Below are 87,055 nucleotides of genomic sequence, written 5' to 3' on the forward strand. Positions count from 1 at the left end.
TCCAGTCCTCCCAACAGGATCAGCGCGCGGGCCCGCGACAGCGGAGCGCCGCCGGACGCGCGGAATTCGTTGCCTGCCGAGATGGCGCGGGCGACGTCGATGTACGCGTCGTGGTTCAGGTCCGGAGCGTCCAGCAGCGGCACGTCGTGAAGGTAGCTCAGCATGAGCGCGGGCCGGGCCTCGACGACGCCGATCCACGCCGTGACGAGCTGGCGGAGTTGCGTCTGCCAGGGCGCGGTGCGGTCGACCGCCGCGGCTACCTGCGCGGATCCGGTCGCGACGGCTTCCTTGAGCAGGGCGGCCAGGCAGGCTTCCTTGGAATCGAAGTGCTCGTAGAAACCGCGGCGGGAGGTGTGCGCGCGGCCGACGAGGTCGCCGATCGTGATCTTCGGGAAGCGTTTTTCCGCGAGCAGCGACTCCAGCGCGCCGGTGAAGCGGCTCCGGTAGGCGCCGGGGCGTTCGACGGGCGGGTGCGGCTCTGCAGCGCGTGACACCGCGCGGGTCCTTCCTGTCCGCGGTTGTCCCGCGATTCTACCAGTCCGGCACCGGCCGGTATTCCGAAACGGGAGCGCGATATCCGCGGAATAGCAAGGGAGGAAAGCACGCGGCGGCATTCGGCGGCGCTGGCTCCTCCGGCTGGCAGTAACGCCGGCGACGCTCCGAGAGCGGTTACGCCATCTCAGTGACATGACGGGAAGACGTTTGGCCGATTGCGGGTACGTTCGGTAGTGTTTTGTTCCAGCGTCAGATTGGGGAGTCGAGCGCTAGGGGGATCCAGGTGTTTTCACCGTTTTTCTTCACGCCGCGCGCTAGACGCGGCACTCTGTGACGAAATAGCTGTTACCGCAGGTCAGCGGGTCTATGGACGGGTGCGTGCGCACCTGTTCTGATCGACCGCGCCTGCTCGCCGGAATGGTCCGGCGCATACGTCCCGCCGGCGTTGGGGGCCGGCGGGGACGACGCGGCTGTTCTCGTCCCGGCATTACCGTGCCGAGGACAAAACCTGAATGTTTTTCGTTCAGGCTGGGGGAACATCCGCTCAGGGGAAATCAGGAAAAAGAATGGGGAAATCATGACAATGGGGTCTGCGTCTCTGAAGATCGCCAGGGTGGCTTCGGTCGCTTCGCTCGCGGTCGTCATGTCCGCGGGGATCGTTTCGGCCGCGAACGCGTCGCCGTCCCGGGCGGCTGTCCCGGCGAGCTGCGGCAGCGCCGGCGGCGGCACCTGGTGCCACGGTTCCGGCAGCGACGGCATCTGGAAGGGCTGCTTCTCGAATTACAACCACCCGAGGAACTACCACAGCTCGACGGCGGCCATCGGCGGCGCCAACGACAAGCGGTACGCGTCGGCGGGTTCCTGGTCCAACGCGCACACCAGGGCGGGCTGGGCCTACACCTGCTACACGTACTACAACCCCAACGCGTGATCGTGGCCTGACGCTCCGGGCATGATCACCACGGCGCGGTGCCGGGCCAACGGGGTCCCGGCACCGCACCTCCACCGCAGCAAGCACGCAGCAGCGACGAGAGCGAGCTTTCCGTGCGACTGATCCTCTCTCTTCTTTTCGCGGGAATACTGTTCGCTGTTCCGGCGGTCGTCCTGATGGACGTGGTTCTCGAGCAGGAAGCGCGCAGCGAGACCGCGGCGGACCGGATCGGAGTGCCGTTCGTCTGGCCGGAACGCCCGCAGACCGCCGATCCGGAGACGACGCTGCGCATTCTCGCCGAAGCGGCGGAGAAGACCGGTGCCACGGTTGTGCGCACCACCGTGAGCACTCAAGCGGACCGCAAGCACATCAAGCATTACGTCTTGCTCGGCGGCGATCGGACGGCGCTGTTCGGCGAATTCGCTCTCGCACAAGGACGCTGGCTGAGCCCGGCGGAATCGCGGAGTGGTTCGGCGACCGTTTCAACGTCCGGCAAAGCGGGAAAAGTCGGGGTGCCAGCGGTTTTCGCGGACCGGTACGAGCTGACGTTCGCGCCGTTGCGCCAGGCGTTCGATTCCTTGCCCAGTTCCGGCCAGTACGTGGTGGACGCTGGGCCCGCCACGGACCGTTTTCTCGGACTCGTCCGCGAGCGGTTGGCGGAAGCGGGCGTCCCGGACGCTGAGCTGACGCCGCCGCAGCGCGGATCGCGGCCGACGACGGAAACCGGACCAGGGCTGCGAATCCTGGCGTATCTGCTGGCCGGTGCGTCCACTGTGGTCATTGCGTTCCGGTTGCTGCGCGAGGGAAAGCGGATCGGCGTGCTTCGCCTGGTCGGGCATCCGACGGCACGGATCTGGTACGAGGTCGTCGGGAGAACGCAGATCGGCGCCACTCTCGCGGGGCTGGGTGCGTGCGCGGCAGTCGTGCTCGTCTCGCCCAGCGTGGACTCGTCGTTCCTGTTCGCGGTGGCGCCGGTGACGGCCGCCGGGTTCGCGGCGACGCTGGGCATCGGGCTGCTCGTCGTCACCCGGGTGCGCATTTCGGATCTCGTCAAAGGAAGTCTGCAGTGAATCACAGGACGCGACACCGTTCGCCCTTCGGTTTGGCGATCGCCGCACCGGCCGTGGTCAAGGCGGTCTGCGGCGCGATTCTCGCGGTGCTGGCCGTGGTGGTCTGGCAGCAGTTCTCCGAACTGGCCAAGCAGCAGGATTTGCTGGCGCCGTGGGAGAAAGTCCAGGGCTACGCGGTCTTCTACCCGCGCATGATCGGAAACGACCAGCAGGAAATGGAAACCGGGGGCAACGCGTCGTCGGTCACGGAAGCCCGCGACCTCTATCCGGTGCTCGACCGGGCGGGCGCGCTCTTCGTCGACGCCGCCAACTACGAGCCGGGCACACCGCCGGACCCGACGTCGCGCTGGCCGGTGCCGCCGATCCGGGTCAACACGCATTACCTCGAGCAGTACCCGATTCTGGACGCCGCGCGGAAGCCGATCACGGTCGCCGCCGACGATCCGGAGTGGGTCGTGGCCGTTCCCGAGCAGTTCAAGCCGCGGGAAGCGCAGATCCGCCAGCTCCTTCAGGAAACCCGCACTGGCGGCCCGGGAATCACCGGGGCGACGCAAGCGGAACAACGCATCACCGGCGATCAGCCGCGGTTCACGAGCCAGCGCGTCCGGATCGTCTGGACCGCTTCGGGGCAAGGCGTGTTCAGCTACGATCCGCAGGTCAATCCCGGGCACGGGAACCTGATCACCGACCCGATCGTCGAGATCATGACCCCGGCGAACAGCCTCGCCGTCGACCGGCTCAACGCGATCACCGGCGGTCTGGACACCGGGCTCAAGGTCCGCGTCGGCGACGATCCGGCCGGCACGCTGGCCGCGCTCGGCCCGAAGCTGAAGCAGCTCAAACTCGACGACAACCTCCAGCACCTCGTCACCGTGCACCAGGCCATGGCCGCGCAGCTCGACCAGGTGCGCGGCGGGATCACGCAGATCGCCGTGTTCGCGGGTGCGGCGCTGTTCGTCCTGGTCGCCCTGACCGCGGTGATCGTGCTCATCGGTTCCGACCGGCTGCGCCGCCGGCTCACTGTGCGCAGACTCCACGGCATCGGCTTCGCCCGGTCGTACCGGGAACTGCTGATCGCCCTCGGCACCACGTGGCTGGGCCAGACCGTGCTGGCTGGGATCGGACTGGCGGTGCTGGCGATGAACACGCTGTCTCCCGCGGATACCACGGCAGGCCCGCTGGACCGGTTACCGGAGCTGGCTGCCATATCAGTGCTCTCGCTGGCGATCGAGGCGATGTTCGTGGTCGTGACCGCTCGCATCCTGGAGCGCCGCAACACAGTCAACCGCTTGAAGGAGCTGTGACCCATGGAATTCTCGTGCGAACTCCGCGGAGTCCGGAAACAGTACGCTGCTCACCTGGACGATTTCGCCCTCCGCGTCAGGCCAGGCGAGTTCATCGCGCTGACCGGCGCGAGCGGGGCCGGGAAGTCGACCGTCCTGAACCTGCTCGGCCTGCTGGAATCGCCGGACGGCGGCGAGGTCCGCCTGTTCGGCGAACGCGCGCCCCGGCCCCGCTCGCGGGCGGCGAATCTGCTGCGCCGCAACCGGTTGGGCTATCTGTTCCAGAACTTCGCGCTCATCGACAACGAGACGGTCGAGCACAATCTGGAGGTCGCGCTCACCTACGCCCAGCGTGGGACGCCGAAGCAGGACCGGATCAAGGAGGCGCTCGCGCAGGTCGGGCTGCGCCGGTCGGAACACCGGAAGATCCACTCGCTGTCCGGCGGCGAACAGCAACGCGTCGCCGTGGCGCGGCTGCTGCTGAAACCGTGCGACCTCGTCCTGGCCGACGAACCGACCGGCTCGCTCGACGCCAAGAACCGGGATCGGGTCCTGGACCTTCTGCAGAAGCTCAACGAGGCGGGCAAGACGATCATCGTGGCGACGCACGACGAAACGGTGGCCGGGCGGTGTTCGCGGGTGGTGGATCTGTCGGCCCGCGAGGCGGAATCAGTCGCCATCGGGCACTGACGCCGCAGGAGTTTTCGCGGGTCCGGCATCCGGTCCCGGCCGGAATACCTTCCGGTACGCGCCGGGTGTCACGCCGACCGCCTGGCCGAACTGGGAACGGAAATTGCTCGTCGTGGGGAATCCGGTCTGCGCGGCGATCCGGTCGACGGTGTGGTCGGTGGTTTCGAGCAGTTCCTGGGCGTGGCGGATGCGCACTCCGGCCACCCATTGCATGGGGCTTTGACCGGTTTCGTCCTTGAACCGCCTGGTGAGCGTGCGCACGCTCATCCCGGCCGCGTCCGCGAGATCCGCGAGCGCGAGGTCCCGGTACGCGTTTTCCTCGATCCACGGCAGGACCTGGTCGAGCGTGGTCGGACGGCTGGGCGCGCGGTTGCGGACGATGTATTGCGCCTGTCCGCCGGGCCGGTGCAACGGCGCGACAGCGAGGCGGGCGGCGTCGGCGGCGACCGCGGTTCCGTAATCGTTCTGGACGATGTGCAGGCACAGATCAATTCCGGCTACCGCACCCGCGGAAGTGAGGATTTTCCCGTTGTCCGTGTAAAGCACGTCGGGATTCACCTGGACTGCCGGGTACTTCCGCTTGAATTGGTCGGCGGCGAGCCAATGCGTGGTCGCGTCCAGGCCGTCGAGCAAACCTGCTTCGGCGAGGGTGAACGCCCCGACGCAGATCGACGCGATTCGGGTACCGCGATCCGCGGCGGCCCGCAACGCGTCGAGGACGGCTGGCGGGGTCGGTGCCAGCGGGTTCTCCCGTCCGGGCACCACGATGAGGTCGGCCCGCTGGAGAGCGTCCAGGCCCTCGTCGACCGCCAGCCGCAACGGACCCGCCGCGATGTCGCGCTCCGGACCGGCGACGAGCGTCCGGTACCCCGGGCGGCCGTCCGGGAGCCGGACGCGTCCGAAGGTCTCGATCGGGGTGGCCAGATCGAAGGGGATCGCGTCGGGGAGAGCGAGCACCGCAGTGGTGTACATCCCTGGATCGTAAGGCATCTCCGTTCTGGCCAGATACCGGTGGAAGCTGTCCAGATAGCCATTGCGGAGATCATCGCGGATGGCTTTCGATGGACGAAAGCGTCCATCGAAAGGAACCACCCATGCTGCGGGCCCAGTTCGTGCTCTTCGACGGGTTCGACCCGCTCGACGTCGTCGCTCCGTTCGAAGTGCTGTCGGCGAGCAGCAAACTCGCCGTCGAACTCGTGAGCGCGGACGGCCCCGGCGTCGTGCGTTCCGGCGTCACCGGGCTCACCCTCACCGCGACCGCCGCGTTCGACCCCGACGCGTCCGGCTACGTCCTCGTCCCCGGTGCCGCCGGCCCGGTGGACGAAGATCCCGACCCGAACGTCGAGACCATCCCCGTCCTGCTGTCGCGCTTCGCTTCGGGGGACGCGAAGCCGTTGCTGCGCCGCGCGTTCGCCAACCCGGACAGCACGGTCGTGACCATCTGCGGTGGTTCGCTCGCGCTGGCGATGGCGGGTTTGCTCGAAGGCCGCACCGCGACGACGCATGTGCTCGGCGTCGACCGGCTCGCGTCCATCGGAGTGAACGCGGTCCGCGCCCGCGTGGTCGACGACGGCGACCTCATCAGCGGCGGTGGCGTCACTTCCGGTCTGGATGTGGCGCTCTACGTGCTGGAGCGCGATTTCGGTTCGCACACCGCGCATGCCGTCGAGCAGCTTTTCGAATACGAACGCCGCGGCACCACCTGGGTCAGCGCGAGCGGTGTCGGTGAAGTCGCGTGAGCGCTTTCCTGCTGTCGATTCACGTCCTGGCGGCCATTCTCGCCATCGGTCCGGTCGCCGTCGCCGCGAGTATGTTCCCGAGCGCGGCGCGGCTCGCCGCTGATGACCCGAAGAAAGCCGCGACGCTGCAGGTTCTGCACCGGACGACCCGCGTCTACGCGGCGATCGGGGTGTTAGTCCCGGTTTTCGGCCTCGCGACCGGCGCGCGGATGGGAGTGCTCGGGGATACCTGGCTGATTATCTCGCTGCTTCTGACAGTCGCCGCCGCCGGGATTCTGGTCGCGCTCATCCTGCCCGGGCAGAAACGTGTTGTCGACGCACTCGGTGCCGATCAGCCGGTGACCGTTCGCCTGGGAATGACGACCGGCATTTTCAACCTGCTCTGGGCGGCGGTCGTCGTTTTGATGATCTACCGCCCCGGCTCAACGACAGGGGTGGGATTGTGAGCCCGAGGCGGATTCTGGAAATCATCGGCGCGGTGGAATTGACGACGCTTGTGCTGATGCTGGGAAACATCGTGACTGTGCACCAGCCGGAGGTCTCGCAGGTGCTGGGTCCAGTGCATGGATTGGCTTACACGGCAACGGTGATCGCCGCGGTGCTGGTGATGCGCGGCCGGCATCGGGTGTGGCTGCTGGCGCTGGTGCCGGGAATCGGCGGGCTTTTGGCGTCCCGGGCTACGCCTAGTCCCGAAGATCAGGCATGTCCCTGAGCTGTCTCCGCGAAGTAATCCCGAGCTTCCGGAAGATGTTCCGCAGATGCGCGTCCACCGTCCGAGGGCTGAGGAACAGCCGCGTAGCCACCTCCTTCGACGTGGCTCCCGCGGCAACCTCGCGCGCGATGTGCATCTCCTGCATGGTCAACCGGTCGTAGGTATGCGAGGAACGGTTGCGCGCCACCTCCCCGGTTGCGCGCAGCTCATCGGCAGCCCGTCGGGCGAACGCCTCCAACCCGATTTTCGACAGTTGCTCATGCGCCGCACGCAATTGCTCGCGCGCATCTCGACGGCGTCCCGCGCGGCGCAGCCATTCCCCGTATCGCAGGTGCGCCCGCGCGACCTGCACGGAAAGCGGGCTGTCTGTGAGATATGACAGCGCCGCGACGTACTCGCCCTCCGCGTCGTTGACCATCCCCCGTGCGCTCGCCGCGATGCCGAGCGCGAAGTTGGTGCCCGCGGGTTCCGTGCGCTCGACCAACGCGTCCAAGGCGGACCGGGCGACGGCGTCCTCCCCGCATCGCACGGCGGCTTCGATCTGCTCGGGCAGCGCGATGCCGGTGAGGAAGAGGTCGCCGCTCGCGATCGCGTGTGTCGCGGCCTCAAGAGCAGCCGGGTACTCGCCGAGGCCGTTGTGCAGTACGGCCATCGCCCAGTGCGCGTTCGCGGTCAGCTGGCCGGTGCGTCGGCTCGTGGCCTCGGCGAACAGGTCGAGGACCTCCTGCCGGCGGCCGCGCATCGCCGCCAGGTGCATTCGCGGGTAGAGCTGCGGCGGATCGCCGAGCGCGTCGGCGATGGCTTCTTCCTCGGCGATCGCGGCCATCGCCTGCCCGAAGTTCCCCGTGAACACCGCGTAGAGCGCGGCCTGCGACAGGCCGAGCCGGACGGTCATCGGCGATCCGGTCGACTCCCCGGTCCGCGCCAGCCAGTCGACGATCGTCCGGTGCAGGTCGAGGTCCCACAGTTCGCCCGCGAGCACGGTCGCCAGTGCGGGTGTGCGGGTCCAGCCCTCGTCGTCGCCGGTGAGAGCCTGCCGGATCGCGGGCACCCCGGCGCGGTGGCCTTCGGTCGTCAGGCGCACGAGTGCGGTGAGAAGGTCCGGCGGCCCGGCCGGGGGAGCGGCGGCGAGCACCTGGTCCAGCACTCCGGCCGGCCTTCCGACGACGAGGCCCATTTCCAGGGCGGCCACCAGGAACTCGCGCGACCGTTCGGGATCGCTCGCGGCGAGCTGCTGCGCGGCCCGCAGGATGATCTCCGGACCGCGAACCGCCCCGTCCGGGCCCTGGACGAAGGCGATCTGCCCGCGCAGCAGATCGACGGAGGCGCGCTGGGGGAGAGCCAACGTCGAGGTGTCGATGCTGGTCAGAAGGTCGGCGGCGGCGTCGGTCCGGCCTGCCGCGAGCGTTGCCCGCGCGGCGGCGAGCGTGCGTTCGACCTGTTTGCCGTGGTCGAGCGACAGCGCGGCGGCCCGTTCGAGGAACGCCGCGGCGGCCGCTACGCCACCGCGGGCCTGCGCGCGCGACGCGGACACCTCCAGCTCTGCCGCGACCTCCTCGTCCGGCCCGGCGGTCGCCTGCGCGCGGTGCCACGCGCGGCGGTCGCCAGCGGTGTCCGGGTCGGTCGAGTCGGCTAGCGCCTGGTGCGCGGTTCGCCGCTGTTTTGGCTCAGCCGCGCGGTAAGCGGCCGAGCGCGCCAGCGGATGACAGAACCGTGCGCGGGTGTCGAACTGGATCAGCCCGGACGCCTCGGCCGCGGCGCTCGCGGCGGGCACGTCGAGGTCCAGCTGCCGGGCGGCCGCCCACAGCAGGCCCGGGTCGCCGGTGGGATCGGCACTGGCGAGGACCAGCAGCTCGCGCGCGTCCGGGGGAAGATCCGCCATCCGGGAGAGGAAACTCCGCTCGATCCGGCTCGCGATCGGCGACGGCGTCGGCAGCGCGAACCCGCCCGCTTTCGGCAGCTCGATCAGGGCCAGCGGGTTGCCGCGAGCCTCGGCGAGCAGGCGATCGCGCACCCGCTCGTCCAGGGTCACGGTCTTCTCCCCGGCCAGCAGCTCGCGGGCGTGCGCGTCGCTGAGCCCGCCGACGGTCAGCCCGGGAAGTTCGTCGAGCCCGGGGACCGGCTCCTGGTCGCGGGCGGCGAAAACCATCGCGATCGGCTCCGCCGAGATGCGCCTGGCCAGGAAAGTCAACGCGCGCGCCGAGGCGGGGTCCAGCCAGTGCGCGTCGTCGATCACGCACAGCAACGGACGTTCCGCCGCGGCCGTGGCCAGCAGTTCCAGGGCGGCGAGGCCGGCGCGGAATGGGTCCGGCGTGCCCTCGGCCAGGCCGAACGCGGTGAGTAGAGACTCGCGGTAAGGCGTCGAGAGGCTGTCGAGGTGGGCCAGCACCGGAACGCACAGCTGGTGCAGCGCCGCGAACGGCATCTCTCCCTCGAACTCCGACCCGGACGCGCGGATGCGCTGAAACCCTTCCGCGGCTTGCTCGACGTGGTCCAGCAGCGCGCTCTTGCCGATGCCCGCCTCGCCGCGCAGCACGAGCACCCCGCCCTCGCCCCGCTCCGCCGCGCGGACCAGCGCGAGAAGGCGGTCGATCTCGTCGTGCCGGCCGATGAGGGAGGGCGTCGTGGGCATAGGCGAAACCTTAGGGGTAGGCGAAGTAGGCGATTGTCACCGACGCGAGCGGCGGGGCGTCCGGACGAAAGTGGGGACAGGCCACCGGAGGAAAGGAAGTTCCACAATGGACACCGTGCTCGTCACCGGCGCGACCGGGACCGTCGGGTCCGCGCTGATTCCCGCTTTGCAAGCGCGCGGCAGCGCTGTCCGCGCCATGACCAGGGGACGTCCCGTCGACGGCGTCGAGACCGTCGTCGCCGACCTGCGCGACCCGGCCTCGCTTGCGGTGGCGCTGAAGGGGGTCGACGCGGTCTTCCTCAACAGCCCCTCCGCCCCCGACGCGGCTGAACTGCAGATTCAGTTCGCGAACCTGGCTCGCGACGCCGGCGTCAACCGGCTCGTGCTGCTCTCCCAGTACGCCGCCCGCCCCGATTCGCCAGTGCGTTTCCTGCGCTGGCATGCCGAGGTGGAGGCACACGTCGCGAAGCTCGGGCTCGACTACACCGTGCTCCGCCCCAACCTCTACTTGCAGGCGTTGCTCAACTTCTCCGCCACCATCGCGCAGGGCTTCATCGCCGCGCCCATCGGCGACGCGGCGGTCAGCGCGATCGACACCCGTGACATCTCAGCCGCCGCCGCTGCCGTATTGACCACTGACGGACACTCCGGCCGCACCTACACCCTCACCGGTCCGCGCGCGGTGACCCACGCCGAGATCGCCGACGCGCTCTCCGCCGTCGCCGGGCGGGACATCGCCTTCCACGACGCATCCGCCGACCAGTTCGCCGCCGCGCTCAACGGTTTGCTCCCGTCGTGGCAGATCGGCGGACTGGTCGAGGACTACGCCCACTACGCGCGCGGTGAGGCCGCCGAGGTGGACCCCGCGGTCGCCGACCTCACCGGGCGCCCCGCCCGCGATCTCACCGATTTCGCCCTCGACTACTCCGCCGCGTTCGCGGCCCGCTGAAAGGGAATTCCGATGATCTACCACAGCATTCGCTTCACCCTCAAGCCCGAGGTCACCGCGGTGGAGAAGACCGAACTCGCCGCGACGATGCGCGAACTGTTCGACCGGATCCCGGCGGTGAAGGCACGCGTCGTCGGCCCGGATTTCGGCGGGAAGTACGAACTGGGCGCCGTCCTGGTGATCGAGGACATCGCGGGATACGCGGAGTACATGAACCACCCCGCGCACCTCGAACTGGACCGGGTGGGGCTGCCGCTGGTCGAGGAGTTCATGTCGTCCGACATCACCGACGACCCGGACCCGGAGACCGGCGCGAAGATCGCCGAGGTCCACCGGAGCCGGTTCGCGAACGTGCCGGACATCGCGGAGCTCATCTCCGGGCTCGCCGAGTACACCGGCAGCGCGGCGCCGGGTAAGCACGGCCACTGACGCCACGCGGGTACGTGAGGGGAATCTGATTCCCGCAGGGTTCCCCTCACGCACCCCGGAGCGTGAGCCGCGTTAATTCGCTGGCGCGGGGCCCGGCCCGCTGGGTAAACTGTCGTCAGTTGTCGCCGTTCATCGGAGAGGTGCATTGATCTTCTGAGGTGTAAAGACACCGCGATCCCGGGCTCTTCCGCCCGTCGCGCGTCTGGCCTCGGATGACGGCACCCTGAAATCGCCTCCCCTGCCCGCGCCGCGGTGTCTCCACGTTCTTGTGTCCGCTTGCGAACGGGGAGTTACGCCTATGTCTTTTTCCATCGTGTGCTCGGAGCTCAGTTTCGCCTGGCCGGACGGCGAGGTCGTCTTCGACGGCTTCTCCGTCGCCATCGCTGAGGGCCGCACCGGATTGATCGGCCTGAACGGGTCCGGGAAATCCACCCTCCTGCGGCTGGTCGCCGGCGAACTGCGGCCGACCGCAGGCTCGATCAGCGTGTCCGGCGACCTCGGCTACCTGCCGCAGAACCTGATCCTCGCCGCCGAGCGCCGCGTCGACGACGTGCTCGGCGTGGCGGAGGTCCGGTCCGCGCTCGCCGCGATCGAACGCGGGGACGCCGCCGAACGCCATTTCGCGACCGTCGGCGACCAGTGGGACGTCGAGGAGCGCACCCGTGCGACGCTCGATCAGCTCGGCCTCTCGCACGTCGCCCTCGACGCGCGGGCGGGGGAGCTGTCCGGCGGCGAGCTGACCCTGCTCGGGCTTGCCGCGCAGTTCCTGCGGCAGCCGGACGTGCTCGTGCTCGACGAACCGACCAACAACCTGGACCTGCGGGCCCGGCGGCTGGTCGGCGAGGCGGTCCGGGCGTGGAAGGGCGTGCTGGTGCTGGTATCCCACGATCGCGAACTGCTGCGGCACGTCGACCGGATCGGAGATCTGCGGTCCGGCGAGGTGACGTTCTACGGCGGCAATCTGGAGGATTACGAAGCGGCGGTGGCCGTCCAGCAGGAGGCGGCTTCGCGGATGCTGCGAGCCGCGGAGTCGGACCTCAAACGGCAGCAGCGCGAGCTGATCGAGGCGCGGACGAAGCTGGACCGGCGGGCCCGGTACGGCCGGAAACAGTGGGAGAACAAGCGCGAGCCCAAAGTGCGGATGCGCAAACGCCAGGAGGACGCGGAAATCGCCGCGGGCAAGCACCGCACGATGCATCTCGACAAGGTGGCGGAGGCCAAGGACCGGGTGAAGGAAGCGGAGGAGGCGATCCGGGCCGACGACGAGATCCGGATCGATCTGCCGGAAACCTCGGTGCCGTCCGGGAAAGAAGTGCTCACTCTGTCCGATGTGGAGCTTCGGAACGGGCTCGCGGTGAACCTCGCCGTGCGCGGGCCGGAGCGGATCGCGCTGGTCGGGCCGAACGGTTCCGGCAAGACCACGTTGCTGCAGACGATCACCGGGGCGATCGAGCCGCGGTCGGGGACTGTCAAGCTGCCGGTGCCGGTGCGCTGGTTGCCGCAACGGCTCGACCTGCTCGATGACACGCTGTCTGCCGCGCAGAACGTGGCGCGGGCGGCGCCTTCCGCGTCGAACAACGAGATCCGCGCTCAGCTCGCGCGGTTCCTGGTGCGCGGCAGCCGGGCGGATCAACCGGCCGGGAGCCTTTCCGGAGGGGAGCGTTTCCGGGCCACGCTGGCGACGTTGCTGCTGGCGGAACCCGCGCCGCAACTGCTGTTGCTGGACGAGCCCACGAACAATCTGGACCTGGCGAGCGTTCGGCAGTTGTCGCAGGCGCTGAAGTCGTACGCGGGTGCGCTGATCGTGGTCAGCCACGATCTCCCGTTCCTGCGCACGATCGGGGCGACGAGGTGGGTGGAACTCGGGTCCACAGTGGAGGAAACGGTGGTCAGCGGATCGCGGTGAGGAGCGTGACTGCTCCCGCCGCGATCAGCGCGGCGGCGAATCCCGTTCCGCCGCCGAGATTGGCAATGGTGCTGAACACCGCGACCCCGCCGCCCGCGCCGATGGCGAAACCCACCTCCTGCGTCGCCCCGGCCGCGCCCGCGTGCTCGGCGGTCGCGGCCTCGAACAGCGCGGTGGTCGCCAAGGTGCCGATCGCGCCATAGCCGAACCCGACCAGCGCGACCGGAAACACCGTGTGACCCAACGGGATCGCGGCGAGCCCGACAGCTTGGATCACCAGCGCAATGGACGTGGACGTCCGGCTGCGCAACCAGTTCACACTGAACGGTGCGACCAAGCCGCCGACCGCGGTAGCCACGGCTTGCGGAGCGAGTGCGAAACCTGCCTCGATCGGCGTTTGCCCTTGCGTGTGCTGGAGTTCGAGGCTGACGAGGTAGAGACAGGCGGCGGCGGTCGCGGCGGAAACGACGATCCGCGCGAACGCCGACGCGAAACCCGGTCGCAGGAACAACCGGACCTGCAACAACGGTTGCCGAAGCCGAAGTTGCCTGCGCACGAACACCATCCCGGCAACTACACCAGCCGCAATGGCCACCATCCCGCGCAATGGTGCGACGGTGATTTCCTGCAGCCCGTACACAATCCCGCCGATCGCCGCCACCGACCACAGCAGGCTCGGAATCTCCCACCCGGCAGCCGACTGCCCGACCGATTCGGGCAGCAACCACACCGCCAACGCGATCGTGAGCACCGCGAGCGGCACCAGCGCGAGGAAAACCCAGCGCCAGCCCGGCCCTTCCGTCAGCAATCCGCCGACGACCGGGCCCAGCGCGTTGCCCGCTCCCAGCACAGTGACCCACATCCCGTTGGCGAACGCGAGATCCCGCCCGGAAAAGAGCGAGCCGATCGTGCCGACGACCCCGGCCAGAATCAACGCGCTGGCCACCCCGAGCAATCCGCGGCACACAATGAGCAACACCGAACTGGTAGCGGCCGCGGCCACCGCGTTCAGCACCGCCAACGCGCTCACCCCGAGCAGCAGCACGCGCTTCCGCCCGTAGCGGTCGCCTGCCCGAGCCGCCCCGACCATCGCGACTGCCAGCGCGAGCGGGTACACGTCGACGATCCACGCCCGCGCCGACGCCGATACCCGCAGTTCGTCCGCGATCCGCGGCAATGCCGTGTTGATCATGCCGAGGGCGAGACTTCCGCCGAGAACCCCAGCCAGCAATGGAATCAGCACGAGCCCGCGCCGCGGCTCCACCCGGGTCAACGCCATGCGACGATCCTGTCCGGACACCCCCGCGATCGACAAGTACGGACTTTGCCGTCCAGTACTGACCGAATGGATAGTGAGGAGGCCGGATGCGCCCGCAAACGGAAAAGGCCGTACGAGCGTGGCGAACGAGCTGCGCCGCCGAGATCACGACGATGGTGTTGGGCGGCGCGTGGAAGCCAAGCATCCTGCACGCACTGGCCGAACACGGCGTGCTGCGCTTCGGGGAACTCTCGCGCCTGCTGTCAGATCTCACCGACCGCGTCCTGACGCGCCAACTCCGCGAACTGGAAGCCGACGGTCTGCTGCGCCGCGTCGTGTACCCGCAGGTGCCGCCGAAGGTGGAATACAGCCTGACGGACCTGGGCGAGAACGCGCAGGAGGTGCTGAACGCAATGGCGGCGTGGGGCCGTTCCTACGCCTCGTACGCGGTCGAGCAGCAGTAGTTTCTCCGTACGATCACGACCATGAGCGAGCGGAACGACCTGCCGAGCAACTGGGGCCGCTGGGGAGCCGACGACGAACTCGGCACGCTGAACCTGATCACCGACGAGGTCCGCGAACGAGCCGCGCGCGAGGTGCGCACCGGCCGCTCGGTGTCCCTGGCGGTGCCGATCCGGCCGGCCCCGGTGCTGAGCGGTCCCTTCCCGCCGCGGACCGCCGAGGAATCGCCGGTCCAGCAGATGATGCTGTACACCGGAAGCCCCGCGATCGCGTACGCGGACGCCCTGACCGTGACGAACCACCACACGCTGTCCACGCATCTGGACGCGCTGGCGCACATCCCGCAGGACGGCCAGGTGTATCCGGGCCGCCCGGCGAACGAGAGCGTCACGATGGGCGGCGTCGTGCACGGCTCCACCACCGCGTTCGCCGAAGGCATCGTGACCAGGGGAATCCTGCTCGATTTCGGCGCCGACGGTCCGGTTCCCGCCGACCGCGCGCTCACCGCGCAGGACCTCGAGGCCGCGGAGGAACGGTTCAACGTCCACGTCGAACCGGGTGACGCCCTCGTCGCGCGGTTCGGCTGGGTGCGGACCCGGTACCGCGGCAACCCCATGCCCGGCATGAGCCTCGACGCGGCGCGGTGGATGCACGACCGCGGGGTGTCTCTGTACGCCGGGGATCTCTCGGACGCCTACCCGCCGGTGTGCTCGCCTCCCGCGATGCACGGGGTCGCCCTCCCTCGGCTGGGGATGCCGTTGATCGACGCGGTGGACGCCGACGACCTGGCCGCGGTGTGCGCGGAGCTGGGGCGGTACAGCTTCCTGTTCGTCGCGGCTCCGCCCCGGATCCTCGGGCTGACGGGGGTGCCGGTCAATCCGGTCGCGGTGTTCTGAGCGGTTTCGCGGTGCCTCGACGGCCGGGATTGAGTGGCTGGAAGGGCAGTCTTAGGCGCACGGCCGGCTTTGCTCCGCACCTGCGGGCAGAAGGGTCTTCTCGGCCGGGGTGAAGTCCCGGTCGTTGATGCCGCAGAGGTGCCGCATCCAGGCGGCGCCGTCGAGCGGGACCGACGGCCGCGGGCCCGGTCTGGTGTCGAGCACCAGGTTTCCGTTCTCGACGGCCCGGTTGAGCGATCCGTCGCCGAGTTGGATGTCGGTGACCAGCTTGTGGTCGGGCCAGTGCCACACCTGGAAGTCCAGGGTGGCTTCGCCGAACAGGTAGTCGCCGTCGATGCTGTACAGGGTGTTCATCGACGCGGGCATCGTCGGCAGCATCCGGTTCGCGTTGAGGTCGAGCAGGACCACGCCGCTGACCACCCCGTTGACCATGGCCGCGAACGAGCCGGTGGGGTCGATGGCCGGGGCGCCCGGGAAGAAGTCCGAGTGGAACGTCTCGATCGCTTTCCGGCTCGGGAGATCCCACACCGCGGCCGTTTTCCCGCCGTAGACGAAGATCTGCCCGGGATGTCCTGGTCTTGCCTTCGCCTTGGCGACATCGGCTTGCGTGGTCAGCGGCAGCGGCGCCGCGGTCTGCTGCCCGGTGGCCGGATCCCAGAACGTGACCGTTTTCGCGTGCAGGACGACCACGCTCTGTCCTGGGACGGCGATGATCGTGCCGTCGTCGTTCGGGTCCGGGTCGCCGGGAAGCGGCGCTTCGTGTTCGAGGACGAGGTCGTCCGCCCGGTAGGTCCGCAGCGTGCCGTCCTCGCTGACGGCAAGGACGTGTTTTCCGCTCGGGTCAAAGGAAAGCGCGGTCGGCGCGGGCACTGAGACCTGCTTCAGCACCTGCTGATGCGCGTCCAGGAGAGCGAGTTCTCCGGCCTCGGTGCGGGCTGCCCAGCGCCGGCCGTCCGGCGACCGGGCGGACGGGTTCCACGAGGTGGCGTTGGCGGGTTTGGCGTCCGTCGTGGGCACGGCGCTGAGTTGCATCGACCCGTTCCGCACGGTCAGCGCGGTCAACCGGCCGTCCGGGGCGGGGAGGAGGGCCGGGGCCGGCGAGGTGTTCGCGGTTGCCCAGTTGACCGTCACCGAGGGATCGGCGAACAAGTACCGCTTTCCGTCCGCCCAGTGCACGGCCTCGAGCGGTCCTGCTCCGGATTTGTTCAGCAGAAGGAATTGTCCGGTGACGTCGATGTCCATTCCGGAGCAGTCGACGCCGCTCGCCAGCTGTCCCGACCGGGCGCTGGAAACGTCCAGGAGGGTGACTGTTTCGCCGTCGCAGGCGGCGAGCTTCCGGCCGTGGCCGACGAGAACGCCCTGGCCGAGCGAGCGGATCAGCGCGCCGGTCGCGGCGTCGCGCACCACTGCCCGGTTCTTGGCGTTGGGGTCGCTCGGCTGCTCGAACAGGACGACCTGGCGTCCGTCGTCGGTCGGGTACACCGTGTTCACCATGCCCGTCGCCAGGCTGGCTGGCAGCGGGGTCGAGGTCGCGTGGCGGGTCTGGAGATCCCAGACCTGGAGGAGCCGGGGCCGGGCAGTCTCGTTGGGAACTCCCACGAGGTACCGGCCGTTCGCGCTGAACGCCACGGATTCGAACGCTGTCGCGTCGCCGGCCCGGAGGACGACCGGCGGGGCGGAGCCGTCCAGGTCCCAGATCTTGACCCCGGGCTCGTTCCCGGACTCGGCGAGCAGCCTGCCGTCCGGGCTCAGTTCCAGGGAGGAGGTCGGGTTGACGGCGAGTGCGCGCGACTGGGGCGCGGGTCCGGGCAGCCCTTGCCAGAGCGCGACCGGCGTTGTGGGATCGGCGGATTTGATGATCATGCGCTGACCGTCCGCAGTGGACACGATCCGGTCGGTCGCCGCGATGTGCCGCGGGGGAAGGATCCGGTCGATCCCCCGCCAATAAAGCTCCTGCTGCAACAGCGCGCCATAAGCCTCGCTGCTGTGCGGGTTTTCCCGCCACGCCGCCTGTGCCATCTGCAACGCCGACGTGTCCTGCCCGTTCGCGTCGCGCAAAGATTCCTGGGCCAGCAGGATCGCGTTGGCGGTGTGCAGATTGTCGTTGATGGTCGCCTGATTGCGCAGTACCACGACGGTGAGCACGCTCGCGGCCAGTGCCAAGGTGAGTGCGACGGCGGTGACGATGCGCCAGCGCCGGATGCCGCGTCGTTCGGCGGCGTAGCTGCGTTCGATGTATTCCTTGTGCCGCGCGGCGATATCCGACCCGCGCTGGGCGAGCCATTGCCGGGCGGTGGCGAGCGCCGCGCCGCGGAGCAGGCCGCCGTGGTCCCGGTCGGACTGCTCCCACTGGTCGATGTCCTGCCGCAGGTCTGCTTGCCAGACCAGGAAATCCCGGTCTTCGGCGAGCCAGTCCCGCAACTGGGGCCAGTAGTCGATCAACGCCTGGTGGACGAGGTCCGCGCGCTGGTCGTCGTCGAGCACCACGAGGCGGCGGGCGGCGAGTTCGTGCGCGATGTCCCGCAGGTCCGGCCCGAGTTCGCCGAGCCGGACCGAACGCCGGGCGAATCCCGCGTCGCCGTCCGGTCTCGCGAGCTGCACGAGCAGTCTGCGTGCAGCGTCCTTTTCGGACGGACGAAGGGCTTCGAGCGCTTCGTCGGCGGCCTGGCCCAGCGCACCGGGCACCCGGCCGAGCTTTTCGTAAGCCGCGTGGGTGAGCCAGCCGCCGTGCCGTTGCTGCCAAAGCCGTTCCAGCACCAGGGAAACCAGCGGCAGCGTGCCGGGCTGGTCCATCGCGTCGTCGAGGATGCGCGGCACCAGGCCGGATTCGAAGGCGAGGCCGCCGACCTCGGCGGCCGGTCCGGTGATCGCCTCGGACAACTCGTCGCGGGACATCGGCTGCAGGAAGCGGACAGCCTTGTTGAGCCGGTCCGCGGTTTCGCGGGTGATGAGCGAGTCGAGCGACCGGGCGCGCAAGGTGAGCACGACCCGCAGCGGGGCCGGTTCGCCCGGTTCCCGTCGTTGCGACGCGATCATCCGGGTGAGCAGTTCGAGCAACCGGCGCGCGCCCTCGCGGTCCGCGACGACGATCTCCTCGAACTGGTCCACGAAAACCACCGCGGCACCGTCGGAGACGAGCGCGTTCGCCGCTGCCGCCGGGTCTTCGACCGGCTGCCCGATCGCGGCGGCGAACATGGTGACCGGTTCGATCCCGGTGTCCGGGCGGATGTCGAGCACCCGCGCGCCCGCGGCGCGGAGGCGGGGCAGCAGACCGGCGCGGACCAGCGACGACTTGCCCGAACCGGACGGTCCGGCCACGACGACGAGGTCTTGCCGGGCGGCTTGTTCGGTCAGCTCGGCCAGTTCGGCGTCGCGGCCGTGGAACAGCGCGGCGTCTCGTTCTTCGAGGGGTTTCAGTCCGCGGTAAGGGTTTTCCGCCGCGACGGTCCAGGTGTCGCCGAGCGCGGTGGTGGGGATGAGGTGCGCGGTGGTGTCGTGGCGGTTGGCCCGGGTGACGACCATGCCGACGACGCCGTTCGCGTCGTCGTCCCACACCGGCGCACCGCTGAACCCGGGCTCGATGCGCCACTGCCGCGCGTCGGTCTCGATCTGGATCCGGCCGGTGCCCTGCGCGCCGAGCAGCCTGCCCTCGATCCAGATGCCGGCGTCCTGGTCGAACGGGAACCCGAACGTGCGGAACGAATGCCCGCGGACGTCGTCGGTGATCCGCGAAGGAGCGGGCAGCGCGCCGAGCGGGGCGGGCTCTTCCAGCTGGAGCACCGCGACGTCGCCCGCCCCGTCGCCGCTGTCCGGCTGCCAGTCGACCACGCGCGCGGGAATCGGGGAACCCGTCGCCAGCAGGGGAAACTCGACCTGAACGAGCCCGTCCGGGCGCTCGGTGTCCCCGAGTTCGCCGAGCGCCGCGGCCACCACGTGCGCACACGTGGCGACCCGGCCGGGAGCCACCAGGAACCCGGCCCCGGCGACCCCGGCCGCCCCGCTGATCCGGACGACGGCCGCGGCGAGCGGATCAGCGCTCATGACGACGGCGCGGTCCACTCCATGCTGACCGTGAAATTCGCTTCGCCCGCGGTTTTGGCGATCGCGAGGTTCGCCTCGCCGGTGACCTTGATGCCGAACTGCAGGCTGATCTTGGACGGCCGCTGCTCCATCGCCCGGAACTCGGCGAGCACGGCCTCGGCCGCGGGCCGGATCCGCTGGAGCGCTTCCTGGACCGACTCGGACGCCTGCTCGATCGACGGACCCCGGCCGACCGGCTGGTTCCCCCTGGCGGCCCGGCTCACGCCGGCATCGGCATCGGTTTCGAAAAGAATGGCGTCGCCGCCGCCGACCGGCATGCTGACCCACTGCGTCATGGCCTCGGTACCCCTTCGGACCCGCGATCGCTTCCTGCCGGTCAGTCAATCACAACGGCCGGGGCGGGGAGGGCGGAATCGCGGAATCCGGAGCAGCCGCGCGGGAATTCCGGTCGAAACGATGAAGCAGGACGCCGAATCCGAAGGTGACGACTACCGGTGTGGCGTAAAGGACGAGCGGCAGAACCGCGTAAACGTCCAGGTATCCGAGCACCCGCGCCACGACCGGTACCACGACAAGCGGCGCAAGAAGGACCAAAGCGGCACGACGCCCACTTCGGGTGCGGAGGCGGCAAGCGGCGAAGACACCGATCACGAGCACCACTAGTTGCACCAATTGGGCGAGTGGCAGATGCATTCCGCGAGCGGTTGTCGTAAGCGCAAGCAGCACAACGACCGTGCCGACGAGGATGGACAGTCGCAAGCGGCCCAGCAAAGCCAAGCCATGGCGCGGCCCCGGGGACGCAGTCATCGCGAGGGCCGCGAAAACGCTGAGCAGCACCCAGCCCGGAGCCACGTCCGCCGACCAATGCCGGGCGGGATCGAGGATTGTGACAGTGATCAAGGCGGCATTAGCCACCCACGCGAGGATCACCGAGGCGCGACGCATCCCCCACACGCCGAGCGCGACGGCGGCCAGCCAAGCCGACCACACCGGGACGTCGGCGAGCGCTCCCAGCCACATCCGCAGCGGCCACCCGTCCAGCCGGGCCACGCTCCGGATCTCGCGCACGGTGGAGGCGGCTCCGGTCAGCAACAGCACCGGTGCCAGCAGGCTGACTATCGCCAACGTGTCCCGCCGGGAGCGTCCGCGCAAAGCGTGTCGCCAGTGGACTTGGACGGCACCCCAGACGAGGTCGAACGTTTCGGCAACCCCTGGCGTGCTTCGGTTTTCGGCACCGTCGAGCAGTACTCCCAGCATTTCTTCGCCGTGCGCGGCTCGGTGCGCGCGCGGGTACAAAGCCAGCAGGCGCCGGTAGCGTCGCTCCAGGTCGCTCACGCCAGTCCTCCTGCGCTGCGGAGCTGAAGCCGTTGTTCGGCAGCAGTCGTGTGACGTTGTCGTCGCTGGACTTCCGCGGCCAGCCGCGCGACTCCCGGTTCGGTCAGGCGGTAGTAGCGACGCAGCCTGCTGTCCACGACTTCCTCGCGATCCACTTCCACCCAGCCTTCCGCGTGAAGCCGGTCCAGCGCGGCGTACAACGTGCCGGCTCGCAGCTTGACCTGGCCGTCGGAGATCGTTTCGACATCGCGCAGCACGCCGTAGCCATGCTGCGGCTGGGCGGCTAGCGCGGTGAGGACCAGGAAGGTCGGCTCGCGCAGGGCTGGATCACTCATGACGCGAGCATATACCGATGATCTGCATATGGCGAACAGGTCAGGCGAACAGTGTTCGGCGAACGAACGCTCCGGGATAAGGTGCACCCGTGGACCCCAAGGAACGGCGCGCGGCACGGCATCAGCCACCGAAACCCGGAACCAGCACGAAACCTCGGCGGCGCACGGTGCCGATCACTGTCGAGCGGGTCGTCGACGCCGCGTTGGAGATCATCGCCACCGAGGGGTACGAGGCGTTGTCCATGCGCCGCGTGGCCGATGCGCTGAACACCGGTCCCGCCTCGCTATACGCGCACGTCGTCAACAAGACCGACCTCGACGAACTGCTCATCGCGCGGCTGTGCGCGAGAATCGTCCTGCCGGAGCCGGACGCCGCGAACTGGCGTGAGCAGATCCGCGACGTGTGCGTCCAGCTGCGCGACCTCTACCTGGCCTACCCCGGGATCTCCGGTGCCGCGTTCGCGGTGGCACCCACCGACCTCGACACCGCGCGGCTCAACGAGGGGATGCTGGCGATCCTGCTGAACGGCGGCGTCCCGGCACAGGCCGCGGCGTGGGGTGTGGATTCCCTGCTGCTCTACGTGGCCGCTTACTGCCTCGAGACCTCGATCGTGCGCCGGCGGGTGGCGGAGAAGGACGCCGTGTGGGTCGTCGGACGGGACGAGATGCAGCGGCGGCTCGCTTCGCTGCCCGTGGAGGATTTTCCTTACACCGCAAGCCATGCCGTCGAGTTGACGGCAGGTGAGGGCCATGACCGGTTCGACTTCACGCTCGAAGTGATGATCGACGGTTTGGCGCGTCGCTAGGCGATTGGCCGCGGGCCAGGTTTGTCGTCCGTGAAGGACTCCTTGAGGGAATCAGATTCCCTCAAGGAGTCCTTCACGGACCTGTCTGCATGGTCCAACGGGAGCTGATCGGGCCGGGGAACCGTCCTGGCGGGGTTCTCTGCGCGTTGACAAGAACACTGTTCGTTGGTAGAACGGTGTTCGTGGAAGTATGGACAGAGCGGCCGGTGGCGAAGACCTCGCACGGCCAGGTGCGCGGGACCCCCTCGGGCTTCCGCGGCATTCCCTTCGCTGCGGTGCCCGTGGGCGACCTGGCACCCCAGCCGCCTCGTACCTGGGAGTACGTACTTGACGCCGGGGAACTTCGGACGGATTCCGGCCCAGGCGTCCTCGTCCGCGATCGGGCCTCGGCAACCTGACCGGTCCGCAGGTCGGGAAATTGCTGGGGCCGCAACCGAATGCCGAACTCGCCGCGCTCTGGGCGGCGATGAGAACGGCGCGGACCCGATCGTGCGGCCTTGTCCGGAGCAGCTGTCCGCGCACCTGCGGGCTAGCCACGACTTCCCGTGCCTGCCTCTTCGATCCTCGGCCTCGCGCCGGGAAGGGATTGCCTCATGAAAACGGTCCGGTTCAGCACCTTCGGCGGCCCGGAAGTCCTCGAACTCGTCGACGTCCCGGATCCGCATCCGGGCCCCGGCGAAGTCCGGATCTCGGTGCGTGCCGCGGGGATCAACGCGAGCGACTGGAAGAAACGCCAGGGCCTGATGGACCAGGAACTCCCGCAGACAATGGGACACGAGGCGGCGGGCGTCGTGGACGAACTCGGCGAGGGCGTCACGGACGTCGCGCTCGGCGACCGCGTGTTCGGGTTCTCGGCTTCCGGTGGCGCACAAGCGGAATTGACCGTGCTGTCCTGCTACGCGCCCGTCCCGCCCTCGCTCAGTTTCGCCGAGGCAGCTGCCTTGCCCGCCGCAGCGGAGACGGCCGCGCGTGCACTCGATCAACTCGGCGTCGAGAGCGGTGCCACGGTGCTCGCCAACGGTGCTTCCGGCAGCGTCGGTGCTGCCGCGGTCCAGCTCGCCGTGGCGCGGGGCGCGCGGGTGATCGGCACAGGAAGCCTTGCCACACATGACTTTCTGCGCTCGCTCGGTGCCGAACCCATTGCCTACGGACCTGGTATGTCAGACCGGGTCCGTGCGCTCGCACCCGACGGCGTCGACCTGGCGCTGGACGTCGCCGGAAGCGGTGTCCTGCTGGAGTTGATCCAGCTCGCGGGCGGTCCGGAGCACGTCATCACGGTCGCCGACTTCGTAGGTGCCCAGCAGCACGGCGTCCGCTTCAGTCGCGGCGACGGCGGGCACGCGCTGTACGTGCTATCTCAACTCGGCGACCTGGTGGAAGCCGGAAAATTCACCCTGCCCGTCGGGCAGACGTTCCCGATGGCCGACGTCGCGGAAGCGCACCGCGTCGGCGAATCTGGCCGGGTACGCGGAAAACTCGTCCTCCTGCCCGGCTGACGGGCCGATTCAATCGAGAGAACTTCATGAACTCTGACCTCTCGCCGACCGGGATCGCCCAGTCGGCTCCCCGAAGCGCGCCCGGAAACGCCGCGCGCCACCAGTACCGCTGGCTGACGCTCGTCGTGCTGAGCCTCGCCCAGCTGATGGACATCCTCGACTCCACGATCGTCAACATCGCCCTGCCGAGCGCGCAGCACGACCTCGGATTCCCGGCCGATTACCGGCAATGGGTGCTCACCGGCTACGCACTCGCGTTCGGCAGCCTCCTGCTCCTCGGCGGCCGGCTCTCCGACTACTTCGGCCGGAAACGGCTGTTCCTCGTCGGCGTCGGCGGGTTCGCCGTCGCTTCCGCGGTCGGTGGTGCCGCCGGGAATTTCACGACACTGCTGGCCGCGCGAATCGGCCAAGGCGCGTTCGCCGCGATGCTCGCCCCGGCCGCATTGTCCTTGCTGTCCATCACTTTCGCCGACGACGCCAAGGAACGCGGCCGTGCGTTCGGCATCTTCGGCGCGATCTCCGGTGCGGGCGGCGCAGTGGGATTGCTGCTCGGCGGCGTCCTCACGCAGGGCCTGTCGTGGCGGTGGTGCCTGTACGTCAACCTGATCATCGCGGCGCTCGCGTTCGCCGGCGGACTAGTCCTCCTCCGCGACGGCGACCGGCCGCAGCGGGTCCGGCTCGACGTCGCGGGCACGGCCGCGGTGGTGCTCGGCCTGATCGGGATCGTCTTCGGTCTCGGCACCGCGGAACGCAATGGCTGGCACGACATCCGGACACTCGGACCGGTGCTCGCGGGCGTCGCGCTCATCGCCGCGTTCGTCGTCGTCGAACGCCGCACCGCCCACCCGCTGCTGCCGCTGCGGGTGATCCTCGACCGAGTCCGCGGTGCCGCATACCTGACCTTGGGCATCACCGGGACCGGGATGTTCGCGATCTTCCTGTTCCTCACCTTCTATCTCGCGAACACGCTGGGGTTCAGTCCGCTGCAGACCGGCGTCGCGTTCCTTCCGATGATCGGCCTGGTCATGGCGGGAGCGGTGTTCTCCGGGGCGGTGCTCCTGCCGCGCTGGGGACCTCGGCCGATCGTGCCGCTGGGCTGTCTCCTCGCCGCCGTCGGCATGGTCATCCTCACCGGAATCGGCGCGGACTCGAGCTACGCCGGGAACATCCTGCCCGCCCTGCTCGTCACCGGGCTCGGCTTTGGATTCATCTTCGGCCCGGTGCAGAACGCCGCGACCAGCGGAGTCCGGCCGCACGACGCCGGGGTGGCGTCCGCGCTGGTGACGACGGCCCAGCAGATCGGCGGCTCTATCGGAACCGCGGTGTTCAGCTCGCTCACGACGTCCGCGATCGCCGGCTACCTGGCCGCACATCCAGGAACCCTCGCCGCGGCGACCTTCGCCGGATACCACCTGGTTTTCTGGACTGCGGCGGCGGTTTTCCTGTGCAGCGCGCTGCTGGCCGCGGCGCTGTTCCGGAGTGGTCCGTTGCCGCTGCCCGCAGACCCGGCGGTCTGAGACGCGAACGCTAGCCTGGTGGTATGGCAGACACCCGTCCTGGAGGCCGGGCGGCGCACAATGCCGTGCGCGAGTCGCCGTCCGGAGTTCTGGGTCGCCCGCGGCATAGACTGGCCTGCGTGGCCGGCCAGAAACTTCTAGCTTTCCTCCGCGAACTGCGGGCGACCACTACCTGGACGGTGACCGCCGACGACACCTCGGTGAGATGGCAACTCAGCGGGTTAACGTGGCAGACCACGGTGATCGTCGACCCTCGGCGCTGGCTCGGGCTGGAGTTCGAGGCACGGGTCCCGGCGACCGGCAAGCTTGTCACGTATGACATCGACACCGATCTGTACGACATCACGCAGGAGCGTCAGCGCGAGTTTGCCGAGGAAATCGAACGCGACATCATCGAGTTTCTCGACAACCTGCGGAAGGGCTCGATGCTGCGCGGAACCGACGGCGCGCTCGTCTTCCCGCTCGACGGCTCGTGGATCCGCGTCGTCCGAGGGCGGTTCCTAACCAGCGCGTCGACGCACACTGATGCTGCGGCAGCCCGGGCCGGTGGCGACTATGCGGTGGTGCTGTAAGGGCTACTGATACTTCACCGGGTTGCCGTTGAGATTGCCGCCGTCGCACGGCCAGGGTCCGTCGTCCAAGGGGCCGAGCCCGCTGCCGGCGTCCGAGAAACCGGCCGCGATGCGGTCGGCCAGACTGCCCAGCCATCGGAAGCCAAGACACGCAGACGCCGTCCGCCAGCAGGACGAACGCGCCGAGCTATTCGTGCTCGAGCGCGACCGAACGGAGGACCGCGCCGACGAAGTCGAGTTCGGCCAGGACGTAGCCGCCCGCGTCTCGGTGGGCGATCCACACCGTCCCGTCGAGGCTGACTACCGGCGGGTACGGGTGGCCGTCGGCACGGGGCTGCAAGAGGACCGCACCCGAGGAATCGAATGCGGTGTAGGTGAAGGGAACCCTGACGGAATCAGATTCCCCCAGGGTTCCCCTCACGTACCTCGGCAGCGCTTACGCGGCAGTGCCCTCGATGTGCGCCTTCAGCAGTTCCAGCCCGGGCTGGATGCGGGCCGAGTCCTCGACCGGGTGCGGGCCCGCCGGTTCGGTGGGCGGGACCAGGCGCTCGAACAGGCGGCAGAACAGCGTCGTGCCGTCGCCGAGGTCGAAGGTGGTGAAGGTGGCGATCGCGTGCATTGCCGGTGCCAGGGTTCCGCCGTCGAGCACGTCGCGGCCGACCACCGTCCACAGTTTGCCCGGCACTCGCGCGACGACGGTGTACAGCTTCGGCTTTTCGTTCAGGTCCGGGACGATGGTTTCGAGCAGCACGTCGCCGAGTTCCGCGGGGACGTCCGCGGTGCCGCGGCGTACTTCGGTTCCGGTGGCCATCGGCAGCCACTTCGGCAGGTTCGACCAGGTGGTCACCCAGTCGTAGACCTCCTGTGCCGGGCGGTTGACCACGATGCGGTTTTCGACGAAGCGGATGTTCAGGTTGTCCGGGATCTGCGGGACGTACAGTGCGGGGGACATGATTGTTCTCCTTTTCGGGGTTATTTGGTGGAATGCTGACCGGTCATGAGCGCGCCGAGGTCGTCCGGTTCGAGGAATGACGGCGGCGGGGGCGGGCCCCAGCTGAACAAGCCCTGTGCGCCTTCGAAAACCTCCGGCGTCCAGATCTCGTCCTCGGGGATGCAGTCCATGTCGGCGTAGTACTCGCTGAAGTTCCCCGCCGGGTCTTTGAGATACCAGAAGAAATTGGACCCCGCGTGATGGCGGCCGAGGCCCCACACGTGCCGGTCGGGGTGGCCGTTCAGCATCGCCGCCGCGCCGCGGCCGACGTCGTCGATGTCGTCGACCTGCCACGACGTGTGGTGCAGGAAGTTCACCGGGGCCGCGAGCGCCAGCACGTTGTGGTGATCCACCGAGCAGCGCATGAAGGCGCCTTTGTGCCCGATGTAATCGCTGACCTTGAAGCCGAGTGCCTCGGTGAAAAAGCGCATGGTGGCGTCGAGATCGGTGGTGCCCACTACGCAGTGGCCGAGTTTCTTCGGGCGGATCGGGTACTCGCGCACGACACCGGGCGCGCGGCCTGACCGTTCGATGCGGCCGGGGCCGTTGTACGGCGTGGCCAGGACGGGGGTTTGCGTGATCCGCGGCGAAATCTCGACCCGGACCGTGAATCCGGAGACTGGCTCGATCGCGCAGACGGCGGTGCAGCTCTCGGTGCTGACTACGCCGAGCCGGTTCAGGCGCGCCGCGGTTCGGGCGAGGTCGTCGGCGTCGTCGACTCCCACGCCGAGTTCGAGCAGTTGCCGGTAGGGCGCGTGCCGGACGCGCAGCTGCTCGCCGCCTTCGAGGGTGGTGAACGATCCGTCGCCGATATGGGTGAGTCCGAAATCGGCGTAGTAGGCAATGGTTTCCGCGACGTTCGGCACACCCATGGTGACGCGGGTCAGCCGGTGCATTCCCATGTCAGTCCTCCAGCGCGGCGACGAAGGTCTGCCGCATTTCGCCGAGGCCTTCGATCCAGCTGACCAGTTCCTCCCCGGCCCGCAGGAACCGTTGCGGCGTACGGCCGACGCCGACCCCGGACGGGGTTCCGGTGAAGACGAGATCGCCCGGGTAGAGGGTGATCGTCTGCGACAGCGCGGAAATCAGCCGGGCGACCGGGAAGATCAGCTCGCGGGTCCGGCCGTCCTGCACGGTCTCGCCGTCGACCGCGCAGCCGAGCGCCAGGTCGTCGCGGTCCGCCAGTTCGTCCGGCGTGACCAGCCACGGCCCGACCGGGGCGAAGTCCGGGAAAGACTTGCCGAGGCTGAATTGCGGGGCCGGGCCGGCCAGTTGCGAGACCCGTTCGGAGAGGTCCTGTCCGATCGTCACCCCGGCGAGGTGCTCCCACGCTTCGGATTCCGCGACGCGGTGCGCGGTTTGTCCGACGACCGCGACGAGTTCCACCTCCCAGTCGACGTTGCCGCCCGGCGGCAGGACGACCTCGGCGTCGGGACCGGTCAGTGCGGAAACGAATTTGGTGAATACCGGAGGAAGGCCGTGGGGCGAGGCGAAACCGGATTCCGCGGCGTGTGCGTCGTAGTTGAGTCCGATCGCGACGATCTGCCGCGGCTCGGGGGAGGGCGGACCCAGCTGGGTCCGGGCGAAGACGACATCGGGTTCGGCGGTGAGCTTTTCCGCCCAAGCCTGGAATTCGGTCCAGTTGCGGTACAGCGAGCCGAGGCCGAAGAGGCCGCCCGACGCCTTGGCGACGTCGATTCCCTTGTCCTCGGCGGTCAGCAGGACGGCCCGGCCGTCCACATTGGCCAGTTTCACGGATTTCTCATTTCTGGAAACAGAGTGTCAGATTGGTTCGAACGGCGAGTGGGAGACTGACGACGAGGTCGGTCCCCTCCGACCGGGTGCGGAGGCCGGGTGAATCAGCGGCGAGCACGTCGTCGCGGAACAGTTTCCAGGGCCGGTCGACGTTGCCGATCCGCAGCGTCACGTCGGCCGGTTTCCCGGCCACTGGCCGCAAAGTCAGTGCCAGCAACGACTTTTCCCGGTCGTACCAGGCGCGGACGAACTCGGCGGGGCCTTCGATCGCCATCACCGCGGGCTCCCGGAAATGTTCCGCGGTCCACGGATGGTGATACATCTTCCACAGTCCGTCGGCGACGTTCAGCCGGGCGTAGCCGAGCATCGCGTTGCCGGTCAGCCGGTCCATGAAGATCATGTTGCCGTTCTCGTCGAACGACCGGTCCTCGCGCGGGTAGAACAGTCCTCCGTTCTCCCAGGTCGGATTCAGGTAAGCGTCGGCGTAGCCGAGGAGGCCGCGCAGGTTCTCGTGATCGCCGACCTCGGCCATGCAGGCCGCGACGTAGCCGAAAGCCGGGGCGCGCCAGGCGAAATCCAGGTCGCGGGCGAACTCCGGTTCCCGGCCGGCGAGGCGCGCCTTGCGGGCTTCCAGTGCCGCGGTCGGTTCGGCGAGGGTGACCAGGCCGTCCGGGGTGCGCCGGATCTCGTCGCGGATCTGGTCGGGATAGAGCCGGTGCACCAGGTCGCGGCTCCAGGCGTTCAGGTTCAGCGCCGTCCAGGCGTTGCCGCCGCCTTCCAGGGGCATCTCCGGGCGGTTCTGCTCGACCAGCCAGAGCCGCCAGTACTCGCCGTACTCGTTGAGGATGCCCCGTTCGTCCCACGCCGCCTGATAGTTCCGGGTGACCTCCTCGGCGACCGACGTGCCTTTGCGCAGGTCGAGGAACCGGAAGCCGAGGATCGGGAACTGGTTGCAGACGAGGAAAAGGCAGTTGGGTTCGCAGACGATGCCGTACCAGCCCTGTTCGGCCATCTGCCAGTACAGGTTGTCAGCGAGCGAGCTGAGGGAGTACTCGTAGATCTCGGCGCCGAGTCCTTGGAAGAGCGGGTCCCAGCGGAAAGAAAGCGCGCCTCCGCGGTCGTACTGGTCGCTGTCGAACAACATGCTGTGCATGCCGAGAATCGCGAAGAACCGTCCGCTGTACATGATGTTTTCCTTGACCACCGGATCGCGCCAGCCTTCGCGCAATTCGGTCAGGTCAGGGTTGTTGCGGATGCTTCCCCGGCTGGTCTCGCGCCAGTACGCCCACACTTCCGGAAGCTGCATTTTCCGGATGATCTCCTCGAACACCGGCCGGAACGCGGCGGGGGCGGCGGGGAGATGGTGGAAATGCGCGAAACCCAGCGTGTAAGCCATCTGGGTCAGCTGGTAGCGGTAGGCGTCGGTCCATTCCTGGCCCCACCGCATGCTGCCCATGTTCGCCCATTCGTTGTCCTGCTGGGCGATCAGATTGCGCACGTGCTGGACGTGGCCCGCTTGCTTGTCGTCGAGCGCCGGATACCCCGAGATGTCCGGGGCGGCCGGCGTCACCGATCCGCCAAACAGGACTTAAGTGCGGCGGCGATGTCGTTGCTGTCCACCGGATCCACGAAGTGGGCGAGGTATTCGCCCTCGGGGCCCATGAGGTAGGTGAACGCGCTGTGCGGCGTCCGGTAGCCGTCGGGGTCGTCGACGCGCCGGGAGTGCACGTGGTAGGCCTTCTTCGCTGACTCGATTTCCGCGGCGGGCCCGGTCAGCCCGGTGATCCGCGGATGATTGGCCGCCAGGAAAGCGCGCATGACCTCCGGGGTGTCGCGTTCCGGATCGACCGTGACATAAAGGGCTCGCACTCGATCCGCGAGATCGCCGAGGTGGTCGAGCGCCTCGTCGATCCGGGCCAGCGCGGGCGGGCACACGGTCTGGCAATGCGTGAAGCCGAAAAAGACGAGGAGGTATTTTCCGAAATAGGAACGTTCGGTGACCGCGGCGCCGGAATCGTCGATCAGCCGGAAACTTCCGCCGACTGTCGGAACCGGGCGCGAAATCGTCGCGGAAGCGGAACCGGACCCGGGACCGGATCCGGGAGGGGTGCAGCAGGAGGAATTCATTTCCATGACTCACACGCTAGGAGCCGTGGTCATGCCCGTCCAATGCCGCGTTGGCGCTCGGCTATGTCGGTTGGGTATAGCCGCTGATGGTCGCCCGGATCTCGGCCGCGACCTCGTCCAGTTTTCGCATCATGAGCAGCATCGTCGGGGTGAGCTGCCGGCCCGCGGGCAGCGTGACGCCGACCGATTCCACGATGCCGAGGTCGATCGGCAGCGCGGACAGCTCCGGTTCGGTGTCGGCGACGAGCTGCGGCATCACGACCAGGGTGTCGGTCTCCAGCGCGATGGCGCGCACGGCGAGGAACGAACCGCATTCGATGCGGTTGGCCGGGGTGGAGAGGCCGCGGCTCAGGAGCTGTTCCTCGAATTGCCGTCGCTGCGGGTTGTCGGCGGGCGGCATCGACCAGAGTTCGCCGACCAGATCGGCGAGCGTGAGTCCCGGCCGCCGGTGCGCCGGGTGCTGGCTGCGCGCCACTACGCGAGCGGGCTCGTAGTAGAGGTGGTGCTGGCGCAGCCGGTCGTTGTTCGCCGGTTCGAGCGTGCCGACGACCAGGTCGACGTCGCCCGCGAGCAGCGCCTCGTACAGCGCCTCCGGGCCGCCGTGCCGGATGATGACGGTCAGGTCGGGGGCGACGGCTTTCACTCGCGCTACCGCGCGGGGCAGCAGCACGCTCGCCCCGGCGAGGAAGGTGCCGATCGTGACGGTGCCGGCGTGGCCGTCGACGAGTTCTTCGAGATGCCGCCCGGCTTGGCGGAGTTCGGCGAGCACTGCCCGGGCGTGGTCGACGAAGACCTCGCCGAACAGCGTCGCCGTCATCCCGCGCGGGCTGCGCTCGAACAGTTCGACCTTGAGGATCGACTCGAGTTCGCGCAGCCCGCGGGTCAGCACCGGCTGCGTGATGTGCAGCCGTTCGCCCGCGGCGACCAGCGAGCCCTGTTCGGCGATCGCCACGACGTAGCGCAGATGGCGCAGCTTGAGCCTGCCGTCGGCGAGATCGGTCATCGGGAACGCTCGGCTGGTCGCATGCGCCCGATTCTGCCGGTCCGCTCAGTGGTGGCCGCCTACCGGCACGACGAAACTGACGGTTTTGCTGTCCAGGACGTGGTGCGTCGGGTCGGCCAGCCCGATCCACACCTTGTGCGGGCCGGGCGGCAGCGCCTGGATGATCAGCGGTTCGCCGCTGCCGTCGGCCCAGTGCCAGGGCGCGTCGTCGACCGTCACGTGGATGTGGCCGATGCGCGGCGAGACGTCGAGCGCGGCCGGGCCGTAGACCGGGACGATGCGCAGGTTGTCCGCCCGGTAGCGCAGGACGACCAGGCCTTTCGCGAGCTGTTCCGGCAGCGGCGCGTCGACGGTGAGTGCGGGCGGCGGCTGGGACGGCAGCGGCACGACGGGGGCGGGCGGCCACCCCGACGCCGCGGCGGGCGGAGGGGCGGAGGCCGCCGGAGGCGCGGGAACGGCGGAAGCGGAGCAGGCGGTCGCCAGCAAAGCGGCTGAACCGAGGATCGCGGTGCGAAGAAAATGAGCCATGGAACGAAAACTAGGCAGCCGTTGATCATCTTCGCGTCGGTCGGACGACCGGATCGCTGTACGTCATGAGGGAAGTGCCGTGCGTGCCGCTGGGGTCGGCACGCACGGCACAGGTCAGCGGCAGCGGTAGCTGGACGCGACGGCGGGGTCGCCGTAGCCCTTGTACCGCGAGACCCGCGGGTACGCGCACAGGTCGCGGGTCTGCTTCCCGTCCGCGGCCGCCAGGGTGGCCGGGGCCTTGCCGTGCTCGACCCAGTCGACCAGCGCGCCGAGCGGATTGGTGGGCGTCGCGCCCGTCCCGCCGCCGCAGTGTTCGACGCCCGGGGCCAGGAACAGCCGGTAAAAGTCGTTCACCCGGTGGGAGCCGCCCATCGCCCGTTCGACCTCGGCGCGGTAGCGCAGGGTGCCGCCGGGCGGGATGAGCTGGTCGTCCGTGCCGACGAAGGTCAGCAGCTTGCCGCCGGTCCGGCGGAAGGCCGACAGGTCCGGGTCGGCGGTGCCGATGACGTCGTCGTACTCCCGCACCGACTGGCGGAACACCTGCGCGAACTGGGCGTAGCTGAGCTTCGAGACGTCGAAGTCGGCCTGCTTCTCCACGAACGACTGCACCCACTTGACCGCGACCGGGAACCCGGTGGCGTACGGGCTGTCGCCGGTTCCGGCCAGCCAGGTGAAATCGGCGCCCTTCGGGAGGCCGTCCCACAGCTTCCGGCCGCGTTCGTCGGTCGGCCCGGCCCAGATCTTCCGCATGACGTCGGCGTCCTTGGCCGTGACGGTGATTTCCTTGCCGTCGCAGAGGACCTTCGTGCCGATCAGGGAGCGCGGGTCGTAGCTGCACTCGTCCGGCCGGTCGACAATGCCGTTCTTGACGCCGTCGTTCGCGTCGCACGCCTGGACCGCGGCCTGCCGGAACGCGGTGAAGACGCACGCGCTCGGGAAGTCGTGCTCCTGGTTCATCACGATCTGCGGCCAGAGCGTCGCGACCGCGAACTGAGTCCAGTGGACCGCGGGCGCGTTCGCCAGGATGCCGTCGAAGTCGCCGGGGTAGTTCTGCGCCTCGGAGTAGCCCTGGCGGCCGCCGGTCGAGCAGCCGTTCCAGTACGAGTAGGTCACCGGCCGGTGGTAGAACCGCTGCGTGACGTCCTTGCCGATCAGCGCGGCCTCGTGCACCGAGCGGGTGGCGAAGTTCGTCAGCAGCGGCTGGTCGACCTTGCCGGGCGCGGTCAGCGCCCACGAGGTGTCGAGCCCGGACAGGACGCCGGCGTCGGTGGTCACGCCCGCGTAGCCGTCCTTGGCGGCCTGGGCCAGCGGTGCGCCGAAGTCCCCGGCGGCGTACGCGCTTCCGCCGACCGCCTGGAGCCGTCCGGTCCAGCCGGTCTGCGGCAGGGCCACCCCGACCTTGACGTGGTCAGTGGCCCCGGAATGGGTGAGGGTGACGGTGATTTCGCAGTAGCCGGGCTTGGCTTCGGCCTGCACGGATTCGATCTTCGCGCCGCTGGGCGCGGTGACCGGGACGGTGGCGCAGGCGGTGGTTTCGGCCGCCGCGGCGCTGGGCGCGAGCTGGGTGACGGTGGTCACCAGCAGCGCCGCGAGCGGCAACGCCGAGAGAAGTGTTCGGGTGCGTCTCATCGCTTTCCTTTGTGGAGGGTCGCTTTCGCCTGAAACTAAGACGGCCGCCGTACCCTTCGCGCCCGTCGGACGACGCCGTTGACGTACGTCGTCGCCCGGTATCGTCAGGGATCATGATGCTGCGCGGACGGGACGCCGAGCTCAAGGAGCTGACCGAGCTGGTGGACGGCCCGGAAGGACGCGTCGGCGTCCTCGTCCGGGGCGAGGCCGGCATCGGGAAGTCCGCGCTCGTCGGCGCGGCGGCCGCGGCTGCGTCGGTCGCGGGCATGCGGGTGCTGCGGACGACCGGCGCCGAGGCAGAACAGGACCTCGCGTACGCCGGGCTGCACCAGCTCCTGCACCCCATTCGCGCAGGTGTGGCCGGGTTGCCCGCGCCGCAGCGGACGGCGTTGGAGACCGCGCTCGGGCTCGCGGACGGACCGGAACCCAGCGCGTATCTGGTCGGGCTCGCCGCGCTGACGCTGCTGGCCGACACCGCCGCCGCGAAGCCGGTGCTGGTCGTCGCCGAGGACGTCCACTGGCTCGATCGCGCCAGCGCGGACGTCCTGGCGTTCGTCGCCCGGCGGATCGAGGCCGAACCGGTCGCCCTGCTCGCGACGCTCCGCGACGGATCCGGTCCGCTGGCGGACGCCGGGCTCTGCCTGATGTCGCTCGACCGGCTTTCCGACGAGGCCGCCGCGGAGCTGCTGGACTCGGTCGCGCCGAGGCTCGACCCGATGGTCCGTACCCGGCTGCTCGCCGAATCCGCGGGTCATCCGCTCGCGCTCACCGAGCTTCCGGCCGCGGTGGCCGACCTCGACGTGCTCGATCCGGTCCTGCCGCTGACCGAACGGCTCGAGCGGACGTTCGCCTCCCGGGTCGCGACGCTGCCGGAAGCCACCCGCGCCGCACTGCTGGTCGCGGCGCTCAACGAGACCGGTTCGATCGCGGAAACCCTTGCCGCGACGGGAGTTCTGCTCGGCACGCCGGTGGAACCCGAGGTGCTGAGCCCCGCTGTCGACGCCCGGCTGGTCGAGTTCGCGGTCGGGTGCCTGACCTTCCGGCATCCGCTGATGCGGTCGGCCATTCCCGCGGCGGCAACGCTCAGCGACCGGCGGCGGGCGCAGCTCGCGCTGGCCGAGACGGTGCGCGAACAACCGGATCGGCGGGCCTGGCACCAAGCCCGGGCTGCCGCCGGTCCGGATGAAACCGTGGCCGCGGCCTTGGAATCGGCCGCCGACCGAGCGCGGCGGCGAGGCGGGGCCGCGGCGGCGATCGCGGCACTCGAGCAGGCGGCGCAGCTCAGCGAAAACCCGGACGCCCGGGCGGATCGGTTGCTGCGGGCCGCCGAGCTGGCGGTCGAATCCGGTCGCCGCGAGACCGCCGAACGGCTGGTGCGCGAGGCCCGGAACGGGTCGCTTTCCGCGCGCCGGAAGGCCACCGCGAGCCAGTTGCTCAGCGGTTTCGAGGACGGCGTCCGCGAGGATCCCGCCCGGATCGGGGAGTTGGCGGCGCTCGCCGAATCCGTCGCCGCCGACGGACAGGACGACGCCGCGATGCGGATCCTGTGGGGCGCGGCGATGCGGTGTTTCTGGGCTGAACCCGGCGCGACAGCCCGCCGGACGCTGCTGGACATCGCTGCCGAGCTGCCGCTCCCGGACGATGACCCGCGCCTGATCGCGGTCGCCGCGTACGTCGCGCCGTTCGAGCGCGGCACCGCGGTCCTGGAGCAGCTTCGGGTGCTCGCGGGCGCGACCGGGGCCGATCCGGAAACCGACCGGTACCTGGGCAGCGCGTCCTTGCAGGTAGGCGCCTTCGACCTGGCCGCCCGCTTCTCGACGGCCGCGGTGCCGGGCCTGCGCGCGCAAGGCAGGCTCGGGTTGTTGCCGCGGGCGTTGGCCGTCCAGGCGTGGAGCCGGGTCCGGCTCGGCGATCTGGCTGGCGCGGCACCGTCCGCCGCCGAGGCGGTCCGGCTCGCGCAGGAGACCGGGCAGCCGTTCATGGGTGGGCTGGCGCTGGCGGTCCAGGCCGAGATCGCCGCGCTTCGCGGTGACCACAAGCAGGCCAACGCCCTCGCCGACGAGGCCGAACGCGCTGGGCTTGCCGCTGGTGCGCGTCCGGTGCTGGCCACGGTCCAGCTCGCACGCGGGCTCGTGGCGTTGAGCGAAGGCCGGTACGAGGACGCGTTCGCCGACCTGCGCCGATTGCTCGACCCTGCGGATCCGGCGTATCAGCTGGCTCTGCGCGCGTACTGCGTCGCGGAGCTGACCGAAGCCGCCGTCCGGGCCGGGCAAACCGATGCGATGCGGGAAATCCTGGCCGAGCTGGAGCCGTTGGGAGCCGCGTCCGAGGCACCGGCGCTGCACATCGGGCTGCGGTACGCGCGAGCGGTGCTCGCTCCGAAGGAAACCGCCGAAGACCTGTTCACGGCGGCTTTGCAGGCGGACTTGAGCGGATGGCCTGCCGAACGCGGACGGGTCCACCTGGCGTTCGGGGAGTGGTTGCGGCGGCAGCGCCGGGTCGTCGAATCGCGGGCGCACCTGCGTACCGCGCGGGAGACTTTCGACGCGCTCGGCCTGACGGCGTGGGCCGAGCGGGCGCGGCGCGAGTTGCGCAGCGCGGGGGAGTCGAGCCCGAACCGGAGCCCGGATGCGCGCGACAAGCTGACGCCGCACGAGCTGAGCATCGCGCAGTTGGCCGCCGAGGGGCTGACGAACCGGGAGATCGGGCAGCGGCTCTATCTTTCGCACCGGACCGTCGGGACCCACCTGCACCGGATCTTCCCGAAGCTCGGCGTGAGCTCCCGCGCCGAGCTGGCCGACGCGGTGCGGGCGCTCGGCGACTGACTTACGCCGGTTGCGTCATCCGACGGGCGCGGGCGCGCGGCCGGACTCCCTAGCGTCGAGACCGTCCCACGGTCTTGCGCACAGGAGTTCAGATGATCAGCAGGAGACGATTCACCCAGATGTTCGCGGCCGGTGTGGCGGCGACCTCGCTCGCCGCCTGCTCGTCGCCCGCCGCTTCGCAGACTGTGGCTCCCGACCTGCGGGCGGGTTCGGGCGAGCACACCTCGCTGGGCACGATCAAGCACGCCGACGCCGGAGTCGTGAGCATGGCGTACGCCGAATTCGGCCCGGCAGGCGGCAAACCGGTGATCCTGCTGCACGGCTGGCCGTACGACCCGTACAGCTACGCCGACGTCGCGCCCTTGCTTGCCGCGCAAGGGTTCCGGGTGATCGTCCCGTTCCTGCGCGGGTTCGGCCCGACGGTGTTCAAGTCCGCGGACACGGTCCGCAACGGGCAGCAGACGGCCATCGCCCTCGACGTCGTCGCGCTGATGGACACATTGAAAATCGACAAAGCGATCCTCGGCGGATACGACTGGGGTTCCCGGACCGCCGCGGTGATCGCCGCGCTGTGGCCCGAGCGGTGCCAGGCCGTCGTCCCGGTCAGCGGGTACATCGTCGCCAACCTCAAGGCGAACCTGCAGCCGCTGCCCCCGGCCGCCGAACTGGGCTGGTGGTACCAGTATTACTTCGCGACCGAGCGCGGCCGCGCGGGCTACGCGGCGAACCGGCACGATTTCAACAAGCTGATCTGGAAGACGGCCTCGCCGACCTGGCATTTCGACGACGTGACGTACAACCGCAGCGCCGCGGCGTTCGACAACCCGGACCACGTCGCGATCGTCATCCACAACTACCGCTGGCGGCTCAGCCTCGCCCCCGGCGAACCGCGCTACGACGCGGACGAACAGAAACTCGCCGCGGGCGCGACCATCGGCGTCCCGGCGATCACCCTGGCCAGCGACTTCGACGGCGCGGCCAAGGACGGCAAGGGCTACCGCGCCAAGTTCACCGGAAAATACGAGCACCGGATCCTCGACGGCATCGGGCACAACGTGCCGCAGGAGGCGCCGAAGCCGTTCGCACAGGCGATCGTGGACGCGGCCAAGCTCTGAGGATTCATCGAGGTTTGATCGAGAGCGAATACGGTGCGCACGCCTCTCGCCGGAAACCCGGCGGCTGTCGACCTTGAGGAGTGCGATGAGACGCAAAGCTTTCGGTGCCGTGGCGGTCGCGGCCGCCTTGATCGGCCTGGCCAGCCCGGCTTCGGCGGAAACGCCCGCCGACATCCTCCAAGCGGGCGCCCAGGCCGGCGTCAGCGCGGGATACCCCGGGGTGATCGGGCTGGTCCGCAACGGCGAAAGCACGCAGTACATCCACGCCGGATACGGAAACCTCACCACCAAGACCCCGGCGGACCCGAAAGCGCAGTTCCGGATTGGCAGCGACACCAAGGCGTTCACCGCCGCGGTGCTGCTGCAACTGGAAGCCGAAGGCAAGCTCTCCCTCGACGACACCGTCGCCCGCTGGCTGCCCGGCGCGGTGAACGCCAACGGGAACGACGGCACGAAGATCACCGTCCGGCAGGTGCTGCACCAGACCTCCGGATTGCCGGACTACACGGGCGACTCGCGGTTCCTCAACTCCTACGTCGCGAACAGCAACCCGCGCCAGGCGTGGCCGCCGCAGACGCTGGTGGACATCGCGACGTCGCATCCGTCGCTGGGCACGTCGTTCCACTACTCGAACACCAACTACATCCTCGCCGGCATGGTGATCAAGGCGGTGACCGGAAACGAACCGGCCGTCGAGATGCAGCGGCGCATTTTCGAGCCGCTCGAATTGAGCAACACCTCGTTCCCGACCGCCGACCCGGGGTTGAGCGGCAATTACCTGAACGGCTACTACATCTCGTTCGGTCTGTTCTACAACGACTTCACCGTCTCGAATGTGCAGGCGTTCGGGACCGCGGGCGCCATTGTGTCCACAGAGGACGATCTGGCGACGTTCGAACGCGCGCTGTTGAGCGGAAAGCTCCTGCCGCCGCAGCAGCAGGCCGAATTGAAGACGACGGTGCCGATCGACAACGCGGGCAACCAGTACGGGCTGGGGATCGGCCTTTCGCCGACGGCCTGCGGAATGGCGTGGAATCACAGCGGCGGGGTGCTCGGCTACTTCAACACGTGGCTGACCAGCGACGACGGCAGCAAGCAGGTGCTGGTGGCGGCCAATGAGAACCATCTGGCCGGAGCCGCGACCCGGGGGCAGACCACGCTCGGCAACGCGGCGCTGAAGGCCTACTGCGCGTCCTAGGCCCGCTGTCGGTCGTGAGGGGAACCCTGCGGGAATCAGATTCCCTCAGGGTTCCCCTCACGACCAGTCCGGGTCTGCTGGGCCCGGCTGGGCGGCGGAGTTCCGGTCAGCGGCACCTGTCCGGCGTGGATTCCCAGCACCAGGCGGCCGCCGCGGACTTTCTGGGAATCACCTCGTGACACGGGCCGGTCACGGGTGGTTCACTATGTTAGGAAGTTTTCCTAATGAAGGCTGGAGGTCGCCCGGTCATGTCATCCTCCCGTAGGCGTTTCGCTGTGGTCGGCGCCGCCCTGGGGCTCGCCGTGCCGCTCGCGGTCAACTCCGCGCACGCGGAAACCGCCGACGCCACCGCCAAGTCCTATACGGCCGCGCAGGTGCTGGCCGGCGTCAAGAAGAACAGCACGGACGCGAACAAGGTCAACTCCAAACCGCACATCAACACCATGACGCGGGCCAAGAACGTCAACGTCTACCAGGTGGCGAAGGGCGTCTACGCCTACGGTTCCGGACTGGCCGTCGACACCGACGGCAGCGACCCGGACCCCGATCCCGACCACCAGGGCACGACGACTTTCAAGGACAGCAACGGAAAGTCGCTCGGCGCGCACCACGTGCCGTTCTACGTCCTCGGCGACGACTGCTACGACAAGAAGAGCCCTTGCCCGCATTTCTTCTACAAGGAACACGGCATCAAGGGCCGTCAGTTCGCGCTGATGTTCTACAAGAGCAAGGTGATCGGCGCGATCTTCGGCGACACGCAGACCGCGAACGACCAGGACACTTCGGACAACGACTCGCGCGAATTGGGCGAGGCGTCGGTGAAGGCGGCTTCGCTGCTGGGAATGAACAGCAGCGGCACTGACGGCGGCGTCGACAACGGCGTGACCGTGGTGATCTTCTCCGGTTCGGACTGGGTCGTGAACGGCACCAACTCCAACCTGAACGCGACCGCCCAGGGCATGGTCACCAAGGCGCTGGACAGCCTTGGTGCGAGCATGGGTATCTGATTTTCCGCCGAACGCGGTCACTGCCGAAGCTGGCGGTGGCCGCGTTCGACGTGTTGTTCTCCGGTTCGGTTGACGGCGAAGTTTGCGTCGTTCGCCGTTCTCCGGAGAAGATGTCTTATGGCGACCACGACCACCGTCATTGTCGACCAGGATAGCGGTGTCGACGACGCGCTTGCTCTTGTTCTCCTGGCCCGTGCGCCCGGGGTCGAGATCGTCGGCGTGGGTTCAGTGCACGGCAACGTGTCCGCGGCGGCCGCGGCCGACAACGGCTTGCGAGCGCTCGAGCTCGCGGGGGATCACTCGACACCGGTCGCGGTAGGAGCTTCTGATCCGCTTGCCCGTCCTCTGCATCTCGCCCACCCCGAAGACCTCCTGGGCAAAGCGGCGGGTTCGCCGAAGCGGACGCCCGTGCGGGAGGAAACCGCCGCTGAGCAACTGGTGCGTCTTGCTCGGGAGAGCCCCGGCCGGGTCGATCTTCTGACGCTCGGCCCGCTCACCAATGTCGCGCTCGCTCTGCGGGCTGAACCCGAGTTGCCCCGACTGGTCCGGCGTGTGGTGTCGATGGCTGGCGCATTCGAGGTGAAGGGCAACATCAGCGACTGCGCGGAAAGCAATGTGTGGCACGATCCGGAGGCGGCGGCCCAGGTCGTGGCTGCTGGGTTCGACCTGACGCTGGTCCCTCTCGATGTGACTCGCAAAGCCACCGTCACCCGGCTATGGCTAGAACGCCTCGCTGCCGATCAGGACCGGCTGTGGGGGCGGATGGCGGCGATGCTCCTTGCCATGCCTGGAAAGGTGCCTGCTTTTCCGCTGCATGACCCCTTGGCCGCCGCGATCCTGCTCGACCCGTCGATCGCCAGGTTCCGCCACGCGTCGGTCACCGTCGACGTCGGGGAGCGGCGGGGGCAGACTCGGATTGGGGAGGCGACGCCCGGGGTGAACACGGCTGTCGTCGTTGCCGCTGATGCCAGCGCCCTGCTCGCACAGTTGACCCACGCTTTGCTGCCTGGTCGGCGCTAGGAGAGTGGCTTGTGGAAATTTCTTTCTCGCCGAGTCCCGTCTACACGCCTGCTGGGCGAGAACATGCCCATGCTGACGGCTTGGCTGCCATTTCCCAACACGATTTGCAGTGGTATTTCTTCCTCGGCCAGTTTTCGATCTCCCATGCCGGAATCGGGATCGGGCCTCCGTGGGGCTGGGTGCCGCTGTTCGACGCCATGTTCTGCGTGCGGAACGTGATGGCCGTCGCCCGGACAGGAAGCGGAACCTGGACGATCGACTTCACCGAGAACGCCGAACTCATCGTCTTCGACTTCGATCGAGGTTCCCTCCGGGGCACTCCGACCTATCTGGATGCCGTAGTGCATTGCTCCGCCGACGAATTCGTCGCCGCTGGGACGGGTTTCATCACGGGAGAACTGCGCCGGGTGCTGGCCGAGTACCCCTCGCTGGCCCGCAACCAGGCTGCTCGGACGCTGGCGCGGGACGTGGGGCTGGAGCTCCCCGCCGGGTAGCGCGGCTTTCCGGTCGCCCCTTTGTGTCGCGGAACAATCTTCTTTGGCGCGTCCCACAATCGCAAGACAATTCCCCTGGAAAACGCGCCAGTGAAGATCATCCCGTGTTGACGCCCCCTTTCCTTCTCCAGTACACCAGACCTCGGACTCGCCCTGTCCGGAGGTATTCGGGCAGGAGAAGAAAATCCCGGAAAGGAACGGCGTCGTGGCGAAAGCGGTGGGCATCGACCTGGGGACGACCAACTCGGTCATCGCGGTGCTGGAGGGCGGTCAGCCCGCGGTGATCGCCAATGCGGACGGGGCTCGGACGACCCCGTCGGTGGTCGCGTACACCGATTCGGGCGAGCGGCTGGTCGGGCAGCTCGCGCGGCGGCAGGCGATCATGAATCCGAAGGGCACGATCTCGTCGGCGAAGCGGTTCATCGGCCGCCGGTTCGACGAGGTGGCCAGTGAGATCGACGCGGTGTCCTACGACGTCGTGCCGAGGCCGGACGGCGCGGTGCGGTTCGACGTGCACGGCAAGAAATACGCGCCGGAGGAGGTTTCGGCGCTCGTGTTGCGCAAGCTGGTGGACGACGCGTCGAAGTTCCTGGGCGAGAAGGTCACCGAGGCGGTCATCACGGTGCCGGCGTACTTCAACGACGCGCAGCGGCAGGCGACGAAGGACGCGGGCCGGATCGCGGGGCTCGAGGTGTTGCGGATCATCAACGAGCCGACCGCGGCGGCGCTGGCTTACGGGCTCGACAAGAAGCAGCACGAGACGGTGCTGGTGTTCGACCTCGGCGGCGGCACGTTCGACGTCAGCGTGCTGGACATCGGCGACGGCGTCGTGGAAGTGCGTTCGACCGCGGGCGACACGCATCTCGGCGGCGACGACTTCGACCGCCGGGTCGTCGACCATCTCGCGGACCAGTTCGAGCAGGAGAACGGCATCGACCTGCGGGCGGATCCGCAAGCGCTGCAACGGTTGTTCGAGGCCGCGTCCAAGGCGAAGGAAGAGCTGTCCTCGGTCACACAGACCACGATCAACCTCCCGTTCATCACCGCGGACGCCTCGGGGCCGAAACACCTGAACACGACGTTGATGCGCTCCACTTTCGACCAGATCACCTCCGACCTCGTCGAGCGCTGCAAGGTGCCGGTGGAGCGGGCGCTGGCCGACGCGAAGCTCACCGCGAACGACATCGACGAGGTCATCCTGGTCGGCGGTTCGACGCGGATTCCGGCGGTGCAGGCGCTGGTGCGGCGCATGACCGGCGGCAAAGACCCGAACATGACGGTCAATCCGGACGAGGTCGTCGCCCTCGGCGCGGCGGTCCAGGCGGCCATCATCAAGGGCGAGGCCAAGGACGTCCTGCTGCTGGACGTCACCCCGCTTTCGCTGGGCATCGAGACGATGGGCGGCGTGATGACCAAGGTCATCGACCGCAACACCACGATCCCGGCCCGGCGCAAGGAAACCTTCTCCACCGCCGAGGACAATCAGTCCGCAGCGGACATCGTGGTCCTGCAGGGCGAACGCGAGAAGGCGGCGGACAACCGGGTGCTCGGCCGGTTCCGGCTCGAGAACATCCCGCCCGCCCCGCGCGGCGTGCCGCAGATCGAGGTCACCTACGACATCGACGCCAACGGCATCCTCAACGTCTCGGCCAAGGACACCAATTCGGGCCGGGAGCAAACCATCACCATCTCCGAAAGCTCCAATTTGGACTCCGCGGACGTCGACCGCATGGTCGCCGACGCCGAGGCGCACCGGGCCGAGGACGCGAAGCTGCGCGAGATCGTCGACGCTCGCAACACCCTCGACAGCGCCGTTTACCAGGTGGAGAAAAGTGTCTCCGAGCTGGGCGACGCGGTGCCGGTCAACGAGAAGGCTCGCGCGGAGAACCTTGCCGTGGACGCCCGGGACCTCCTCAAGCAGGACGAGCCGAGCCTGGCGAAGCTGCGGTCGATGACCTCGGAACTCCAGCAGTTGTTCCACGGTCTGTCCGCGGTCGCGTCCACCGCGGGCGACGCGCCCGGTGCGCAATCCCCAGACGACGGCGACGACGTGGTCGACGCCGAATTCACCACCTCCTGACCGCCATGGAGAACCAGCGGCAAGACGCCGCGGAAGCGGAAAACAGCACCGAACTCCAGGCCAGAGTCGCGGAGTTGGAGAACAACTGGCGCACGGCGCTGGCGGATCTGGACAACCTCCGCAAGCGCACCGTCCGGGACACCGTGCAGGTGCGGCAGCAGGAACGCAAGCGGGCCGCCAAAGAACTCCTGACCGTGCTGGACAACTTGGACCTGGCCATCGGGCACGCCGAGGCAGACCCCGCGACCATCGTTGCCGGGGTGCAAGCGGTGCGGGCGCAGGCTGACCTGGCGATGTCCAACCTCGGGTTCCCGCGGCACGCGGACGACCAGGGGGAACCGTTCGACCCGCAGGTGCACGAGGCGGTGTCGGTCGTTCCGGCGGTGGGCGTCGAGCCGGGCACGGTGGTCCAGGTCGTGCGCCCCGGCTACGGCGGCGCCGAGAACCAGTTGCGGCCCGCGGCGGTCGTGGTCGCGAAGGCGGATTGATGAGCGACAGCGAGGACTTCTACGAACTGCTCGGCGTTTCCCGGACAGCCAGCCAAGATGAAATCCAGAAGGCGTACCGCAAACTCGCCCGCAAGTACCACCCGGATGTCAACAAGGACCCGGGGGCGGAGGAGAAGTTCAAGGCCGTCTCTGAGGCGTACGACGTGCTTTCCGAACCGGAGAAACGCAAGCGTTACGACGCGTTCGGCAAGGACTTCCGGCAGGTTCCCCCGGACATGGACCCGGACACCTACGCGCGCGCCAAGGCGGGCGGCGGCTTCCGGAGCAGCGGTTTCCAGAGTGCCGAAGGAGTCAACTTCGAGGACCTCTTCGGCGGCATGTTCGGCGGCTTCCAAGGCCGTCAGCGCGGCCCGATCCCCGGTGCCGACCAGGAAGCTGGCGTCGAGATCCGCCTGGAGGAGGCCTTCCACGGCGGACGGCGGTCGTTCACTCTCGACGGTCCGGAGGGTTCGCGCACGGTCGACGTCAACATCCCGGCCGGAGTGACCGACGGCAAACGCATCCGGCTGGCCGGGCAGGGCGGCTACGGCAGCGGGGAAGGCGCGCCGCGCGGCGACCTGTACCTGGTGGTGCATCTGGTGCACGACAAGCGCTACCGGGTAGAAGGCCGGGACGTGACCGTCGATCTTCCTTTGCTGCCTTCGGAAGCGGCGCTGGGCGCGACCGTCGCCATGGACCTTCCCGGCGGCGGCGAAGCGAAACTCAAGATCGCGGCGGGAACGTCCAGCGGACGGAAGCTCCGCCTGCGCGGGCGTGGCATCCCGAACAACCGCGGCAACCCCGGCGATCTGTACGCCGCGGTCAAGATCGTCGTCCCCCAGCACCTGACCGACGAGCAGCGGAAGCTCTACGAGGAGCTGGCCGCGGCCACCGACGACAACCCGAGGAGGCCGGGATGACTTACGCGCTCGTGCGCCGCAGCCCCGGCGCGGCGCATCTGGACCTGCCGACGTTCGCCCACGCGACCGGCCTGCATCCGGAGCTGGTCCGCCGGTTCACCGTGCTGGGCCTGCTGGAACCGGTCGAGGACGCGCGCGGCGAATGGTGGTTCCCGGCCGCGCAGGTGTCCGCGGCGGCGCGGATCCAGCGGCTGCGCGCCGGGTTCTCGCTGAACTACGCCGCGGTCGGCCTGGTCGCCGACCTGCTCGACCGCATCGCGGACCTCGAAGCGGACCTCCGTACCCGATCCCGACGCAGCGGAGACTGACCATGGATCCCAACCGGCTCACCCAGAAATCCCAGGAAGCGCTGCACGCCGCCCAGACCGCCGCGCTGAAATACGGCCAGCCGGAGGTCGACGGCGAACACCTGTTGCTCGCGCTGCTCGACCAGCCCGACGGGCTCGCGTCCCGGCTCCTCGAAGAGGCGGGCGCGGACCCGGCGCGGCTCAGGCAAGAGCTGGAAGCGGAACTCGGCCGCCGTCCCAAGGTGAGCGGCCCCGGCGTCGCGCCCGGCGAAACGCGCGTGACCGCCCGGCTAGCCCGCGTGCTCGACGCGGCCGATCGCGAAGCGGGGCGGTTGAAGGACGATTACGTGTCCGTCGAACACCTCGTCGCGGCATTGCTGGAGGAGGGGAGTTCGAGCGCGGCCGGACGGCTGTTGCGCGGCGCGGGCCTGACCCGGGACAAGTTCCTGGAGGTGCTGCGGAAGGTGCGCGGCAACCAGCGGGTCACCTCGGCGACGCCGGAATCCGCTTACGAGGCCTTGGAAAAGTACGGCCGCGACCTCGTCGCCGACGCGGCGGCGGGCAAGCTGGACCCGGTCATCGGGCGCGACGCGGAGATCCGCCGGGTGATCCAGATCCTGTCGCGCAAGACGAAGAACAACCCGGTGCTCACCGGCGATCCGGGCGTCGGCAAGACCGCGATCGTCGAAGGGCTCGCGCAGCGCATCGACCGCGGCGACGTGCCGGAAGGCCTCAAAGGCAAGACGGTCTTCTCGCTCGACCTCGGCGCGCTCGTCGCGGGCGCGAAGTACCGGGGCGAGTTCGAGGAGCGGCTGAAAGCGGTGCTCAACGAAGTGACCGCGGCCGAGGGCCGGATCCTGTTGTTCGTCGACGAACTGCACACCGTCGTCGGCGCGGGTGCCACCGAAGGCGCGATGGACGCGGGCAACATGCTCAAACCCATGCTCGCCCGCGGCGAACTGCACCTGATCGGTGCGACGACGGCGGACGAGTACCGCAAGTACATCGAGAAGGACGCCGCGCTCGAACGACGGTTCCAGCCGGTGCTGGTGGACGAGCCGTCGGTCGAGGACGCGATCTCGATCATGCGCGGGCTGCGGGAGCGGCTCGAAGTGTTCCACGGCGTGAAGATCCAGGACAGCGCGCTGGTCGCGGCCGTCGTGCTGAGCCATCGCTACATCTCCGACCGGTTCCTGCCGGACAAGGCGATCGACCTGGTGGACGAGGCGTGCGCGATGCTGCGCACGGAAATCGACTCGATGCCCGCCGAACTGGACGAGCTGAGCCGGCGGCTGACCCGCACCGAGATCGAGGAAGCCGCGCTCGCCAAGGAAACCGACGCGGCGAGTCACGCCCGGCTGGAAGAACTGCGTCGCGAACTGGTCGATCTGCGCGCCGAGGCGGGCGGGATGCGGACGCAGTGGGAGGCGGAACGCTCCGCACTGCACAAGGTGCAGGCGCTGCGGGAGGAGATCGAGCAGGTCAGCCGGGACGCCGACGCGGCCGAGCGGGCCTACGACCTGAACAAGGCCGCCGAACTGCGCCACGGCAAGCTTCCCGAGCTGGAGCGTCGCCTGGTGGGCGAGGAAGAACTGCTCGCCACGCGGCAGGCGGGCACCCGGTTGCTGCGCGAGGTCGTGACGGAGGAGGAGATCGCGGCGGTCGTGTCGCGCTGGACCGGCATTCCGGTCAGCCGGCTGCAGGAGGGCGAGCGGGAGAAGCTGCTGCGCCTGGACGAACTGCTGCACGAGCGCGTGATCGGGCAGGACGAGGCGGTGCAGCTGGTCGCGGACGCGATCATCCGGGCACGGTCGCGGATCAAGGACCCGCGCCGTCCGATCGGCTCATTCCTGTTCCTGGGCCCGACCGGGGTCGGCAAGACCGAACTGGCGAAGGCGCTCGCCGCGGACCTGTTCGACACCGAGGACAACATCGTCCGGATCGACATGAGCGAGTACCAGGAACGGCACACGGTCTCGCGGCTCGTCGGCGCGCCGCCCGGGTACGTCGGCTACGACGAGGGCGGCCAGCTCACCGAAGCCGTGCGGCGCAAGCCGTATTCGGTGGTGCTGTTCGATGAGATCGAGAAGGCGCACGCGGACGTGTTCAACGCGCTGCTGCAGGTGCTCGATGACGGACGGCTGACCGATTCGCAGGGCCGCACGGTCGACTTCCGCAACACCGTGATCATCATGACCTCCAACATTGGCGCGCATTTCCTGCTCGACGGCGTGAATGCCGAGGGCGAGATCACCGAGTCCGCGCGCGACGAGGTGATGACGGCGCTGCGCGGCCACTTCCGGCCCGAGTTCCTCAACCGCATCGATGACATCGTGCTGTTCAAACCGCTGACGCTGCCGGAGATCGAACGGGTTGTCGAACTGATGCTGGGCGAACTGCGCAAGCGGCTCGCCGAGCAGAACATGACCCTGGAGGTGTCCGACAAGGCGCTGCGTTTCATCGCGGAACAGGGCTTCGACCCGGTGTACGGCGCCCGGCCGCTGCGCCGGTTCCTCGCCCGCGAGGTCGAGACCCGGATCGGACGCGCGCTGCTCGGCGGCGAAGCGCACGACAACACGGTCATCGACGTCAGCCTCGACAACGGCGTGCTCACCGTGACGTGCCGGGACCACGCGGCAGCGGCGTGATCCGATGACCGCCGGCGAGCTCGTCGCGTGGGTCCGGCAGCGGCTGCCGCGGCTGATCGAGGACATCTGCGCGACGGTGTGCGAGCGGATCGACCTCTACCGCGACGAGAAGATCGTGCCGCGCGCGGACCTGCACCGTTCGGTCGCGGTCAACGTGCGGTTCCTGGTCGACGCGCTCGGCGGGATCGAGGACCCGGACCAGGGCGCACCGCAGGAGACCGGCAGCAGGCGCGCGCACCAGGGCGCGCCGCTGCCGGAGGTGCTGCAGGTGTACCGGATCGGCACCGCGATGCTGTGGGACCTGCTGGCCGGGCACGCCCGCGAGACCGGCAGCACCGACGTGCTGATCGACGCGGCCAGCCTGCTCTGGCAGGTCACCGACGAGCACGCGGTGCACGTGACCGAGGCTTACCGGACGGCGAGCGCGGAGCTTCTCGTTGCCCAGCAACGGCGTCGCTCCGCGTTGGCCGAGGCGTTGTTCACCGGCCAGCGTCTCTCCGGCGCCGGACCGTGGGAAGCCGGACGCCTGCTCGGCCTGCCTCCCGACGGCAAACTCGCCGTCGTCGCGGCCGAGACGCGCGGGCTGGCCGAGGAGAGCCTGGTCGGCATCGAACGGCGGCTCGGGCAGCTCGGCATCGTGTCGGCGTGGCAGCTCACTCCGGCCTGGCAAGCCGGGCTGATTTCGTTGCGCGACGAGCAATACCGCGCGGTGCTGGCGGTGCTCAATGAGGTGGCGCTGACCCGCACCGGGGTCAGCCCGCTGTACACGTCGCTCGCCGACACTCCGCGCGCGCTGCACCTGGCGCGGACCGCACTGGCCAGCGGACCGCCCGAACGCGTCGAGGTCCGCGCGTTCGATCCCAGCCCGCTGGCCGCGCTCGTCGCCTACGACCCCGACGAGGGCCGTAGGCTCGGCGACCAGGTCTTCGGCCCGGTCCTGGATTTGCCCGCCGACGAACGAGATCTGCTCCTGGAGACCCTCGAGGCGTACTTCTCCGGCGGCGGCTCTTCCGAACGCGCCGGGCAGATCTTGCACTGTCACGCCAACACCGTCCGCTACCGGCTGCGGCGGATCCGGGAACTCACCAACCGGTCGCTGACCGATCCGCGCGACGTGGCCGAACTGGTCACCGCGATGCAAGCGCTGCGCGTCGACAGTCAAGCCCGCTCTCAAAGGAAGTGACGATGAACCAGATCACCGCGAAAACCCTCGGCACCCCGAGCGGCGGGCTCTTCGACAACCCGTGGCCGCCGGATTTCCCGGCCGCCGGACAGCGCGTCGCGATCTTCGCCTACGAAGTCACCAGGGTCGACGGCACCGACCAGGACGACATCCGCACGTATCACGTCGGTCCCGCCGAAACCGCAGCGCAGGGACCGATCGGATCGAGCCGCGACGAGCCGCAAGGCGTCACCGTGGCCTGGCGCGGCTGCGGCACCGGCACGGTCACGTCGGTGTCGGCGCCGCTGGGCCGCGAACGCACCTGCGAGGTCACGCCGGACGAGGCGGGCCTGCTCTGACCGCCCGGCAACCCGGTTTCGCGTCAATCACCGCAGGCGGCTGGCGAAGAACGACACGATTTCGCGGACGGCGTCGCCGCGCTGCTGTCCCGGAGACAGTTTGCCGACGCAGTCCGCGGGCGCGTCGTCCTCGCCGCCGATCTTGCCGGGGGACCATTCGGTGTTGAAGAAGTTGTGGTTCGCCCCGGTCAGCGTCACCGAACTGATGTCGGGGTTGCGTCCTTCGGCGTCCTTGACGTACTGCAGGCCCACGGTGCGGACCGCGCCGTCGCAGGTGCCGACGACCACCTTGAACGGCACCCGGGTGACCAGCACGTCGCTGTTGTCGTCCTCAGTGGAATTGAAATAGACCGGCGCGAGCGGGACGACCGCGCGGATCCGGACCCCGGCGGGCCATTCGGGCGTGTGCTTGTCGGAGGCCTGCCACATCACGCCCTTCCCGCCGCGGGAATGCCCCATCGTCCCGACCCGGGAGAGGTCGACGTGCCCGCGGAACCGGCCGAGCGTGCGGGCCAGCGGTCCTTCGCCGCGGGCGAGATCGCGCCACAGCTCCAGATGCTTGTTGACCAGATGCGCGCGCGAGTAGTAGCCCTCGTCGCCGAGCAGATGCGCGTTGATGGCGTTGGCGCTGATCGACACCACGATGAAGCCCCGCTCGGCCAGCTTCTCCCCGAGGTAGTCGTAGCCGCGGAAACTCGGCAGCGACCGCTGTCCCGGCGGACAGGGCCAGTCGCCTCCCGGGGTCTTCGCGACCGGGTCCACGCAACTCCACCAGCTGCCGTGCTCCTGCACGATCAACGGATGCGGCCGTCCGCCGAGATCGCGCGGGTAGTGCACGACTGCGGCCAGCTCCATCGGCACGGACACGGTCGGATCGTGGAAGGCCTGATCGCCGAGGTTGTACTCGACGACGCCGACGCCCTGTCCGGTTTCTGCTCCTGCTTGCGGTGCCGCGATGGTCACCGTGGCCAGCACCAATGCGGCGAGGGCCATGCGAAGGAAAGTCATGCGGGAGAGGGTGCCGAGCGAGTGTCAGGGACTCGTGAGCGACGGAGGAACGGGCCGATTCATTGCCCGATGAGTCCGGGTTTCCGGCTTGCTACTCACCTTCACCGAGATGATTCCGCCAATCGTTCTCCGTGAAGGGAATTGCGCCGACTGGATAACTGGTGCCGCCGAGTTTCACCGCCGCGTCGTACCAGCGGCGATTGCTCTCCACCATCTGCTCGGCGATCGCTGCGGTCCTTGCGTAGCGGAGTGCCGCGACGAGGAAGATCGTCGGCGCGTCCGGCACCCGGAAGAGGGGCGTGGTGAGCGCGTCCGCGGGAACGGGGTAAGTCAGGATCAGCCCGGAGTCTCCCAGGTCGGCGTGCGTGAGGTCGGACATGATCCCGTCGACGAAAGTGTCGACGGCGTGGTCGGGCAGAAGCAGGTTCGCCCACGGATGCGGTGAACGCCATTCGCCGGTGGATTCGAGATAAACGACGGTTTCGTCCAGCCGGGTGGCGAACTCCGCATAACTGAGGTCTTCGATTTTGTCCCTAGCCGCGTCGAAGCCGAGGCCGTCGAGCAAGGCGTCGTCCGGTTCGGCGGGCGGAGTGGAGAAAGCGGCGACGTCGAGCAGATGGAGCCAGCCCGCGTCGCCGGGGATGATCTGTCCTTGGAGAAAGTCGAACCGGCGCTCGCGGAGGAGTTTTCGTTGCTGCGCGCGAAGTTCAGCCGCAGTCGGATAGTAAATCTTGACTCGCCGCACCCGTGCCGGCGCGGGAATGAGCGGAATGGTCGCGCGCACGATCACCCCGCCTCGGCCGAACCCGGCGAGCACCGCTGCGAAGAGGTCCGATGCTTCGGTCGGGGAACAGGTCCGGAGTGCCCCGTCGCGGGTGACGACGTCGAGGGACAGCACATTGTCGGTCTGCACCCCGTACCGGTGACTCGTGCCGCCGATCCCACCGACGGACAACGTCCCGCCGACGGAGAGATGGAGGTAGTCCGTGAGGACGCGGGGAGTCAGCCCGTGCTGGAGCGTGGCCGCCAGGAGTTCGGCCCAGGTCGTACCGGCGTCGACGACTACGCGGTCGTCGCTGATGTCGTGCACGGTACTGAGGCCACTGAGATCGAGCACGATCCCGGAAGCGGCCTGAGCCTGGCCCATGCCGGTGTGGCCCTGTCCTCGTGGCGTGACGGAAAGGCCGTGCTCCGCGGCGAAGCGGAGGACCGCGCTGACATCTCGGCACGAGCTGACCCGGGCGACGGCCAGCGGGGGACGGGAGACGATGCCGCCGAAGTCGGCAGCGGCGTAGGCGATTTCGGGCGGGTCGGTGGTCAGTGTGCCGTCGAGCTGGAGTCCTGCGAAGGGTTGCTCGGGCATGCACTGCCTCCCTGGTGTCCTATCCGCGCGCTTCGGCCACGGTAGCCCCGGAACACTGTTCCGGTTCCGCGGCCGAAGCGCGCGGGGTCAGGACACCGCTTTGGCGGCGGAGACGTCGACGCCGTGCGCGGCCACGACCTCGGCGCTGCCGTCGGCCAGCCGGTAACGCAGGCCGACGACCGCGGCCCGGCCGTCCGCGACCCGGTCGGCGAGCACCCGGGAGCGGTCCAGCAGCAGGTCGACGGTGTGCTTGACGTGCTCAGCCAGAATCTCGTGCGGCTCGACCCGGCCCGCGGCCCGCGCGGCGAGGACGCTGGGCGTCACCTTCTCGACGACGTCGCGGACGTAGCCGACCGGCGCGAGCCCGTCTTCGAGGGCGGCCCGGGCCGCGCCGACGGCACCGCACGAATCGTGGCCGAGCACGACGACGAGCGGGCAGTCCAGCAGGTCGACGCCGTACTCGATGCTGCCGAGCACCTCCCCGCCGATCACCTGGCCCGCGGTGCGCACGACGAACAGGTCGCCGAGGCCGCGGTCGAAGATGATCTCGGCGGCGAGGCGCGAATCGGAACACCCGAACAGGACCGCGAACGGATGCTGATTCGGCGCGATCGCCGCGCGGCGGGCAGCGTCCTGGTTGGGGTGTTCCGGGGCGCTGGTGACGAAGCGGTGGTTGCCTGCCATCAGCAGGTCGAACGCTTCCTGCGGAGTCGGCGGTGTCGTGTCGGCCATGCCCTCAGCCTAAGCCGACCGACGCCCCGAACGGTGTTGCGATCGTCTCTCCGGGCCCAGGTTTGAACCGCCCGCGGACGGGTTAACGGCCCCGGCCGAGCGCGGACCGCTTCACGAAGCCGACCGCGGCGGTCGCCAGGAACAGGACCGCGCCCACGACGACGAGCCAGAACAGGCCTTTGATCACCACCCCGAGCACGATGCACACCAGCCAGATCACCAGAAGCAGACCGAGCAGTGCCAGCATGGAGCCCTCCTGACCGTCGCCGGGAAACCGCGGTACTCGGGAGGGGTACCCGTTCGCGGCCGGGCTATGCGAGCCGTCCGGCCCCGGCCGCCTGGGGAAGGCGACCGGGGCCGATCTGCGCGTCGGTGTGCTGCGGAACCACTGCCTGAGGACGTCGATCAGGAACAGCGCCAGACATACGGGTGGTAGATCCCGTCGGCGTCCATGCGCGCCCCGGCCACCGTGCCGTCGTCGCCGATCCGGGACGGGAGGTCGCGCGTGATGTCGCCGAAGTTCGACACCCACGCACCCTGCCGCCACACGCCGTAGCCGGTGCCCTTGGAGTCGTTGCCGCCGTGCGCCACGTCGATCCGGCCGGTGATCAGGCCGTCCCGGTTGAGGGTGAGCTGCGGGTTGCCGTTGGACAGGTTGTAGCTGGAGCCGGGCAGCACGTGCGCGGCGCCCTGCTGGTCCCAATAGACGCCGACCGGCTTGTTGTTGTAGCTGGCGTTGCCGACCACGCGCCCGTTGGAGAACGCCGTGCCGTCGGGGAACTGCAGGCCCGGCAGGGTGCCGAGCGGGGTGATCGTGCCCGCCCGCCAGATCGCGAGACCGGAGTCGCGCAGCAGCAGGACCGAGCCGTCCTCGTCGACCGCTTGGGGCTGGGTGGGGTCCGGAGCCAGCCCGGGAAGCGCGGTGACGGTGCCCGGTTGCGCGGCGGGCCAGCGCACCACCGTGGTCAGGCCGCTGCTGTCGCCCCAGACGTAGCCGGTGATGTCGCCCGCGTCGTTGATGCCGAGCGCGGCGGCCTTGGTGTTGTTCCCCAGCTTCGGCAGCTCCTCCAGCACGTCGCCCCGAGAGCGGAACGCCGTGCTCACCGAGACCCCCGGGAAACTGACCCGGGCAGTACCGACGATCGTGCCCGCGCGGTTTTCGTCGGCCACCTCGTAGCTGAGCACGTCGTTCATGACGGTGAAGACGGAGTACGCACCGTTCTTCCAGGCAACCGGCCGCTGCCGCCCGCCGATGTCGGCGACGCCGGAGAAGCCGCCCTGGTGATCGGTCGCAGTCGGCATCCCGCCCTGGCCCGGCACGGGAAGCGCCGTCGCCCGCCAACTGCAAGCCGCCGCGGCGGACGCGGTCGAGGTCGGGACGAGCAAGGCCGCCGCGACCAGCAAGGCGCTGCCTAGTAACCGGTATCTGTGCACGTTTCCCTCCAAAGGGTGGCGGTGAACGCCGTCTAGGATCGCGTTCACTGCCGTGGGAGGGGGCGTGGATAGGGGTGGTTTCGCGTGATCAGGGGGGCCGCTGCGGTGATCGCCAGGGCGGATTCGGTGCTGGGGGCACGAGGTAGCGAGACAATGGCCGAGTGGTGCTGCGAGCGAATGCGGCACGACAGCAATTCCCAGCGTTTGACTGGTTACGGGACCCAGGATGGTTGACATGCCCGAGTGGGATCCGCCCGTCCATTGGTGGAGGAGCGCGATGGGGTCGGTGCGGATGTCGTGAGGGGAACCCTGAGGGAATCTGATTCCCTCAGGGTGGCCCTCACGGACGTCAACGGGAGCGAGCGATGGCACGGTGGCCGCATGTCGCCCGGGGCGGCGAGTTCGGAGATTCTGGACACAGATCTGCGGAAACGAGTTAAACGCGCCGTTTCGGAGTTCGGGCTACCAAATCCATAGCTGTCGTTGGTCCGTCCAGCCGCTTTCGTCGATGCCGACGAGGTGGGCGGCTTCGGGGCCGGTGCGCGAGTCCTCGTCCAGCGGGATGGCGAAGCGGTGTTCGCCGGAGTCCACCGCGAGGTAGCGATCGGGGAGCAGTTCGCAGTGGTCGATCACTGTGCCGATGTAGGAAAGCATGACGACCGGCGATTGTCCTTCCGGGAAGCGCCATGCGCGGCAGCCATACAGACCGAACGGGTTGGCGAGAGCCCGCAGGACGGGGCCGTCGAAGTGCAGTTCGACGTAGTCGCGGACGAAGCAGACCGCGCTGATCTCGCGGCCGACGAGGAGTTGCAGCGGCGCGGCGGGGTCGTCAGCGGTGGTCATGCGACCAGGCTGCCAGAAACTCAGGCGATCGTGACGCCCCGCGCCGGAGAACTCCCGCCGCCCGGAAGTCAGTGCGGCGGTCCGTACAAATCGGTCCTCCGGTCCCCGAAAAGATGGTTGCGGGTACTGATGTTCTTGTCCCGCCCCGCGGAAAGCTCGGTCTCCCAGCAAGCCAGCCCGTCCTCTCCCGCCACGGCGGCGACCCAGCCGTTGTGGTCGACGATTGCCGTTCCCTCCGTCCACCGCTGACCGCGTTCAAGCCCGGAGCGGTCGCAGCACGCGATGGCGACCCGGTTGACCCTGGCGGCGGCTTGGGCGATGACTACCTCCGGCGGTCGCTCACCCGCAGGGCGGGGGACTTCGGGCCAGTTGGTCGGGACCGCGATCACATCGGCGCCCTCGAGAGCGGCCCGGCGAGTGTACTCAGGAAACTCGAGGTCGTAGCAGACCATCACCGCGATCCGGCCGAAGCGGGTGGTGGTGACGGGCGGCGGCTGGCTTCCCGGAGTGAAGAACAGCTTTTCCCGGTCCCACAAGTGGGTTTTGCGATAGCGGGCCAGTACACCAGTAGCGTCGAACAGCACCGCGCTGTTGTAAAGAGCACCGTCCGGGCCGCGTTCGGCGTATCCGCACACGACGACCGAGTCGCCGTCGATCGCGGCCGCCCACTCGGCGATCATCGGGTCATCAGACGGGATCGCGCACTCCCGCGCCTCCGCGGGCGATTCGAAGACGTATCCGCTCGTCGCCAGTTCCGGCAGCACGAGAATGTCGGCGGTCGTGTTTTCGCTGATCGTGCGGACGATCTGCCGGTGGTTTTCGGCGAGGCGGCCGACCTGCGGGGCGAGTTGCGCGCAGACGATCCTGGTCATTCGCTGTCTCCCGGTTCGGCGATCTGCGTCCGGACCCGCTCGGCCAGGCCGGGCACCGCGGCCACGACGACGGTTGCGACGACGAGGACCCCGAGAATGATGTACGGGAAGAACCGGTACGGGCCCGACACGCCCACCACGTTCTTGAAAATGGTGTAGGCGATGAAGGCGAGCGCGAGCACCGGGACGACCGCCTGCCAGCGGGGCGCTTTCGGCTTCCCGCTGAGGAAAAGGAAGCGGAACGCGCCGACGGTGGCCATGGCGTAAGCCACCAGCAGGGCGATGGTTCCGATGGTGAGCCAGTAGAAAGTCGCGTCCAGGACCCCGGTGCCGGCCAGTCGCTGCCCGACGGCGAAGCAGAGGATCAGGACGCTGGTCACGACGATCGTGCCGACCGGGGCCCCGCGTTTGGTCAGCCGCGCGACCGGTCCGGGGACTCCGGCGTCGCGGAGCAGTGCGTAGCCGACCCGCGCGGCGCCGTTGACGGTGCCGAGGGTGATCGCGAACAGGCTGACGCTGGCGACCAGGTTCAGCAGGACGCTCATCGCCCTGCCGAGATACTGACCAGCCAGATCGCCGTACGGATCTTCGGCCGCGGCGAAGGCTTTCACCCCGTCCGGCCCGGTGCCGTAACCGAGCGCCTGCCCGGCGATGGCGAGCAGGAAGAACACGCCCACCACCGCGATGGTGATCTTCAGCGCCCGGGGGATTTCCCGCTTGGGGTTCATCGTCTCCTCGCCGAGCGACGCGGCGCCCTCGAACCCGGCGAACGCGAGGAATCCGAACACCGCGGCCCCGGCGATCGTGCCCACTCCGGTTCCGGCGGGCAGGTGCAGGAAATTCCAGCTGAACGTCTGCCCGTGCGGGCCGTGGCCCGTCGCGACCCGCGCGATGATCACGATGCTGAGCAGGCCGACCAGTGCGGCCCCGGCCAGTTCGCAGATCAGCAGGATCCGCGTGATGACCCGGATTTCGCTCAGCGACAGCGCGACGACCAGGACCAGCGCGACCAGTGCGGTCCAGATCCATTCGGCCGACCCGGCACTGACCAGGCCCAGCTGGCTGAGGACTTTGTTGAAGAACAAGGCGATTTCGGCGGTCGAGCCGGTGCCGATGGTCGCGTACGCGGTGAACAGCGCGGTGCCGGCGACGAACCCGGCGCGCGGGCCGAGCGTGCGGCCGACCAGCGCGTAGACGGAGCCGGTGTGCGAGATGTGCTGCGACAGCTTCACGAATCCGTAGCCGACGAGCGAAACGCCGAGGATGGCGAAGACGAAGGCCCAGGTGGCTCCTTCGCCGAGCAGCCCGGCGGCTCCCACGCCGAGCAGCGCCATCGCGCCGACCGGGCCGATGAGACCCACGGAGAACGCGGCCGCGTCCGTGACTTTGAGTTCTCGCCGCAGTTTTTCCGGTGCGGCCGCGGCTTGGTTTCCGTTGGCGGGTGCGGACATGTCCTCAGCCTCTGTCTGGTTTTCGGTGCCGGGGAGCGGCAGGGGGCGGCGGGCCGGACCGGCGGACGCGGTCCGGCCCGGGAAGCGGGCTCAGGTCCGGTCGACGGCGGGAGTGCCGTCGAACGCACCGGAATGCCTGCCGATGTGTTCGATGCGGACGGTGGCGGTGGCCTCGTGCGCGGCCAGGCCCTCGAACGCGGAGATCCGTTCCACGGCAGGGGCCAGCGCCGCGGTGCCTTCCTTCGCGGCGCGCTGGTAAGTGAGCGGCTTGAGGAACCGCGACACCGACAGCCCGGCGTTGTAGCGGGACGTCTTGCCGGTCGGCAGGACGTGGTTGGTGCCCGCGATTCCCTTGTCGGAGTAGGCGACCGTGCTCCACCGGCCGAGGAACAGCGAGCCGTAGTTGGTGAGCGTCTTGAGGTAATAGTCGTCGTCGGCGGTCTGGATTTCCAGGTGCTCGGGACCCCAGACGTCGCTGACCGCGGCGGCCTGGGCGCTGTCGCGCGCGACGACGACCGACCCGAAGTCGCGCCACGCCGGGCCGGCGACCTCGCGGGTGGCCAGCGTCGCCAGCCTGCGTTCGATCGCGGCGACGACCTGGCGGCCGAGTTCCTCGGAGGTCGTCACGAGCGCGGCGGGCGAGTTGGGGCCGTGCTCGGCCTGCCCGAGGAGGTCGGCGGCGACCCAGTCGGGGTCGGCGGTCTCGTCCGCGAGCACGGCCACTTCGGACGGTCCGGCCAGCAGATCGATGCCGACCCGGCCGAACAGCTGCCGCTTCGCTTCGGTCACGTAGGCGTTCCCCGCGCCGACGAGCATGTCCACCGGGGCCTCGTCCAGCAGCCCGAACGCCATCGCGCCCAGCGCCTGGACGCCGCCGAGCGCGAAGACCCGGTCTGCGCCGGACAGGTAGGCGCCGTACAGGACCGCCGGGTGCGCGCCGTGCTCGCCCGACGGGGGAGTGCACGCGAGAACGGACGGCACACCGGCCGTCTTGGCGACCCCGACCGTCATGAACGCACTGGCCAGCAAGGGAAACCGGCCGGCGGGCAGGTACGCGCCGACCCGGCTGACCGGCACGTAGCGCTGTCCGCAGACGACCCCGTCGGCCAGTTCGAGTTCGAAGTCCGTCAGGTGCTCGCGCTGGGCGGCCGCGAAGCGGTGGGTGCGCTCGTGGCCGAGTTCGAGCGCCGCGCGCAAGTCGGCGGGGAGCTGGTCGCCGGAGCGGCGCAGTTCGTCGCGGCCGAGTTCGAGTGCGCCGGTCCAGCCGTCGAGGTCCTCGGAGTAGCGCCGCACCGCGGTGAGACCGCCGCGTTCGATGTCGCGCAGCATTTCGCTGACGCGTTCGACGACGCGCGGGTCGCGCTGGGCGGGCGGTCCGTCCACGGCGGGCTTCTTGAGCCAGGTCAGCGGGCCGAGCTGGGCTGCCTCGGAGGGAGTGATTTGCATGGCACGAGACGGTAAGCGCGATCCGGCCCCCGGACTAGAGGGTGCGATCCTGGGCGAACCATCGGGTTGCCCTATGCCAGCGAGGACAAAATGTCCATTATGGACAAAAGCGGAACCGTCCACACCGGACCCGGCTCAGCCTCGGGTCTGCTTGGGCCGGGCGGCAGCCGGGCCGCGCGCGTCGCTGACCGCGTCCTCGGCCAGCCGGGCCAATTCCCGGGTGGCGCGCGACAGCGGACGGCCGCGTTTGCGGGCGATGGCGATCGTGTCGAAGAGCGGCTCCTCGAACGGAGCCGTGTGCAGGCCCGGCGGGAAGGCGGCGCTGCGGACCACCGCGGTGCTGGCGATGGTGTCGCCCGCCCCGTCGGCTACCAGTTTCAGGGCCGCTTCCACGTGTTCGATCTCGAAGACCGGTTCGATGCGCACGCCGGCCAGCTGCGCCCGGTCGGCGAGCTGGCGGCGGGTGGGATCGCGCCAGCCGTAGCGGGCGTCGTAGAGGACCAGCCGCGCGGCCGCGAAACGCCGGATGCTCACGGGTTCCGCGGCCGCGGCCGGGTCGGCGCTCACGTAGAGCACCTCGTCCCGCATCAGCGGGGTGATGTCCAGCCCCTCGTCGTCGACCGGGAGCACGATGAGCCCGGCTTCGATGTCGCCCGCCCGGATCGCGTCCGCGGTCTCCGCGGAATTCTGCCCGACCAGCCGGACCTTGACCGACGGATACCGGCGGTGGAAGGTCTGCGCGAGATTGCCGAGCAGGTAGTAGTCCGCGTTGCGCAGGACGCCGAAGGTGGCGGTGCCGCCGCCGAGCGAGCCCAGCGACTGCACCGCGCGGACCCCTTCGTCGGCCGCGTGGACCGCGCGCCGCGCGAACGGCAGCAGTTCCTCGCCGGCCGCGGTCAGCGTCAGCCGCCGGGCGCCGCGATGGAAGAGCACCGCGTCGAGTTCTTCCTCCAGCCTGCGGATCATCTCCGACATCGAGGCCTGGGACACCTCGAGCTGGGCCGCGCCCCGGGTGAACGAGCCCTGGCTTTCGGCCGCGACGAACGCCCGCAGCTGGTTCAGGGTCACCCGGTCGCCGTCGCGGGACTCCTGCTCCATCGGCCGATCCTAAGCGGACGGACGTCCCGCCGCGCTCAGTAGATGTTGGTGTCGGCGAACGAGCTTTCGTGGCCGTTGATCTGCGCCCGCAGCGAGATCTGGTCGAAGACCCGGACCTCGCGGACGATCCGGCCGTTCTGGACGAGGAACTGCGAAACGCCGAGCAGGTCGACCGGTTTGCCGGTCAACGGCCCGAAATCGGCGACCCCGCGGTACTCGCCCCGCATGACCCAGAGCACGGCGACGCGCAGTCCCGCGTACCGCTCGGCGTAGTTGGCCTGCACGTCGCGGATCTCGAAGCGGGCGTCCGGGAATGGCGCGATCTGCGCGAGCAGGTCCTTCTGGTAGCCGTCCGGGCGGAGAACGGTCCGGTCGCCGACGGTGTGCAGGAAGAGGTCCCGGTGCATGAAGTCGGTGACCTTGTGCAGGCGCCGCGCGTTCCAGACCTCTTCGACGAATTCCAGCACCATTTCGCATTCGGGCCGGTAATCGTCCGCGCGCGGGCCGCTGTCGCCGACGGCCAGGACGTCGGCGGGCGCCGGTTTCGTCATCGATCCCTCGTAGCCGCGGAACCGCAGCCCGCGCGCGACCTCGGCCGGGTCGAGGCCGAGTTGCAGGCAGTCCGCGAGATCGTCGCGGACGACCCATTCCTCGACCATGCGGCCCCGCCGGTACAGGCAGTTCGCGATGGTGCGCTTGCGGATCGGCACCGGCCGGCCCGCCACGAGGTGCGTGTCGGCGGAGAAGACGAGGTGCGAACTGAGGAAGGCGTCGTCGCCGCGGGCCTCCCAGACGACGTCCTCGGCCTGGCCCACGTGCTGCGGCACCTGCGCGATCCGCATCAGGCTGCCCTCGATCACGCCGTCCCGCCCGGTCACGGTGCCGAGGCCGCCGTGCACAATCGAGTCGGGTTCGTAGTTGTCGACGATGTAGGAGATGTCGCGCTGCACCCAGATCCGGTCGGTGACCTCGCGGATGAAATCGTCCGGGTCCGCGTAGGGCTGGTAGGCGACCGGGTCGAGCGGCATGGCGGGTTCCTTTCTCGGCTGGCAACGTGCGCTGGGCACTGTATCCGTATGCATTGCTTCGGGCAAGAGCAGCCGCCTAACCGTGGCCGCGGCTGATCTTCCGCGCGTGACCTCGGCAAAATTCGCGGCAGCGGCGGTCTTGACCCGGTGACCCGGGCCACTTAAGTTGCCATCCATACGTATGCAGACGGCTGAGCCGTTGTGAGACGCCACTGGAGGTGTCATGTCCACCGTCACGCCGACCGCGGCCGCGACGGCCGAGGCGACCGGACGTCGGAAGGCGATCCGCAAGGTCGTCCTCGCCGGCAGCATCGGGAACTTCGTCGAGCAGTTCGACTACGGGCTCTACGGCTACATGGCCCCGGTGCTCGCCGCGTCCTTCTTCCCGGCCAGCGACCACACCGCCAGCGTGCTCAGCGCGTACGCGGTGATCGCGATCGCCTGCCTGGTGCGCCCGCTCGGCGGCACCCTCCTCGGCCGGTGGGGCGACCGGCTGGGGCGCAAGCGGGTGCTGTTGTGGACGGTCCTGTTCATGGGCGTGTCCACGGCGGCGATCGGCGTGCTTCCCACGTACGGCCAGATCGGGCTGGCGGCTCCGCTGATCCTGCTCGTGCTGCGGGTGGTGCAAGGCATGGTCGCGGGAGGGGAGTACGTCGGCGCGGTCGCGTTCGTGGTCGAGTGGGCCGAGCCGCGCCGGCGCGGGTTCTACACGTCGTTCGCGTCGAACAGCTGCTTCCTCGGCATCCTCGCCGGGGCCGGCATGGCAGCGCTGATGAGCGCCTTGTTCAGCGACGCGGCATTGCACAGCTGGGGCTGGCGGATCCCGTTCCTGGCGGTGCTTCCGCTGTGCGCGATCGGAGTCTGGCTGCGCAGCCGGCTCGACGAGACCCCGGAATTCGTCGCCGCCACCGAACACGGCACGAACGTCGTCGCGGCGCCGCTGCGCGAGGCGCTGCGTTCCCAGTGGCGGCCGATCCTGGTGTTCTGCGGCGCGTCGATCATGCTCGCGATCCTGTCCTACACCTGGGTCACCTTCTACCCGGAGTACCTGTCCGAAACGCTGCACCTGCCGAAGTCCGCGGCGTGGCTGTCGAACATGATCTCGGTCGCGGTGCTGATCCCGCTGCTGCCGCTCGCCGGCGCGATCTCCGACCGGATCGGGCGCAAGCCGATGCTCATCGCCGGGGCGGTGTGCTGCATCGTGCTGGTGCCGCTGGCGTTCAAGGTGGGCGAGGCGGGCACGTTCGGGGCCGCGGTGGCGAGCCAGCTGATCTACCTGGTCCCGGAGTTCTTCCTGACCGGCATCGTCACCGTGTGCGCGGCGGAGATGTTCGCGACCCGGACCCGGTTCAGTGCGAGTTCGATCGCCTACAACTGCTCGTTCTCGATCTTCATGGGCATCACGCCGTTCGTCGCCACGCTGCTGGTGGCGGAGTCCGGCACGATCTACGCGGTGTGGATGTACCTGGCCGCCGCCGCGGTGCTCGCCCTCGTGGTGATCACGGTGTTCATGAAGGAGACCTACCGCAGCGACCTCTCGGCGGACAAATACGCCCGGTGACCAGCCGGGGCCCCGCGTCCGCCGCCGCGGCGGGCGCGGGGTTCACCGCGGCGCGTGCGTTCCCCTGGGCACCAGCGACGGGGCGAACACGGTGCGCCGCGGTGCTTCGCTGTTTCCGGCGAGGCGGTCGACCAGCAGGCCCGCCGCGGCCTTGGCCATGCCGTCGAGGTCGTGGCGCACGGTCGTCAGATCGAAGGTCTCCCAGGAGGCCATCGGCAGATCGTCGAACCCGATGACGGTGAGGTCGCCCGGGATGTCGATGCCGAGGCGCCGGGCCGCGTTGATCGCGCCGATCGCGATGACGTCGTTGCCGCAGAACACCGCGGTGGGCCGGGGGTTTTCCGCCATCAGGTCGAGCAGCCCCTCGTACCCGGTGCCGTGGTCGAACGGGCCTTGCCGGACGCGGCGGCGCGGCAGGCCGACGCCCGCCTCGGACAGCCCGATCCGGAAGCCGAGCTCGCGGTCGCGTCCGGTCGTCGTCTCGGCCGGGCCGCCGATCAGTGCGATGTCGGTGTGGCCCAGCCGCAGTAGCTCCTCGGCGACCAGCCGCCCGCCCGCCTCGTTGTCCACCACCGCGGCGTCCGCGTTGCCGGTGCCGGTCTCCCGGTTGAGGAAGACGAACGGCAGCCCGCGCCGGGTGAGTTCGGCCGGAAGGCCGGAGCCGATCACCGCGGTGGTGAGCACCACCCCGTCGATCGACCGGTCGAGCAGCCGCTCGGTCTCCAGCGCGGCCTCGCTGCGCTCGGCGAAGAGCATCATCCGGTAGCCGTGCTGTTCGAGCGTGTCGTGCAGCGGCCCGATCAGATGCGGGTAGAACGGGTTGGTCAGATCCGTGACGACCACCCCGACGCAGTGCGTCGACCGGGTCGCCAGGCTCCGGCCGGCTTCGCTCGGCACGTAGCCGAGCGCGTCCGCCGCCTCGCGCACGCGGGTGCGGGTGGCCTCCGAAACCCGGTGGTCCCCGCGCAGCGCCCGGGAAACGGTCGGCTGCGAGACCCCGGCGAGCCGGGCCACGTCATGACTCGTGATCGACATCCGCTCCTCTTCCGCGCAACGGGCGTGCATACGGATCCTAGCGGAAATTCCGGACCGCCCGCGCGAAGGCCTGACGCTGGAGCGTCTTGACAGAACCCGGACGCGATGGTCGTATGCATACGTATAAACAACCAGGTTTCGGAGGGGTGCCATGCGTACCGACGAAGGGCCGGTGACGGCGGGCGAGCTGGCCCGCCGGACGATCCGGCGGACCGATTTCGTGTCCTGCGACCAGGCGTTCATCGACTGCCGGACGCCGGGGTCGGACCGCAAGGAGAACTACTCGATGATCGGCCCGGGGGTGACCCAGAACGCGGACCAGGTGGTGAACCTGCGCGAGCCGCACGGGTTCAGCATCGGGGCGGCGGCGATGCCGCACGGGATCACCAACAACCTGCACCTGCATTTCACCGCGGAGGTGTTCCTGTGCTTCCGCGGCGAGTTCCTGCTCCGCTGGGGCGCGGACGGCGACGAAGGCGAGCTGGTGCTGCGCGAGGGCGACATCGCCTCGATCCCGACGTGGATCTTCCGCGGGTTCACCAACATCGGCCCGGACGACGGCTGGCTGTTCACCGTGCTGGGCCACGACGACACCGGAGGCATCATCTGGGGCCCGTCGGTGCTGCGGGAGGCGGGCAGGCACGGCTTGCACCTGACCGCGGACAACCGGCTGATCGACACTCTCGCCGGCGACGAACCGCCCGACGCCGCGGAACTGGTCCAGCCGATGGCTCCGGCCGACATCGCCGCCCTGCCGTCCTACGACGCGGCGAAGCTGCGCCGCCGCGTGGCCACGGCCGATGATCTGCAGTGGTCCGCGCACGCCTTGCTGGGCGGTGCCGTGCCCGGCGGGCGCGCCGAACTGGCCCCGGTCATCGGCTTCGGCATGACCGAAGACCGCGACCAGGAACCGCCCATCTACAACCCGCACGGGCACAACGTCGCGTGGCTGCGCGCCGAGCCCGGCGAAGGCATCCCGCTGCACCGGCACGACGAAACGCAGGTGCTGCTGGTCAAGGACGGCGAATGGGAGGTCACGCTCAACCGGCACGACGAGACGAGCGTGCGGCTCGGCCCGTGGGACATGGTTTCCGTGCCGCGCGGCGCGTGGCGCAGTGTCCGCAACGTGTCGGATGAGCGGGCGACGCTGCTGGTCGTCAACGGCGGAGACGGCCGCGTGCGTCTCGACTGGGACGACGAGGTCGTGAAGGCGGCTGCCGACGCGGGCGTCGGCCTGGACCACAACGGTTACCTCGCGCCGTGGCATCTGCTGCCTCGCGCGGCCGGCAGGTGACTGACCTGCCGGTGGTGCTGGTCCCCGGAATGCTGTGCGACGCCGAGGTCTGGCCGCGGCTGCCCGGGCGAGTGGTCCACGCGGAGATCACGGAGCCGGACATCGGTGGCATGGCCGAGCAGATCCTGGCCGCGGTCGAGGGCCGGTTCGTGCTCGCCGGGTTGAGTCTCGGCGCGATCGCCGGGTTCGAGGTCGCGCGCCGGGCGCCGGAGCGGCTCGCCGGATTCTGCGCCGTCTCGACCAATGCCGGCGCGCCGACCGCGGAGCAACTCGCCGCCTGGGCCGCGTTCGATCGCCGCACGCTCGCCGGGGAATTCGACGACGTGGTCGCGGAGGAGATCCTGCCGACGATGTTCTCCGGCCCGGATCCGGTGCTGGAACGCCGTTTCCTCGCCATGGCGCGGCGGGTCGGGCCCGGTGTGTTCCGCGCCCAGCTCGCCGCCCAGGCGACCCGGCGGGACGCGCACGCCGCGGTGGCGGGCCTGTCCTGTCCGGTGCTCGTCGTCTCCGGGGCGCAGGACCGCTTGTGCCCACCCGAATTTCACCGTTCGATCGCCGCGCGGGCGCGAAATTCCGTGCTGCGGGTGCTTCCGGAAGCCGGGCACCTGCTGACGCTCGAGGCGCCCGGTGTCGTGGCGTCGTCCTTGACCGACTGGCTGTGCAGTCTTTCCCCATTCTCGAAGGAGTCCTGAATGCCCAAGACCCTGAAATCCGCTGTCCCCGCCGAGCAGGTCGCGGCCGGCCGCACCGACGTCGGCGACCGGGTCCGCGCGATCATCGCCGACATCCGCGAACGCGGCGACGCCGCGGTCCGCGAGTGCTCGGAGAAATTCGACTCGTGGTCGCCCGAGTCGTTCCGGCTTTCGCCCGAGGAGATCGAGAAGATCGTCGCCAGGGTGCCCGGGCAGGTGCTCGACGACATCCGGTTCGTCCAGGATCAGGTGCGCGCTTTCGCGCAGCGGCAGCGGGACTCGTTGCAGGAGTTCGAAATCGAGACTCTTCCGGGTGTCCACTTGGGACAGAAGCATGTTCCGGTCGCCGCCGCGGGCGCTTACGTGCCCGGCGGCCGCTACCCGCTGACCGCCTCCGCGCACATGACGATCGTGACCGCGAAGGTGGCCGGGGTGCCGCGGGTGGCCGCGTGCACGCCGCCGATCCGCGGTGAGGTGCCGGAGGCGACCGTCGCCGCCATGCATCTGGCTGGCGCCGACGAGATCTACCTCCTCGGCGGCGTGCAGGCGGTCGCCGCGCTGGCGGTCGGGACCGAAACCGTCGGGCGCGTCGACCTGATCGCCGGGCCGGGCAACGCTTATGTCGCCGAAGCGAAGCGGCAGCTGTTCGGCGAGGTCGGGATCGACCTGTTCGCCGGCCCGACCGAGGTGCTGATCGTCGCCGACCACACGGCCGACCCGTTCGTCGTCGCGGTGGACCTGCTGTCCCAGGCCGAACACGGCCCGGACTCCCCGGCTGTGCTGATCACCACGTCCGAGGACGTCGCGCGGGAGGTGCTGGAGCACGTCGAGGCGCTGCTGCCGGGCATGCCGACCCATGACTTCGCCGCCCCGGCCTGGCGCGACCACGGCGAGATCCATGTCGTGGACGACCTCGACGAGGCGTTCGCGCTGGCGGACTCCTACGCGTTCGAGCACGTCCAGGTGCTTACCGAGCAGCCGCGTCAGGCGCTGACGAAGATGCGGGACTACGGCGCGCTTTTCCTCGGCCCGGGCACCTGCGTGTCCTACGGCGACAAGGTGATCGGCACCAACCACGTCCTGCCCACGCGCGGCGCCGCCCGCTACACCGGCGGGTTGTGGGTTGGGAAGTATTTGAAGACGGTGACCTATCAGGAAGTCACGAGCAGCGAGTCGAGTGTGCGGCTCGGCGAAGTCTGCGGACGCGCGGCGCGGGTGGAGTTGTTCGAAGGCCACGCGCGGTCCGGCGATGTGCGCGCGGCGGAGTTCCGGCGGAGCGAGCTTTCCTGGAACCCGGCGTGACCGCGTCGCTTTCGGGACGGACCGCGCTCGTCACCGGCGGCGGGAACGGGCTCGGGCGCGCGATCGCGTGCGCGCTGTCAGCGGCCGGCGCGCGGGTTGTCGTGACCGGGCGGCGGCGGGACGCCCTCGATGCCACGGTCGCGGCGCTGTCCGGACCGGGCCGGGCAGCGGTGTGCGACGTCGCCGATCCGCGTTCGGTCACCGCCCTCGCCGAGGAACTCGCGGACGAGGAGATCTCGGTGCTGGTCAACAACGCCGGGGTCGCGGGGCCGGTGAAGCCGCTCGTCGAGGTCGAACCGCAGGAGTGGGACGAGGTGTTCGGCGTCAATGTCCGCGGGGTTTACTTGGTGTGCCGCGCTTTTCTGCCGGCGATGACGGCGCGTGGCGCGGGCGACGTTGTCAACATCGCTTCCGTGAGCGGGAAACGGCCGCTCCTGCGCCGTACGCCGTACTGTGCTTCGAAAATGGCCGTGCTTGGCTTGACGGCCACGCTCGCCGGCGAGGTCGGGCCGTACGGGGTGGCGGTGAACTCCCTGTCGCCCGGGCCGGTCGAGGGCCCGCGGATGGAACGGAACTTCCGGTTGGAGGCGGAACGCACCGGCGTCACTTACGCCGAAGCCGAACGCGCGTTCACGGGCCGCGCCGCACTGGGCCGGATGGTTACCGAGTCCGAGGTAGCCGCCGCGGTGCTCGCGATGCTGGCGATGCCTGGCCTGTGCGCGGCGGACATCGACCTGTCGGCGGGAATGGTGGCGCGGTGACCACGCTCAAACAACGCCTGCGGTCCGGGGAACGGCTGCTCGGCGGGCTGCTGCGGCTGCCGTCGGAGACGCTGGTCGAGATGGCCGGGGTGGCCGGGCTGGATTTCGTCGTGCTCGACTGCGAACACGGACCGGCCGACCTGGTGCCCCTACAGCAGCATCTCGTCGCCGCGCAAGCACACGGCATGGGCGCGCTGGTCCGGGTGGGGGCGGCGGAACCGGCGCTGGTCCTGCGGGTGCTCGACCTGGGCGCGGACGGCGTGATCGTGCCGCACGTCGACACCGTGGACCAGGCCCGCGCCGCGGTCGCCGCCGCGCATTACTCGCCGCTCGGGCAGCGGGGTTTCGCGACCTACAGCCGAGCTGGCCGGTTCGGTGCCCGCACCAGTGCTGAGCATCTGGAGACGGCGGCGGAAACCACTGTCGTCGTGCCGATGCTGGAAACGCCCGAAGCGTGCGCGGCGGCGGGCGAGATTCTCGCGGTCCCCGGAGTCGATTCGGTGCTGGTCGGGCCAGCCGATTTGGCGGTATCCCTCGGTTTGCCCGGCGGTGCCGCCGAACCGGCCGTCGGGCGCGCACTGGACGCGGTCGCGGCAGCGGCGAAGAGCGCGGGCAAGCCGATGACCAGCATCGTGGGAACCGTGGACCAGGCTCGGCAGGCACCGCCCGGGGCGGTGGTCTACAACCTCGCGCACGTGCTGCTCCACGCTCTCGGCGACCTCACCGGGGCGCGGACCGCGGACCGGTAACGCGACGTCAGTTCCGGCCGAGGTGCGTTCATCGCGCCTCGGCCGGGCCCACGTCGGGGAATTCGACCGGCACCGTGGCGACCCGGCGGGCGGTGGCGTAGGCGTGGGCGACTCGTTCGAGGACGGACGCGTCACCGGATTCCTTCAGGTTCTCCTCGACCGGTTCGCCGGCGTGCGCAGCCCGGCTGGTCCGGATGACGTCCGCCCAGTCGCCGAAGTACGTGATGTCGGCCCGCGGCGACGGTTCGAGGGAGAAGCGCGCGCCGAGGCCGCGGTCGAAGCGCAGCACCCAATGCACGGTGCCGGACGGGCCGTCGCTCAATTCGTAGGCTATTTCGCAATCCCGGTCCAGGTCCGCGCACGCGGCCCGGACCTCGGCGGAAGCAGCGAGCAGTTCGTTCATCCGGGCGACGTGTTCGGGGGACATGAACATCGAGGCAGGCACGGGACCTCCTGATTCGGGTCGGGTTCTTGGCACGGTCGGGTCAGCGGTTCGCGTAAGCCCGCACATTGAGCTCGACGGCGGTGAGCGGGAGAGTGCCTTGTCCCAGCACGGTTTCGTGGAACTCCCGCACGTCGAATCGGCTGCCGAGCGCGCGTTCAGCGGTGCGGCGCAGCTCCCAGAACTTCTCGAAACCCAGCCGGTAGGACAGGGACTGGGCAGGCAGATCGGTGCCGTACCGCAGGATTTCGGTGGACACCTGGGCCGGCGACTCCATGGTCGTCGAGGACAGGTATTCGCGGCCCTTGTCCTCGGACCAGCCGAGTGTGTTGAGGCCGGTGTCCACGACCAGCCGCTGGGCCACGAACCGTTGGTGCAGGCAGGCGCCGTAGCGGTCCCACGGGTCGCTGAACAGGCCCATTTCGAAGCCGAGCGAGGCGGCGTACTCGGCCCAGCCTTCGCAGTAGGCACCGAGCGATTCCGCGGCGGCTTGCCCCTGGAGCGGGTGCAGGGTGGCGTCCTCGGCCTGGCGGGCCAGGTGGAAGTGGTGGCCGGGCACGAGCTCGTGGAAGATCAGCGCCGCGGCCGAGATCTGCGCGCGGCCGGCGAGGCCGGATCCGTTGAACCGGTAGCGGCCGACCGGATTCGCGGCGATCGGCTGCTCGTAGTAGCCGAAGGTCATGCCCGCTTCCAGCTCCGGGTCGAGCCGCTGAACGCCGAAGGCGGCCCGCGGCCGGACGCTGAACCACTGGTCGAGCAGCGGTTCGATCGCGTCGATGTGCCTGCGGTAGGTGTCGGCGACGTGTTCGGGGGAGGGGGCGTGGAAACGGGGGTCGGCTTCGAGGACGGCTCGGTAGGCGGTCTCGTCGCCGTCGAAGCCGACTTCGCGGCGGATTTCGGCCAGCTGCTCGGTGAGTTCCGCGACGGCCTTCAGACCGAGTTCGTGGACTTCTTCAGGCTCGATGGGGTAGGTGGCGTAGTGGCGCACCAACCGGCGGTAAGCCTCGTGCCCGCCCGGGTACTGGCCGAGGCCGATGCCGTCGACGGCGCTCTGCGCGCCCGGTCCGTCCAGGTGTGCGAGGACGGCGTCGAAGGCGGGCAAGAGGTCGTCGACGACAAGCCGGTCGACGCCGTCGGTCAGCATCGTGCGCGTCGCGGGATCGAGGCCGGCCAGGCGGGACTCCGCAGGCCGCAAGAATTCGGCCGCGGCGGCCCGATGCGCGCGGACAGCGGCCAGGAAGCCGGGCAACGCGGGGCGCGGCAGCACGATGCCCTGTTCGGCTTGGCCGATGAGCTTGGCGTGCGCGGCCTTGATCGTGTGCGTGAAGTCGTTGACGAGGGACAGGTAGCGCTTCGCCTCGTCGCCGGCGGTGAAGGCGAACGGGCGGAACACCTGCTGGCCGTACAGGGTCCAGCCGAAACTCTGGTAGGGCGCGACGGGGAAGCTCCACCAGTAGTCCTCGTCGGCTCCGGCCAGCTGGGTGGCCAGCGCACGGACGACAGCGGCGAGGGAAGTGTCCACATCGGACTCCGGGGCCCGGTCGAGTCCGGCCAGAATCCGCCGGCCCAGCGCGGCGGCTTCGCTCGCTTCCTCGTACGTGCCGCGGGGAAGCTGCGTGACCGGTTCGCCGGCGTGCAGCGCGAAGTGCGGCTGGGTGCGCTGGAGATGTGCCCACAGCTCGTCGGCCAGGTGACGAGTCGGATCGCTCGGTTCTGCCATGCCAGCGAACGTATCGCCGGGCGCGGCGGGCCCGGAATCAACAACGGTCGCGTCTTGCGCGGGAGATGCTGCGCGTTTGTCGCGGGCGCCGGCGCCGGTCAGCCGCCGAGCCGGTCGTCGTACGCGGAGGCGAGCAGGCGCAGTTTGAGGCCAAGGTGCAGCATGAGCCGGTCGTCGCCGTCGTCGAGGCTGCATCCGGTGATCTGCTCGATCCGTTTGAGCCGTTGGTAAAGCGTGGCCCGGTGCACGCGCAGCGTGTCGGCGGTGCGCTGGATGTTGCCGCCGTGGTCGAAGAACGCGGTCAGTGTGTCGAGCAGGACGTGGTGCCGGTCTTCTCGATCGAGGGCCTGGAGTGCCGGAACCCGGGCACTGCTGCGCAGGTCGTCCGGCGGCAGCTTCAGCAGCAGTTCGTAGGGTCCCAGTTCGCCCCAGCGGGCCAGGTCGCCGACGCTGGGCAGCAGCAACGCGGCCCGCACCGCCAGCGACGCCTGCTGATACGACTCGAGGACGGCGTCGAGTTCGGTGACGGTTCCGCCGAGACCGGCGACGGGCCGCGCGGCGCCGTCGGTCAGCCGCTGGAACCGGCTGGTGATCCGCTCGGCGATCGCGTCGACGAGAGCGCGCGCCGGCGGTTGCCGTTGGACGAGGAGAAGCCAGCCCCGTGAGCGGTTGGCCACCATCAGCGCGACGTCGTCCACGACGGTGCGCACGCCCTCCTCGATCGCCGCTTCGAAGGCGACTTCCTGCGGCGGCGCGGCTGCTCCGGACACGCGGCATTGCACTGCGAGCACGGTGAAGCAGGTGCGGTCCTCGCCGAACAACTGCTCGGCCCGCAGGTCGGCGATCGCCTGCGCGCGCATGTCGGCGTCGGGCGAAACGAGTTCGCGCAGGATGCCCTCGTGCCGTGCCTTCGACCGCTCGTGCAGCAGCAGCCTGCGGTAAAGCACGGAGCCGGCGGCGTCCGCAGCGGCCGCGGCTGCCGACAGTTCGGACTCGCTGAACGAGCCGTCCTCGTCGATGAGCCACAGGTAGCCGAGCAGCATGCCGTTGCACCGCACCGGCGCGCACAATCTCGGCTTGGCCCCCTCGACGCGGACGACGCCGGGTTCGGTCCAGCCGGCGATGCCCAGCGCGAAGAGACCGGTGGTGATCTCAGGCCGCACGGCCCGGTTGAGCACCGAGCCGACCCGGACGGCGTCCTCGTCGCCGAAGTGGCGGCTGGCCGCGAGAAGTCGGATCGCGGGGTCGTCGATGGCCACCGAGCGGTGCAGGCGCTCGGCCAGTTCGTCCACAATGGACTGGAGGTCACCGTCGGACATGGGCGTCCATTCCGCTTCGCGCGCTCTTCCGTGCCGAGCACCGACGCTACCACCGTCCACAGAGGAGCGCGGTCAGCCGAGCACGGTTCCGGAGCTGTTCTGGTGGTGTTTCCGCTTACGGGAGAACGCGCCGAGGTCGATGGGCAGGCCGGTGTGTGCACCGGTGTACTGGACTGGGTGTGCGTCGTGGTCGGCTCCGGCTTCGACCTGCTCGATCAGGGTGCTCATCAGGCGGCCGACGACCGGCGCGTTCTTGAACTGGTTCCCGCTCGTGCCGATCGCGACGTAGAACCCGGGCAGCTCGGTCCGGTCGTAGATCGGCGTCCAGTCGTCGGCCACGTCGTAGACGCCGACCACTCCGCGCGCCCGGTTCGGCACGCGCAGCGCCGGCAACCGGCGGGCCGCGCGCGTCACCTGCGCTTCGAACACGGCCATCGTCGGGTTCGGATCGGCGTCGTCGGGATCGTCGAGCCACTGGAACGGATCGCATTCCGGCTCGGTCCCGCCGACGAGCAGCCCGCCGCCGACTTCGCCGCGGAAGTACGTGCCCAGATCCATGTCCGCGACCGACGGCCCGACTCCGCCGCTCGGGTGATAGCCCTCGGGGGCGAGCACGTGGGCGACCTCCTGGCGCATCGGCCGCACCGAGACGGCGAAATCCGACCCGACCCCGGCCATCCGGTTGAGCTTGCCCGACCAGGGCCCCGCCGCGTTCACCACCACCGGGGCTGCGATCCGCGTTCCGTCCGCCAGCACGACCGCGCCGACCCGGTCATTTTCCGATTCCACCCCGGCGACCGTCGCGCGGAACCGGAACTCCGCGCCCTCCTTCGCCGCGGCCGCTGCCAGGTTCTGCGCGGCCAGCTGCGGATCGCTGACGTAACCAGCGTCCGGGGTGTAGACCGCGCCGAGCGTCGTGGCCGCGTCGGACCAGAACTGGTCGTCTTCGATGCGCTTCGGCGGCCAGTAGCGACCGTTGTCGATCCCGGGCAACCGCCGCGACAGCGTCGAGCTGTCCCACTCCTCGTACGGAACGCCGACCTCGTCGAACAGCGGCAGCCAACCCGCGCGCGGAGCGGCGTCCACGTCGAGCATGACCATGCCGCTGCGGGTGAACCGGGCCAGGTCGCCGACGTCGTGGCCGAGGTGATCGGCCCAGGACGACCAGCAGAAGTGCGATTCCCAGGCCGTCGTCACGCCGGCCAGGGTGGAGAAGTTGTACCGGATCACGGCACTGGACGCGCTGGTCGAGCCTTGGCCCGCCGCCGCGGCCCGGTCGACCACCACCACCCGGCGCCCGGCCCGGGCCAGCTCCAGCGCGACCGCCGACCCGATCACCCCCGCTCCGACGACAACGGCATCCGCATTCATCGTGGCCTCTCCGCAGTTCAGGTGCTCAGTGCCGCCGATTCTGGCGCGGGAGAACCCCGTTCCGCGATCGACATGTGTCGCGGCGATCGAGCTGCTTGCGCGCCACCTGTCGTTCGGAATCCGGGCGGCGGCGGGGCACAGTGGATCCGTCCACAACGGACACCGGCTAGGCGGAAGGATCGAGCGATGGCCGACGAACAGCTGGACTACCCGGTGGCGCGGACTGTCGACGCGCAGGACACGGTCGCGGGCCACAGCTTCCCCGATCCCTACCGCTGGCTGGAAGACGACGGCGAGGAAAGCGAAGCGTGGCAGCAGGCGCAGAACTCGCTCACCGACGCGTTCGTCGAAGACTGGCCCCATCTGGCCGCGCTCCGCGCCTCGGTCGACCGCTGCGTCGCGGACGGCACCGGCTCGGCCAACTGGATGGTGGAGCCGGCCCCGCGTTTCGCCGGCGGCCGCTGGTTCCGCCTCGACCGCGGCCCCGGGCCCGACTACCCCGACCGTGCGGTGCTCGTCGTATCCGACCTCCCGGACGGCCCCGGCCGGGTGCTGTATGACCCCAATGCCGACGGAACCCGGCAGATCTCGTGGTTCGTGCCCTCCCCGGACGGCCGGATCGCCGCGCTGGGCGTGTGCGAGGGCGGCTCGGAACTCGCCGAGATCTGGTTGCTGGACACGGAAACCGGCGAACGGCTGCCGGACCGGATCCCGCAGCCGACGATGGGGCCGACGGTCGTCCCGCAGTGGCTGCCGGACAGCTCGGGATTCTTCTACACGGCAGGCGACCTGACTTCCGAGGCGTTCGCCTTCCGGGCCTATTTCCACGCAGTCGGCGGCGAACCGGCCAGCGAACCCGAACCGGTCGATGTCGTGCACGCGCCGACAGTGCAGGTGTCCGCGGACGGCAAGCGCGCCGTGGTGACCGCCGTGTGGCCGCTTCCGGAGTATGTCTGCGAATTGCCGCAACGGACGTGGCGGCCGTTCGTCCGAGGGCTCGACTCGTCGGTCGCAGGCGTCATCGACGGCGACCGGTATGTCGCTGTCACGAACCACGGAGCACCGCGGGGGAGGATCGTCGCGATCCCGTTCGACGCCGCCGTTCCGGCCGATCCGGCGACCTGGACGGAACTGGTCCCGGAATCCGGTCGCGTGCTCAGCCACCTCAGGCTGGTCGGCGACCGCCTGGTGGTGACCGGGTCGGTCGACGCCGAGGCGCGCGCCTGGGTTTTCGACCGCGACGGACGGGAGCTGGAGGAAATCCCGCTTCCCGGCCGGGGCGCGCTGCCGCTGGAGGTCCTGCCGACAGCCGGCTTGGCTCCCGACGGCCATCCGGACGAGTTCGTGTTCCTGTTCTCCACTCCCGTTTCCTCGCCCGGCCTCTACCGCTACCGCCTGGGCTCGCCCCAGGTCGAGACGCTGTGCCCGCCGCGCGTGCGCCTCGCGGGCGCGACCGTCTCCCTCCGCTGGGCCGAGTCCCAGGACGGCACCCGCGTGCCGTACCACCTCGTCCTCCCGGACGGCGCGGACGGAACCTTGCCGACTCTCATCACCGCGTACGGCGGCGGCCGCGTCTCGTGGCCAGCGCAGTTCCCGGGCCCGGTGGCGGCCTTCGTCGAGGCCGGCGGCGCCCTGGTGATCTCCCACCAGCGCGGTGGCAGCGATCTCGGATCCGACTGGGCCGACGCCGGGCGGGTCAAGAACAAGCAGAACAGCTACGACGACCTCTACGCCATCGCCGAACACCTTGTCGCCAGCGGCGTTACCTCTCCGGACCAGCTCGCGGTGACCGGCTGGAGCAACGGCGGAGTCATGGCCGCGACCGCGTTCACGCAACGGCCGGAGCTGTGGGCGGCTGTGGTGGCCCAATGCCCGGTCGCCGACCTCATCGGATGCCACCGGCACCCGTACGGCCGGTTCGCCGTCACCGCCGAATTCGGCGACCTGGCTGACCCGGAAGACATCGCCCGGCTAGCCCTGATGTCGCCGTACCAACTTGTCCGGCCCGATGTCGCGTACCCCGCCCTCTACGTGCACGCCGGGGGCGCCGACGTCGCGTGCCCGCCGGGTCCGACCCGCAAGTTCATCGCCCGGACGCAAGCCGCAGCGGGGGCTGTCGCGCCGATCCTGTTGCGGGTGTGGGAAAACGTCGGGCACGGAACCGCCACGAGCCGGTCCGAAGGCGTCGCCCACACGACGCACTGGCTCGCCTTCTTGATGAAGCGGTTCGGCATGGTGCCGCGCGCGGACAACTGAGCTGCCCGCATTCGGCGGTCAGGCCGGCCGAACGCAGAAGGGATGTCCCGCGGGGCTCGCGTAGACCCGGACGCCGGACCGCTGACCGGGCTCCAGGCACCGTCCGCCTGCCGCCAGGACCAGCCGGTGCGTTTCAGCCGGGTCGTCGGTGCGCAGGTCGAAGTGCAGCTGCTGGTCGTTTCCGTCCGGCCAGGTCGGCGGCACGTGGCCGGGCACGGCCTGCACCACCAGCGCGGGGAATCCGTCGGCCTGGAGGAAGTGGTGGCTCGCGGTCTTCGTGACCGAGGCGCCCAGCACCCGTTGCCAGAACGCGCTTTCGGCGTCGATGTCGGCGGCGTCGATCACCAGGGAAAGAAGGGTGGTGCGCATGGGTTGCCTCTCGTCAGAGGGCGGGGATGATCCCGCCGTCGACCCGGAATTGCGCCCCGGTGAGCCAGCCGGCCCGGTCCGAGGCGAGGAACGCGATCATCTCCGCGACGTCCTCCGGTTCTCCCGGCCGTCCCATCGGGATGTCGAGGTGATCGACGATCTGCTGTTTCACCTGGTCGAGGCCGACGCCGCGCTGATCGGCGATGCGCTGCAGATGGGCGAGCGCGCCGTCGGTGACCACGAAACCCGGAAGCACGCACACGACCCGCACCCCCTGCGGACCGACCTCGGTCGCCAATTCGCGGCTGTAGGCGTTGAGCGCTGCTTTGGCGGCGGCGTAGGACGCTTCGGTGCGCTGCGGCAGCCGGCTCGCGATCGACGAAACGTGCACGACTACGCCGGACCCGCGCTCCACCATGCCGGGCACGAGAGCGCGGTCGAGACGGACGGCGCTGAGGAGGTTCATGTCCAGGTCCGCCAACCAGGATTCGTCGGTGCGGCTCAGCGTCGGAGCCGCGGAGCTGGCCGCGGCGGCGTTGTTGACCAGGACATCCACTCCTCCGACGGCTTCGGTGACGCGCCGTCCGAGCTCGGCGGCACCTTCCGCGCTCGACAGGTCAGCGGCGATGAACGTGGCAGGCAGATCGTCCGCGGGGGCGGTGCGGGAGGCAGCCAGCACGGTCGCCCCGGCAGCCGCGAACCGGCGGACGGTCGCTTCGCCGATGCCGCGGCTGCCGCCGGTCACTAGGACCCGCAGCCCCGGTAGTTCTTCTCCTGGCGGCTTCATCCAGGCCTCGCTTCAGTAAGGTGAGTCTGACTCCGTTAACAGTACACAAGCGGAGTCGGACTCACCTTATGGAGGTTCTGGTGCCGTCGTCCCGTCCGCTGCGCGCTGATGCCCGGCGCAACCGCGAAGCGCTGCTGGCCGCAGCTCGGCAAGCCTTCCTCGCGGGAGACGCTGATGCGCATGTCGAGGACATCGCTCGCAACGCGGGCGTCGCGATCGGGACGCTCTACCGTCACTTCGAGACGCGCGAAGCCCTGATCGAAGCTGTCTACCGCAAGGAAGTCGACGAGCTGTGCGACGCACCGGCCGCGCTGCTGGAGACGCGGTCCCCGGACGAGGCGCTGCGGCATTTCCTGATGCTGCTGGTCGACCACGCGGCCGTGGGCAAGGGGATGGCGGTGGCCCTGCAACACATCATGACGACGAACTCGCCGGTATTCGGCGAGGCCCGCACCCAGATGTCGGACGCCCTCGCCCGGCTGCTCGCCGCGGGTGCCTCGGCGGGTCTCGTGCGGGACGACATCACCGGCACCACCCTCCTGCACGCACTCGGCGGCATCTGCGCGTTGCAGGTCGCCGACGGATGGCAGGACGAGGCGCGGCAAATCGTGTCGATCCTCTTCGACGGCCTGCGCATCCGGTGACCACGGACCGGATGCTTCGACTCGCTTGCGTCCTAGCGCTGCGGTGAATCTTTCGCGGCGAGGTGAGCGAGCACGAGACCGAACGAGGCGATGATGATGTGCGGAAGGGCTGCCTGGAGACCGTTCCATTTGCTCGATTGCCACATCTGAAACCACTCTCCGCCTATTGCCAGGAAACCGATCCCGAAAAGCATCAACTGCATTACCCAGCCCAGGCCGGACAGCTTGTAGGCCGTCGACGGAGCGTGCCCGGATATGTGGTTTCGTATACAGCCGATAAATCCGCAAATGAGCACCAGCGCGGTGAGAACCTCCCACGTGATGATGGCGAGGTAGGCGGCATCGGCAAGTCCGGGGCTGGTTATGGCGCGCCACATCATGTTGGGCGACTGAAATGTAGTGTCCATCGCCAGAACATGGCGGACGAAATCTTGATTGGTGCCGAAGTCCGTGATGTTGCCGACTGCGACAAGTGTCATCTGCAGGGCCGTTGTTCCCGTGAGAACTGTGACCGCGGCGGGGAGAGCGCTGAACCTGCTGAAAATAGGCATACCTGAATACTAGACTTACGGGCAAAGTGTTTTAGGGGCGAATTGCGGGGATGCGCAGTTGTGCCACACGCTTCCCGGGCGATCGTTAGCGGCCGCCGCGGATCGCGAGGGCTGGCGACGCTTGGAGGCTCGCGTACTAATCTCTTGCTCACCCGGGTCCGATCAGGAGCCGCCTGGTCAGGACGGATTCGCCGATGAGCGCAGTCCCCGATGCCGACACGCCGCCCGCGGACCGCGTCGTAGTCCTCGAGCCGGAGGAGGGTCGGCCGGCGGGTCAGGACCGATCGTTCGCGCCGAGCCTGCGCTGGAACCGGGGCAAATTGCGCAGACGCGCCGTGCTCCTGTTCGCCCTCGTAGCGGCGGGCGTGGCGCTGATCGTGTTCGCCCGGTCGAAGATCTACCTCGCACTTCCCGCCGTCGCGACTGCTTTGGTGGCTGCCAGGCTCTGGCTGCTCGTCCGGGCCGCCTTCCGTGCCCCGCACAAAGCGCGGGAGCGATTGCTCGACCTGCCGTTTCGCAAAGTGCCCGTGGACGGCAGCATGCTCCGGGCCACGAAGCGCGCGCTGTACCTGAGGCTGGCCGACGACCAGTGGTTCCGCATCGGCCCGCCAGTGGTCAACGGTTTGATCAACAGCAGGGGCTATGTCTGGGTGGTAGGCCCCGAACCTTCGGGCCGGGCAGGGCTCGTGGTCCCAGGCACCGTGAGCACGGCCGTCCTGCGCGCCCGCGAACTGCCGAGCTCGGCGCATCCGGTGTCGGCTCCGGTGCCGCCTCCGACGCACAACGAGCAACTCGGCCTCATCATCCGGCTCTACCGGCCCCGGAGAATCGCGGCCGCCATCACGAAGCTCGCATTGGCGGCCTGGCTGGTCGCCACCTACGCGCCCCTGCTGCTGCACACCTACCGGCAATCCGACGAACTCCTCGGGCTCGCCACGTTTCTCGGGCTTTATCTGGCCGGCGCTCTGGTCTGGACGTCAGCGACATCCCTGCACCAGTGGCTGATCCGCGCACCGCGGGCAGTTCGGGCAACCCACTGGACGCCACTGCGGATCGTCCCCGACTCGCTGAGAAACGGCGGCAGTCGCCGGAAACTCACCTGCCGGGTCACCTCACCGGAAGGATCCCGCACGGTGTCCATCGGCGATTCGCCTGTCGTCGCGACGGTGCGGGCGACCGGGGTCCTGTGGGTAGGGGGCCTGCCGAAGAAAGGCGTTGTGGCGATCGGATTGCCCGGCTACCCGATCCTGGGCCACGCGAAACTCGGGCGTATCGAGCACCGTTGAGGCGCCGCGCGGTCGCCCCTCAGGACAAATCCACGAACCCGACCGCGAGGCGTTCGGCCATCCGCATCAGTGTGTCGATCAGTTCCGGCGCGGTCATCGGCACGGCTTTGGAGCGCCACGCCGTCGCCGCTTCGACGAAGCCGCCGATGCCTACCAGCAGTGCCACCCGGAATTCGGCGGCGGACGCGCCCGGGGCGAGTTTCGGTTCGGCGTACGTCATGAACATGTCGACGACGGCGTGCACGGTGTCGCGCCGCATCGACTCGAGGACGTCGCTGCCGCCGTGCTCGCCGAAGAAGATCTGGGTGGTGCCGAAGTTGTCGGCGATCTGGCTGACCACGACCTCGAGGGCGGCTCGAAGCTGTACGCGCAGCGGTGCGTCGCGACGCGGCAGGACCGCCTCGAGAATGAGAGCCAGGATTTCGTCGCGCACGCTCTCGGCGACCGCCACGAGCAGTGCGTCCCGGCCGGTGAACGACTCGTAGAAGTACCGGTCGGTGAGGCCGGCGCGGGTGCAGACACCGCGCATCGTCACCGAAGCCCAGCCGCTCTCGCACCACAGTTCGCGTCCGGCGAGCAGCAGTGCGGCCCGGCGCTCCGCGCGCCGCTCGTCAGCTGATTTCCCGCCGTAGGGCCGTCCCTTCTCGACTCGCGCCATGGCCCGATCTTGACAGCCGAAGGCGCGAACCTCCAATCTGAGGGCATGCGCCTTCAGAATTACCCGGCCCCGGGACTCTCGCTGCGCAGCCGCGCGGCGATGGGGTTGCTCGGCGCGACCTGGCGGCCGCTGACCCGGCTCATCCCGAACGGACGGGCCGGCACGCTCGTGAGCCGGTCGCTCATCGCCGCGGGGCTCCGGTTCGGATCCCGTCCGGTGCGGGGTGCGACGTTCGAGCGGGTCGAGGAGGGCGCGGGCCCGGTCGTGCGCGGCGAGTGGGTGCGCACGCCTGCCGCGGACCGCTCGGACGGCGTCGTGCTGTACATCCACGGGAGCGGGTACGTCGTGTGCTCCAGCCGCACCCACCGCGGCCTCACCTCGCAAATCGCCGAACGCACCGGTCTCCCGGTCTTCTCGGTCGACTACCGCCTCGCGCCGTCCCACGCCTATCCCGCCGCGTCGGACGACGTGCGCGCCGCCTGGGACTGGCTCGTCGCGCAGGGCCACGACCCCGCCGGCATCGTGGTCGCCGGCGATTCCGCGGGCGGTCATCTGGCCCTGCTGCTGGTGCTCGAACTCGTCCGCGCGCGCAGGCCGTTCCCCGCCGCGCTCGTCGCCCTCTCGCCCGTCGTTGAGCTCGACCTCGCCCGCGGCATGGTCCGCGACCGGATCGAGCGCGACCCGTTCGCCGCCGCCGCGGTCGCGCGACGCGTCCTGCGCCGGTACGCCGACGAGGAGGCCCTCCGCAGCGATGCGCTGCGCGTGGCCTTCGACGACCTCGAGCATTTCCCGCCGGTGCTGGTGCACGCCGGTTCCCGGGAAATGCTCGCCGCCGACGCCACCGAGCTGGCTCGCCGGATCGAAGCGGCGGGCTTCACCGTGGACCACCGGATCTGGCCGGGGCTGATGCACGTTTTCCAGGCGATGACCGCCGTGCTGCCGGAGAGCGAGGCCGGACTGGCCGCGATCGCGGACTTCATCGACACCCATCTGCCGCGCGGTTCGGCGCGGTCAGTCCCCGCGGAGGTGGCTACGGCATGATCGGATTCACCAGGCCCGTGACGAAGGGCGCTTCAGCCGTCGTCACGGGAGCAGGCAGCGGCATCGGGCGCGCGTTCGCGATCGAGCTGGCAAAGCGCGGCGCCCGGGTCGTCTGCTCCGACATCGACGAGGCCAGCGCCAAGGAAACGGTTGCTCTCGTCGAAGCAGCCGGGAGCATCGGCCTCGCCGTACGGTGCGATGTCGCCGGCTCCGAGGAGGTCGCGGGTCTGCAGGACCGCTGCATCGAGTGGTTCGACGGCGCCCCGACGCTGCTCATCAACAACGCGGGCATCGGAGCCGGGGGCCACACCGTCGGACACACGCCGCTCGAAGAGTGGGAACGCACGCTGCGGATCAACCTGTGGGGCGTCATCCACGGGTGTCACCACTTCCTGCCCGCGATGAAAAACGCGGGCCGCGGCGGTGTCATCAACGTGGCATCGGCCGCGGGGTTCGCGGCTGGGCCGAGGATGGCGGCGTACAACGTGAGCAAGGCGGGCGTGATGAGCCTGTCGGAGACCCTCGCCGCCGAGCTCGCCGGCACCGGGGTGCGGGTGACGGTGCTCTGCCCGACGTTCGTGCGGACGAACATCTTCAGCGGCGAGCTGATCGACCGCGCGGCATCGGGCGCCGCGGCCCGCATCGCCGATGTGGTCGGGATGTCGCCGGAGAAGGTCGCCCGGATGACGCTCGACGGGCACGACAAGGGCCGGTTGTACGTCGTTCCCCAGCTCGACGCCCGCGCGATCTGGCTCAGCAAGCGCCTCACCCCGGCCGCGCACGCACGGATCGGCGGCTTGCTCGCGCGAGTAGCGCCGTTCAGCACCGAAGCGGATCCCGAAGGAGCAGACCTGTGACCTATGACTTCGACGCCATGCTGGCGAAGATCATCGAGAAGCAGTGGTCGCTGGCCGACATCGACTGGGACGCGCCGGGCGCGGAGACGATGTCGGACGAGACGCGGGCTAGGATGAAGCCGTTCATGGCCGATCTGGTCTGGATCGAGCACATCGGCGCGCGTGGCTTCGCCGCGTTGGCGAAGAAGGCGCCCACGCCCGCCATCCGCGAGATCTACCGCTACTTCCACGCCGAGGAGCAGAAGCACGCCAACGCGGAACTCGCCCTCATGCGCCGCTGGGGCATGCTCGAGGACGGCCGCGTCCCTGAGCCGAACGTCAACGTCAAGCTCGCGATCAAGGTCCTCGACACCTACGGCGACCAGCTCCCGCTGACCGGTCTGGCGGCGCTGATCCCGATGCTCGAGGTCGCGCTCGACGGAGCGCTCGTCAAGTTCCTCACCGACGAAGTCAAGGACCCGGTGTGCCACGAGGTTTTCCGGCACATCAACTCCGACGAGGCGCGGCACATCACCACCGACTTCGAGGTCCTCGACCTGATCGGAGCCCGCGGCCCGGTCGAGAACCTCGTCAAGGGAGTCGGGCTCCTGGACCCGCGCGTGCTCGTCGGGCTGATCGTGGTGTTCGTGCCGCTGATCAACAAGATCCGCGACAACGTGGTGGGAATGGGCCTGGACGAGCGCAAGCTGATGAACGCGGTCCGCCGGTTCGCGAAGATCGGCGGACGGGGCGAGCACACCCGGTACGTGCCGACGTACCACATCTTCCGCGTGCTGGCGGGGATGATCACCGACCGCGAGCACCCCTACCACCGGCTCCTGGCCGACCCGATGGTCAAGCTCACCGGGAAGCTGCCGGCAAGGCTCTTGGGCAAGCCCCAGTCCTGGGTCAAGGGCCTGTCTCCCGAGGCGGTCGCCTGATGGCCCGTCTCTTGACCGGAACCGACTGGTTCGAGCATTCCTACAGCGGCGAACGGGTGGCGCTGCTGGCCACCGGCGCCGAGGCCGCGTCGATTCTGCCGGAGTTGCTCCGCACGGCTTCCTCGGTCGTCGTGTTCGAGGAAAGTCCCGCTTGGGTCACGCCCGTCGGCGTGCCCCAGCCACTGCGCCGGGTCGCGGCGAAGACTTGGCTGCGGCTGGCGGTCCGCGATACCTGGACCCGGCGCCAGCTCACCCCGCACCGCGCTTACGACTCCGGCCGCACCCAGGTGAGCCCGAGCTACTACGCGGCGTTGCAGGACCCGCGGACCCGGCTGGTGCACTGGCCGGCGTACGCGATCGTCGACCAGGGCGTCCGCGCCGCGGACGGCGTCGAGTACCGCGTCGACACCGTCGTCGTCGGCGCCACCTCCCGATTCGCCGCCGCGCGGATCCAGGCCAGCAAGGAGTCCGCATGAACATCCGTCCCGACCACGAGGTGCTCATCGTCGGGGGCGGACTGTCCGGCATCGGCGCCGCCATCTTGCTCGACCGCGCCGGGTTCGGCGACTACCTCGTCCTCGAGGAGGGCGACGGCTTCGGCGGCGCCTGGCACTGGAACACCTACCCCGGGGTCGGCGTCGACATCCCGTCGTTCTCCTACCAGTTTTCGTTCGAGCAGCTCTCCGGCTGGTCCCGCGTCTACGCACCCGGCGCCGAACTGAAGGCCTACGCCGAGCACTGCGTCGACAAGTACGACATCCGCCGCCGCAGCCGCCTGCGCACGACAGTCGCCGGAGCCGAGTACGACGACGCGACCTCGCTGTGGCGCGTCCGGCTCGGCGACGGCGAAACCCTCACCGCCCGGTACGTCGTCAATGCCACTGGCGTGCTCACGAAACCCAAGAAGCCCGACATCCCCGGCGTCGACGACTTCGCGGGCACGCTCATGCACACCGCCCGCTGGGACCACGGCGCGGATCTGACAGGCAAACGCGTCGCGATCATCGGCACCGGCGCCTCGGCGGTGCAGATCATCCCGTCCATCGCGCCGGACGTCGAGCACCTCGCGGTTTTCCAGCGCACCCCGATCTGGTGCCTGCCCAAGCCCGACGCCAGCATCGCCGGACCGCTCCGGACCGCACTCGGACTCGTCCCGGGCAGCAAGGCCGTCGCCAGGCTGATCAGCCAGTCCTATGTGGAAGTCACGTTCCCGCTCGCCGCGCACTTTCACGGCTATGTCCCGACGGCCAGCTTCGGGGAAAAACTCGGCCGCCTCCACCTCAAGCGCTCGGTCAAGGATCCGGAGGTGCGCCGAAAGCTCACCCCCGCGTACTCCCTGGGGTGCAAGCGTCCCAGCTTCTCCAACAGCTACCTCAAGACGTTCAACCGCTCGAACGTCCGCCTCGAGACAACCTCCATCGAGGCGATCGCCCCGACCGGCGTGCGCACGACCGACGGCCACACGCACGAGGCCGACGTCCTGATCCTGGCCACCGGCTTCAAGGTCTTCGAGAAAGGCAACATGCCGGCGTACCCGGTGCGCGGCTCCGGCGGAACCGACCTGGAGACGTTCTGGACCGAGAACCGCTTCCAGGCCTACCACGGCGTCAGCGTGCCCGGCTTCCCCAACTTCTTTTCGATTCTCGGCCCCTACGGATACAACGGATCGTCCTACTTCACCCTGATCGAAACCCAGAGCCAACACATCATCCGCCTGCTCAAAGCAGCCAGAAAACGCAACGCGACCCGGATCGAGGTCACCCAGGAAGCGAACGCCGAGTACTTCCAAGCGATGCTCGGACGACGCGACAAGCAGATTTTCTTCCAAGGCCAGTGCTCCTCGGCGAACAGCTACTACTTCGACGAACACGGCGACGCGCCGCTTCGCCCGGCGTCCACATTGGAAACCATGTGGGACGCCAACCACTTCCCCCTGAGGGCCTACGAATTCAGCAGTTCCGCCCGATGACCGCGGCTGCTCGCGTCTCGCGGCCGGGACGCGAAGAACGCATAAAACCCTTTGCGCAATGCGGATTTCACGTTGACAGTGCATGATCAACTGCTCGATTCGGGTGTTGATGGTCCGAGGCACGGACAAGTGCCTGAGCTGGCGAGCGAAATCATCCGCGCGGAACGTGTTGGGTATGTCCGAAGTTCCCGGAATCGCCCTTGACCGGCGCGATCGCTCCCTCGATAGTGGGCGCATGCATGACTTCGACTTTCTCTTCGGCTCCTGGAACGTGGCCAATCGACGACTGGCTGCCCTCCTCGAGTACTCGACGGAGTCGGCAATATCGATGAGGTGACCTTCCCGACGCACGGGTTCGGCGGCGTCACCCTGCGCCTGTTCGACCTGGAGAAAAAAAGTGTGGCGCATTTACTGGTCGGACACCCGCACCGGCGTGCTGTTCCCGGCGGTCGAGGGGGTCTTCCGGCACGGACGCGGCGACTTCTACGGCGACGACGTTCACGACGGCGCGCCGGTCCGGGTCCACTTCGTCTGGTCCGGCACCACGACGGACACTCCGCGCTGGGAGCAGCGGTTCTCCCGCGACGGCGGCGAGACCTGGGAGACGAACTGGACCATGGACCTATCCCGGGCTTGACCCGGGACTGGGGCATCCGGAGCCGGCGGTTGCTTTTCGTTGCCGGAAAAGGAGACCCGGACATGGTCGCCGACTGCCATACTTCAGTGTTGCCAATGCCGCGGCAGACAGCCGACCGGTTGATCGGCCGGTCATGAGACGACGCGGATAACGGCAAGGTTCGATCGCAAAGGGCTCGCGAGGAGGAACAGTGGTCACTGCCGAGGACATCCGCGCGCTCACCGCGTCATTGCCGCGAAGCGAGGAAGGAGTCGTGCGAGACCAGGTGAAATTCCGCGTCGGACGGCTCGTCTACCTCGCGTTGTCACCGGACGAATCGACGATGGGGTTCGCGTATCCGAAGGAGCATCGTGCCGGGCTCGTCGCTGCCGAGCCGCACAAGTTCCAACTTCCCCGTGAGTCGGACCTGCGCTTCAATTGGGTCCATGCGGTGCTGAGCGAACTCGACGCTGACGAACTCGCCGAGCTGGTGGTCAACGCTTGGATGATGTGCGTACCCAAGAAGGTGGCGGCGGCGTATCTGGACGCGGGCTGAACCGAGACGGCCACCGCCTGGCGCACACCGCCGCGGCTGCGTGACCTCGATCCTGACCAGCGCCTCGTCCGGCCGCGGCCGGAAGGCCGAAGTATCCCGGCACGCCCGAGGCAGAAGCGTCGGGCGGCACCGTGATCGTGACTGAGCCGGAACCCCGCTCGCGGACGACAGCCGCTCGAGCCTGGACCGCGATGCGTCATGCTGATCGTGCCGACTGGTCGATCAAGAGCGCAGCGGCTCCTGGACGTCTTCGAAAACTGCGGAAACCTCGACTGGAAAAGGAAACAAATACGTTTTGCATCGATATTGAGGTGCAAATTATCGCGTCTCATGGAAGCATTCTGAGCAAGGTGGCGTTGCTTGAGCCTATGCGACGACTCCTTCGCGGGGGGCGAGGAAGTCACGAGTCAGGGGAGTGCCGACGGGGTATGCATTCAGTATGGGAGGACGAAGACCAGAGGAGCTGGAACCCGGCGAAACGGTCCTGTGGACCGGCCATTCCCCGTTCCGGAAGCGGCCCCGGTGGCCGTGGGTGTTGTTGCTCGGATACGTGACCGGACTCGCGGTGCTCGGGTTTGCCTGGCGTTGGGGTGTCGCCATCCAGGCGGGCCTTACGACGTTGACCTTGACGCTGGCCGATCGGCAGTGGACGAAGGCGACTCTCACGCGCGGCCGCTACACCGTCACCACCCGGCGGGTTCTGGTCGAGGCAACGTGGTGGGGACGTCCGATCTGCCGCGCCGAGCGCCTGTCGGACCAAAGTACTTGGGATACACGAAGACCGAGCAGGTGTCCGCAGGTAATACAGCGATCTGGGAGAACATGGATGCCGTTTTCAAGGGTGCGAATTTCCGAAATCCCTTCCAGCCGACTAAGGACTCAGCTCGAGATGGAACCTGCGGACTGGACATCGGGCCTGATGGAGAGCTGTGAGGGCTGACATGGCTGGCGAAATGAGCAAGGAGTTGATCATCAGCCCTCGCAGTGAGCGAGTGAGAGAGGAGTTGGCAGACGCAGATGCCTGGAGTTCGTATGCGGCAGCACTGCGCCAGGTGCTCACTGCGGTGATCGCGAAGAGCGGCATTGACTTTCTAGAGGTCGGCGAGCTACTGGTGAATGACCCCCTTCCTGACAGGCACCGCGGCCTTCGCAACGGCGCGGAGGTCCAGTTCCCGCAGGCGATTGACCTTGTCGAGGGAATGGCAGCGGGGCGCGGGCCGTATTGCCAGCTTTCCATCCCGGAGCGGCTTCAGATCGAGTCGGGATGGGACGGGGCTGTACACCTCTACCTGACGCGAGCGGTGGCCGCCGATCTCGCGAGACTCCGTTCCCAGGACGCGATTCTCCAGTGGCGCGACGCAGCTCCTGAGCCCACCGCGATCTCGAATCCTGTTGGTGCCGTCGCGGACGAGAGTTTTTGGGAGACGGTGGCGAAGATATCCGAACGCCTCACCTTAGTGTGTGAGCGCTGGGCGTACGGTACCTCCGGGTGCCGATGGTTCCGCGTAAGTCGGGAGAACGCAGCCGAGGTGGCCCGGCTCATGCGGCCACGTTCACTGGTTTGCGTGATAAGCGATCCGGCGTTGCAACCCCGGAATGAGCTATTGGAGGACGACTTCACGGCCTTCGCAGCCCCACTGCTGCCCGGTGAGCTGCGCTATCGGGCCTACCCCGGTGGTGCCGATACGCTCTCTGAGGTTACGGGTGAGGGTTTCTCCCTCATGCTGGCGGACAGATTGATGGGCGATTGGTGCGCCGTGATGCCGGACTCGGACGGGGTGAACAGGGCGCAATGGGAAAGCCCAGGGGCCTAGTTTATAGGCCAACACTCTAG

At 69.1% G+C, this 87,055-nt stretch carries 83 protein-coding genes (1 of these 83 only partly in view); 46 read left to right on the forward strand and 37 right to left on the reverse strand.

What is annotated here, in order from left to right; translation table 11 throughout:
- On the reverse strand, positions 1 to 494 hold the 5' portion of the coding sequence (locus tag WA670_RS28075) for a TetR/AcrR family transcriptional regulator (RefSeq protein ID WP_051729444.1). Its footprint begins 88 nt before the window's first position; 494 of the gene's 582 nt are visible here — the first part of the coding sequence; it begins with the start codon at positions 492 to 494; its stop codon lies off the left edge, out of view.
- 584 nt (positions 495 to 1,078) lie between these two features.
- Here WA670_RS28075 and WA670_RS28080 point away from each other — a divergent pair.
- The 4 genes from WA670_RS28080 to WA670_RS28095 all read left to right on the forward strand — a co-directional run bounded on the left by WA670_RS28080 (position 1,079) and on the right by WA670_RS28095 (position 4,469).
- Complete coding sequence (locus WA670_RS28080) at positions 1,079 to 1,426, forward strand: lactococcin 972 family bacteriocin (protein WP_167754107.1); 348 nt, start codon at positions 1,079 to 1,081, stop codon at positions 1,424 to 1,426.
- Between the two features lie 113 nt (positions 1,427 to 1,539).
- Positions 1,540 to 2,496 (forward strand): hypothetical protein, encoded by a 957-nt coding sequence (locus WA670_RS28085; RefSeq protein WP_336159324.1) that lies wholly within the window; start codon positions 1,540 to 1,542, stop codon positions 2,494 to 2,496.
- The gene (locus tag WA670_RS28090; protein WP_134728746.1) at positions 2,493 to 3,800 is read left to right on the forward strand and encodes a hypothetical protein; all 1,308 of its coding nucleotides are present in this window, start codon (positions 2,493 to 2,495) and stop codon (positions 3,798 to 3,800) included. The genes WA670_RS28085 and WA670_RS28090 overlap by 4 nt, the downstream gene beginning before the upstream one ends.
- Before the next feature lie 3 nt (positions 3,801 to 3,803).
- The gene (locus WA670_RS28095; protein ID WP_134728744.1) at positions 3,804 to 4,469 is read left to right on the forward strand and encodes an ABC transporter ATP-binding protein; all 666 of its coding nucleotides are present in this window, start codon (positions 3,804 to 3,806) and stop codon (positions 4,467 to 4,469) included.
- Here WA670_RS28095 and WA670_RS28100 read toward each other — a convergent pair.
- Positions 4,449 to 5,441, reverse strand: a complete 993-nt coding sequence (locus WA670_RS28100) for a GlxA family transcriptional regulator (RefSeq protein WP_134728742.1) — start codon at positions 5,439 to 5,441, stop codon at positions 4,449 to 4,451. The two genes, WA670_RS28095 and WA670_RS28100, sit on opposite strands and share 21 nt — an antisense overlap.
- Positions 5,442 to 5,563: 122 nt before the next feature.
- On the opposite strand from WA670_RS28100, the gene WA670_RS28105 reads away from it, so the two are divergent.
- From WA670_RS28105 to WA670_RS28115, 3 genes are read left to right on the forward strand one after another with little or no spacing between them, the layout of a single operon-like run.
- The gene (locus WA670_RS28105; RefSeq protein WP_134728740.1) at positions 5,564 to 6,208 is read left to right on the forward strand and encodes a DJ-1/PfpI family protein; all 645 of its coding nucleotides are present in this window, start codon (positions 5,564 to 5,566) and stop codon (positions 6,206 to 6,208) included.
- Positions 6,205 to 6,654, forward strand: coding sequence for a hypothetical protein (locus tag WA670_RS28110; protein WP_134728738.1), 450 nt, complete (start codon positions 6,205 to 6,207; stop codon positions 6,652 to 6,654). The genes WA670_RS28105 and WA670_RS28110 overlap by 4 nt, the downstream gene beginning before the upstream one ends.
- Positions 6,651 to 6,920 (forward strand): hypothetical protein, encoded by a 270-nt coding sequence (locus tag WA670_RS28115; protein WP_134728736.1) that lies wholly within the window; start codon positions 6,651 to 6,653, stop codon positions 6,918 to 6,920. The genes WA670_RS28110 and WA670_RS28115 overlap by 4 nt, the downstream gene beginning before the upstream one ends.
- Here WA670_RS28115 and WA670_RS28120 read toward each other — a convergent pair.
- Complete coding sequence (locus WA670_RS28120; protein WP_134728734.1) at positions 6,892 to 9,552, reverse strand: AAA family ATPase; 2,661 nt, start codon at positions 9,550 to 9,552, stop codon at positions 6,892 to 6,894. The genes WA670_RS28115 and WA670_RS28120 overlap by 29 nt on opposite strands.
- Before the next feature lie 106 nt (positions 9,553 to 9,658).
- On the opposite strand from WA670_RS28120, the gene WA670_RS28125 reads away from it, so the two are divergent.
- The 3 genes from WA670_RS28125 (at position 9,659) to WA670_RS28135 (ending at position 12,836) form a co-directional block, all read left to right on the forward strand.
- Positions 9,659 to 10,501: an SDR family oxidoreductase gene (locus WA670_RS28125; protein ID WP_037817959.1), complete on the forward strand. Its 843-nt coding sequence runs from the start codon at positions 9,659 to 9,661 to the stop codon at positions 10,499 to 10,501.
- Between the two features lie 12 nt (positions 10,502 to 10,513).
- Entirely contained in the window at positions 10,514 to 10,930 is a 417-nt protein-coding gene (locus WA670_RS28130) for a Dabb family protein (RefSeq protein WP_134728732.1), read from the forward strand.
- Between the two features lie 298 nt (positions 10,931 to 11,228).
- On the forward strand, positions 11,229 to 12,836 hold the full coding sequence (locus tag WA670_RS28135) for an ABC-F family ATP-binding cassette domain-containing protein (RefSeq protein ID WP_336159325.1): 1,608 nt from the start codon (positions 11,229 to 11,231) through the stop codon (positions 12,834 to 12,836).
- On the opposite strand, the gene WA670_RS28140 is transcribed toward WA670_RS28135, so the two are convergent.
- Positions 12,820 to 14,115, reverse strand: coding sequence for an MFS transporter (locus WA670_RS28140; RefSeq protein ID WP_336159326.1), 1,296 nt, complete (start codon positions 14,113 to 14,115; stop codon positions 12,820 to 12,822). The two genes, WA670_RS28135 and WA670_RS28140, sit on opposite strands and share 17 nt — an antisense overlap.
- Positions 14,116 to 14,201: 86 nt before the next feature.
- Between WA670_RS28140 and WA670_RS28145 the strand changes: the two genes are divergently transcribed.
- Entirely contained in the window at positions 14,202 to 14,558 is a 357-nt protein-coding gene (locus WA670_RS28145) for a winged helix-turn-helix transcriptional regulator (RefSeq protein ID WP_037817963.1), read from the forward strand.
- A 21-nt stretch (positions 14,559 to 14,579) separates the two neighbouring features.
- Positions 14,580 to 15,452, forward strand: a complete 873-nt coding sequence (locus tag WA670_RS28150) for a cyclase family protein (protein ID WP_336159327.1) — start codon at positions 14,580 to 14,582, stop codon at positions 15,450 to 15,452.
- A gap of 51 nt (positions 15,453 to 15,503) precedes the next feature.
- On the opposite strand, the gene WA670_RS28155 is transcribed toward WA670_RS28150, so the two are convergent.
- The 4 genes from WA670_RS28155 to WA670_RS28170 are packed head-to-tail and all read right to left on the reverse strand — an operon-like array spanning position 15,504 to position 21,163.
- Positions 15,504 to 19,493 (reverse strand): nSTAND1 domain-containing NTPase, encoded by a 3,990-nt coding sequence (locus tag WA670_RS28155; protein ID WP_336159328.1) that lies wholly within the window; start codon positions 19,491 to 19,493, stop codon positions 15,504 to 15,506.
- On the reverse strand, positions 19,490 to 19,828 hold the full coding sequence (locus WA670_RS28160) for a CU044_2847 family protein (RefSeq protein WP_037817969.1): 339 nt from the start codon (positions 19,826 to 19,828) through the stop codon (positions 19,490 to 19,492). The genes WA670_RS28155 and WA670_RS28160 overlap by 4 nt, the downstream gene beginning before the upstream one ends.
- Before the next feature lie 49 nt (positions 19,829 to 19,877).
- Positions 19,878 to 20,828 (reverse strand): hypothetical protein, encoded by a 951-nt coding sequence (locus WA670_RS28165; protein WP_336159329.1) that lies wholly within the window; start codon positions 20,826 to 20,828, stop codon positions 19,878 to 19,880.
- Entirely contained in the window at positions 20,825 to 21,163 is a 339-nt protein-coding gene (locus WA670_RS28170; protein WP_336159330.1) for a PadR family transcriptional regulator, read from the reverse strand. Before WA670_RS28170 ends, WA670_RS28165 begins: the two co-directional genes overlap by 4 nt.
- An 89-nt stretch (positions 21,164 to 21,252) precedes the next feature.
- Between WA670_RS28170 and WA670_RS28175 the strand changes: the two genes are divergently transcribed.
- From WA670_RS28175 to WA670_RS28190, 4 genes are all read left to right on the forward strand, one after another.
- Positions 21,253 to 21,969, forward strand: coding sequence for a TetR/AcrR family transcriptional regulator (locus tag WA670_RS28175; protein WP_336159331.1), 717 nt, complete (start codon positions 21,253 to 21,255; stop codon positions 21,967 to 21,969).
- A gap of 593 nt (positions 21,970 to 22,562) precedes the next feature.
- The gene (locus tag WA670_RS28180) at positions 22,563 to 23,465 is read left to right on the forward strand and encodes an NADP-dependent oxidoreductase (protein WP_336159332.1); all 903 of its coding nucleotides are present in this window, start codon (positions 22,563 to 22,565) and stop codon (positions 23,463 to 23,465) included.
- A gap of 26 nt (positions 23,466 to 23,491) precedes the next feature.
- On the forward strand, positions 23,492 to 24,982 hold the full coding sequence (locus WA670_RS28185) for a DHA2 family efflux MFS transporter permease subunit (protein ID WP_336159333.1): 1,491 nt from the start codon (positions 23,492 to 23,494) through the stop codon (positions 24,980 to 24,982).
- 119 nt (positions 24,983 to 25,101) lie between these two features.
- Complete coding sequence (locus tag WA670_RS28190; protein ID WP_336159334.1) at positions 25,102 to 25,554, forward strand: hypothetical protein; 453 nt, start codon at positions 25,102 to 25,104, stop codon at positions 25,552 to 25,554.
- A gap of 187 nt (positions 25,555 to 25,741) precedes the next feature.
- Here the strand turns inward: WA670_RS28190 and WA670_RS28195 are convergent, their stop codons facing one another.
- The 9 genes from WA670_RS28195 to WA670_RS28235 form a co-directional block, all read right to left on the reverse strand.
- Positions 25,742 to 25,894, reverse strand: a complete 153-nt coding sequence (locus WA670_RS28195; RefSeq protein WP_167754394.1) for a hypothetical protein — start codon at positions 25,892 to 25,894, stop codon at positions 25,742 to 25,744.
- 96 nt (positions 25,895 to 25,990) lie between these two features.
- Positions 25,991 to 26,506, reverse strand: coding sequence for an SRPBCC family protein (locus WA670_RS28200; RefSeq protein ID WP_336159335.1), 516 nt, complete (start codon positions 26,504 to 26,506; stop codon positions 25,991 to 25,993).
- 20 nt (positions 26,507 to 26,526) lie between these two features.
- Positions 26,527 to 27,447: a VOC family protein gene (locus tag WA670_RS28205; RefSeq protein WP_336159336.1), complete on the reverse strand. Its 921-nt coding sequence runs from the start codon at positions 27,445 to 27,447 to the stop codon at positions 26,527 to 26,529.
- Between the two features lies 1 nt (position 27,448).
- Positions 27,449 to 28,300: a fumarylacetoacetate hydrolase family protein gene (locus tag WA670_RS28210; protein WP_336159337.1), complete on the reverse strand. Its 852-nt coding sequence runs from the start codon at positions 28,298 to 28,300 to the stop codon at positions 27,449 to 27,451.
- Between the two features lie 7 nt (positions 28,301 to 28,307).
- The gene (locus WA670_RS28215) at positions 28,308 to 29,870 is read right to left on the reverse strand and encodes a linalool dehydratase/isomerase domain-containing protein (RefSeq protein WP_336159338.1); all 1,563 of its coding nucleotides are present in this window, start codon (positions 29,868 to 29,870) and stop codon (positions 28,308 to 28,310) included.
- A complete protein-coding gene (locus WA670_RS28220; RefSeq protein WP_336159339.1) occupies positions 29,867 to 30,433 on the reverse strand; it encodes an SCO family protein in 567 nt (188 codons plus the stop codon). Before WA670_RS28220 ends, WA670_RS28215 begins: the two co-directional genes overlap by 4 nt.
- 55 nt (positions 30,434 to 30,488) lie before the next feature.
- A complete protein-coding gene (locus tag WA670_RS28225) occupies positions 30,489 to 31,430 on the reverse strand; it encodes a LysR substrate-binding domain-containing protein (protein ID WP_037817981.1) in 942 nt (313 codons plus the stop codon).
- A 45-nt stretch (positions 31,431 to 31,475) separates the two neighbouring features.
- The gene (locus tag WA670_RS28230; RefSeq protein ID WP_336159340.1) at positions 31,476 to 31,958 is read right to left on the reverse strand and encodes a DUF6130 family protein; all 483 of its coding nucleotides are present in this window, start codon (positions 31,956 to 31,958) and stop codon (positions 31,476 to 31,478) included.
- Between the two features lie 114 nt (positions 31,959 to 32,072).
- Positions 32,073 to 33,587, reverse strand: coding sequence for a tannase/feruloyl esterase family alpha/beta hydrolase (locus WA670_RS28235; protein ID WP_336159341.1), 1,515 nt, complete (start codon positions 33,585 to 33,587; stop codon positions 32,073 to 32,075).
- A 113-nt stretch (positions 33,588 to 33,700) separates the two neighbouring features.
- On the opposite strand from WA670_RS28235, the gene WA670_RS28240 reads away from it, so the two are divergent.
- From WA670_RS28240 to WA670_RS28300, 13 genes are all read left to right on the forward strand, one after another.
- Positions 33,701 to 36,412 (forward strand): AAA family ATPase, encoded by a 2,712-nt coding sequence (locus tag WA670_RS28240; RefSeq protein ID WP_336159342.1) that lies wholly within the window; start codon positions 33,701 to 33,703, stop codon positions 36,410 to 36,412.
- Positions 36,413 to 36,504: 92 nt separating this feature from the next.
- Positions 36,505 to 37,527 carry an alpha/beta fold hydrolase gene (locus tag WA670_RS28245; RefSeq protein WP_336159343.1) on the forward strand — a complete coding sequence of 341 codons (1,023 nt, stop codon included), beginning with the start codon at positions 36,505 to 36,507 and terminating at the stop codon, positions 37,525 to 37,527.
- A gap of 85 nt (positions 37,528 to 37,612) precedes the next feature.
- Complete coding sequence (locus WA670_RS28250; protein ID WP_336159344.1) at positions 37,613 to 38,725, forward strand: serine hydrolase domain-containing protein; 1,113 nt, start codon at positions 37,613 to 37,615, stop codon at positions 38,723 to 38,725.
- Between the two features lie 275 nt (positions 38,726 to 39,000).
- Positions 39,001 to 39,732: a glycoside hydrolase family 75 protein gene (locus WA670_RS28255; RefSeq protein ID WP_336159345.1), complete on the forward strand. Its 732-nt coding sequence runs from the start codon at positions 39,001 to 39,003 to the stop codon at positions 39,730 to 39,732.
- A gap of 117 nt (positions 39,733 to 39,849) precedes the next feature.
- Positions 39,850 to 40,752, forward strand: a complete 903-nt coding sequence (locus WA670_RS28260; protein ID WP_336159346.1) for a nucleoside hydrolase — start codon at positions 39,850 to 39,852, stop codon at positions 40,750 to 40,752.
- A gap of 80 nt (positions 40,753 to 40,832) precedes the next feature.
- The gene (locus WA670_RS28265; protein WP_336159347.1) at positions 40,833 to 41,246 is read left to right on the forward strand and encodes a hypothetical protein; all 414 of its coding nucleotides are present in this window, start codon (positions 40,833 to 40,835) and stop codon (positions 41,244 to 41,246) included.
- A 205-nt stretch (positions 41,247 to 41,451) separates the two neighbouring features.
- Positions 41,452 to 43,326: a molecular chaperone DnaK gene (gene dnaK / locus WA670_RS28270; protein WP_336159348.1), complete on the forward strand. Its 1,875-nt coding sequence runs from the start codon at positions 41,452 to 41,454 to the stop codon at positions 43,324 to 43,326.
- Between the two features lie 5 nt (positions 43,327 to 43,331).
- Positions 43,332 to 43,814 (forward strand): nucleotide exchange factor GrpE, encoded by a 483-nt coding sequence (locus tag WA670_RS28275; protein WP_336159349.1) that lies wholly within the window; start codon positions 43,332 to 43,334, stop codon positions 43,812 to 43,814.
- Complete coding sequence (locus WA670_RS28280; protein ID WP_336159350.1) at positions 43,814 to 44,734, forward strand: DnaJ C-terminal domain-containing protein; 921 nt, start codon at positions 43,814 to 43,816, stop codon at positions 44,732 to 44,734. The genes WA670_RS28275 and WA670_RS28280 overlap by 1 nt, the downstream gene beginning before the upstream one ends.
- Positions 44,731 to 45,042: a chaperone modulator CbpM gene (locus WA670_RS28285; RefSeq protein WP_238604772.1), complete on the forward strand. Its 312-nt coding sequence runs from the start codon at positions 44,731 to 44,733 to the stop codon at positions 45,040 to 45,042. Before WA670_RS28280 ends, WA670_RS28285 begins: the two co-directional genes overlap by 4 nt.
- Before the next feature lie 2 nt (positions 45,043 to 45,044).
- A complete protein-coding gene (gene clpB / locus WA670_RS28290) occupies positions 45,045 to 47,669 on the forward strand; it encodes an ATP-dependent chaperone ClpB (RefSeq protein ID WP_238604773.1) in 2,625 nt (874 codons plus the stop codon).
- Between the two features lie 4 nt (positions 47,670 to 47,673).
- The gene (locus WA670_RS28295; protein ID WP_336159351.1) at positions 47,674 to 48,852 is read left to right on the forward strand and encodes a PucR family transcriptional regulator; all 1,179 of its coding nucleotides are present in this window, start codon (positions 47,674 to 47,676) and stop codon (positions 48,850 to 48,852) included.
- Between the two features lie 2 nt (positions 48,853 to 48,854).
- Positions 48,855 to 49,190, forward strand: coding sequence for a hypothetical protein (locus WA670_RS28300; RefSeq protein WP_336159352.1), 336 nt, complete (start codon positions 48,855 to 48,857; stop codon positions 49,188 to 49,190).
- A gap of 27 nt (positions 49,191 to 49,217) precedes the next feature.
- On the opposite strand, the gene WA670_RS28305 is transcribed toward WA670_RS28300, so the two are convergent.
- From WA670_RS28305 to WA670_RS28355, 11 genes are all read right to left on the reverse strand, one after another.
- Positions 49,218 to 50,198 (reverse strand): alpha/beta hydrolase family protein, encoded by a 981-nt coding sequence (locus tag WA670_RS28305; RefSeq protein WP_336159353.1) that lies wholly within the window; start codon positions 50,196 to 50,198, stop codon positions 49,218 to 49,220.
- 91 nt (positions 50,199 to 50,289) lie between these two features.
- Positions 50,290 to 51,561 carry an FAD-binding protein gene (locus tag WA670_RS28310; protein WP_336159354.1) on the reverse strand — a complete coding sequence of 424 codons (1,272 nt, stop codon included), beginning with the start codon at positions 51,559 to 51,561 and terminating at the stop codon, positions 50,290 to 50,292.
- Positions 51,562 to 51,648: 87 nt separating this feature from the next.
- A complete protein-coding gene (locus WA670_RS28315) occupies positions 51,649 to 52,293 on the reverse strand; it encodes a carbonic anhydrase (protein WP_037820036.1) in 645 nt (214 codons plus the stop codon).
- 82 nt (positions 52,294 to 52,375) lie between these two features.
- Positions 52,376 to 52,540 carry a hypothetical protein gene (locus tag WA670_RS28320; protein ID WP_167754393.1) on the reverse strand — a complete coding sequence of 55 codons (165 nt, stop codon included), beginning with the start codon at positions 52,538 to 52,540 and terminating at the stop codon, positions 52,376 to 52,378.
- Between the two features lie 158 nt (positions 52,541 to 52,698).
- Positions 52,699 to 53,595 (reverse strand): hypothetical protein, encoded by an 897-nt coding sequence (locus WA670_RS28325; protein ID WP_336159355.1) that lies wholly within the window; start codon positions 53,593 to 53,595, stop codon positions 52,699 to 52,701.
- Between the two features lie 594 nt (positions 53,596 to 54,189).
- A complete protein-coding gene (locus WA670_RS28330) occupies positions 54,190 to 54,570 on the reverse strand; it encodes a hypothetical protein (protein WP_051729785.1) in 381 nt (126 codons plus the stop codon).
- Between the two features lie 68 nt (positions 54,571 to 54,638).
- On the reverse strand, positions 54,639 to 55,442 hold the full coding sequence (locus tag WA670_RS28335) for a nitrilase-related carbon-nitrogen hydrolase (protein WP_336159356.1): 804 nt from the start codon (positions 55,440 to 55,442) through the stop codon (positions 54,639 to 54,641).
- Positions 55,439 to 56,893 carry an APC family permease gene (locus WA670_RS28340; RefSeq protein ID WP_336159357.1) on the reverse strand — a complete coding sequence of 485 codons (1,455 nt, stop codon included), beginning with the start codon at positions 56,891 to 56,893 and terminating at the stop codon, positions 55,439 to 55,441. The genes WA670_RS28335 and WA670_RS28340 overlap by 4 nt, the downstream gene beginning before the upstream one ends.
- 90 nt (positions 56,894 to 56,983) lie before the next feature.
- Positions 56,984 to 58,339: a histidinol dehydrogenase gene (gene hisD, locus WA670_RS28345; RefSeq protein WP_336159358.1), complete on the reverse strand. Its 1,356-nt coding sequence runs from the start codon at positions 58,337 to 58,339 to the stop codon at positions 56,984 to 56,986.
- A gap of 135 nt (positions 58,340 to 58,474) precedes the next feature.
- A complete protein-coding gene (locus tag WA670_RS28350; RefSeq protein ID WP_134669494.1) occupies positions 58,475 to 59,437 on the reverse strand; it encodes a LysR family transcriptional regulator in 963 nt (320 codons plus the stop codon).
- A gap of 35 nt (positions 59,438 to 59,472) precedes the next feature.
- A complete protein-coding gene (locus tag WA670_RS28355) occupies positions 59,473 to 60,465 on the reverse strand; it encodes a nuclear transport factor 2 family protein (protein ID WP_043829649.1) in 993 nt (330 codons plus the stop codon).
- Between the two features lie 223 nt (positions 60,466 to 60,688).
- Between WA670_RS28355 and WA670_RS28360 the strand changes: the two genes are divergently transcribed.
- Entirely contained in the window at positions 60,689 to 62,026 is a 1,338-nt protein-coding gene (locus WA670_RS28360) for an MFS transporter (protein WP_336159359.1), read from the forward strand.
- A 42-nt stretch (positions 62,027 to 62,068) separates the two neighbouring features.
- On the opposite strand, the gene WA670_RS28365 is transcribed toward WA670_RS28360, so the two are convergent.
- Positions 62,069 to 63,061 carry a LacI family DNA-binding transcriptional regulator gene (locus WA670_RS28365; protein ID WP_336159360.1) on the reverse strand — a complete coding sequence of 331 codons (993 nt, stop codon included), beginning with the start codon at positions 63,059 to 63,061 and terminating at the stop codon, positions 62,069 to 62,071.
- 151 nt (positions 63,062 to 63,212) lie between these two features.
- On the opposite strand from WA670_RS28365, the gene WA670_RS28370 reads away from it, so the two are divergent.
- The 5 genes from WA670_RS28370 to WA670_RS28390 are packed head-to-tail and all read left to right on the forward strand — an operon-like array spanning position 63,213 to position 67,859.
- A complete protein-coding gene (locus WA670_RS28370; RefSeq protein ID WP_037820025.1) occupies positions 63,213 to 64,355 on the forward strand; it encodes a cupin domain-containing protein in 1,143 nt (380 codons plus the stop codon).
- Complete coding sequence (locus WA670_RS28375; protein WP_336159361.1) at positions 64,322 to 65,047, forward strand: alpha/beta fold hydrolase; 726 nt, start codon at positions 64,322 to 64,324, stop codon at positions 65,045 to 65,047. Before WA670_RS28370 ends, WA670_RS28375 begins: the two co-directional genes overlap by 34 nt.
- Complete coding sequence (hisD, locus tag WA670_RS28380) at positions 65,048 to 66,349, forward strand: histidinol dehydrogenase (protein WP_134733839.1); 1,302 nt, start codon at positions 65,048 to 65,050, stop codon at positions 66,347 to 66,349. It begins immediately after the preceding gene.
- Entirely contained in the window at positions 66,346 to 67,110 is a 765-nt protein-coding gene (locus WA670_RS28385) for an SDR family NAD(P)-dependent oxidoreductase (protein WP_238604786.1), read from the forward strand. The genes hisD (WA670_RS28380) and WA670_RS28385 overlap by 4 nt, the downstream gene beginning before the upstream one ends.
- On the forward strand, positions 67,107 to 67,859 hold the full coding sequence (locus tag WA670_RS28390; RefSeq protein WP_205673425.1) for an HpcH/HpaI aldolase family protein: 753 nt from the start codon (positions 67,107 to 67,109) through the stop codon (positions 67,857 to 67,859). The genes WA670_RS28385 and WA670_RS28390 overlap by 4 nt, the downstream gene beginning before the upstream one ends.
- A gap of 28 nt (positions 67,860 to 67,887) precedes the next feature.
- Here WA670_RS28390 and WA670_RS28395 read toward each other — a convergent pair whose 3' ends face one another.
- The 4 genes from WA670_RS28395 to WA670_RS28410 all read right to left on the reverse strand — a co-directional run bounded on the left by WA670_RS28395 (position 67,888) and on the right by WA670_RS28410 (position 72,711).
- Entirely contained in the window at positions 67,888 to 68,304 is a 417-nt protein-coding gene (locus WA670_RS28395) for a hypothetical protein (protein WP_134733841.1), read from the reverse strand.
- Between the two features lie 40 nt (positions 68,305 to 68,344).
- A complete protein-coding gene (locus WA670_RS28400; RefSeq protein ID WP_336159362.1) occupies positions 68,345 to 70,021 on the reverse strand; it encodes a DUF885 domain-containing protein in 1,677 nt (558 codons plus the stop codon).
- A 98-nt stretch (positions 70,022 to 70,119) separates the two neighbouring features.
- Positions 70,120 to 71,340: a PucR family transcriptional regulator gene (locus tag WA670_RS28405; protein ID WP_238604788.1), complete on the reverse strand. Its 1,221-nt coding sequence runs from the start codon at positions 71,338 to 71,340 to the stop codon at positions 70,120 to 70,122.
- Positions 71,341 to 71,412: 72 nt separating this feature from the next.
- Positions 71,413 to 72,711 (reverse strand): NAD(P)/FAD-dependent oxidoreductase, encoded by a 1,299-nt coding sequence (locus tag WA670_RS28410; protein WP_336159363.1) that lies wholly within the window; start codon positions 72,709 to 72,711, stop codon positions 71,413 to 71,415.
- A gap of 186 nt (positions 72,712 to 72,897) precedes the next feature.
- Between WA670_RS28410 and WA670_RS28415 the strand changes: the two genes are divergently transcribed.
- Positions 72,898 to 74,967, forward strand: coding sequence for a prolyl oligopeptidase family serine peptidase (locus WA670_RS28415; RefSeq protein WP_336159364.1), 2,070 nt, complete (start codon positions 72,898 to 72,900; stop codon positions 74,965 to 74,967).
- Positions 74,968 to 74,985: 18 nt separating this feature from the next.
- Here the strand turns inward: WA670_RS28415 and WA670_RS28420 are convergent, their stop codons facing one another.
- Positions 74,986 to 75,336: a VOC family protein gene (locus tag WA670_RS28420; protein WP_037820013.1), complete on the reverse strand. Its 351-nt coding sequence runs from the start codon at positions 75,334 to 75,336 to the stop codon at positions 74,986 to 74,988.
- A 13-nt stretch (positions 75,337 to 75,349) separates the two neighbouring features.
- A complete protein-coding gene (locus tag WA670_RS28425; protein WP_238604790.1) occupies positions 75,350 to 76,123 on the reverse strand; it encodes an oxidoreductase in 774 nt (257 codons plus the stop codon).
- Positions 76,124 to 76,203: 80 nt separating this feature from the next.
- Between WA670_RS28425 and WA670_RS28430 the strand changes: the two genes are divergently transcribed.
- Complete coding sequence (locus WA670_RS28430; RefSeq protein ID WP_037820054.1) at positions 76,204 to 76,767, forward strand: TetR/AcrR family transcriptional regulator; 564 nt, start codon at positions 76,204 to 76,206, stop codon at positions 76,765 to 76,767.
- A gap of 32 nt (positions 76,768 to 76,799) precedes the next feature.
- Here WA670_RS28430 and WA670_RS28435 read toward each other — a convergent pair whose 3' ends face one another.
- A complete protein-coding gene (locus WA670_RS28435) occupies positions 76,800 to 77,318 on the reverse strand; it encodes a DUF2165 domain-containing protein (protein WP_336159365.1) in 519 nt (172 codons plus the stop codon).
- A gap of 194 nt (positions 77,319 to 77,512) precedes the next feature.
- On the opposite strand from WA670_RS28435, the gene WA670_RS28440 reads away from it, so the two are divergent.
- Entirely contained in the window at positions 77,513 to 78,604 is a 1,092-nt protein-coding gene (locus tag WA670_RS28440; protein ID WP_037820005.1) for a hypothetical protein, read from the forward strand.
- A 19-nt stretch (positions 78,605 to 78,623) separates the two neighbouring features.
- Here the strand turns inward: WA670_RS28440 and WA670_RS28445 are convergent, their stop codons facing one another.
- Positions 78,624 to 79,262, reverse strand: coding sequence for a TetR/AcrR family transcriptional regulator (locus WA670_RS28445; protein WP_037820002.1), 639 nt, complete (start codon positions 79,260 to 79,262; stop codon positions 78,624 to 78,626).
- A gap of 45 nt (positions 79,263 to 79,307) precedes the next feature.
- Between WA670_RS28445 and WA670_RS28450 the strand changes: the two genes are divergently transcribed.
- The 8 genes from WA670_RS28450 to WA670_RS28485 all read left to right on the forward strand — a co-directional run bounded on the left by WA670_RS28450 (position 79,308) and on the right by WA670_RS28485 (position 87,035).
- Positions 79,308 to 80,303: an alpha/beta hydrolase gene (locus WA670_RS28450; RefSeq protein ID WP_051729782.1), complete on the forward strand. Its 996-nt coding sequence runs from the start codon at positions 79,308 to 79,310 to the stop codon at positions 80,301 to 80,303.
- Complete coding sequence (locus WA670_RS28455; RefSeq protein WP_037819999.1) at positions 80,300 to 81,160, forward strand: SDR family NAD(P)-dependent oxidoreductase; 861 nt, start codon at positions 80,300 to 80,302, stop codon at positions 81,158 to 81,160. Before WA670_RS28450 ends, WA670_RS28455 begins: the two co-directional genes overlap by 4 nt.
- Positions 81,157 to 82,080, forward strand: coding sequence for a reductase (locus WA670_RS28460; protein ID WP_037819998.1), 924 nt, complete (start codon positions 81,157 to 81,159; stop codon positions 82,078 to 82,080). Before WA670_RS28455 ends, WA670_RS28460 begins: the two co-directional genes overlap by 4 nt.
- Positions 82,080 to 82,556 (forward strand): hypothetical protein, encoded by a 477-nt coding sequence (locus WA670_RS28465; protein WP_051729781.1) that lies wholly within the window; start codon positions 82,080 to 82,082, stop codon positions 82,554 to 82,556. The genes WA670_RS28460 and WA670_RS28465 overlap by 1 nt, the downstream gene beginning before the upstream one ends.
- Positions 82,553 to 84,049 carry a flavin-containing monooxygenase gene (locus WA670_RS28470; RefSeq protein ID WP_037819996.1) on the forward strand — a complete coding sequence of 499 codons (1,497 nt, stop codon included), beginning with the start codon at positions 82,553 to 82,555 and terminating at the stop codon, positions 84,047 to 84,049. Before WA670_RS28465 ends, WA670_RS28470 begins: the two co-directional genes overlap by 4 nt.
- Before the next feature lie 397 nt (positions 84,050 to 84,446).
- Entirely contained in the window at positions 84,447 to 84,686 is a 240-nt protein-coding gene (locus WA670_RS28475; RefSeq protein ID WP_336159366.1) for a hypothetical protein, read from the forward strand.
- Between the two features lie 190 nt (positions 84,687 to 84,876).
- Positions 84,877 to 85,221: an MmcQ/YjbR family DNA-binding protein gene (locus WA670_RS28480; RefSeq protein ID WP_336159367.1), complete on the forward strand. Its 345-nt coding sequence runs from the start codon at positions 84,877 to 84,879 to the stop codon at positions 85,219 to 85,221.
- A gap of 953 nt (positions 85,222 to 86,174) precedes the next feature.
- Positions 86,175 to 87,035: a hypothetical protein gene (locus WA670_RS28485; RefSeq protein ID WP_134733854.1), complete on the forward strand. Its 861-nt coding sequence runs from the start codon at positions 86,175 to 86,177 to the stop codon at positions 87,033 to 87,035.
- Positions 87,036 to 87,055 lie beyond the last annotated feature (20 nt).

The organism is Amycolatopsis sp. VC5-11 (assembly GCF_037034185.1).
Classification (GTDB): domain Bacteria; phylum Actinomycetota; class Actinomycetes; order Mycobacteriales; family Pseudonocardiaceae; genus Amycolatopsis; species Amycolatopsis nivea.

What these genes read in the sequence shown, in the direction of transcription:
- WA670_RS28325 (WP_336159355.1), bottom strand. Translation starts at nt 53,595, where the DNA reads ATGCCGACTGCGACCGATCACCAGGGCGGCTTCTCCGGCGTCGCCGAC.
- WA670_RS28410 (WP_336159363.1), bottom strand. Translation starts at nt 72,711, where the DNA reads ATGAATGCGGATGCCGTTGTCGTCGGAGCGGGGGTGATCGGGTCGGCG.
- WA670_RS28330 (WP_051729785.1), bottom strand. Translation starts at nt 54,570, where the DNA reads ATGACCACCGCTGACGACCCCGCCGCGCCGCTGCAACTCCTCGTCGGC.
- WA670_RS28435 (WP_336159365.1), bottom strand. Translation starts at nt 77,318, where the DNA reads ATGCCTATTTTCAGCAGGTTCAGCGCTCTCCCCGCCGCGGTCACAGTT.
- WA670_RS28275 (WP_336159349.1), top strand. Translation starts at nt 43,332, where the DNA reads ATGGAGAACCAGCGGCAAGACGCCGCGGAAGCGGAAAACAGCACCGAA.
- WA670_RS28100 (WP_134728742.1), bottom strand. Translation starts at nt 5,441, where the DNA reads ATGTACACCACTGCGGTGCTCGCTCTCCCCGACGCGATCCCCTTCGAT.
- WA670_RS28455 (WP_037819999.1), top strand. Translation starts at nt 80,300, where the DNA reads ATGATCGGATTCACCAGGCCCGTGACGAAGGGCGCTTCAGCCGTCGTC.
- WA670_RS28225 (WP_037817981.1), bottom strand. Translation starts at nt 31,430, where the DNA reads ATGACCGATCTCGCCGACGGCAGGCTCAAGCTGCGCCATCTGCGCTAC.
- WA670_RS28310 (WP_336159354.1), bottom strand. Translation starts at nt 51,561, where the DNA reads ATGCCCGAGCAACCCTTCGCAGGACTCCAGCTCGACGGCACACTGACC.
- WA670_RS28440 (WP_037820005.1), top strand. Translation starts at nt 77,513, where the DNA reads ATGAGCGCAGTCCCCGATGCCGACACGCCGCCCGCGGACCGCGTCGTA.
- WA670_RS28095 (WP_134728744.1), top strand. Translation starts at nt 3,804, where the DNA reads ATGGAATTCTCGTGCGAACTCCGCGGAGTCCGGAAACAGTACGCTGCT.
- WA670_RS28170 (WP_336159330.1), bottom strand. Translation starts at nt 21,163, where the DNA reads ATGAGTGATCCAGCCCTGCGCGAGCCGACCTTCCTGGTCCTCACCGCG.
- WA670_RS28370 (WP_037820025.1), top strand. Translation starts at nt 63,213, where the DNA reads ATGCGTACCGACGAAGGGCCGGTGACGGCGGGCGAGCTGGCCCGCCGG.
- WA670_RS28120 (WP_134728734.1), bottom strand. Translation starts at nt 9,552, where the DNA reads ATGCCCACGACGCCCTCCCTCATCGGCCGGCACGACGAGATCGACCGC.
- WA670_RS28420 (WP_037820013.1), bottom strand. Translation starts at nt 75,336, where the DNA reads ATGCGCACCACCCTTCTTTCCCTGGTGATCGACGCCGCCGACATCGAC.
- WA670_RS28360 (WP_336159359.1), top strand. Translation starts at nt 60,689, where the DNA reads ATGTCCACCGTCACGCCGACCGCGGCCGCGACGGCCGAGGCGACCGGA.
- WA670_RS28260 (WP_336159346.1), top strand. Translation starts at nt 39,850, where the DNA reads ATGGCGACCACGACCACCGTCATTGTCGACCAGGATAGCGGTGTCGAC.
- WA670_RS28315 (WP_037820036.1), bottom strand. Translation starts at nt 52,293, where the DNA reads ATGGCCGACACGACACCGCCGACTCCGCAGGAAGCGTTCGACCTGCTG.
- WA670_RS28240 (WP_336159342.1), top strand. Translation starts at nt 33,701, where the DNA reads ATGATGCTGCGCGGACGGGACGCCGAGCTCAAGGAGCTGACCGAGCTG.
- WA670_RS28180 (WP_336159332.1), top strand. Translation starts at nt 22,563, where the DNA reads ATGAAAACGGTCCGGTTCAGCACCTTCGGCGGCCCGGAAGTCCTCGAA.
- WA670_RS28135 (WP_336159325.1), top strand. Translation starts at nt 11,229, where the DNA reads ATGTCTTTTTCCATCGTGTGCTCGGAGCTCAGTTTCGCCTGGCCGGAC.
- WA670_RS28130 (WP_134728732.1), top strand. Translation starts at nt 10,514, where the DNA reads ATGATCTACCACAGCATTCGCTTCACCCTCAAGCCCGAGGTCACCGCG.
- WA670_RS28465 (WP_051729781.1), top strand. Translation starts at nt 82,080, where the DNA reads ATGGCCCGTCTCTTGACCGGAACCGACTGGTTCGAGCATTCCTACAGC.
- WA670_RS28125 (WP_037817959.1), top strand. Translation starts at nt 9,659, where the DNA reads ATGGACACCGTGCTCGTCACCGGCGCGACCGGGACCGTCGGGTCCGCG.
- WA670_RS28320 (WP_167754393.1), bottom strand. Translation starts at nt 52,540, where the DNA reads ATGCTGGCACTGCTCGGTCTGCTTCTGGTGATCTGGCTGGTGTGCATC.
- WA670_RS28365 (WP_336159360.1), bottom strand. Translation starts at nt 63,061, where the DNA reads ATGTCGATCACGAGTCATGACGTGGCCCGGCTCGCCGGGGTCTCGCAG.
- WA670_RS28445 (WP_037820002.1), bottom strand. Translation starts at nt 79,262, where the DNA reads ATGGCGCGAGTCGAGAAGGGACGGCCCTACGGCGGGAAATCAGCTGAC.
- WA670_RS28415 (WP_336159364.1), top strand. Translation starts at nt 72,898, where the DNA reads ATGGCCGACGAACAGCTGGACTACCCGGTGGCGCGGACTGTCGACGCG.
- WA670_RS28285 (WP_238604772.1), top strand. Translation starts at nt 44,731, where the DNA reads ATGACTTACGCGCTCGTGCGCCGCAGCCCCGGCGCGGCGCATCTGGAC.
- WA670_RS28140 (WP_336159326.1), bottom strand. Translation starts at nt 14,115, where the DNA reads ATGGCGTTGACCCGGGTGGAGCCGCGGCGCGGGCTCGTGCTGATTCCA.
- WA670_RS28250 (WP_336159344.1), top strand. Translation starts at nt 37,613, where the DNA reads ATGAGACGCAAAGCTTTCGGTGCCGTGGCGGTCGCGGCCGCCTTGATC.
- WA670_RS28355 (WP_043829649.1), bottom strand. Translation starts at nt 60,465, where the DNA reads ATGCCGCTCGACCCGGTCGCCTACCAGCCCTACGCGGACCCGGACGAT.
- WA670_RS28405 (WP_238604788.1), bottom strand. Translation starts at nt 71,340, where the DNA reads ATGTCCGACGGTGACCTCCAGTCCATTGTGGACGAACTGGCCGAGCGC.
- WA670_RS28245 (WP_336159343.1), top strand. Translation starts at nt 36,505, where the DNA reads ATGATCAGCAGGAGACGATTCACCCAGATGTTCGCGGCCGGTGTGGCG.
- WA670_RS28080 (WP_167754107.1), top strand. Translation starts at nt 1,079, where the DNA reads ATGGGGTCTGCGTCTCTGAAGATCGCCAGGGTGGCTTCGGTCGCTTCG.
- WA670_RS28280 (WP_336159350.1), top strand. Translation starts at nt 43,814, where the DNA reads ATGAGCGACAGCGAGGACTTCTACGAACTGCTCGGCGTTTCCCGGACA.
- WA670_RS28340 (WP_336159357.1), bottom strand. Translation starts at nt 56,893, where the DNA reads ATGTCCGCACCCGCCAACGGAAACCAAGCCGCGGCCGCACCGGAAAAA.
- WA670_RS28230 (WP_336159340.1), bottom strand. Translation starts at nt 31,958, where the DNA reads ATGGCTCATTTTCTTCGCACCGCGATCCTCGGTTCAGCCGCTTTGCTG.
- WA670_RS28205 (WP_336159336.1), bottom strand. Translation starts at nt 27,447, where the DNA reads ATGGGAATGCACCGGCTGACCCGCGTCACCATGGGTGTGCCGAACGTC.
- WA670_RS28470 (WP_037819996.1), top strand. Translation starts at nt 82,553, where the DNA reads ATGAACATCCGTCCCGACCACGAGGTGCTCATCGTCGGGGGCGGACTG.
- WA670_RS28450 (WP_051729782.1), top strand. Translation starts at nt 79,308, where the DNA reads ATGCGCCTTCAGAATTACCCGGCCCCGGGACTCTCGCTGCGCAGCCGC.
- WA670_RS28300 (WP_336159352.1), top strand. Translation starts at nt 48,855, where the DNA reads ATGAACCAGATCACCGCGAAAACCCTCGGCACCCCGAGCGGCGGGCTC.
- WA670_RS28145 (WP_037817963.1), top strand. Translation starts at nt 14,202, where the DNA reads ATGCGCCCGCAAACGGAAAAGGCCGTACGAGCGTGGCGAACGAGCTGC.
- WA670_RS28235 (WP_336159341.1), bottom strand. Translation starts at nt 33,587, where the DNA reads ATGAGACGCACCCGAACACTTCTCTCGGCGTTGCCGCTCGCGGCGCTG.
- hisD (WP_336159358.1), bottom strand. Translation starts at nt 58,339, where the DNA reads ATGCAAATCACTCCCTCCGAGGCAGCCCAGCTCGGCCCGCTGACCTGG.
- WA670_RS28335 (WP_336159356.1), bottom strand. Translation starts at nt 55,442, where the DNA reads ATGACCAGGATCGTCTGCGCGCAACTCGCCCCGCAGGTCGGCCGCCTC.
- hisD (WP_134733839.1), top strand. Translation starts at nt 65,048, where the DNA reads ATGCCCAAGACCCTGAAATCCGCTGTCCCCGCCGAGCAGGTCGCGGCC.
- WA670_RS28295 (WP_336159351.1), top strand. Translation starts at nt 47,674, where the DNA reads ATGACCGCCGGCGAGCTCGTCGCGTGGGTCCGGCAGCGGCTGCCGCGG.
- WA670_RS28305 (WP_336159353.1), bottom strand. Translation starts at nt 50,198, where the DNA reads ATGACTTTCCTTCGCATGGCCCTCGCCGCATTGGTGCTGGCCACGGTG.
- WA670_RS28150 (WP_336159327.1), top strand. Translation starts at nt 14,580, where the DNA reads ATGAGCGAGCGGAACGACCTGCCGAGCAACTGGGGCCGCTGGGGAGCC.
- WA670_RS28485 (WP_134733854.1), top strand. Translation starts at nt 86,175, where the DNA reads ATGAGCAAGGAGTTGATCATCAGCCCTCGCAGTGAGCGAGTGAGAGAG.
- WA670_RS28155 (WP_336159328.1), bottom strand. Translation starts at nt 19,493, where the DNA reads ATGAGCGCTGATCCGCTCGCCGCGGCCGTCGTCCGGATCAGCGGGGCG.
- WA670_RS28400 (WP_336159362.1), bottom strand. Translation starts at nt 70,021, where the DNA reads ATGGCAGAACCGAGCGATCCGACTCGTCACCTGGCCGACGAGCTGTGG.
- WA670_RS28200 (WP_336159335.1), bottom strand. Translation starts at nt 26,506, where the DNA reads ATGTCCCCCGCACTGTACGTCCCGCAGATCCCGGACAACCTGAACATC.
- WA670_RS28425 (WP_238604790.1), bottom strand. Translation starts at nt 76,123, where the DNA reads ATGAAGCCGCCAGGAGAAGAACTACCGGGGCTGCGGGTCCTAGTGACC.
- WA670_RS28105 (WP_134728740.1), top strand. Translation starts at nt 5,564, where the DNA reads ATGCTGCGGGCCCAGTTCGTGCTCTTCGACGGGTTCGACCCGCTCGAC.
- WA670_RS28350 (WP_134669494.1), bottom strand. Translation starts at nt 59,437, where the DNA reads ATGGAGCAGGAGTCCCGCGACGGCGACCGGGTGACCCTGAACCAGCTG.
- WA670_RS28160 (WP_037817969.1), bottom strand. Translation starts at nt 19,828, where the DNA reads ATGACGCAGTGGGTCAGCATGCCGGTCGGCGGCGGCGACGCCATTCTT.
- WA670_RS28220 (WP_336159339.1), bottom strand. Translation starts at nt 30,433, where the DNA reads ATGGAAATGAATTCCTCCTGCTGCACCCCTCCCGGATCCGGTCCCGGG.
- clpB (WP_238604773.1), top strand. Translation starts at nt 45,045, where the DNA reads ATGGATCCCAACCGGCTCACCCAGAAATCCCAGGAAGCGCTGCACGCC.
- WA670_RS28185 (WP_336159333.1), top strand. Translation starts at nt 23,492, where the DNA reads ATGAACTCTGACCTCTCGCCGACCGGGATCGCCCAGTCGGCTCCCCGA.